The sequence below is a fragment of the Arthrobacter sp. zg-Y916 genome (assembly GCF_020907385.1).
Lineage (GTDB): Bacteria > Actinomycetota > Actinomycetes > Actinomycetales > Micrococcaceae > Arthrobacter_B > Arthrobacter_B caoxuetaonis.
The window spans coordinates 115,344-230,686 of record NZ_JAJJOD010000003.1; the positions used below are offsets into that span (position 1 = coordinate 115,344).

A 115,343-nucleotide genomic window follows, 5' to 3' on the forward strand; every position below is an offset into this window, starting at 1 on the left:
AACCCTACGGCCGGCAGGCCGGCAGCGACCGCTAGCCCGGCAGGCCTGCCATGCGGGGGCTTGCGCGTGCCCTAGAGTCGTAGGGTGAATTGGTTCGAAGCGATATTCCTCGGTTTCCTTCAAGGACTGACCGAATTCCTGCCCATCTCATCCAGTGCGCACCTGCGGATCGCCGGTGAACTGCTGCCCGGGGCCCAGGATCCCGGCGCCGCCTTTACGGCTATTACCCAGCTAGGCACGGAGACCGCCGTCGTTGTCTATTTCTGGAAAGACATCGTCCGGATCGTCAAGGCCTGGTTCGGTTCGCTGGCCGGCCGCGTACCCCGTTCCGATCCGGACGCCCGGATGGGGTGGCTGATCATCGTGGGTTCGCTGCCCATCGCCGTCCTCGGCCTGCTGTTCCAGGACCAGATCGAAAGCACGTTCCGCAGCCTCTGGCTCGTGGCGACCATGCTGATCGTCTTTGGCATCATCCTGGCCATCGCAGACACCGTGGGAAAGCAGCAGCGGACCCTGGACCAGCTGACGTACAAGCACGGCATCTTCTACGGTTTTGCCCAGGCCCTGGCGCTCGTCCCCGGCGTGTCCCGTTCCGGCGGCACGATTACCGCCGGGCTGCTGATGGGATACACCCGGGAGGCCGCCGCGCGCTATGCCTTCCTGCTGGCCATTCCCGCGGTTTTCGGCAGCGGCCTGTACCAGCTCGCCAAATCATGGGGGGAAACCGGCCCTTACAGCGGCGCCGAGACCGCTGTCGCCACAGGGGTGGCCTTCGTTGTGGGCTTCATCATCATCGGATGGTTCCTCCGCTACGTTTCCACGCGCAGCTATCGCTTGTTCGTCTGGTACCGCATCGGCCTGGGCGTGGCGATCTACGTTGCACTCGGGTTTGGAGTGCTGCAGCCCTGAGCGCCGCAGCCGGCCCGCTTTACGAATGTGTTCCCCCCGTCCAAGTAAGTAGAGTTGACCTGTGATCGCCTGGAAATCCCGCCCCCTTCCCGACCTGCCCGGCAAGTCCCCGGAACTCGTTCTCTTTGATACTGCCCAGCGCAGGACGGTTGCCGTCCAGCCCGGCGAGGAGGCCGGACTCTATGTCTGCGGCATCACCCCCTACGACGCCACCCACATGGGGCACGCGGCAACCTACGTTGCGTTCGACCTGCTGAACCGCCAGTGGCGGGATGCGGGACACACCGTGAACTACGTCCAGAACGTCACCGACGTCGACGACCCGCTGCTCGAGCGTGCCGCGGCCACCGGCGTGGACTGGACGGTCCTGGCCAAGGAACAGACCCAGCTCTTCCGGGAAGACATGGAAGCCCTGAACGTCCTGGCACCCCGCAGCTACATCGGCGCCGTGGAGTCCATCGAATGGATTGTCCCCGTGGTCGAAGGACTGCTGGACCGCGGCATCGCCTACCGGGTACCGGCGCACGGCTCCGAGCCCGGCGGCGACGTGTATTTCTCGGTTGAGGCCGCCCAGGAACTCGAAGCCGACGGACCCGATGCCTGGTGGCTCGGGCAGGTATCCGGGCTCACGGCGGAAGCAATGCTTCCGGTCTTTGCAGAGCGCGGCGGTGATCCGGATCGTCCCGGAAAACGCCACCCGCTCGATGCCCTGCTCTGGCGCGTAGCCCGGCCGAATGAGCCGCTGTGGCCAGGGGGACGCCTGGGCGACGGACGCCCCGGCTGGCACATCGAGTGTTCGGTGATAGCCCGCCGGTTCCTGCCGGCACCGTTCACGGTCCAGGCCGGGGGATCGGACCTGATCTTCCCGCACCACGAAATGAGCGCCGGCCATGCCTACGCCTGTTCCGGCGAGCCGCTGGCACGGCACTACGCCCATGCCGGCATGGTGGGGCTGGACGGCGAAAAGATGAGCAAGTCCCTGGGGAACCTGGTCCTGGTCTCCCGGCTGCGCGCTGACGGCATCGAACCGGCCGCTATCCGGACTACCCTTGCCGGACACCACTACCGCTCCGACTGGTTCTGGACTGCCGATGACCTGGGGCGTGCCCAGGAACGGCTCCGCCGCTACCGCCAGGCGCTGGAGCTAACCAGCGAAGGAGCAGCTGCGAACCTGCTGGCACAGTTCAGGTCATCGCTTGCCGACGACCTGAATGCCCCCGCCGCCCTTGCCGCGGCAGACGAGTGGGCATCCGCCCTGCTGGACGCACCCGGCACTCCGCCTGCAGGGAGCAGTGCCGGAGCCGGCCTTGCGGCCGCAGCGTTCGATGCCCTGCTGGGCATCACTCTCCGCTAGGGCCCCTTACGGAGCGCAGGGCCGCAGTGCTCCGCGCCGGCCGGCTCAGTCCCGGCGACGGCGCTTGAGGTAGCGCTCGAACTCACGGGCGATCGACTCGCCGGTGGCTTCGGGGAGCTCAGCAGTGTCCTTGGCCTCTTCGAGCTGGCGGACGTAGGCCGCAATCTCGGGGTCTTCAGTGGCGAGCTCGTCCACACCGCGCTCCCATGCCTCGGCCTCTTCGGTCAGGACCGAAGTGTCGATCGGAATCTGCAGGAGCTCTTCGATCCTGTGCAGCAGCGCCAGCTGCGCCTTCGGCGACGGCGGCTGTCCAACGTAGTGCGGAACAGCGGCCCAGAGCGAGAGTGTGGGTATATCGGCAAGCGTGGCTACTTCGGCGAGGACACCCACAATGCCGATGGGCCCTTCGTACTGCGAGGCCTCAACACCCAGATGCTCGCCCAGGTCCTCTTCTTCGCACGTGGCGGTGACCGGTATGGGCCGGGTGTGCGGCACGTCGGCCAGGAGGGCGCCGGCCAGCACAATGCAGTCCACGTCCAGTTCCCTGGCCAGGCCGATCAGCTCCGCCGTGTAGGCACGCCACTTGTAGGACGGTTCAACACCCGTCACCAGGATCAGGTCGATGTTGGTACCCGGAACTTCGGCACGGGAAATGCGCGTTGTAGGCCATTTGATCCGGCGCTGGCCGGACGCGCTGCGCTCGATCGCCGGGCGCGTGAACTGGAAATCGTAGTACTCATCCGCATCGATGCCGGCGATCTTTTCGCTGTCCCAGTAGAGGGACAGGAAGTTCAAGGCATCACTGGCTGCCTCTCCGGCGTCGTTCCACCCTTCGAAAGCTGCCAGCATCACGGTCACCCGCTCACCCGTGCCGCCGAAAAAATCCTGCAGGCCGGCCGCTGGGGACTTATCGGAATTACTCACAGATTCACCTTATGCCCACCGCACCGCACTGTCAGTCCCACGCGCCGACCAAGGAGCAGCCGGGGCGAGGAAGATGGCAGCCGCCACGTAGACTGGGCTTATGTCCCTCCCTGGTGTTCCTGTCCTGCCCGGCGGCTCCGCGTCCGTGCTGCAGGCGGTGCTCTGGGACATGGACGGAACCATCGTCGACACCGAACCGTACTGGATCCAGGCCGAGAAGGACCTTGTCGCTGCCCACGGGGGCACGTGGACGGACGATGACGCCGAGGAACTCATCGGCCAGGCCCTTGACTATTCCGCACGCCGGCTGCAGCAGGCCGGCGTAGCACTGCCCGTCGAGGGCGTCATCGCGTCCCTCGCCGGCGAAGTTGCCCGGCACCTGCAGCAGGAGGTCCCTTGGCGTCCGGGAGCGCGCGAACTGCTGGAGGAGCTGGCTGCGGAGGACATCCCGTGCGCCCTGGTCACCATGTCCACCGGTCCGCTGGCCCGCCTCATCGCGTCGACCCTGCCGGAGGGAACCTTCAGGTCCGTCGTCAGCGGGGACATGGTGTCACGCGGCAAACCGCATCCCGAGCCCTATCAGCTTGCCTTCGACCAGCTCTCCGCCGCTTTCCCCGGACTGGCCAAGTCCCGCTGCCTGGCGGTCGAAGACTCCTATCCCGGTTATACCTCCGCGCGGGAAGCAGGGCTCCCGGCCCTGGCTGTTCCGCATATGGTTCCGTTCCCGCCTGATCAGGGCAGGATCCAATGGGACACCCTGGCCGGACGGAGCCTGGCGGACCTGCAGGAGCTCGCCGCCCTTTCGGCAGGAGGCGCACAATGACCCAGGGACCGGATGCCCCGAAGAAGGAACGCAGCGAAGGAATTCCCCTGGGGAGGATCGGGGGAGTCCCGGTAACGCTGGCCTGGTCCTGGTTCGTGATCGCGGCCGCGATCGTTTTCCTGTTCGGGCCCCGGGTCGCCAGTGTGCTCCCGCAGCTTGGCGGAATCGCCCCCTATGCGGTTGCCCTGGGCTATGCCCTTCTCCTCCTGCTGTCCGTCCTGGTCCATGAGCTGGCGCATGCGCTGACGGCACAGGCCTGGAAATGGCCGACGCCGAGGATCGTGCTCACGCTGTGGGGCGGCCACACGCAGTTCGGCGACGTAAGGGCCACTCCCGGCAAGTCACTGCTCGTGGCCCTGGCCGGCCCGGCGGCAAACTTTGTCCTGGCGCTGTGCGGCCGCATGGTCCTGCCTTTCCTGGAGCCCGGCACAGTGGCCTGGCTGCTTACCGACATCTTCGTCTGGGCCAACATCCTGGTAGCCGTATTCAACGTGCTTCCCGGCCTGCCCCTCGACGGCGGCAGGATCGTGGAAACGATCGTCTGGAAGGTGACCGGCGTCCAGGAGAAGGGGACTGTGGCGGCAGGCTGGGCCGGGCGCATTATTGCGGTTGCCCTGGTTGCTGCAGTCTTCATCCCGCCCTATCTCCAGGGCCGGACTCCGGGGCTCAGCCTGGTCCTCGTGACAGCACTCGTCTCCGGCTTCCTGTGGATGGGCGCCTCTGCGGCGATCACCAACGCAAGGATGCGGCTGCGGCTTCCCGCCATTTCGGCTGCTGCCCTGATGGAACCGGCGCGCCAGGTGCCGACCGGTATGCCGGTCCTGGAAGCCCGGCGGATCGCCGCGGAGGCAGGGACCGGCACCGCACTGGTGGTGACTGCCGCAACCGGCAGGCCGGAAGCCGTCGTCGACAGCGGCGCCCTCTTCGCCGTGCCGGCGGAATATGCCGCCGGGACACCGGTGGATGCTGCGGCACGCGCACTGGCTCCCGGTGCCTACATACCGAACGCGGCTACGGGCCAGGAACTCATCCAGTACCTCTCCAAGCTCTCCGGCAGCGAGTACGCCGTCATCGACAAGGAAGGAACGGTGGTGGGACTGCTCCGGCAGGCCACCGTCGTTGCCGCCATTACCGGGCGCCGGCCGAAAACCGTCCGACCCTAAGACTCCGGGCGGAACAGCACGCTGACTCCGCCGAGACTATCGACCAGCCACACACGAAGGACAGTGACAGATGAACAACCCGGGTACCCCCGCCTCCTCCGCAGCACACGGAGCGGACATGCGCCGCGGCCCCCTGCGTCCGGGCGAGCGCGTCCAGCTCACCGATGAAAAGGGGCGCCGGAACACGATCACCCTTACGGAAGGTGGTGCCTTCCACACGCACCGGGGCTACCTTCCGCACGAAAGTATCATCGGAGTTCCCGAGGGCACGATCGTCACCAATACCACCGGGCACCAGTACCAGGTCCTGCGCCCGCTGCTGTCCGACTTCGTGCTGTCCATGCCGCGCGGTGCCGCCGTCGTCTATCCCAAGGACGCCGGACAGATTGTCACCATGGCGGACATCTACCCCGGCGCCCGGGTGGTGGAAGCGGGAGTTGGCTCCGGTGCCCTGAGCATTTCCCTGCTGCGCGCCGTGGGGGACAAGGGTTCCCTGCATTCCTACGAACGCCGCGCGGAGTTCGCGGACATTGCCCGCGGCAATGTCGAGACCTTCTTCGGCGGCCCGCACCCCGCATGGGACATCACCCTGGGTGATTTCCAGGACGAAGTCGTCAAGAACCAGGAGCCCGGAAGCGTCGACCGGGTAGTGCTGGACATGCTGGCGCCCTGGGAATGCGCTGACGCCGTGGCCACGGTACTGGCACCGGGAGGCGTGTGGATCTCCTATGTCGCCACCGTCACCCAGCTTTCGCGCACGGCGGAAGCCATCCGGGCAGATGGCCGTTTCACCGAACCCGAAGGCTGGGAGTCGATGGTCCGCGGCTGGCACCTGGAAGGACTGGCTGTCCGCCCCGACCATCGGATGGTTGCGCACACCGGTTTCCTGCTGTCCGCCCGCCGGCTTGCCGAAGGCGCCACCGGACTGGTGGCCAAGCGCCGGGCCTCAAAGACTGACTTCAGCCAGGAGGATCTCAACGCCTGGACACCCGCTGCAGTGGGGGAACGCGAAGTCTCGGACAAGAAACTCCGCCGGGCGGCCAAGGACGCCAGCTCCACCGTGCAGCGCGGTGCCCTGCTCAATGCCGAGCGTTTCCAGGAAGAGCACGGGCCGGAGTAAGACCCATAATGCCCTAGCCGCAAAACACAAGACTCCTGGCCCGGTGTATTGCTGGCCCCGCTACGTTATCGTCAAACGAAGGGACCTTAGCAGTGAAGGTGGTCAGAGAATGGTTGACGCGGAAAACACCAGTGGAACCGGGGTTGAAGGTACCCGCAGCGAGTACGGAACAGCCAGCGCGGAATCGCGGCAGCTCAATGTCCTGAGGGACAAGCTGCGCAACGTTGACCGCCAGCTGGCGGCCCTAACCCACAACAACGCCCGGCTGGTTGCCATGCTGGAAACGGCCAGGGCGGAGATTATCAGGCTCAAGGACGCACTGGAGAAGGAAGGCGCGACTCCGTTCAGCTTCGGAACAGTGCTCGCCGTTAACAGCCGGACCGAACCCGAGCCCGGGGTTTCCACCACGGCTACCGTCCAGGAGAGCGTGGACATCATCCAGTCGGGACGGAAGCTCCGCGTTGCGGTGAGTCCGTTGCTGGACCTCGGGCAGATCGTGCCCGGCCAGGAAGTCCTGCTGAACGAATCACTCACGGTGGTTGCGGGCCTCGGCTTCGAGAAGGCAGGGGAGCTCTTCACCGTCCAGGAACTCCTGGACGGTGACCGGGCGCTGGTGGTGGGCCGGGCCGACGACGAGCGGGTGGTCCGGCTCAACGGCCCCCTGGTCGAAGAGAAGGTCCGGGTCGGAGACGCCCTCACGGTGGATACGCGGATCGGCTATGCACTGGAGAAAATTCCCCGCAGCGAGGTCGAGAACCTTGTCCTCGAGGAAGTTCCGGACATCTCCTATTCCGATATTGGCGGGCTGGGGCCGCAGATCGAAGCGATCCGCGACGCCGTCGAACTGCCCTTCATGCATCCGGACCTCTACCGCGAACACGGGTTGAAGGCTCCGAAGGGAATCCTGCTCTACGGCCCTCCAGGCTGCGGCAAGACCCTCATTGCCAAGGCAGTGGCCCATTCGCTGGCCGCACGGGTCATGGAACAGACCGGCATCTCGGGAACCCGCAGCTACTTCCTGAACATCAAAGGCCCGGAGCTGCTGGACAAGTACGTCGGCGAGACCGAACGGCACATCCGGCTCATCTTCGCCCGGGCACGGGAGAAGGGATCCGACGGCAGCCCCGTCGTGGTCTTTTTCGACGAAATGGACTCACTGTTCCGCACCCGCGGCACAGGTGTCTCCTCCGACGTCGAAACCACCATCGTTCCGCAGCTGCTGAGCGAGATCGACGGCGTCGAGAAACTTGAGAACGTGATTGTCATCGGCGCCTCGAACCGCGAGGACATGATCGATCCCGCCATCCTGCGGCCCGGACGCCTCGACGTGAAGATCAAGATCATGCGCCCGGATGCCGAGGGCGCTGCCGAGATCTTCGCCAAATACCTCACACCGGACCTCCCTCTGCACCGGGATGACCTGGCAGAGCACGGCTACGATCCGGTAGCCACTGTCCGGGAGATGATCCGGCGGACCGTGGAAAAGATGTACGCCGAGGACAAGTCCAACGAGTACCTCGAGGTGACCTATGCCAACGGTGACACAGAGATGCTCTATTTCAAGGACTTCAACTCCGGCGCGGTCATCCAGAACGTCGTGGACCGCGCGAAGAAGTACGCGATCAAGGATTTCCTCACCCTGCGCCAGCGGGGACTGAGGATCGACCACCTGATGCGCGCCGTCGTGGACGAATTCCGCGAGCATGAGGACATGCCCAACACCACGAATCCCGATGACTGGGCACGGATCTCGGGCAAGAAGGGAGAGCGCATCACGTACATCCGCACGATCATCCAGGGCAAGGCCGGTCAGGAGCCGGGCCGTACCATCGAGACCGCGGCGAACCCGGGACAATATCTGTGACGGTCCGACGGGTCATGGGGACGGAGACCGAGTACGGCGTCCTCGCTCCCGCCCTGCCGAACGCCAACGCAACCGTCCTCTCCAGCCAGATCGTCAACGCCTACGCCGCAACCGTGCGTTCGGGAATGGGAAACCTCTCCGGAACCCGGTGGGACTACACGGACGAGGCGCCGCTTAACGATGCCCGCGGGTATACCGTGCCCCGGACTGCGGCGGATCCAACACAGCTGACGGACGCGCCGCCCGTGCTGGACGCCGAGCAGATCGCCATGGAAGGCGGAGGTCCGTCCGCCTTGTACGGCGAGACCCAGGACAGCACCGTGCTCATGAACATGGTGCTGGGAAACGGCGCGCGGCTCTACGTGGACCACGCGCACCCGGAGTATTCCTCGCCTGAGGTAACGAATCCCCATGACGCGGTGCTGTGGGATAAGGCGGGTGACGCCGTCGTGCTGGCGGCCATGCGGCACATTGCGCGCACTCCGGGCTTTGCTCCTGTGCTCCTCTACAAGAACAACACGGACAGCAAGGGTGTCTCCTACGGCGCCCATGAGAACTACCTGGTTCCGCGAAGCGTCCCGTTTGGCCGGCTGGTATCGGGGCTCCTCCCGTTTTTCGCCTCGCGCCAGGTGATCTGCGGTTCCGGGCGCGTCGGGATTGGCACCAGCAACCAGCGGCAGGGCTACCAGCTGAGTCAGCGGGCCGACTTCTTCGAGACCGAAGTCGGACTGGAGACGACGATCCGCCGTCCGATCGTCAACACCCGGGACGAGCCCCATGCCGTAGCGGAGAAGTACCGGAGGCTGCACGTCATCATCGGCGACGCCAACCTCAGCGAAGTTTCCGCCCTGCTCAAGGTGGGAACGACGTCGGCGGTCCTGTCCCTGATCGAAGCGGACGCCGTGCCGGCGGTCGAACTGCGTGATCCGGTGGGTGCCCTGCAGCTCATCAGCCACGATCCCTCGCTGACGCAGCTCGTTGAGCTGAAGGACGGCCGGATGGTGACCGGACTGGACCTCCAGGAGATGTATCTCGAAGCTGCAGCGGCCCATGCCCGGACGGGCGGGGGCGCCGACGCCGCGACCGAGGACATCCTGAACCGGTGGATGTCTGTGGTCGGCATGCTTAAAAGGGACCCGATGGCGGCGTCGGCCCAGGTGGACTGGGTGGCCAAGCTCAAACTCCTGCAGGCCTACCGGGACCGGGACGGGTTGGCCTGGAATGATGCACGGCTGAACCTGATCGACCTGCAGTACTCCGACATGCGGCCGGAGAAGGGGCTCTACTACCGGCTCGCCGCCCGCGGCCAGATGGAACGGATCCTGACCGATGAGCAGATCGCAGCGGGGGTAACCCAGCCGCCCGAAGACACCCGTGCCTATTTCCGCGGCCGGTGCATTACCAGGTTCCCCGACGAGGTGATTGGTGCCAGCTGGGATTCCATCATCTTCGAGCTTCCCTCCCGGCGCAGGCTCCAGCGCATTCCCACCCGTGAGCCGCTGCGCGGAACGAAGGCGCTCACCGGGGAGCTTTTCGACGTTTCTGCCGATGCGGAGGATTTTGTGGCCAGGCTCCTGACCGGTCCGGAACCTACCGTGGCACCATAGGACGTAGGACACATCTACCTAGCTGGAAAGGGCAGCGTCATGGCAACCCAGGACAGAAAGAGCACCGGATCCCGCCCCCAGGATCAGGAAGAAATTGATGAGGTGACACCGCCGCCGGCAGCCGAACCTGCCGAACAGTCGACGGCCAACACCGAAGGTGTGGACGACCTTCTTGACGAGATTGACGGCGTTCTGGAGAACAACGCAGAAGAGTTTGTCCGCGGCTTTATCCAGAAGGGCGGTCAGTAGCGGATGACTCAACCGGACCCGGCACAGGCGGTGGCGGCGGCAGCCGGCTCGTCGTTCAGTGAGCATTTGAGCCGCCACCATCCCGACCTGCTTCCGTCGGCGCGGCGGCTGGGGTCCGTACCTGCAGGATCGGCAGCCGGAGCCGCCCCGCAGGCCACGACCATCGTGTCGCTGACCTACGCCGGCGGCGTCCTGATGGCGGGGGACCGGAGGGCAACCATGGGTAACATGATCGCCAGCCGCCATATCCGCAAAGTCTTTCCGGCGGACAATTACTCCGTGCTCGGCATCGCCGGGACGGCAGGGATCGCGCTGGACATGATCCGGTTGTTCCAGGTGGAGCTGGAGCACTACGACAAGATCGAGGGCACTCCCATGAGCCTGGACGGCAAGTCCAACCGGCTCGCGGCCATGGTCCGCCAGAACCTTCCGCTGGCACTGCAGGGCCTGGCGGTCATTCCCCTTTTCGCCGGATACGACACCGACCGTCACGAGGGCCGGATCTTCTCCTACGACGTCACCGGCGGACGGTACGAGGAATACGAGCACCACAGTGTGGGCTCGGGTTCCGTCTTTGCACGCGGGGCCCTGAAGAAGCTCTGGCGGCCTGGCCTGGATGAAGAGGAGGCCGTGCGTGTTGCCGTGGAGTCCCTCTACGATGCCGCCGACGACGACTCCGCGACCGGAGGCCCGGACCTGGTCCGGAAGCTGTGGCCCGTGGTGTACATCGTTAATGCCGCAGGAATCCGCGAGATTCCCGAGCGGGAACTGCACCAGATGGCCGAAGAGCTCGTGGCACGGCGTTCAGTCGCCGGGCTGGAGGCATAGGCGATGACACAGCAGTTCTACGTATCGCCCGAGCAACTCATGAAGGACCGGGCGGATTTCGCCCGGAAAGGCATCGCCCGCGGCCGTTCCGTGGTGGTGCTCACCTGCCGTGACGGCATAGCCCTCGTCGCCGAGAACCCGTCGCCCTCCCTCCACAAGCTCGGCGAGATCTACGACCGGATCGGTTTTGCGGCGGTGGGAAAGTACAACGAGTTCGAAAGCCTCCGGCAGGCCGGAGTCCGCTACGCCGACGTGCGGGGATATTCCTATGCCCGGGAGGACGTTTCCGCTCGGGGACTGGCCAGCGTCTATGCCCAGAGCCTCGGTTCGGTTTTCACCACCGAAGGCAAGCCGTTCGAAGTTGAACTCGCGGTCGCCGAAGTAGGGACCGAACCGTACAGCGACCACCTCTACCGCCTGACATTTGACGGTTCGATCGCGGACGAGAGCAACTACGTGGTCATGGGCGGGCAGGCGGACATCGTCAACGATTCACTGGCCCGGACCTGGTCTCCGGACACGTCCTTCAGCCAGGCCATCGAAGTGGCCGTCAAAGCGCTCTCTTCCACCCGGGTTGCTCCAGAAGCGGGATCCAACGGCGAACCGCCGGCGTCCCCGCCCGAGCTGCTGGGGGCCGGCCTTCTGGAGGTCGCCGTCCTGGACCGTGATCCGCTCTCTACCCGGGGGACTGTCCGGGCTTTCCGCAGGATTGGAACCGTTGAGCTGGACCGCTTGCTGGCCGGCGCGGAAGGAGACTGATGGACCGCAGGATCTTCGGTGTGGAAACTGAATTCGGGATCGCCTACTCGGGACCGGATTCGCGGCCTCTTTCACCGGAAGAAGTGGCGCGTTACCTCTTCCGCAAGGTAGTCAGCTGGGGAAGGTCATCGAACGTCTTCCTGACCAACGGATCCCGGCTCTACCTCGACGTCGGATCGCATCCCGAATACGCCACGGCGGAATGTGACGACCTGGCTCAGCTGATCGCCCATGACCGGGCCGGTGAACTGATCCTCGACGACCTCGTAGACGAAGCGGAGGAACGGCTGCAGGCAGAAGGATTCAACGGGAGCGTCTACCTCTTCAAGAACAACACTGACTCCGCAGGTAACTCCTACGGCAGCCACGAGAACTACCTCATTCCCCGCCGCCTGGAATTCTCCCGCCTGGCCGACATCCTGATCCCGTTCCTGGTCACCCGGCAGCTGCTTGTTGGGGCCGGAAAGGTCCTGAAGACACAGTCGGGTTCCCTGTACGCGTTCTCCCAGCGCGCCGACCACATCTGGGAAGGCGTTTCCTCCGCAACGACCCGTTCGCGCCCGATCATCAATACCCGCGATGAACCCCACGCCGACGCCGAGCATTACCGCCGCCTGCACGTCATTGCGGGCGACTCCAACATGTCCGAGACCACCTCAATGCTCAAGGTCGGGACGGTGGACCTGATGCTGCGGATGATCGAGGCAGGCGTGATCATGCGCGACCTCAGGCTGGAGAATCCGATCCGCAGCATCCGGGAAATTTCCCACGACCTCACCGGATCGGCCCCGCTGAAACTGGCCAACGGGTCCAGCATGACCGCCCTGGAACTGCAGCACATCTATCTGGAGCGTGCTGCGGACTTCGTGGACGCGAACGGTGCGCACAACCGGTATGTTCCGCGCATCCTCGACCTGTGGGGCCGCGCCCTGGACGCTGTCGAAACCGGCGACATCTCAGGGATCGACACCGAAATCGACTGGGCCATCAAGAAGAAGATCGTTGACCGCTACGCCGAGCGCTCAGGGTTGGACATGGGATCCCCGCGCCTGGCCCAGATCGACCTCACGTACCACGACATCTCCCGCAAGCGCGGACTGTTCTACCTCCTGCAGTCCCGCGGAGAAACCGCGCGCGTGGTCGACGACAGTGACATCAAGGAAGCGGTGGATGTCCCGCCGCAAAGCACCCGGGCCAAACTGCGCGGCGACTTTGTCCGCCGGGCGAAAGCTGCCAACCGTGACTTCACCGTCGACTGGGTGCACCTGAAGCTCAATGACCGCGCCCAGCAGACAGTGCTGTGCAAGGACCCGTTCGCCGCTGTGGATGAGCGGGTGGAAGCGCTGCTGTCCACCCTCTGACCCGCGGCACCGCTGCTTTCCGGAGCTCAGGCGGCACTGTCCTAGGCTCCTCTCAGGTGTACGCGTTAGGGTGGGACATGCTGTCCGGATGCGCATGCACCGCTGCGGCGCCCGCTTCCGGGAACAGTCACATTGTCCGCCACTGAAAGAAGTACTGTGCGAAAAGTACTAGCTATACTCCTGCCCGCCCTCCTCCTGCTGACCGCCTGCTCGGGCGATGACAGCAGCGGTCCACTGTCCTCAGTCAAGGTCAGCTCCAACGGCGACGGCAGCGTCCCCACCGTGGAGTTCGACACGCCGCTGACCGTTGACGAGCCCACGCTGGTGCGGGTGAACGACGGCGACGGGGAGGAACTCACCGAAGGCCAGACGGCATCCGTCCGCCTTGTGGTCCTTGACCCCGAGAACGGGGAAGCAGGCCAGGAGACATACACGGCCGAGACGGCCGAGGACATCGCCGTGGACGAGTCCCTCAAGCAGGGCAATGAGCAGATGTACAGCGCCCTGGTCGGTGCGCCTGTCGGCTCCGACTTCGCCTACTACGTTCCCGGCAGCGAAGACTCCGGAACGCAGAACCAGTTCATCGTGTTCACGTTGACCGATGCCCGCGACATTCCGACGCGTGCCTGGGGCACCGACGTCGATCCCGTCGAAGGCCAGCCGGCCGTGACGCTGGATGACGACGGCAAGCCCACGATCACTGTCCCGGAGGCAGACGCACCCACCGAACTCATCGCCCAGGACCTGAAGAAGGGCGACGGGGCTGTCGTTGAAGCTGATGACACCGTCACGGTGCAGTACCACGGCGTGAAGTGGTCCGACGGTTCCGTCTTCGACTCCAGCTGGGAGCGGGGAACGACCATGTCCTTCGGCCTGGATCAGGTGGTTTCTGCCTGGACCGAGGGACTGGCCGGAAAGACAGTTGGCTCCCAGGTGCTGATTGTGGCACCTCCCGCCACGGCCTACGGCTCTCAGGAGGGCCACGAGCTCCAGAACGAAACCCTCGTGTTCGTCGTGGATATCCTCGAGGCGAAGTAGCCGTTTTAGCCGGATAAGATTGCAGGCAGTCCCAAACGAAGGAGTTCCATGTCATTCGGAAAGCGCGAGTACGACCGGCAGAAGCCGGAAATCGATTTCCCGGAGCACGATGCCCCGACAGACCTCGTCATCGAGGACATCGTTGTTGGTGACGGTGCCGAGGCAAAGCCCGGGGACACCGTCTCCACCCACTATGTCGGCGTAGCGTTCTCCACCGGGGAAGAGTTTGATGCCTCCTGGAACCGCGGTGCCCCGCTGGACTTCAAGGTCGGAATCGGCCAGGTCATCCAGGGATGGGACCAGGGCCTGCTGGGAATGAAGGTCGGCGGACGCCGCCGCCTCGAGATTCCCGCACACCTTGCGTACGGTGACCGGGGCGCCGGCTCTGCCATCGCCCCGGGGGAGTCCCTGATCTTCGTCGTGGATCTGCTCGGCGTCCGCTAAGGACCGCAGCAGCTCCCTCCGCATCCACGGGCGGACAGGCGGGCGTCGTTCAGACGCCGCTTGTCCGCCCTTGGCGTGTTTGACGCCGCACGGGCGGTAGATTAGCCGTGTGTCCCAGCAACCTGCCGAAAAACGCACTGAACGCCTGCTCAACCTGGTCATAGCCCTGCTCTCCAGCCGGCGTGGCTTCACCAAGCATGAGCTGTTTGAAGAAATCGAACTCTATTCTGAAGCCGCCTCCACGGAAGCCCGCGAAAAGCTCTTCGACCGGGACAAGGCCTTCCTGCGCGAACAGGGCATTCCGGTGGAGTCCTACAGCGACGATGCCCTCTTCGAGGGGGACAACACCGTCCAGCGCTACCGGATCCGCAGCGAGGAGTACCGGCTGCCCGAGGTGACTTTCAGCAGCGCCGAATCAGCCGTGCTCGCCCTGGCCGCCCAGATGTGGGAACAGGCAGCGCTGGGTTCCGCAGCGGCCCGCGCAGTGCGCAAGCTCCGGACACGCGGCGTGATTGCCGAGGATGCGGCTGCCAGTCCCATCCAGCCCGGGATCCGGACCAGTGATCCAACCTTTTCGGCCGTGTTCCGTGCCACGGCCGGCCGCGTGCCCATCACCTTCGGCTACCGGGCAACAGGCGGCACGGAAGCCACCCGGCATCTTGAGCCGTGGGGAATGGGCTCGCGCTACGGGCATTGGTACGTCGTCGGCTGGGACAGGGACCGGCAAGCCGAGCGCTACTTCCGCCTCTCCCGAATGACGACGGCGGTCAAGACCGGCCGCGGTACCTACACAGTTCCTGCACACTTTGACATCCATGCCTCCCTCGCATCACTCGATGCGGTTTTTCCGGCGCAGAGGGCAGTGGTCGACGTGCGTTCCGGAGCCGGCGCCGAACTGCGGCTGCGCGCCGGAACAGCAAACGCAACCGGCCCGGAGCCGGAAGGACTCAGCGCACCGGCAGCCGGAAAAGACCGGATCAGCCTCACGGTCACCGATCTTGACGGGTTCGCCGCGGACGTTGCGGCGCTGGGGCCGGCTGCCGAGGCAGTCCATCCTCCCGAGCTGCGCAGCATGGTGCAGACCGCTCTGATGGCCGCCCGGGAGAGACAGCTGCAACCCGTTCCGGAGTTCCCCGAGCCCGCAGCGCCCCGGACCAGGGCACCGAAGGCCGCTGGGGCGCAGGAGCGGCTCAGCCGGCTGCTGGACCTGGTCCCGTACATCCTCGCCAACCAGGGCGCGGACCTGGAGGAAACCGCCAGCAGGTTCGGCGTGAGCGCGGAGCAGCTCGCTGCGGACCTGAACCTCTTGTTCGTCAGCGGTCCGCGCTACTACCCCAACGGGCTCATGGACGTGGATTTCGAGACGGGCGAGATCTTCATCGACAACGCCGACAACCTCTCCCAGCCCGTCCGGTTGTCCATGGATGAGGCGGCCGCCCTCATTGTCGGCCTCGACACCCTGGCCGCCCTGCCGGGCGCTGCCCCCACTGACGCCGTCGCCAGTGCCCATGCCAAGCTCAGCGAGGCGGCCGGAACGGCCGGGACCGCCGGGTCCGCCATAGCCGCCGCGGTCCTCCCGTCGGGGGCCGCACCGGCCCTCCTTGAGGACCTGCGCCGGAGCGTCAGCGACAAGCGCCGGCTCTCGATCCGGTACGTGGTGCCCAGCCGCGACGAGGTTTCGGAGCGGGTCATCGATCCCCGCCGCATTTTCTCCGAGAACGACACGTGGTACTTAGACGCCTGGTGCCACCGGGCCGAAGCGACCCGGTTTTTCCGGATAGACCGGATCGTGGACTGGGAGGACGCCGGCGCCGTTCCCCCGGACACCCCAGAACCCGTCCAGCAGTTCCCTGCCAGCCTGTTCACCGCGGGGGAGGCCGATGAGTCCGTCACAATCCGCCTTCTGCCCGACGCGTCCTGGGTAGCAGAAGCGTATTCGGCAGAGCTCAGCACCGCACTGCCGGACGGCAGCCAGGTTGTTGTCCTGCGAACTCCTGCCACGGGCTGGATTCCGGGATTCATCGGGCGTCTGGGCGGAGCGGCGTCCGTAGCGGCACCCGAGGAACTGCGGAGCGCCACAGCGGCCTGGCTCGATGCTGCCCTGGAAAACTACGCGTGAACTGCTCATGACACCCCGCGTGCCGGAAACCGCAGCGGCATAGGGTGCTTGCCACGCTCCACTATGCTGGGACCATGCCTTGGTGGTCGTGGATCGTTATATGGGTTGCCGTTACGGCGGTTGCCCTGCTGCTGTATGTGCTGATCGGCATCCGGCTCTTCCGCAAGTTCATGGCGGTGCTGGGCGAAGTGCAATCAGCCGGGTCCCGGTTGTCCTTTGCGCCTCCTGCCCCCTCGCCGGTAGCTGCGGACTCACTGCCGGCGGTGTTCCTCGATCCTGCCGCTGCGAGGCGCCGGTACGAGGACGGCAAGGCAGAACGGAAAGAGGCCCGGCGCGAACGCCGGGTCGAGCGGCGGCACCTCCGCGGGCAACCGCGGGCGTGGCGCGATATCCCCGGGCTCTGACATAAAATGGCTTGTAACGAAAGGACACCGGCATGCGCCTAGAAGGCTGGCATATTGTCATCATCATTGTTATTGCGATCCTCCTCTTTGGAGCTCCCAAGCTCCCGGGACTGGCACGCAGCGTTGGACAGTCCCTGCGGATCTTCAAGTCCGAGGTACGCCAGATGAAGGACGAGAACACGTCCGGAACAGCTGACGGCGAGCCCATGGAAGGCCGTGTCGTCAATAACCCGGCCAACCCGGCGCACCCTTCTGCCACGCCCAACCAGGGGCCGGCACCGACGCAGACACCGCCGCCGGGATCCACTCCCGGCACCGGTAATCCGCACACCACCCCGTAGCGGCAGTGGCGCTGAACCGAGGGCGCAAATCCAACCCTGAAGGGCGGATGGCCCTCAAGGAACACCTGAGGGAATTCCGCAACCGGCTGTTCAAGGCGGCAATCGCCGTCGTGCTGGGCACGGTGGGGGGATTCTTCCTCTACATGCCCGTCTTCAATGAACTGACTCGTCCTGTCCGGGAACTTTCGGAGCAGGAGGGGCGGCTCGCGACGATCAACTTCGACGGCGTCGCCACCTCCTTCGACCAGATGATCCAGGTCTCGGTCTTCATTGGCGTGCTGGTATCCAGTCCCTTCTGGCTCTACCAGCTGTGGGCGTTCATCACGCCCGGCCTGCGGACCAAGGAGCGCCGGGCCGCGCTGGGGTTCCTGGCTGCCGCCGTTCCGCTGTTCCTGGCAGGGGTGGGGCTCGCTTGGCTGATCCTTCCGAATGCCGTCGGTGTCCTCACTGACTTCACCCCCGAGGGCGCAGCCAACGTCATTACCGCTTCGGTGTACCTCGCCTTTGTCCTTCGGCTGCTGCTCGCCTTTGGCATTGCCTTCCTGATCCCCGTTGTCATGGTCGGGCTGAACCTGCTGGGGCTGCTCCCGGCGAGGACCATCGTGAAGTACTGGCGGATCACGGTCTTCATCATCTGCCTCTTCGCTGCCATGGCGGCCCCCGGCGGCGATGCCCTGAGCATGTTCTACCTTGCCGCACCGCTGCTGGTGCTCTTCGCCGTCGCCGTCGGCCTCTGCTTCCTTAACGACAAGCGCCGTACCCGCCGCAACGCAGCCAGGGAAGCCGCTGTGGACGCTGAGGCAGACAAGGCGTCGACCCTCGAGGACATCTAGCCCTGCCCGAACACCGTTTAGGCTGGAGATATGACTTCCCCGTCTGAGCGGTACCAGGCCGCCAAAGAACGCACCGGACACGCACGGACCCGTCTGGCAGTCTTCGAGCAGTCCCTGGGCTTCGATCTCGACCCTTTCCAGATCGAAGCCTGCCGCTCGGTGGAGGCGGGACGCGGCGTGCTCGTGGCAGCACCGACCGGCGCCGGCAAGACGGTGGTGGGGGAGTTCGCCGTCTACATGGCGCTCGAACGGGGCCTCAAGGCTTTCTACACGACGCCGATCAAAGCGCTCAGCAACCAGAAGTACGTGGAGCTTTCGGCGTCTTACGGGCCGGAGAACGTTGGCCTGCTCACGGGGGACACCAGCATCAACCCCGACGCTTCAGTGGTCGTAATGACGACTGAAGTCCTGCGCAACATGCTGTACTCCAATTCCGCGACGCTGGATGACCTTGGCTACGTGGTCATGGATGAGGTCCATTACCTCGCCGACCGTTTCCGCGGTGCGGTCTGGGAAGAAGTCATCATCCACCTGCGCTCCGACGTGCAGCTGGTGTCGCTGAGCGCGACGGTGTCCAATGCCGAGGAGTTCGGAGCATGGCTGGACACGGTCCGCGGGGATACCGACGTCGTCGTCACCGAGCACCGGCCCGTGCCGCTGTGGCAGCACGTCATGGTGGGCCGGGACATCGTTGACCTCTTCGCCACCGATGTGTCCTTTGACGAAGCTGCGGACGATTCCGAGCGTCCGGCCGGCATTCAGGAAAAGGTGAAGGTCAACCCGGAACTGCTCGACCTGGCACGCAACGAATCCCGGCTGAACCAGCGCACCCGCTGGGGTTCACAGCGGCCCGGCTCTGGCGGCCGCAAATACGAGCGGGGCCGCGGCAGTTCCGCTCCCGCCGCGCCGCAGACGCGCACCCCCCGGGCTTCCCGCCCGCAGGTCATCAGCCAGCTGGACAAGCGCGGACTGCTTCCGGCGATCACGTTCATTTTTTCGCGCAACGGCTGCGACGCCGCAGTCCGGCAGTGCGTCGACTCCGGACTGGCCCTGACCACGGAAGCTGAACGCCGGGTCATCGCGGCAATGGTGGATGAAGCCAGCCGGGACATTCCCGAAGACGACCTGGAGGTGCTGGGATTCTGGACCTGGCGCGAAGGCCTGGTCCGCGGCTTCGCGGCCCACCACGCCGGCATGCTGCCCACGTTCAAGGAAGTCGTGGAGAAGCTGTTCGCCGCCGGCCTGGTCCGCGCGGTGTTCGCCACGGAGACCCTCGCCCTGGGCGTCAACATGCCGGCACGCTCCGTGGTCTTGGAAAAGCTGGACAAGTTCAACGGTGAAGCCCACGTAGACATCACGGCGGGGGAGTACACGCAGCTGACCGGCCGCGCAGGACGCCGCGGAATCGATGTCGAAGGCCATGCCGTGGTCCTCTGGCAGCCCGGCACCGACCCCGCGGCGGTTGCAGGCCTCGCCTCGCGGCGCACCTATCCGCTGAACTCATCGTTCCGGCCGACCTACAACATGAGCATCAACCTCATCGCACAGTTCGGCCGCGACCGTGCCAGGGAAATCCTCGAGTCCTCCTTCGCCCAGTTCCAGGCGGACCGGTCCGTGGTTGGGCTGGCACGGCAGGTGCGTTCCCGGGAGGAATCCCTCGCCGGTTACGAGAAGGCGATGACCTGCCATCTGGGGGACTTTTCCGAGTACTCGGCCATGCGCCGGAAACTTTCCGACCTGGAGCAGTCGGCCTCCAAGTCGAAGGCCCGCAGCCGCCGCAGCGCGGCCGCCGCTTCCTTGGAAACCCTGCGTCCCGGGGACGTCATCGACGTACCGGGCGGGCGCAGTCCCGGCTACGCAGTGGTCCTGACGCCGGACACCAATGCGCGTGAACCCCGGCCAACCATCCTCACCGAAGACAAGCAGATCCGGCGCCTGCACGTGGGGGACCTGGATGGGCCCCTGGATGTGGTCTCGCAGATCCGGATCCCGAAATCCTTCAACGCCCGGACGCCCAAGGACCGGCGTGACCTGGCTTCATCGCTGCGCAACGCCTTGCGCGAACACCGCCCGCCCCGGCCCGCCGGCGGGCGCGGTGCCTCGCTGCATGCAACGGGTACCGAGCGGCAGGAGCAGGCGATTGCCGAACTGCGCCGTAAACTGCGTGCCCATCCGTGCCACGGCTGCAGCGAACGGGAAGACCATGCCCGCTGGGCCGAGCGCTGGTGGAAGCTGCGCCGGGAGACGGACAACCTGACCGCCCAGATCCGGGGCCGCACGAATACCATCGCCAAGACATTCGACCGTGTCAGCTCGGTACTGGAGCATTACGGATATGTCGCTCCGGATGCCGACGGAGTACCGCAGGTCACGCCTGCAGGCAGCAAGCTTCGCCGGATTTACGGTGAGCGGGACCTGCTGGCGGCGCTGGGCCTGGAACACGGGGCGTTCGACGATCTCGACGCCGTCGAACTGGCCTGCCTCGCCACGGCACTGGTCTACCAGCCCAAACGCGAAGAGCGCGGGCTGCGCCCGCGGATGCCCAGTGCCGTGCTCGACGGCGCCGTCGACATCCTGATCCGGCAATGGTCCGAGCTGACGGACCTCGAGGAAGCCGAGAAGCTGCCCCTGACCGGTGAACCTGAACTGGGCCTGGTCTGGCCGATGTACAAGTGGGTGCAGGGCAAGCACCTCCAGGTGGCCCTCAACGGCACCGAACTGGCGGCCGGCGACTTTGTCCGCTGGTCCAAGCAGGTGATCGACCTGATCGACCAGCTGGCCAAGGTGCCCGAGCTGCAGCCTGACCTGCGCCGGCGCTGCCGTGAGGCCATAGACCTGATCCGCCGCGGCGTCGTGGCCTACTCCGCCGTCAGCGAATAGCCGCCCGCCGGGCGGCCGCTTCCGGCTACGGTCAATTCTGTCGTCCCGCCGCGGACGGTTTAGCGCAGCAACTACGAAGAACAGGTGAGTCCTTGAACAGCACGGCCCCGGCGAATGAGCTGGTCCTTTACCGCAACGGTTCGGTTTACAGCTCGGCCGATCCTTTTGCGACCGCCATGCTCGTGGACGGCGGCACCGTCGCCTGGGTCGGTTCCGAGCAGGCGGCCACCTCGATCCAGGACTCCAAGATGCGGGTCGTGGATCTTCAGGGTGCCCTCGCTGCACCCGGCTTCGTCGACTCGCACGTCCACCTCACGGAGACCGGCCTGGCCGAGTCTTCGCTGGACCTCTCCGGCGTCCGCTCCCTGGCAGAGCTGCTCAGCGCTGTTGCCGCTGCAGCCGGCGAGTCCTCCGGGCTTCTGCTCGGGCACGGCTGGGATGAATCGGGCTGGCCCGAAGCGCGGGTTCCCACTGCGGCAGAGCTGGATGCGGCCTCCGGAAACCGGCGGGTCTATCTGGCCCGCGCAGACGTGCACTGCGCCGTCGTCTCGGGGACCCTGGCAGCCGAACTCGGCCTGTCCGGCATGGATGGCTGGGACAACGGCTTTGTGATCCGCGGTGCCCATGAGGCTGCCCGCACCGCATCCCGCAATCTGACCCTTCAGGAACGTGCCCGCTTCCAGCGTGCCGCCTTGGATCTGGCTGCCTCCCGGGGAATCGTAGCAGTGGCCGAAATGGCGGCTCCCCATATTGCTCCACCGGAGGACCTGCGCCAGCTCCTGGGCCTTGAAGGCACACTCGGTTCCGTTCCCGGCCCGCAGGTCCTGCCGTACTGGGGCCAGCTGGCAACCACTGAACAGGACCTGGCAGACCTGCGGGAAGCGTTTGGCGGTAAACTCCTGGGCCTTGCCGGAGACTTGAACATTGACGGTTCCTTCGGCGCCCGGACAGCGGCGGTGCGGCTCCCGTATGCGGATGCTCCGGAGACTTCGGGAAGCCTCTACCTGGGCGAGGAAGAGGCGGCCCGGCACCTTGAACTGGCCACCCGCGCCGGCCTCCAGGCCGGTTTCCACGTCATCGGCGACGCAGGGCTGGACACAGTGCTGGCAGCACTGCGCCGCGCAGCGGAGGCCGTGGGGGAGCAGAAGCTCCGCGCGGCGCACCACCGCCTGGAGCATGTGGAACTGACTGACGACGGCGCCATCGCTGAACTGGTCCGCTTTGGGGTCACTGCCAGCATGCAGCCGTCCTTCGACGCCGCCTGGGGCGGCGGCAGCGGCATGTACAGCCAGCGGCTGGGCAGCCGGAGCAGTTCCATGAACCGCTTCGCGTCGCTGCTTTCCGCCGGGGTTCCCGTAGTCTTCGGTTCTGACGCACCCGTTACCGCGCTTGATCCCTGGCGAACGGTCCAGGCGGCCGTGTCCCATTCCAACCCCCAGGAGCGCATCTCCGCCCGGGCCGCGTTTATTGCCCATACCCGGGCAGGCTGGCGTGCCGCCGGGACCGGCAATCCGATGCTGGGCCAGCTTGCACCCGGAACCCCGGCCTCGTTTGCTGTCTGGGAGGCCGACGAGCTGATGGTGCAGACTCCCGACTCGTCCGTAGCGTCCTGGAGCACCGATCCCCGGGCAGGAACACCGTTGCTTCCCGCCTTGGACACCGGTTCACTTCCGCGCTGTCTGCAGACCGTGCACCTCGGTACGGAACTGTACCGCGCACCGGATTTCAATTAGGGGTCCGAATATTCCCCTTGGGAACTTCTCTGAAACCCCCTCTGACCTGCAATTACGTAGAAGTCGCCTAGTCAGCATTGTGTTGACACTCTCCGCTCAGCACGTAGGCTAAGGGGACTGCGGACCGGAGACGGCTTGTGCCGATGCCAGTCCGTGAGGCCCGTGCACACGTGCGTGGGGGGTGGTGGTTCGTCCACCAGAAATGTGTTCGGCCACCAGCAGCAACGCATTGGGGTGGGTTCATCCGTCAGTAGAAAACAGGTCCGGCTTGCCCGGGACTGGCCCGAAGACGGCGGAACCCGCCCCTCTGTGCGCCTGCGCATCCAACGTACCCGCACGGGCGTCTGCCCGGACGCGTCCCATATACTGGGAGACCTGCCTATCGGCAGTACCCCTCCGGGCCGCGATCAGCGCGGCTCGTGTTTGTTGAAAGGCCATGCGTGCGCGTCCTCACCATCATCCCCACCTACAACGAGATCGAGTCGCTACCCAAGACCCTGGCACGGCTGCGGGCCGCTGTACCTGACTCGGACGTGCTGATTGCGGACGACAACAGCCCCGATGGTACAGGCGCCTTCGCCGACGAACAGGCAGCCCGCGATCCGCAGGTCCATGTCCTGCACCGCAAGGGCAAGGAAGGGCTTGGCGCTGCCTACATCGCAGGCTTCCGCTGGGGTCTGGACAAGGGTTACGACATCCTCGTGGAGATGGACGCCGACGGCTCCCACAAGCCCGAGCAGCTGCCGCTCCTCCTCGAAGCCTCGAAGGAAGGGGCTGACCTGGTCATCGGTTCCCGCTGGGTACCGGGCGGGTCGGTTGTGAACTGGCCACTGCACCGCAAGCTGCTTTCCCGCGCGGGGAGCACGTATTCACGGTTCATGCTGGGAATCCCGGTCCGCGATATCACTGCCGGGTACCGCGCCTTCCGCCGCACCACCCTGGAGAAACTGGACCTCTCCGCCGTTGAATCCGTGGGCTACGGCTTCCAGGTGGACATGACGTTCCGGGTAGCGCGGCTGGGCCTGACCATCAAGGAAGTTCCCATCACCTTCGTCGAGCGAGAGTTTGGCGCGTCGAAGATGAGCGGCAACATTGTTTTTGAAGCGATTGGGAACGTGACCAAGTGGGGCCTGGGCGCCCGCTGGGAGAAACTAACCCGCCGGGGCTGAGCCCCCGGACAGACACACCGGGTACGGCAAAGGCCGGCTGCCGTTACGGCAGCCGGCCTTTGTACGTCCGGAGCGGGTCCTGCCGGCGTCTGCCGGAAGGCAGGGAGAGAGCTGCTAGGAAGCAGCACGCTCCCCGCGGCGTTCGCGCAGCTTGTCCAGGCGATCTTGGAGGATGACCTCAAGCTCTTCGATGCTGCGGCGTTCGAGCAGCATGTCCCAGTGCGTACGTACAGGCTTGTCGTTGCTGGTGTCCGGCTTCTCGCCGTCAACCAGCAGGGCTTCCTTACCGGTCTTGGAAACCCATACCGGAGGAACCTCGGCTTCAGCGGCAAAGGTCACGAACACCCGTTCGCCGTCCTCGCACCGGTATTCGACACGCTGGCGGGGAGCCGGCTCCACACCGGATTCCGTCTCCATGCTCTGCGCACCCAGTCGCATACCCCGCAGGCTACGATCGCTCATTATCTCTCCCTCAATCAGTTTTCGAAGGACCGCTGGGGTCCATCTTTAGTGCTCGCTGCGCCGAAGGGGCAGCCCCCCGTGCTCTGTGCAGCACCAAACGGTTCGTCTGGTAGAACGCCGCAGCCGCAAATCCTGTTCCCGGCAGAGCTGACTTACAGCCCATACCCCGGCAAACAACCAATTATACCGGCAGCCGGGCAGCGGCACGTACCGGGTCTAAGGAGCCTGTTCCCCGGAGCCGACCGGAACACCGGTGCCGGTGCCTGCAGCGGAGCCAGGCGCAGCGACGGGGGAGGAGGGACCGGGCTTCACATCGGGAAGGAAATCTCCCAGTGCTGATCCCACGCCCCGCAGTGCCTCGCCCAGCTCGCTCGGGATGATCCACAGCTTGTTGGCGCTTCCCTCTGCCAGCTTCGGCAGGGTCTGCAGGTACTGGTAGGCAAGCAACTTCTGGTCCGGGTTGCCCTTGTGGATCGCATCGAAGACCTTCTGGATGGCCTGTGATTCACCGTCTGCCCGGAGAATCGCTGCCTTGGCGTCACCCTCAGCCGCCAGGATCGCAGCCTGCCGACGGCCTTCTGCGGTAAGGATCTGGGACTGCTTGGTACCTTCGGCGGTCAGGATGGTTGCACGGCGTTCACGCTCGGCACGCATCTGCTTTTCCATGGAGTCCTGGATGGACAGGGGCGGCTCAATCGCCTTGAGCTCAACCCGGGAGACCCGGATGCCCCAGCGGCCGGTGGCTTCATCGAGGACCCCGCGCAGCTGGCCGTTGATCCTGTCGCGGGAGGTGAGCGCTTCCTCGAGGTTCAGCCCGCCGACGACGTTTCGCAGCGTGGTGGTGGTGAGCTGCTCGACGGCGTGGATGTAGTTCGCGATTTCATACGTTGCGGCCCGGGCATCCGTGACCTGGAAGTACACGACAGTATCGATGGAGACCACGAGGCTGTCCTCGGTGATCACCTGCTGCGGCGGGAAGGAAACGACCTGCTCACGCAGGTCAAGCAGCGGCAGGAGCCGGTCGACGAATGGAATGAGGATGTTCAGTCCAGGGTCCAGCGTCCTCAGGTACTTGCCGAGCCTTTCCACCACGCCGGCCCGCGCCTGGGGGATAATCCGGACGGATTTGACCAGGACGACCAAGACGAAGATGACCAGGACGGCCAAAACGATAAGCACTACGGTGGTTTCCATATTCCCCCTTGAAAGGTGGCCGGTGCCTGGGTGGTCCGGCCTCTGTCTGCCCCCGTTCCAGCGGAGGACTGTGGCCTTCGGGCGGAGCCGTCGGGCCAAGGATTCGGTTCGGTACTACCGGCCGGAAAGCCCGTCGCCGCTGCCCGGCTCCACACCCCTGCCGCGGCCGGGCTTCAGCGGTTCGACGACCGCCGTCGCGCCCTCAATGCGGGTGACGGATACTTCTTCGCCTGCGGGAAGCAGGGATCCGTCACCGGACCGGGCGGTCCAGGTGTCACCGGCGAGCTTCACGGTGCCGGTGCGCGAGCCGACGGGTTCCAGGGTGAGCGCAGCTTCGCCGATCAGGCGGTCAATGTTGGACCGGTGCTCTTTGGTGCCCATCTTCAGGTGCTTGAGGCCGATGGGCCGGACGACCACGATCATCAGCAGGGCCACAACACAGAACAGGACTACCTGAAGGAACAACGGAGCGGCAAGGACAGCGGCAAGCATCGCGGCGAGGGCACCTGCGGACAGCATGGCGAAGAAGAGATCCAGCGTCAGTGTCTCTATGGCAGCAAAGCCGAGAAAGAGCACCAGCCAGACAACCCAGCTGTAATTGACGAGCCAATCGAACAGTTCCTGCATGATGCTTCCCTCCGGCTCAGTCCGGTCGGTGTTTGGGCGGCGGGCTGAGAAAGTTTGCTGGTCCTTGGGCACATTCTGCCTGACTTTCCGTGCTTAACCTAGGCGTCCGCGGAGCCCGGGCGCGCCCCGCGGGCGGCGCTGCGCACGCGGCGGGCTAGACGGCGGCGAATCGGGAAACAGAAAAAGCCGCGCTTACGGACAGGGGAAATGACGCTGAGTCCAGCGTGTGCTCCAGGCCTGCCCGGTCGAGATGGTGGGCCGAAGGCCCCATCAGTGCGGCGTTCATTGTGTCAGTGCGGCTGAGGTCCATGCTGTATTCGACGCGCCGGGAGGCTTCCAGCGTGAAGCCCGGGCCGAGTGCCTGCGCGACGTGCTCATCCTTCCCGGCGCCGATGCCCAGCAGCCCGGCTATCGCACGGAGTTCGCGCAGATGGGACGGCAGGGGAGTGACCACTACCAGCGCCCCGCCGGGAACAAGGACGCGCCGGAACTCCTGCGGATTCCGGGGGGCGAAGACATTCAGCACAAGATCTGCTGCTCCGTCAGCCAGCGGCAGCGGCCGCCAGACATCCCAGACGAGCGCAAAGCCGGACGGCAGCGCCCGCGCGGCGCGGCGGAGAGCGTACTTGGAAATATCAAGGGCAACCACCTCGGAGGCATCCAGTGCCTTTGAGACTTCGGCGAGGTAGTACCCGGTGCCGGCACCGGCATCAAGGATGACTGGATTCGCAGCTGCCGTTGTACCCAGATCTGTCAGTGCCTGTACCAGGGGGGCATAGTGTCCTTCACCCAGGAAATCGGCCCTCGCCTGGACCATGTCGGCCGTATCCGCCTGGAACTTGGTTCCGGCTCCTGTCAGCAGATTGAAATAGCCCTGCTTTGCGGCGTCGAACCCGTGTCCCTGAGGACAGCCCAGCCGGCGGCGCCCGGCGTCCGCAAGCAGTTTCTCCCCGCAGGCGGGGCAGACCAGCAGCGGCCGGGATTCGATGGGCATACCTCCCATCCTAGGCGGCCGCGGCTGGCCGGCGCCTGCCGATCAGAGTGAGCCGGGACACCTTGCTAAGCTCGGTTCCGTGAAACCCAGTGACCTTCCCTTCCTGAATTCCGTATCCGAACCCACCCTGCACCCGGACGCCAGCCGTGCCGTCGTCTCCGTGCAGCGCCCTGATTTTGCTGCCGATGCCTATGTGGGCCAGCTGTGGAATATTCCCCTGGACGGCGGAACACCCTCCCGCCTGACCCGCGGTTTCAGCGATACCGCTCCGCAGTTCTCGCCGGATGGGAGCACACTGGTCTTCCTTCGCTCCCATGCCGGAGGCCGCCCGCAGCTGTTCGCCATGCCGGCTGCCGGCGGCGAACCCGTGCAGCTGACTGACCGGTTGCTGGGCGTGTCCTGGTTCCGGTTCGCACCCGATTCCACGCGCCTGGTCTTCTCCTCCCGGGAACCTGAGCAGGGCCGGTACGGAACGGTCGACGGCGTAGGCCCCGGTGCCGAGGACCCGCGCCTGATCACAACACTGAAGTACCGGATGAACGGGCTGGGATACTCCGGAGACAAACACGCCCAGGCTTTTGTCCTCGCCCTTCCCGATCCCGGCGGCGAACCTTTTATCCGTCCGGTGGGGCGGGCAGCGGTGGACAACGGCGGCGCCGCCGCCGACGGGCTTCCCGAGGCACGGCAGCTCACCCGCTGCGGAACGGATGTCCAGAACCCGGTCTTCAGCGCGGACGGAACACGTGTCCTCTTCACCGCTGCGCTGCATGAAGGCGCAGATGCTGACCTGGTGACCGACGTCTACGAGGTCAGCGCTGACGGACCGGGGGAGGAGCCGCGCAGGCTTACCAATCTGGCCGGCGGTCCCCGCCTTGGCGCCGGCTACCCGGTCCAAAGCCCGGACGGAGCGTGGCTGTACTACTTGGCGCAGGACCTTTCGGATACCGGACGGGACTTCGTGGCACGCAACACCGCCCTGTACGCCGCCCCGGCCGGCAACCCCGCCAACGCCGTCCGCCTCACCGATCCCGAGACCGTTGACCTGGCCGGGGGCGGGATCGTTCCCGAGCACGGTGCCGTCCTGGTTTTCAACCTCCACCGCGGGGCAACCCAGCTGCTCCGCGTTGATGCAGCCGGAACCATCGACACTCTCGTCGCGGGTCCGCGCGTAGTCACGGGTGCGGCGTCCGCGGCAGGAACCGTCGTCGTCTCCTTCACTGATCCCGGTACTGCGGGAGACGTAGCGGCCGTGGACAGCGAAGCCCCGGACAACATCCGGGTGCTGAGCGACTTCTCCGCCGATTTCCGTACCTCCGCCGGCGTGCTCGAACTCCGGGAAGAAACGCATCCCTCTGCCGACGGCTATCCGGTCCATGGCTGGGTTGTCCTGCCGGAGGGCGAAGGACCGCACCCGGTTCTGCTGAATATCCACGGCGGACCGTTCTCGCAGTACGGCTGGGGCCTCTTCGACGAGGCGCAGACCTATGCTGCGGCCGGGTATGCAGTGCTGATGTGCAACCCGCGCGGCTCCTCAGGGTACGGACAGCAGCACGGCCGTTCTATCCAGGCAGCGATGGGCACGCTGGACCTGCAGGACGTGCTGGGATTCCTGGAGGGCGTCCTGGCCGCACACCCGGACCTCGACGCCGGACGCCTGGGCGTAATGGGCGGTTCCTACGGCGGGTACCTGACGGCATGGACCATTGCGCAGGACCACAGGTTCACTTCCGCCATTGTGGAGCGCGGCTTCCTCGATCCACTGTCCTTCATTGGATCCTCGGACATCGGATGGTTCTTCGCGGAGGCCTACACGGGATCTGATCCCCAACACATCCTCACGCAGAGCCCCTTTGCCCAGGTGGACAAGGTCCGCACACCCGCCCTGGTGATCCACTCCGAGGAGGACCTGCGCTGCCCGATGGAACAGGCACAGCGCTATTACACAGCCCTGAAGCTGCGCGATGTCCCCACCGAACTGCTCCTGTTCCCGGGCGAGAACCATGAGCTGTCGCGGACAGGAACGCCCTGGCACCGCCGCCAGCGCTTCGAGCACATCCTGCGGTGGTGGGCCAAGTGGCTGCCGACAAGCCAGAACCCGGCTGCGGAAGAAGCCGGCGAAGCCGAAGACAACACCGGGGCACGGGTACCGGCACCCCAGGCGTAGGAAGTCTCAGCGGGCTGCGGACGCCCGGCGTACCTGGACTCAGAACCCCAGGATGCGCCGGGCGTCGTCGATTCCGGGTGCAGCCCAGCGCACGAATTCGGAGTTGGAACTCAGTGATCGGGTCAGTGCCTTGTCCACGTAGACAATGCCGTTGAGGTGGTCTGTTTCATGCTGGACGATCCGTGCCGGCCAGCCGTGGAACTCCCGCCGCCGCGCGATGCCTGCCTCGTCGTCGTAATCCAGCCCCACCGAACGGTGGCGGATGACGACGCCCTGATAGCCCTCGAAGGACAGGCAGCCTTCGTAGAAGGCTGCGGTCTGCTCATCCAGCGGCTCATAGCGCGGATTCATGATCGTAAAGAAGGGCAGCGGTGAGCGTTCGCGCAGTTCCGCTGCTTCCGGTTCGGGGGCGTAATTGTCCTCCAGGACTGCGATCCGCAGCGGAATGCCGATCTGCGGCGCGGCCAGTCCCACCCCGGGCGCATCGTGCATGACGCGCCGCATGAGGGCAATCAGCGCAGCCAGCTCGTCATCGTTGAGCTGGCCGTCAAACGGCACGGCCGGGCGGCGGAGGGCGGGGTGCCCCAACTGCACGATCGGCACCAGCTCAGATTCGAGCATGGGCAGGACAAGTTCGCGGATGGCCGTGGACGATTCCGCTGAGGAGGGTTCGTAGATCACGCGTTAATCCTAGTGGGCGGCAGTGCCAATGCCGGATCCAGCCCTTACCTGCTCTTTTGCCGCCGGGCATGCTCCGGGCATAAGAAAGGCCTGAGGCATCGCTGCCTCAGGCCGGACTTTTTTTGCACGCGGGTGCAGGGGAGTGGCTGCTAGCCTTCGCAGTCCACGCAGTACTTGTCGCCGTTCTTCTCCCGTGCAACCTGGGAACGGTGGCGAACGAGGAAGCAGGACATGCAGGTGAACTCATCAGCCTGGGCCGGAACAACCTTGATCAGCAGTTCCTCACCGGAGAGATCCGCGCCGGGCAGGTCGAACCCGTCGATGGCGTCGGACTCCTCGACATCGATAACCGCTGTCATCGCTCCGCCGCGCTGCTGTGCCTTCAGGCCCTCCAGCGAGTCGGTGGGCTGGTCTTCTTCCTTGACGCGCGGGGCATCGTAATCGGTAGCCATGTGTAGTGCTGTACTCCTGAATTTGTGGGGGGTTCGAGCGTAGATCATATAGCTGAAGCAGCCGATCACACCAAACGGCCGCCGCTTGGGTCGGAATGAGGCGTCCGGGGAGTCCGAATGGTCAGTTCCCTTCCTGAAGAAGCCGACACGGCCTGCGGCCCGGAGTGCCTGATGGGTCTTCCTGCAGACAATCCCCTTGCATTTACAGGTCGACGCCCGTACAACGACGCTTCCCCTGGAAATGTTCCCGGACGATCAGCGATGCGTTATGTCAACCCGTTCCAGGGCCGGCGCTGCTTCACGGGGGATTATGTCAACCAGAAATGGGCCGCCCAACGAACGCCAACATGACGAGAAACACGCAAGGACCTTTTCCAATCCGGGAGTTCCGAGTCTGGTGTTACAAGAGTGGCCGGGCAACGGAGCTTCAGTCGGGGCGCTGTTGAATGCCGCAGGCGGGCCGGCGAGCCGCTTGGTACAAACGGCGGCAATAATGTGAGGCAGGCCACTTTCAGGCCCTGTTCTTTAACGCCGATAATCTACATTATGTCAACTAGTAGTCTGCGTATCGCATCAAATGAATCATTCGTGTGGGTCGGCGTCGCTCCCCTCCAATGGTCGCGGAAAGGTGTGCTGACCTGCGAGAATGCAGGACCTTGTGGGCCGGTGGTGTGCACATCAAGCGTCAGGGTGATGTTGGCGATCACCAAACCTTCATCCGCAAGGGGTTCCACCGGAGTTCCTTCGATCAGGAAGTAGTAGCAGTTTACTACTGGTTCGCCACCCGGGTGATAGTGTTCTACTACCACTCGCGGAGGTGACAATGGAAGGCAAGCGCTCTAGTTGCCCCATCAATCGGGGTGTTGAGTTCCTCGGAGATCGGTGGAGTCTGCTGATCCTTCGGGACATGGCGTTCGTGGGTTCGCACGGTTTCCGTGAGTTGCTGGCAAGTTCACAGGAGGGCATCTCGCCCTCGACGCTGTCTGCGCGGCTGAAGTCACTGGAATGGTCTGGGCTGGTCAGCAAGATCGGAGCTCCTCGAGGACACCAAGGCTCCTACACCCTCACCGAGGAGGGCATCCAACTCGTTCCCCTACTGTTCGAACTGGCCCACATCGGATCAATGCTCGACCCGACAACCAGGTCGACGGAACCGCGATTCCAAGGCTGGTATGGAGACGCTGAGAAGATCGCGGCGTACATGGATGAGCTTCGAGAGCGCGAAGGCCTCACCCCCAGCACGAACGCAGCGGTTGAGTCTCCCCAGGAGCCGCCCCCGACCAGCCGAATGGAACGTCAGGGCTCGCGTGACTTGGATCGGGCGCGAGAGAAATGACGACCTATACCAAGCTCGCCGAGATCCTCGACACCCTCGACGAAGAGGCCGACCCTGAAGCACGCCAAGCGATGGGTGACCAGTACGGGATCCACGCCGGAAGCTCCTATGGGGTTCCAATGCGGCGGTTGTTGCAGATCGCCAAGGCCACAGGAATCGACCACGATCTCGCCCTCGCACTATGGGATCAGGGGTCATACGAGGCGCAAACCCTTGCAGCCATGGTGGATGACCCCGGCCAAGTCACCAGAGACCAAATGCAGCGCTGGTGCGAGGACTTCGACAACTGGGCAGTCGTCGACACTGTGTGCTTTCGACTGTTCGACAAGTGCACGCATGCCTGGACGATGGTCGACTGCTGGGTCGCCGATGACCGCCTGTTTGTGCGACGAGCCGGTTTCGCCCTCATCTGGGCCTTGGCCCTTCATGACCGAGCCGCGCCCGATCACCAATTTCTAAAGGCACTCGACTACGCCCAGGCGGCCAGCCGGGATCAGCGGCCCCTGGTCGGGAAGTCGATCACGATGGCGATGCGAGCCATCGCCACCAAGCGACCAACGCTGCTCACCGATGTCGTCACCATTGCCAACCGACTCTGCGACGATGGCGATCCTGCAGCGCGACGCGTGGGAAGGCCGATCCAGCGAAGTTTCGGTACCCGCACATCAGCAGGTAACTGACCGATCGCGCTTCGTCCCAGTTGCGGAATCTCAACGGGAAACCGTTGATCGGCTTGCCGGCCAGGCGCCATTGCGTCCCGTAAGACCTGTCCGGCTCTATGTCCGGGTCGGGTTCCCCGTGCAACCAAACACCTGGCCGCCCGACCTGCCCATTACCACCGTCGATTTTGACGCCAATTCGCCGAGTCTTGATACGCAGAGTGTCCAATAGACGTGAGATAGGAGTCCCCCGGGCACTGCCCGCCCGGAAGGCTGTGCGCGGACCGGCCCGGCGGGCGTAGATTAATAACCATGACACGCACATACATCGTTACGGGATCCGCCTCCGGCATCGGCGCAGCAACCGCTGAGCTCCTGAAGGAACGCGGCAACACAGTGATCGGCGTTGACCTTCGCAATGCCGACGTCGAGGCGGATCTGAGCACACCCGAGGGCCGGCAGATCGCCGCAGACCGGGCCGTGGAGCTCGCCGGCGGCTCGGTAGACGCCGTGATCGCCTGCGCGGGCATTTCCGCACCCATCCCCCTCACCGTCTCGGTCAACTTCTTCGGCGTCACGGAGTTCCTGGACCGGCTGGCACCGGTACTGGCAGGAAGCGAAGCGCCGCGCGCCGTCGTCGTCAGTTCCATGGCATCCCTGCAGCCCAACTCCCCCGAGCTCGTCGACGCCATGCTTGCCGGGGATGAAGCGCTGGCCCGCCAGATCGGCCAGAAACTCGCTGACCAGGGCCCGCAGATCGGCTACCTGAACTACCCCTCCAGCAAGCGCGCCCTGAGCCGCTGGGTACGCCGGGAGTCGGTCAGCGACCGCTACGCCGGCAACGGCATCCCGCTCAACGCTGTTGCCCCGGGAACCGTCCTCACGGCGATGACGAAGGAACTCCTGGCCACGCCGGAGGGCGTGAAGATGGTGGACGAGAACGTGCCCATGCCCCTAAACGGCCACTCGGAGCCCGTAGTGATTGCACGGCTGCTGGCCTGGCTCGCCAGCGAAGAAAACTCACACCTGGCCGGCCAGACGATCTACTGCGACGGCGGAGCAGACGCGACCCTGCGCGGGGACGACATCTGGGGCTAGGAACGCCGGTCCGGCAGGAACGCACGCTGTAAGGCAGCGTGGCTGCCGGACCGGACCGCTGCCTGGGGCAGCGGCCAGGCAGCGGCTAGGCGGTGGCCTCCAGGTCGGAACGGACGGGGACCGAGTGTGAACCCGTCACAGCATCCAGGAAGTTGAGCGTCTCCGCCAGCACCATCCGGGCGTCCTTGTGCTGGAGCTTGAACTGGTATTCGTGGCCCAGTGCAGGCCTGTGGTCGCGGTCCCAGAAACGCCGCACCACCGGGACGCCAAGTTCCTCCAGCTTCGCAGCCAGCGGCTTGGATTGCTGCTCGGTGAGGTAATCCGCGTTCCCGCCGGAAATGAATGACGGCGGGAAGTTCTCCCCCACGTGTTCCAGAATGGACATGTGTTCCGCTGCCGGGGTGCTGGCCCAGTCTTTGGAGCCGGTGTAGGCCCACAGCGCCGTCCGGAATCCCCAGCCGAGCGGACCGGTGAGCCTGGACATGGTCTTCAGGTCGTAGACGCCGCAGAACAGGAGCATGCCGCGCACATGCTCGCGTGCCGCAGCAGGTTCCACCCCGGTACGCCGGGCATAGTCCGGGTCAGTGATGATGAGCGCCAGCTGCGCAGCCAGCTGGGCGCCGGCAGAATCTCCGGCAAGCACGATGCGTTCCGGATCCAGGTTGTACTCCGCGGCGTGTTCGCGCAGATAGCCCAGGGCACTGTTGAGTTCAGTGACGGCCTGGGGATAGTTTGCCTCGGGCGAGATCGTGTAGCCGGCACCGACGACGGCGAATCCATTCGATGCGAGAATCTCCAGGTACGGAGCGATGTTCTCCTTGCATCCGGAGATCCATGCCCCTCCGTGGACCCACACCACGACGGGCAGCGGGCCTACTCCGGCATCCTCAGGCAGGAAGACATCCAGCGCCGGGCCCTTGGGAGCGCCAATATAAGGAAGGCTCCTGTGCGCCCTTACTGCCCCGGCAGGTACGTGCTTGCGGAGTTTACGGAGCTGGACTTTGCCGCCGCTGGAAAAGACACCCCGGATGAACAGGGCCGACGGCCTCGGATCTTTTTGGATGACGGTGGCGGCAAGCGTGCCGGCTGTTGCTGCGGCTCCAGCCATGAAACCCGCTGCCGCAAGGGGCAGGATCTTCATTTTTTCAGGTTAGGACCGGCGCATGGACGCCTTCGGAGCCACTCCCCCGCATCTAAGCGGCACACCGGTTTCCCGGGTGCTCGAATTCATACCGTTCTGTGCCGGGCTGAACAGCTGAATGTGAGCATCCGCGGCTCCCGTGTTCCCTCGGCCACCGGCTCTAGTCGGCAAGCTCATGGCGCCGCAGGTGGAACCCCGGCGCGGGTCTGGAACAAACTGAAAGCACCATGTCAAGGCCCCTCGGGACTAAGGATTCTGAACCATGAGAAAAATCAACGCCGGAAGAAACTGGCTCATCCACCGCGTTCCGGCCGGCCACTTCGGACAGGCCGCCCGCCTGGCGCGTCCGGTCCAGTACCTGCTGCTGGCCCTGCTGGCCGGTGCTGCCGCTGTGCTGGAGCTTCTCTGACCGGTTCCGCCCGGGCCAAAAGCGCGGACACCCTTCTTGCGGCTTGCTGAAGTCGCTAGCGTTGGCACTTCGGAACGCAGCCAGAGAAGTCCGGCCCAAGGAGCGCAATCATGGAACCCATCCCCGGCATCGCCCCAGGCGTTCCGCCCAGCGGCACTGGATGTGTGGAGTGCCTCCTGCAGCAGGCCTGGTGGCTGCATCTGCGCCGCTGCACCGAGTGCGGGCACATCGGCTGCTGCGACACGTCCCCCGGACAGCACGCGACTGCCCACGGGAGGTCCACAGGGCATCCGGTCATCCGCAGTTTCGAACCCGGCGAGGACTGGTTCTACAGCTATCTTGATGAGGCAACTTTCCAGGGCCCTGTGCTTGCTCCGCCGCAGGCGCATCCCGTAAGCCAGCCTGTTCCAGGTCCTGCAGGCCTGGTGCCTCCGGACTGGCGGAACCTTCTCCACTAGCTTTACTCAGAGCGCTGGCGGCCGCCCGTGCCGGGAGGTGCCGGATGCCTTGGGGCACCTGAATGCCTCCGGAGCACACCCACCCGGAGAGACAGCCATGCCAGTCCGCCCACAGGGATGGGCAGCCAGAAGTTGGCGATCCGCCAGGACAGAACCCCCAGGACAGCGGCTGGGTTGGCGGCGCCGAACCCCACCAGGGTGGGGACCATCACTCCTTCCACAAGCCCCAGCCCGCCCGGCGTGAGCGGAGCAAGCGCCACGAGGTTGCCCAAGCCGTAGGCAACGAGCAGCTCCCCCGGATTCAGGGCATGCCCAAAGGCAGCAACGAACGTCCACAGGCAAGCGGCATCGAACAGCCAGTAGCAGACGGACAGGAGCAGCGCCTGGGCCAGCCGGGCCGGCTCCTGGCGGAACATTTCGGTCTCCGCAGCCATGGTGCGGACGAAGCGTTCCGCCGACTCCGGTTTAACCACCCGCACCCAGGACGCGATCCGCCGGGCGGCATGCACTGCACCCTCCAAGTGCCGGTCCAGGACAGAGAGAGCGGCGCCGCTCAGCAGGAGAAGGACCAGCACGACGGCGCCGGCCGTCACGAAATAATGGTTTCCCCGCACCTGTCCAAGGGCGGCAAGCAGACCCACCGCGAACAGGACGCCCAGGACGAGGTTGGCGCCAACCACCTGGACCATCGCAGCGCTCAGCGCATCCTGCGGCCGGACGCCTGCCTGGGTGAGCAGCTTGTAGCGCACGGCCGCCGAGGTGGTTCCGCCTCCGGGGACAACATGGTTCACCGCCTGGTCGGCCAAGTCGATCCGGAGCAGGGTGAAATATCCCGGACGGCGGCTGCCGGGCAGGACTGCCCGGGTCAGGGCGCTGTAACAGCACAGGGACGCCGCCTCCAAAGCCGCGGCGGCAGCAAGCAAGACGGGTGAAAGACCGCCCAGCGCCCGCAGCACGTTGTCCGATCCGACCAGCTGCGGCAACACGATGTACTCAAAGATCAGGAGCAGGACCGCCAGCGCGAAGATCCAGCGGACCGCCCGTGAGCCGCGCAGATAAGCGAAGACCCTCCGGAGCACGTGCATGTTCCCAGCACAGCAGAGCGGCCATCCGGTAACTAGGCACTCCCCCGGATCACGGGCGGCAAGCCTGCAGGAATTGGTATCAGACTCATTTCCTGACATGATGTTGGTATGTTACTGACGACTTGTCGGCAACCTTAGATACCCAGACAACCGAGGGGTAACAGATGTTCCTAGCTCTGCGCGAGCTGCGTTTTGCACGGGCCAGATTCGGATTAATGGGTGGCGTGATCGCCCTCATAGCCGTCCTGATGGTCCTTCTGTCCGGCCTTTCCTCAGGCCTCGTTAATGACGGCGTTTCCGGCCTGAAGGGCATGCCGGCGACCCATATTGCTTTCAACGAAGGCACCAAAACCGACAACGCCTTCTCACGCAGCGTTGTCGACCAGTCCCAGGCTGAGGCCTGGAGCACCCAGCCCGGAGTCGAGGAAGTCACCCTGATGGGGTCGGCCATGATGAACGCCGTAACGGATGACGGCACCCAGGTCGATCTGTCCCTCTTCGGCATCGACACCGGATCGTTCCTGGCTCCGGCAATCGGCGAAGGACGCGGGATTGAAGCCGTCAACGAGATGGTCGTCTCCCCCACCGCCGAAGACGAAGGAGTCGAGATCGGCTCCGTCGTCACGCTCGACCGGATCGACGTCGCACTCACTGTGGTCGGTTACACCGAGGACCAGGCAACGTTCGGCCACGTCAGCATGGCCTACCTTCCCCTGGAAACCTGGCAGCTGATTGCCAGCGGCCAGTCACAGCCGGGCGAACCGACGGAAACCGCCATCGCGGCGGTGGACTTCGACACGGCCAGCTCCATTGCGATCAAGGCTGAGAACGGCGCTTCGCTGGACCTCGCCGCCGGCGATGCAGCAGCCGGAACGGTCACTTCGACCCTGGAAGATTCCTTCGACGCTTCCCCGGGCTACACGGCCGAGACGCTGACACTGGAAATGATCCAGATTTTCCTCTACGCCATCTGTGCGCTCGTCGTCGGTGCGTTCTTCACCGTCTGGACGATCCAGCGCAAGCACGAACTGGCAGTCCTGCGGGCGATCGGCGCATCCACCGGTTACCTGCTGCGGGACGGCATCTTCCAGGCTGTCGTCATCCTGACTCTCTCCACCGCAGCCGGCCTGGCGGCAGGCCTCGGAATGGGTGCCTGGATGTCCGGCACCGCGATGCCTTTCGCACTGGAAGCCGGACCCATTTCGATCGCGACGGCGCTGACCATCCTGATGGGTGTGCTGGGCGCCGCCGTAGCCATCGTCCGTATTTCCAGGGTTGACCCCCTGGCTGCCCTTGGAGGACAGCGATGAGTACGCAAACCAGCAACGCAGCCCAGACCGTAACCACGCGCGGACTGTTCATCCAGAACGCCAACCTCGCGCTGGGAGACGGTTCCAGCACCGTGCAGGCCCTGGACAACGTCAGCCTCAGCGTCGAACCCGGCGAACTCGTCGCCGTCGTTGGTCCATCCGGAGCCGGCAAGTCATCGCTCCTGGCCGTGGCCGGCGCCCTGGCAACTCCCGACTCCGGCCTCGTCACCGTCAACGGCACCGACCTCAGCACCCTCGGCAAGGCGGCCAAGGCAAGGTTCCGACTGAAGAACATCGGCTTTGTCTTCCAGTCAGGGAACCTGATTCCGGCACTGAACGCTGCCGAGCAGCTGGAGCTGGTGCACCGCATGGCCAAGATGGGCGGCACGTTCAACCCGCATGACCTGCTCGACGCCGTCGGCATGGGCCACAAGCTCAAGAGCCGCCCCGGCCAGCTCTCCGGCGGTGAGCGCCAGCGCGTGGGGATCGCCCGCGCACTGGTCTCGAAGCCGACGCTGCTGCTCGTGGACGAACCGACTGCGGCGCTGGACCGGAAACGGAGCCAGGACGTAGTGGAGCTCCTGGCGAAGGAAACGCATGAACAGGGCGTTGCTACAGTTATGGTGACCCACGATCACGATGTCCTTCATCATTGCGACCGGGTCGTAGAGATGGTGGACGGCCGGCTGGCCGGATAACGAAGCAGGACAGGAGGGCTCTTTGCCCCGCATTACCGCCCCCACGGTTGCAGAGCACCGTGCGGCACAGCAGAGGGCCCTCCTGGACGCTGCCAAGACGCTGCTCGCGAAGACCGGCGAGGCTCCCAGCATGGCCGAAGTAGCCGCCCTCGCAGGCCTTGCCCGCCCCAGCGCCTACCAGTACTACAAGTCCCGCACGGACCTCCTGAACGCCCTGGTTCTCGACGTCTTTCCCCGATGGGCGCGCAGGGTCGAAGACGCCATGGCGGCAGAGGAACTGCCGGCAGACCGGATCCTGGCCTACGTCATGACCAACATCACGCTGGTCGCCGAGGGCGAGCACGCCGTGGGCAGTGCCCTGGCAGCCGTGGCACCGGGCGAAGAACTGGATACACAGAGCAACCGCATGCATCAGGCGCTGCTTGATCCCCTGGTCGGCGCCCTGACGGAGATGGGATCGGCGGACCCTGCAAGCACGGCCGAACTCATTAATGCCATAGTGCACAGCGGGACCAGGCTCCTCGAGTCCGGCAAGACCCTGCAGGACGTCCACGAGCTGGTCCGCGAGCTCCTCGGTCCCTTCGTCCGCGAACACGGCGGCAAGAGCAGAGCCGGCGCCCGGTGAGCACCCGCCGCTTCTGGCCCGCCTTCCTGGCCGCCGACGTCGTCCTCATCCTTGTTTTCGCGGCGCTTGGCCGCGACACGCATGCCCATGGCCTGGACCCGGCGGGCGTCGCCGTGACGGCGTCCCCGTTCATCGCGGCCTGCCTCGCCGGCTGGCTGCTGCTCCGGGCGTGGCACCGCCCGTATGCCCTGTGGCCCACCGGAATCCTGCTCTGGCTGATCACGGCGGGGGCAGGCCTGGCCATCCGTGCGGTGGCCGGCGGCGGTACGGCGCTCAGCTTCCAGCTGGTGACGTTCGGCGTGCTGGGAGCCTTCCTCCTTGTTCCGCGGCTCGCGGCGGCGGTCATGCACGGGCGCGCCGGGCGCAATTCCACTAGGCTCGGAGACAGGGCCTGACCCGGCCCGAGCCCTCAGCAGGACACGAAAGGCAAGCCATGATCACCGCTTTTGTACTCATCCAGACCGACTCGGCCCGGATCCCCGAGTGCGCAGAGGAAATCTCCGAGATCGAGGGCATCAGCGAGGTCTACTCCGTGACCGGCGAATGGGACCTCATCGCGATTGCCCGGGTTCGACGCCACGAGGATCTCGCTGACACCATCGCGAACAGGCTTTCCAAGGTCCCGGGTGTGATTGGAACCACCACCCAAATTGCCTTCCGGGCTTACTCCAAGCACGACCTGGATGCCGCTTTTTCGCTGGGCTTCGACAGCTAGTTAGGCCGGCAAAACAGGTATTTTGCTGCCCTAAGGGCGCCGGCAGGGACATTTTGGGCGGCGAACTACGGTGTGATTCTGGCCAAAACAGCACACGAAGAGGGAGGCGGCCCAGTGCTGGTCCGCCTCCCTCTTTTTTTGTGCTTTTTGCGCAGTCACGGCGCAGAAAATTGCATTACTGCGTGACCTCAACCCAGCGGTCAAGTGCCCGGCGCGCGTTGCCAGTGTCCACCGACGCTTCAGCACGCCTCAAGCCAGCCGCCAGCCGCTCCAGGAGTGTTCCCTCCGCCTCGGTATCCAGAGCCACCAGTGCAGCAGCGGCATTGAGCAGCACGGCGTCCCTGACAGGCCCTTTCTCGCCCGCCAGGACGCTCCGGACCACGGCGGCGTTGGCCGCAGCGTCCCCGCCGCGCAGGTCGTCCAGAGTGGCCCTGGGGATCCCCAGGTCCATCGGGTCCACTGCTGAGCGCTCCACGGTGCCGTTACGGACCTCCCACACCGTAGAGGCACCCGTGGTGGTCAGTTCATCGAGCCCGTCGCCGCCGCGGAAGACCAGTGCCCGGACTCCCCTGGCCGCCAGCACTCCGGCGATGAGGGGTGCCAGCCGTTCATCGGCAACGCCGATCGCCGAGGCGGACGGGCGGGCGGGATTCGTCAGCGGGCCCATGAAGTTGAACGCTGTGGCAACGCCCATGTCGCGGCGGGCGACGGCGGCAAACCGCATCGAGGGGTGAAAGACCTGTGCGAAGCAAAAGGTGATGCCGGCGCGCACTGCGGCGTCCGCGACCCTCTCAACGGGCAGGTCAAGCCGGACGCCCAGGGCTTCAATCACGTCGGCCGAGCCCGAGGAGGAGGAAGCGGCCCGGTTGCCGTGCTTGACCACCCTCGCTCCGGCACCGGCGCAGACCAGCGCAGCCATCGAGGAAATATTAACGGTGTTATGCCTGTCACCGCCTGTGCCCACGATGTCCAGTGTTTCTCCCGGGATGTCGATGGGCCGGGCGTTTTCGAGCATGGCCTCAACCAGGCCTGCCAGCTCCTGGACGCTCTCGCCCTTCGCCCGCAGCGCCACCAGGAAGCCGGCAATCTGGGCATCCGAGGCGTCTCCTGCCATGATCGTGTTCATGGCCCACCGGGTCTGTTGGGTGCTCAGGTCCTCCCCCGCGATGAGTGCGGTAATCAGCGACGGCCAGGTGTGCTCGGAACTCGGAAACGTACTCACACGCCCTAGGTTATCTACGAATCGTAGAAAATGCTGATTTGTTTCCGGAGAGCAACTTCCGCGCCGTTGCTGGGAAGTGAGCGGTTTGGGAACGATCCGGACGCGCCGTTCGTACAGTTCTGTTGGTGAAAGGGAGAGTTTTACCGCCATAATGTCTATGTGACAACAGCGACCCATGCCCCCAGTACCCCGGCTCACCCCACGCTGAACCGCCCCAATATGGTCTCCGTAGGGACCGTGGTGTGGCTCTCCAGCGAACTCATGTTTTTTGCTGCGCTCTTCGCGATGTACTTCACTCTCCGCTCCACCTCGGGCGAGATGTGGGAGATCGAGACGGCCAAGCTGAACGTGCCTTTCGCGTTTGTGAACACGGTGATCCTTGTTTCCAGCTCCTTTAGCTGCCAGTTCGGTGTCTTTGCCGCCGAGCGGCTCCAGCCCCGCCGTACCGGCGGCTTCTTCCAGATTGCACGATGGGGAATGGTCGAGTGGTTCTTCCTGACCTTCATCCTCGGCGCCATCTTTGTTGCCGTTCAGGCCTACGAATACGCAGAGCTCGTGTCCCACGGGATCTCGCTGTCTTCCAACGCGTACGGCTCCTCGTTCTACATCACCACCGGCTTCCACGGCCTGCACGTTGCCGGCGGCCTGATTGCATTCCTGTTCATCATCGGACGCGCCTACGCCGCGAAGCGGTTCGGCCACTTCGAGGCGACCTCCGCGATCGTGACGTCGTACTACTGGCACTTCGTTGACGTGGTCTGGATTGCCCTCTTCGTCATCATCTACTTCCTGAAGTAGTCACGCCCTCCACGGGCACCCCAGCAATATCCACGTGGCACGAGCAACCAAAAGACCACATAAGTTAGGAACCACTAAGTGAAGGCACTATCGCAAAGGCGACGTCATCCCCTGGCAGCAGTAGTACTGCTGCTTCTGGGCCTCATCGTTACCGGCGGCATCTACGCAGCTGCTTCCGGAGCGAATGAAGCCCAGGCCGCCACCACCTACACTGCCGATGATGTGCAGCAGGGCGAGAAGCTCTTCATTGCCAACTGCGCCACCTGCCACGGCATGGAAGCCAGCGGCACCGAGAACGGTCCCTCCCTCGTAGGCGTTGGCGCAGCCTCCGTCGACTTCCAGGTAGGAACCGGCCGCATGCCCATGGCGATGCAGGGCCCGCAGGCCCAGCAGAAGCCGGCACAGTTCAACGAAGAACAGACCGCCCAGATGGCCGCCTACGTGGCGTCCCTGGGAGCCGGCCCCGCACTGCCGGAGGAAGAGTACCTCGAGACCACCGGCGACGCCGCTGCCGGCGGCGAGCTGTTCCGCGTCAACTGCGCCATGTGCCACAACGCGGCCGGTGCCGGCGGCGCACTGACCCGCGGAAAGTTCGCTCCTGCCCTTGAAGGCGTTTCCGAGAAGCACATCTACGAAGCCATGGTCACAGGCCCGCAGAACATGCCCGTCTTCTCTGACGCCAACCTCTCCCCCGAGGAGAAGCAGGACGTCATCACCTTCCTGAAGAACATCGAAGCCAATGGTTCCCCCGGTGGAGCCGAGCTCGGTTCACTGGGCCCGGTTTCCGAAGGTCTGTTCATCTGGACCGCAGGCCTTGGCCTCATCATCGCTTTCACCATCTGGTTGACCTCCCGGTCTTCCTAGTCAGTCATCACCGCGCTCACCCCCCGGGGTGACATCACAGTTACACATAGGTCTACTAATGCAGTTTCAAGAGAAGGATGAGGGGGATCATGGGCGACCATAGTCACGGCAGTCCGAACACCTCGGGCACCGTCGCTACGGCTGGCCAGGGCGAAGAAGGGGAATTCCAGAATCCTGGACTTCCCCCGCACCGTCCTCGCCTGGCCGATACGGATCCCCGGGCTGAGAAGCGCTCCGAGAAGCAGGTGGCGATCCTGTTCGCCATCTCCGTACTCGGTACGCTCCTCTTTTTCTACGGGTATTTCTTTATTCGCCTGGACGAGAGCATCGGCACCCTTCGGGTGCAGAACCTCTTCCTGGGCCTGGGCACCGCATTCGCGATGCTCGGAATCGGTGTCGGAATCGTTCACTGGGCCAAGACGCTCATGCCCGATCATGAGGTCATCGAAGAGCGCCACGAGATCCGTCCCGAAGAGGATCGCGTCATCGCCGAAAAGATGATCGGCGACATCATCGAGGAAACCGGCATCAAGCGCCGTCCGCTGATCCGCAACACCCTCCTGGGTGCTGTGGCACTGGCTCCGCTGCCGGCTATCGTCATGTTCCGCGACCTGGGTCCGCTTCCCGGCAACGTCCTGCGCCACACCATGTGGGACAACGGCGTACGCCTGACCCGCGACCCCAGCGGCACTCCGATCAAGGCCTCCGACGTCACCCTCGGTTCCGCATTCCACGTGATTCCGGAAGGCCTGAACGACGCCGAGCACAAGCTGGAAGAGAAGGCCAAGGCCGTCGTCCTGCTGATGCGCCTGGATCCTTCGGAGCTGAACCCCTCCCCCGGGCGTGAAGACTGGTCCGTAGACGGCATTGTCGCTTACTCCAAGATCTGCACCCACGTTGGCTGCCCCGTGGCACTCTACGAACAGCACACGCACCACCTGCTGTGCCCGTGCCACCAGTCCACGTTCGACCTGACGCAGGAATGCGCAGTCATCTTCGGGCCGGCCGTTCGTCCTCTGCCTCAGCTGCCGATCGCCGTCGACGACGAGGGCTACCTCATCGCCACCAGCGACTTCACTGAACCCGTTGGACCGAGCTACTGGGAGCGTGGCTAACCATGAGTGCTACCTCTGCAACCGGAACCTACGAGCCGAAGACCAAGCTCGGGCGCATCACCAACTTCGTCGACACCCGCGTCAGCGGATCGATGATGGTCAAGGAGTTCGGCCGCAAGGTCTTCCCTGACCACTGGTCCTTCATGTTCGGTGAAGTGGCGCTCTACAGCTTCGTCATCCTGCTGCTATCCGGAACGTTCCTGACGTTCTTCTTCGATCCGTCCATGGCGGAGACGCACTATGAGGGCAGCTACGTGCCGCTCAAGGGCGTCGAAATGTCCGTGGCCTACGCGTCGTCGCTGGATATTTCCTTCGACATCCGCGGCGGTCTGTTTATGCGCCAGGTGCACCACTGGTCGGCACTGCTGTTCGTGGCCTCGGTCTCCGTTCACATGCTGCGCGTCTTCTTCACGGGCGCGTTCCGCAAGCCCCGTGAACTGAACTGGGTTGTCGGCGGCGTTCTGCTGATCCTGGCCCTTGCTGCCGGCTTCACCGGTTACTCCCTCCCCGACGATCTGCTCTCCGGCAACGGCCTGCGGATCATCGACGGCGTCATCAAGGCCGTTCCGGTTGTTGGTACCTACATCAGCTTCTTCCTGTTCGGCGGAGAGTTCCCCGGAACTGCCGTGATCGGCCGGCTGTACGTACTGCACATCCTGCTGGTCCCTGCCCTGATCCTGCTGATGATCGCCATCCACCTGTTCATGGTTGTCATCCACAAGCACACCCAGTGGCGCGGCCCGGGACGCACCAACACCAACGTTGTCGGCTTCCCGGTCGGCCCGGTCTACGCTGCCAAGGCCGGTGGATTCTTCTTCATCGTCTTCGGCATCGTCGCTTTCATCTCAGCGGTGTTCACGATCAACCCGATCTGGAACTACGGCCCGTATGACCCCTCCCCCGTGTCCGCAGGCACCCAGCCTGACTGGTACATCGGCTGGGTCGACGGCGCGCTGCGCCTGATGCCGGGCTGGCTGTTCGGTATGCCGTTCGAATGGAACATTCCGTTCCCCTGGGGCGTCAACACGCTGTCCCTGAACGTGCTGCTGCCGGCCCTGGTTCCCGCTGGAATCGTCTTCGGCCTCCTCTTCGCGTGGCCGTGGATCGAAGCCTGGGTTACCAAGGACAAGCGCATCCACAACCTGCTGGACCGTCCGCGCAACGCTCCGACCCGCACCGCCATCGGTGTTGCCGGCGTCATCTTCTACTGCGTTATGTGGGCAGCCGCCAGCTCCGACCTCATCGCCACGCACTTCATGGTGTCGCTGAACGACGTAACCTACTGGCTGCGCTTCCTGTTCTTCTTCGGTCCGGTCATCGGCTTCATCGTGGCCCGCCGCATCGCCCTGGCGCTGCAGCGCAAGGACCGCGAGATTGTTCTCCACGGTGTGGAAAGCGGCCGAATTGTCCGCCTCCCGCACGGCGAGTACATCGAAGTCCACGAACCGCTGGACGAGTACAAGCGCTACAAGCTCGTTGCGTTCGATTCCCCCGAGGTTACGCCGGCCCAGCCGGATGCCAAGGGCAAGATCAGCCGCAGCGAAAAGCGCCGCGGCGCACTGTCACGGTTCTTCTTCGAAGACCGCGTTGCTCCGGTAACGCCGGCCGAACTCGAGGCAGCTCACCACCATGAGTCGCCTACCGAGGTTGAGGCACGTGAAGAGGACAGGGCTCCAGAGTCCATCGAGAAGCACTAGCTCCTAGATACAAGAAACCCCCGGCCAGCATTTGCTGGCCGGGGGTTTTCTGTATCCCCCGCCGGTGAGCCGGGCAGCACCATCCGCCGCAGGCCTTCTGCGGGGTCCTAGAGTTCGAAGGGGACCTTGGAGGGCAGCGGATACTTCCTGACGGGATGCTCCAGGTCAGCGAACGGAGCTGTGCCAATGCTCAGCTTGGTGAAGTCCAGGCGGCTTTCCCTGATGACCACCTGGATTCCCCGGACCGCGAGCTTCACATCGGGGACCAGGCAGAGGATGTTCAGCTTGTAGGGGCTAAAACCGGTCTCCTCCACAGAACCGAGTCCACGCCAGGCGAAATAGGTTCCGATTGCGGTGGACGCCTTGTGCTCCAGGTAGCGGTCACGTTCCGTTCCGTCCTTCGACTTCAGGGCGTACTGCGCGATGACCCAGTGCTGTTCCTCCTCGGGGATCTCTGCGAAACCCTCCCCCTCGGCAGCAGCCGCGAATTCCTCGAGCAGCTGCTCGGCTTTGCCGGCATCCACGTTCTCACGGACGGAAACCCTGCCCTCATTCCCGACCCGGCCCTTCGTCACCATGAGCGTACGATCTTCGGGCTCATAGACCGCTTCCTTGAAGAGCATCCCGCGGGGCGGGTCCTGCTTGTACATCCTCAGGATCTCCATTCGGCGATCCCTCCATTCTTGGTTCAGGTCGCCTGGTGGCGTCCGGGGTGATAGGTACGTGGAGTTCTAATGCCCGGCCGCTGAAGCGGTACCCAGAGCTTGTAGCGGTCAGCGCGGTAGTAGGACACCGAGTAGTCGACCATGGACCGCGAAACATAGGCATGGCGCTGGATCTTCAACAGCGGTGCACCCAGCTCAACGTTGAGCAGGCGTGCGATTGAGGCTGATGCAGCAGTGGCTTCTATGGTGTCCTCGCCCCATTCAATGACCATGCCGTACCGCTCGCTGAGCACTCGGTAGAGGGACGTGGGAGGATCCTCCTCGAGCATCCCGGGGACGTGCCAGGCCGGAATGAAGTTTTCATCGACGCTCATCGGTTCGCCGTCTGCCAGCAGCTGCCGGCGGAAGCGCACCACCGGCTGTCCGGGTTCGATCTGCAGCTCCCTGGCCACCAGGTGGGACGCGCCAACCTGTTCAAAGGTCAGGACACGCGCATCGGGGACCATGCCGCGGCGGTGCATTTCTTCGCTGTAGGAGGTGAGCTTGATCTGCAGGTCCATCTTCGGCCGGGCTACAAACGTGCCAACCCCTACGATGCGTTCAAGGACTTCGTCGGCCACGAGTGTGTCGATGGCCTGGCGGACCGTCATGCGGGCCACGCCAAAGTGTTCCGCCAACTCGCGCTCCGAGGGCACTGCTGCCCCGGCAGGGGCGTGCAGCTCCACGAAGCGGCGGAGAATCCCCTCCAGCTGCCGGTGTTTGGAGACCCCCGACGCCGGATCGATGCTCTCCGGGAAATCGCGCAGGGCACGCTTGATCACGGCAGGCCGGGGCAGGCAGGCGTAACGGGCATACGGACGGGACCCTTCAGAAGGAGTGCGGCAGTATCTCTAGGATACCGGCCCCGCTACCCCTCCAGGGGCCAGTTGCGCCAGCTGCCGGCAGCAACTGCCTCCCAGCCGCAAGAGGCGGGGGAACGCACAAAAAAGGAAGGACCCGCAGTTTCCTGCGGGTCCTTCCTTTGTGCAAGCCGTCAGGCGGTTAGCCTAGTGCGCGTGGTTGCCGCGGCTGTATTCGAAAACCCAGCCGATGAGGGCGACGACGGCGAGGCCGGCGCTGATGTACAGCACCCACCAGCCCACTGCCAGGCCGAGAAAACCTCCGGCGCAGGCAGTTGCCAGCACCAGGGGCCACCAGCTCCACGGGCTGAAGAAGCCCTGTTCGCCGGATCCTTCATGGATTTCCGCGTCGAGGCGGTCCTCCGGGCGCATGCCGATCCGGCGTGCGGTGAAGGCCAGGTAGTAGCCGACCATGAGGGACATGCCGGCCGTCAGGAAGAGAGCCAGGTAGCCTACCGGTTCCATCCAGTCCACGAGGTAGCCGTAGACAACGCCAACCACTGCGAAGAACGGAGCCATCAGCAGGAAGAGATTGGACTCGATTTTCACTTGGTGGCCTCCTTGCGGTCAGCGGAACCGTACACCTTGCCCGGTGCAGACTCGTTGGTCACGGTCTGCTGGAGTTCGGGGTGGTGCAGGTCCAGTGCCGGACGCTCCGAGCGGATGCGCGGCAGCGAGGTGAAGTTGTGGCGCGGCGGCGGGCAGGACGTAGCCCACTCGAGCGATGCTCCGAAGCCCCAGGGGTCATCAACTTCGACCTTCTTACCGTGGCGCCAGGTGATGTACACGTTCCAGAAGAACGGAATCAGGGAGGCACCCAGGACGAAGGAGGCAATTGTGGAGAACTGGTTCATCACGGTGAAGTTGTCCTCCACCAGGTAGTCCGCGTAACGGCGCGGCATGCCGATGACGCCCAGCCAGTGCTGGATCATGAACGTGCCGTGGAAGCCCAGGAACAGCAGCCAGAAGTGGATCTTGCCGAGGCGCTCGTTGAGCATCTTGCCGGTCCACTTGGGCCACCAGAAGTAGAATCCGGCGAACATCGCGAAGACGACGGTTCCGAAGACAACGTAGTGGAAGTGCGCTACCACGAAGTAGGTGTCCGAGACGTGGAAGTCCAGCGGCGGGGCGGACAGGATGATGCCGGTCAGGCCACCGAAGAGGAAGGTGATCAGGAAGCCAATGCTCCAGAGCATCGGGGTTTCAAAGGTGATCGATCCGCGCCACATGGTGCCGATCCAGTTGAAGAACTTCACACCGGTTGGAACTGCGATGAGCATGGTCATGAAGGCGAAGAACGGCAGCATGACAGCGCCGGTCACGTACATGTGGTGGGCCCACACGGTGACGGACAGGGCAGCAATGGCGATCGTTGCGTAGACCAGGCCCTTGTAGCCGAAGATCGGCTTGCGGCTGAAGACCGGGAAGATCTCCGAGACGATGCCGAAGAACGGCAGGGCGATGATGTACACCTCGGGGTGGCCGAAGAACCAGAACAGGTGCTGCCAGAGGACAGCGCCGCCGTTTTCCGGATCGAAGATGTGGGCACCAAAACGGCGGTCTGCACCGAGGGCGAAGAGAGCTGCTGCCAGCGGCGGGAAGGCCATCAGGATCAGGATGCCGGTAACCAGCGTGTTCCAGGTGAAGATCGGCATACGCCACATGGTCATGCCCGGGGCACGCATGCAGATGATCGTCGTAATGAAGTTCACGGCGCCGAGAATGGTGCCGAAGCCGGAGAGTGCAAGGCCGAAGACCCATAGGTCACCGCCGACACCTGGCGAGAACGTTGTATTAGACAACGGTGCATAGGCGAACCAGCCAAAGGACGCGGCGCCCTGGGGGGTGATGAAGCCGGAGACGGCGATGATGCTGCCGAACAGGAAGAACCAGAAGGCCAGTGCGTTCAGCCGCGGGAAGGCGACGTCGGGTGCACCGATCTGGAGGGGCATGATCACATTCGCGAAGCCCGAGAAGAGCGGCGTGGCGAACATCAGGAGCATGACAGTGCCGTGCATGGTGAACAGCTGGTTGTACTGTTCCTTGGTCTGCAGGATCTGCATACCGGGTTCAAACAGCTCGGCACGGATGACCAGGGCCATCACGCCGCCAAGGCAGAAGAAAATGAATGACGCAATCAGGTACATGTACCCGATGGTCTTGTGGTCAGTGGAGGTGATCCAATTGACGACGATGCGTCCCTTGGAGACTGGCACGACGCGCGGGGCGACCCGTGTGCCTGATTCCTCCGAAGTGTATTCCAGGGTAGTCATAGCTTTCCTCCTACCTCCTTACTTCGTCGGATTCAGGTTGGTGTTGCGGTCGTATTCCGCGCCCAGCTGGCCATCGTTGAGCGTTGCAACGTAGGCCTCGTACTCGGCCTCGGAGACGACCTTCACGTTGAAGAGCATTTCGGAGTGGTACTCGCCGCAGAGTTCGGCACACTTACCTTCGAAGGTGCCTTCCTGCTGCGGGGTGAGGGTGATGTAGTTGGTGCGGCCGGGGATCATGTCCCGCTTCTGCAGGAACGCAGGCACCCAGAATGAGTGGATGACGTCGCGGGCGTTCAGCTGCAGTTCAACAGACTTGTTGACCGGAAGGTACAGGGTCGGGAACTCGTCCTGAGACTTTTCCTCGCCGTCCAGGTTCACCTGGACACCGCTGTAGTACTTGTCTTCCTTGACATAGTTGAAGTCCCACGCCCACTGCTTGCCCCGGACGTCGACAATGACGTCGGGATCGTCTACGCGGGCGTCAAGGGCGCGGATATCGCGGTCGGTGAAGAAGAAGAGCACCAGAACCATGAACAGCGGAATAGCCGTGTAGAAGATTTCCAGCGGCAGGTTGTAGCTGAGCTGGCGCGGGTAGCCGGTCTCATTCTTGCGCCGGCGGTAGGCGATGATGCACCAGAGGATCAGACCCCAGGTGAGGATGCCCACTGCCAGCGCTGCGATCCATGAATTGACCCAGAGGTCCATGATGCGGCCGGTGTGATTGGTCGTGTCGCGTTCCGTGGGCAACCAGCCCTTTTGGACATCTGACGAACAACCCGATAAAAACAACGCGCCGGCCGACGTTACGGCTGAGATCTTTAAGATCCTGGCGCGTCGGCTGCTGGTTCGGTCCTGCGAACTCACAGACGGCCCTTCCTCTTGTTACGTGCAAGTGCGGCACAGCGGACAGAAAAATCCCCCAGCTGCGCACGATAGTTTTACTACTACGTGTAGAGCTTACCCTGCACGCGGTGCTGTCCAGTGACAGACCGCACCGCGTGCCGGTCAAAAAGCGCTCTGTTACGGCCCGGAAGCCGTGCCTTCAAACCTAGTGGAAGGAGTCTCCACAGGCACAGGATCCGCCGGCATTTGGATTGTCGATGGTGAAACCCTGCTTGGAAATCGTATCTTCGAAGTCGATGGATGCTCCCGAGAGATACGGAACGCTCATCTTGTCGACGATGACCTCGACGCCGTCGAAGTCGCGCACTGCGTCCCCGTCCAGCACGCGTTCATCGAAGTAGAGCTGGTAGATCAGACCCGAGCAGCCTCCGGGCTGGACGGCGACACGGAGCCTGAGATCCGTGCGTCCCTCCTGCTCGAGGAGGGAGCGGACCTTGCCGGCAGCTACGTCGGACAGCGTCACGTCGTGGGTGGGCAGTTCTTCGGCGGCTTCGGTTCCGGCCAGGCCGGCGGCGTTCTCACTCGTGGAAGTGCTCATTGCTTCTCTCTTTCCATCCGGGCTACCCCTTCGGCCGCACTGCGGCTGCCTGAAGCGGTGCCAGTTCACTCAATGGTACGTCGGCGCACCCCTGCTTAGGTAACGGACTAGGGGGTTTCAGGCATTCCCAGACGGGCCAGGACAAGTGCTTCCGCGAGGATTGCCTTTTCGAAGTCACCGAGGTCCAGGGACTCGTTGGCGGAGTGCGCCCGTGAGTCAGGGTCTTCGACGCCTGTGACCAGGATCTGGGCGGACGGGAAGACTTCCACGAGGTCGGCGATGAACGGTATGGAACCGCCGACTCCCATTTCGACGGGAGGTGTCCCCCAAGCCCTTTCCAGGGCCCAGAGTGCAGTCTGTGCGGCCGGTGCGGAGGTGTCCGTCGCGAAGGCGTTGCCTCGCTCCCCCGGTGTGAAGACAACCTCCGCACCGAACGGGCGGTTGGCTTCCATGTGGCGGGCAACCGCTTCCTCAGCAGCTGCGGGATCCTGTCCCGGTGCGAGCCGGAGGCTGAACTTGGCGCGGGCCACGGGCTGGATCGTGTTGGACGACATCGCAACGGACGGAACATCAATGCCAATGATTGACAGGGCGGGCTTGGTCCAGAGCCGGGACGCAATGGACCCGGTGCCGGCCAGCTGCACGGAATCGAGCACAGAGGAGTCCTCGCGGAAGTCCTGCTCCGGGTAGTCCACCTGCGCCTCGTCGAACCCGACCAGGCCTTCGATGGCGAGATTGCCCTGGCTGTCGTGGAGGGTGCTGATCAGCCGGGCCAGCAGGGTTGGGGCATCCAGCACCGGGCCGCCGAACATGCCCGAGTGCACGGCGTGTCCCAGGACCCGCACCTCGAAGGTGCCGTCCACCAGGCCGCGCAGGCTCGTGGTCAGCGCCGGTGTCCCCACCTTCCAGTTTCCGGAATCTGCCACCACGATGACATCCGCCTTCAACAGCTCCCTGTGGGTCTCAAGGAAGGTACGGAATGTCGGCGAACCCGCTTCTTCCTCGCCTTCAATGAAGAACGTGATTCCGACGCCGGAACCTGCACCGAGCACTTCATCCAATGCGCGCAGTGCGCCGATGTGGACCATGATGCCCGCCTTGTCATCCGCCGCACCCCGGCCGTACAACCGGCCGTTGCGCTCGGTCGCCGTGAACGGCTCCGTCTCCCAAAGCTGCGGATCACCGGGCGGCTGTACGTCATGGTGGGCGTACAGCAGCACCGTCGGCATGCCCTCCTTGGCCGGCCTGCGGGCGACGACGGCGGGGCCGCCCGGCTTGCCGTTGTTGTCAACGCGCAGGATCTGCACCTCGTCCAGGCCTGTGCCGCGGAGCAACGCGGCCACTGCCTCTGCAGAGCGGTCCAGGTTGGCAACGTCGAAGGAATCCCAGGCGATGCCGGGAATGGCCACCAGGTCCTTGAGGTCTTGCAGTGTTCGGGGGAAACCCGCCGACACGCTGGCGCGCAGGGCGGCTTCTTCCGGCAGGCTGCCGGCAGTTTCGGAAGTCGTTGTCATAGCCCAAACCCTACAACTCTGTCCGCCCTGCCTGCAGGGCGGAGTTGTCAGGGGCCTGCTCCCCCGGCCCTTCAGCCGGCGCGCTTCACAACCCGCCGAACGCGAACAGCAGAGCCGGGCTTCGGGTATCCTTGATGAGTGTTCGGACGAAAGAAAGAAGCGCCCACCGCGCAGGAAACTGTGGACCACGCAGCCTCGGCCCAAGCGGAAGAGGCGCGCAAGGCTGCCCAGGCAGGCAAAGGGGCACCGACGCCCCGGCGCAAGGACCAGGTAGCCGCGCGCCAGCGCCCCCTGGTTCCCAACGACCGCAAGGCTGCCCGCGAAGCCAACCGTGCCGCCATGCGCGAAGAGCGGCTGAAGACCCGCGCAGCACTCGATACCGGTGACGAGCGCTACCTCCCCCTGCGGGACAAGGGACCGAACCGCCGCTTTGTCCGCGACGTCGTCGACGCCCGCTGGAATGTCGGCGAGTTCGTCATGATCGCCGCCGCCGTGTTCGTGGTGGCAAGCTTCATCCAGAACCTCACCGTGCAGAGCTTCATCCTCATGGCGTTCTGGGCCCTGATCGTCCTGGTGATCATCGACAGCTTCCGGATCCGCATGGTTCTCCGCCGCAAGCTCACCGCCAAGTTCGGTGCCCCGAACCAGGGCGACGTCTGGTACGGCATTTCCCGCGCGCTCCAGCTGCGCCGGTTCCGTCTGCCCAAGCCCCAGGTACGCCGCGGAGACAAGGTTTCCTAGTTCCGGCTGAAAAAGGGAGGGACCCGCGGGTCCCTCCCTTTTTAGTTGCCCGGCGGGGAAAGACTCCTACCGGCGGCGCTGGAGTTTCTGCAGCCGGCGGTTGATTCGAGCCGCCCAGAACGGGCCCTCATAGAGGAAGGCCGTGTATCCCTGGACCAGGTTCGCCCCGGCGTCGAGGCGCTGCTGGACGTCATCCCCCGTCTCGACCCCTCCGACAGAGATAATGACCGGTCCCTCGCCGAGGGCGGCACGCAGCCGGCGCAGCACTTCGAGGGAGCGCTCCTTCAGCGGCGCTCCGCTGAGTCCACCGACCCCGGCGGCAATCACGGTCTCCGGGTCAGTCACCAGGCCTGAACGCTGCACCGTGGTGTTGGTGGCCACCACGCCGTCCAGCTTCAGGTCGAGTGCCAGACGGGCGACGTCGTCGATGTCTTCATCGGTGAGGTCCGGCGCGATCTTGACGAGCAGGGGAACATGGCGTCCCGCAGTCTCGTCCGCTGTTTCGCCGACCGCCTGCAGCAGCGGCCGCAGCGAGTCGATGTCCTGCAGCTGCCGCAGTCCGGGCGTGTTGGGCGAACTGACGTTGACCACCAGGTAGTCGGCGTCGGCGGCAAGCAGCCGGGTGCTGGCCAGGTAGTCTTCGACGGCGTCGGCGAGGTCTACCTTCTTCGTTTTGCCGATATTCACGCCCACGATCGGCCGGTTCCGGCCCCAGCGGCGGTACAAGCCGTCGACGGCCTTCCGCACCCGGGGGGCCACTGCTGCGGCGCCGTCGTTGTTGAAGCCCATGCGGTTGATGACTGCACGGTCCTCGACCAGGCGGAAGAGCCGGGGCTTGGCGTTGCCCGGCTGGGCCTGGGCGGTGACGGTCCCAACCTCCACGTGGCCGAACCCGAGGTTGGTCAGGGCGACAACGGCGGACGCTTCCTTGTCGAAGCCTGCGGCCAGGCCAAACGGCGAGGGGAAGGTGAGTCCCAGCGCTTCGGTGGCCAGTTCCGGGGCCGGCCGCATCACGGCACGCATCAGCGGTGCCGCGGGTGTGCAGGCAACGGCACGGATGGCTTCGTAACCGATCTTGTGGGCTTTTTCGGGATCCATTCCGGAGAACACGATCCGGAAGAACGTGGGGTAGACGCGCATACTTTAATGCTTCCACTACGCGGGTCCGCTGCCAAATCCCGGCCCGGATAAGGCACGATGTTCGCGTATTGTCGATATATGGTGCAAAACTGGCAGCCGGACACGCTCGGCGACGGGTACCGTTACTTGACCTTGGACCTCGGTGCCGATGAGGAAGGTCCGCTTCAGGCCACCTTGGTCTCCTATACCCCCAAGCCGCCCCCGCCGCCGTCGTTCCTGGGCCGCGTCCGCGAAGCCGTTTCCCGCTTCCGCGTACCCGTGGAGCCGGAGGCAGTCCATGCCGTAATTTACATTCACGGCTGGGCGGACTATTTCTTCCAAACCGAACTGGCCGCATTCTGGGCGGAGCGCGGTGTCGCGTTCTACGCACTGGACCTGCGCAAGTATGGACGGAGCCTGCGGCCGGGCCAGTCCGAAGGTTTCGTCACGGACCTTTCAGACTACGACGCCGACATCGAGGCAGCGCTGGAGGCCGTCGCGGTGGATGTACATGCGGCACGGGGCGAGGACACACCGGTCCGGATTTCCCTCATGGCGCACTCCACCGGCGGCCTGGTGGCCTCACTGTGGGCGAACCGGAACCCCGGCCGGATCGAGGCACTGATGCTGAACAGCCCCTGGCTGGAACTGCGCGGGAGCTCACTGGCACGCAACGCCGCTGCGGGACTGCTGGAGCCGCTCGCCCGGACACGGCCGAAGGCGCGCCTGAAAATTCCCGAACTGGACTACTACTGGCGAAGCCTCAGTGCCGATGCTGACGGTGAGTGGGACCTGCATCCCCAGTGGAAGCCGCCAGGCAGCTGGCCGATCCGCGCGGGCTGGGTTTCCGCCGTCCTCGCTGGGCACGCGCAGGTTGCCCGGGGCCTGGACGTCAACGTTCCGATCCTGCTCATGGCTTCGGCCCACTCCACCATCGGTACCACCTGGAACCCGTCCATGATGACTTCCGACAGCGTGCTCGACGTGAACCTCATGGTGCAGCGCGGCCTCCTGCTGGGACCAGCGGTAACGGTCCTCCGCTTCGACGGCGCCCTGCATGACGTGCTGCTGTCCGCAAAGCCGGTCCGGAGGCAGGTCTACGCCGGGCTGGACCGGTGGGCTGCGGCGTACCTGTTGACGCAGCGGGCCTAGCTGCCTGCAGCGGCCTGGTCCACCGCTCCCCCGTACCGGCGGTCGCGGCGAGCGTAGATCTCCACGGCTTCCCACAGGGTGCGCCGGTCCACATCGGGCCAGAGCGTGTCCATGAACACCATCTCCGCGTACGCGGACTGCCACAGCATGAAGTTGGAGAGACGCTGCTCTCCAGACGTGCGCAGGAAGAGGTCGACGTCGGGCAGATCCGGCTCGTCCAGGTAGCGCTGGATCGTCTTTTCCGAGATGCTGCCGGGCCGGAGTTTGCCGTCCTTCACATCCTGGGCAATCGCACTGACGGCGTCGGTGATTTCTGCCCGTCCGCCGTAGTTGACGCACATGTTCAGCGTGCAGGTGGAGTTGGCCTTTGTCTGCTCTTCGGCGGTCTCCAACTCCCGGATGACGCTCTGCCACAACCGCGGACGCCGGCCCGACCAGCGGATACGGACACCCCACTCGTCCAGCTGGTCTCGCTGGCGGCGCAGTACGTCCCGGCTGAAGTTCATCAGGAAGCGGACCTCCTCGGGGGACCGCTTCCAGTTTTCCGTCGAGAAGGCATAGACCGAAACATGCTTGATTCCGATTTCGACGGCGCCGGCCATCACGTCCAGCAGGGCCGCTTCACCAGCCCGGTGGCCTTCAGTGCGCGGCAGTCCGCGCTGGTTCGCCCAGCGTCCGTTGCCGTCCATGACGATTGCCACGTGGGCGGGGACGAGTTCCCGCGGAAGCGGCGGGGGAACCGCACCGGAGGGGTGCGGCCAGGGCGCAGCGGCCGGACTCTTGCGGGAAGACCTCAAAGCTATACACGCTCCACATGTTGAAGGGATTTCACGACGCGTTCCAGGTGCCACTGAAGGTAGCTCGCTACCAGCCCGGCCGATTCGCGCCTTGGTTGTGGTCCTGCCGCATCCGCCGACTCCCAGTCTCCGGTGAGCAGCGCAGACAACAGCGACATGGTTTCGGCCGACGGGGAAGCCGAGCCGGGCGGCCGGCAGGCCGGGCAGACCGCTCCGCCCAGCGGGGCCGAGAACGCCGTATGCGGTCCCGCTGCGCCGCAGCGGGAACAAGCCGTGAAACTTGGCGCCCAGCCGGCAGTGGACAGTGCCCGCAGCAGGTAGGAGTCCAAAATGAGTTCTGGAGCGTGCGCTCCCCTGCCCAGTGCTGCCATGGCACCGATCACCAGATGGTAGTGGGCGTTGGCTGATTCGCCGTCGACGTCCGTCAGGCGCTCCGCTGTCTCGGCGATGGCGGCCGCTGCCGTGTAACGCGCGTAGTCTGCTGCGATTCCGGCACCGTAGGCACCTTTGGTCTGGGCCTGGGTAACGATGTCCAGGCTGCGCCCGTGGGAGAGCTGCAGGTCCACCACCATAAAGGGCTCAAGCCGCGCACCGAATTTGCTCGAGGTACGCCGGACCCCTTTGGCGACGGCCCGGACCTGCCCGTGGTTGCGGGTCAGCAGGATTACGATCCGGTCCGCTTCACCCAGTTTGTGGGTGCGCAGGACAACGGCTTCGTCCCGGTAGGTCCGCGAAGCGAACGATTTGGTGGCCACTTCCCTATTTTCCCACGCACAGGGGCGCCCGGCTGCAGTTGCGGCCGGGCGCGCCCTTTCCGTGCGGTGCGAGAAGAATAAGGCTAGGCGCCGGCGCTGTCGCGGATCGCCCGGTTGACCGCAGAGATCACTGCCTTCAGGGCAGAAAGGGTGGTGTTGGAGTCGATGCCAACACCCCACAGCACGCGCTCACCGACGGCAAGTTCAACATAGGCCGCAGCCATGGCGTTGCCGCTGGCAGACAGGGCGTGCTCGCTGTAGTCGAGCAGGCGCACGTCCACGCCGTCCTGGCTGAGGATCTGCAGGAGCGCATCGATCGGACCGGTGCCCGAGGCAACCCGGCGCTGCGGGATGCCGCCGCCTGCGCGAAGGCTGGCGGTGAGCAGGAACGACCCGTTCTCAGCGGTGTCTGCAGTGACGGAGGTGAGTGCGTAGTGCCCCCAGGCCTCGCCGTCGGATTCGGGCGTGATCGGCAGGTACTCATCCTGGAACACACGCCAGAGCTCGGCTCCGGTGACTTCGCCGCCCACGGTGTCGGTGCGGCGCTGGATGACACCGGAGAACTCGATCTGAGCCCGGCGCGGCAGGTCCAGGTTGTGCTCGCTCTTGAGCAGGTAGGCAACGCCGCCCTTGCCGGACTGGGAGTTTACGCGGATCACGGCCTCGTAGCTGCGGCCAATGTCCTTGGGGTCGATGGGCAGGTAGGGGACGCCCCACTGCAGCTCGTCAACAGACTTGCCGGCCGCAGCGGCATCCTTCTCCATGGACTCAAAGCCCTTCTTGATGGCGTCCTGGTGGGAGCCGGAGAAGGCAGTGAAGACCAGGTCTCCGCCGTAGGGCGAGCGTTCCGGCACGGGCAGCTGGTTGCAGTATTCGACCGTACGGCGGATCTCGTCCATGTTGGAGAAATCGATCTGCGGGTCGATTCCCTGGCTGAACATGTTCATGCCCAAGGTGATCAGGTCAACGTTGCCAGTGCGTTCGCCGTTCCCGAAGAGGCAGCCCTCAATCCGGTCGGCGCCTGCCAGATAGCCCAGTTCTGCCGCGGCTACTCCGGTGCCCCGGTCATTGTGCGGATGCAGGGAAAGGATGATGGAGTCGCGGTTGGCGAGGTTGCGGTGCATCCACTCGATGGAATCTGCGTAGACGTTCGGAGTCGCCATCTCCACCGTTGCGGGGAGATTGAGGATCATCTGCCGGTCAGGGGACGCTTCCAGCACCTCGGCGACGGCGTTGGAGATCCGCAGCGCGAAGTCCAGTTCGGTGCCGGTGTAGGACTCAGGCGAGTACTCGTACGTGACGTCGATGCCGCGCAGCTGCTCTTCGTACTTCTTGCAGAGCCGTGCACCGGTGAGCGCGATGTCCACGATGCCGTCCTGGTCGGTGTTGAAGACCACTTTGCGCTGCAGGACGGAGGTCGAGTTGTAGAGGTGGACAATCGCCCGGTCGGCGCCTTCGAGCGCATCGTAGGTCCGCTCGATGAGGTGTTCGCGGGACTGGGTGAGGACCTGGATGGTGACATCGTCCGGGATCCGGTCGCCTTCGATCAGCTGGCGGACGAAATCAAAGTCGAGCTGGGACGCGGACGGGAAACCGACCTCGATTTCCTTGTAGCCCATGTTCACCAGCAGGTCGAACATCTTGTGCTTGCGCTCGGGAGTCATGGGGTCGATCAGCGCCTGGTTGCCGTCGCGGAGATCCACCGCGCACCAGCGCGGAGCCTTGGTGATGGCCTTGTCCGGCCAGGTGCGGTCCGGAAGGTCCACGACAATCTGGTCCTGGAAAGGAACGTACTTGTGGATCGGCATGCCGGAGGGCTGCTGTGCGTTTCGCATAATGTCTGGGGTGGCCTTTTCTTTGGAGAGCTTCAGAAATGGTGGCCGGGCAACACAAACTCCGCAGCGAGGGTTCGGCCTAAACAGTTGTTTGTGTGGCCTCGCCGCGGCAGCTAAGAAGGAGGATCTCTGCGCGCACGTGCCCAGACTAACACGGTGGTGCCGGGGCTACTGAAAGCTCAGTAACCGAAGGCGCTCTGGCACGTAACCTGCGCCGCCGTCTGTCCCGTGAGTCCGCCAAGGTCGCCGGTCTCATCCATGGCGGTGCCGGTCGTGAAGTCCGCACCAACCTGAACGACGACGCCGCTCACCACGGCACTGAGTGCCACCTGGGAAGCGGGGATGTTCAGCTCTGCGGCAACCTGGTTGGCCATTTCCTCGTAGCCATAGGCGTAGAAGATCTGGGTTCCGGGAGTCGTGCCCTGGGAGAGCCCGCCGGCCACAGCCTGGGTGAATCCCTCACTCAGGAGGTACCGCGCCAGCTCAGCGTCACGGCCGGTGGGCTCGCCGCTGATTCCGTCCAGGAAGGTCACCGGAATAGTTGCCGGGTCAATGGTTTCGGGTGCCTGCGCGGGCGTGGCCGAAGGGGTGCCTGGCGTGGCGGTTTCTGAAGCCGGAGCCTCAGCCTCTTCCCCGCCGGTGACCGACTGGTCCGAGACGAGCCTGTCGAAGAGCGGCTTTGCCGCCGCCTCGTCGAGTACCAGGCGGTTGGGGTCCAGCGCGTAGGGTGCCACGGGCACGGTCACGAAGGCTACATTGCCGAGGTCGACGTCCTTGAGGCGGCCGGCCAGGGCAATCAGGGTTGAAACATCGGTCAGTCCCTCGTCGACCGTCAGGTTTTTCGTCACCGTCTCCGCGATTGAGTAGAGCCGGGGAAGGTTGTTCAGCGTACCCTCGCCCTGCACCTTCCGGACCATGGAGGCCATGAAGCTCTGCTGTGCCTTGATACGGCCCTCGTCGCCGCCGTCGCCGAATCCGTGGCGTGTCCGGAGGAAGGCGAGGGCCTGGTCGCCCTGGACGCTGGACACACCCGCCGGGATGTTCAGGCCGGACAGCGGATCGTCCACCGGCTGGTTGACGCACACCTCCACCCCGCCGAGCGTATTGGAGAGTTCCTTCACGGCATTGAAATCGGCCATCATGAAGTGGTCGACGTTCAGGCCGGTGAGTTCGTTAATCGCAGCGACGGTGCAGCCGGGTCCGCCGTTTCCAAGGGCGCCGTTGAGCTGCCCCAGGGCCATTTCCTGGTACTGCATCCCGGACTCCGGATCCGTACAGGCGGGCAGCGGCACCAGCAGGTCGCGGGGAAAGCTGACCACCGTGACGTGGGAGCGGTCCGCAGCCATGTTCACCAGCATCATGACGTCCGAGTTGTTGGAGTCCTGGCCCTCGCGGTTGTCCGTTCCGAGGACGAGGATCTGCATGGCGTCAGTGTTTGTGTCCGCCGGGAACTGATCCTGGCCCTGTCCGATGTTCAGCGGCTTGGTATCGAAGTTGCTCTGCAGCCGCATCAGCTGGATACCTGCGAACGCGAGCCCGGAGACCAGGGTGAGGGAAAGCAGCACCGCGAGGGTGGCCAGGACAGGGTGGCCTCCCCTGGCGGCGCGGCTGCCGAGGTGCCGGCTGCCGGGCACGGCCTGCCGCCGGCGGCGGTTCCCTGAGGGCGCGGAGGGATGAGGACCTGTTGCGGCACGGCGTGCTGTCATGGCCGGTCCCTCCCACGGATCAGTAGTATTCGGGCAAGCGAAAATGGATGAACAAAGTGTACGGGGCGCTCCTGTGAAGAAGCTGGCTTGGTGCTTCTAGAAGCCCAGCTTCACCAGCTGCTTGGGATCACGCTGCCAGTCCTTGGCGATCTTGACGTGCAGGTCCAGGTAGACCCTGGTTCCCAGCAGTGCTTCGATGCCGCGGCGGGCGTTCGTTCCGACCTCGCGCAGGCGTGCTCCGCCCCGCCCAATGATAATCGCTTTCTGCGAAGACCGTTCAACGTAGAGGTTCACGCGCACGTCAAGAAGGGGGTTTTCCGCGCTGCGCCCCTCACGCGGCACGATTTCCTCCACGACGACGGCCAGGGAGTGCGGAAGTTCATCGCGGACCCCTTCAAGGGCGGCTTCGCGGACCAGTTCAGCCACCATGACGGCTTCGGGTTCGTCGGTGAGTTCACCGTCGGGGTACAACGGAGGCGAGGCGGGCATGTGGGAGGCCAGGACGTCGGCCACCGTGTCCACCTGGAAACCGTCAGCTGCGGAAACCGGCACCACATCGGCCCAGCCGGCCTCGCCGCGGACCTCGTTGCCCAGGGCTGTGACGGACATGAGCTGTTTGGCCAGGGCGGCACGGTCCACCAGGTCGGTCTTGGTGACCAGCGCGATGATGGGCTTGCCCTTGAGCGCGGCCAGCTGGTTCGCGATGTAGCGGTCACCGGGGCCCACTGCTTCGTTGGCAGGGAGGCAGAAGCCGATCGCATCGACTTCAGCGAGCGTGTCAGCCACGAGGTCGTTGAGGCGCTGGCCCAGCAGCGTGCGCGGCCGGTGGAGCCCCGGGGTGTCCACCAGGATCAACTGTGAATCCTCGCGGTGCACGATTCCCCGGATGGTGTGGCGGGTCGTCTGCGGCTTGGCTGAGGTGATCGCCACCTTTTGCCCCACCAGCGCGTTGGTCAGGGTGGATTTGCCGGCGTTGGGCCGTCCTACCAGGGAGACGAATCCGGCGCGGAAAGTTGGCTCAGTCATTTCGGGGTACCAGTTCTGTTGATTTCGTTCCGGCCGGATGCTTCTCCGGCGTTGAGTTCTCGGGCTGCTGCCCGTTCGGCTGCTTCCAGGCGAGGATGTGGGAGACCCGGTTGCGGCGGCCTTCCAGCCGCTCGGCGTGGAGGACGATTCCTTCGACGACTACTTCGCTGCCGACGATCGGCACGCGGCCGAGCGCCTTCGCGAGGAGACCGCCTACTGTGTCGACCTCGTCATCTTCCAGGTCCGTTTCGAAGAGCTCGCCAAGGTCGTCGATGCCTGCCTTGGAGCTGATCCGGAACCTGCCCCCGCCCAGGTTTTCGATCTCGGGGCGTTCGGAATCGTATTCGTCCACGATTTCGCCGACGATCTCTTCAATGAGGTCCTCAAGCGTCACCAGGCCCGCGGTTCCGCCGTACTCATCGATGACGATCGCCACATGGGTGGATTCGCGCTGGAGCTCCTGGAGCAGTTCACCCACTGCCTTGGATTCGGGCACGTACCGCACGGGGCGGCAGAGTCCGTCGACCGGCTGGGAGGACGCCTCGGGTGCACGTCCGTGCAGCTGCGCCGCCACATCCTTGAGGTAAAGGATTCCGACGATCTGGTCTGCGCTGTCCTCGATGACCGGCACCCGGGAGTAGCCGGAGCGCAGGAACAGTGACATCGCCTGCCGGAGGGTGGAACCGGAGTCGATGCAGACCATGTCCGTGCGCGGCACCATCACGGACCGGACCTTGGTGTCGCCGAGTTCGAAGACGGAGTGGATCAGCTCCGCCTCATTGTTCTCGATCATGTCGGCCTCGGAGGCCCGGTCCAGCAGTTCCCGGAACTCCTCTTCCGTGAAGAAGGCTGCATCCGGACCCTGGGTTCCCGGAGCCACTGCGGACCCGATCTTCACCAGCCAGCCCGGGATGGGTCCGAGGATGATGCGCAGCAGGCTCACCAGGCCGGCAGTCAGCACAACGACGCCGGTAACGTGCCTGCGCCCGATCTGGCGCGGAGAAACACCCACCAGCACGAACCCGACACCGGCCATGGTCACGGTTGCCAGGAGCCCTGCGAGCCACAGGTTGTTCACCATCAGCTGGAAAGCCATGGCAACGGACACGGCGGTCGCCATTTCGAACCACACGCGCCAGAACCGCAGGGCGTGCATGTGGGCGACCGGCGCCTTGAGGATCCGCTGCAGCGGTTTCCCGGCCCTGCCGGTCAGCAGTGCCTCGGCCTCGTGGCGGGGAAGGTAGCCGTAGGCAGCTTCGGCGGCGGTGAGGAGTCCGGCCAGGACCGTAAAGGCTATGGCCATCACCAGCAGCACGCCTACGCTCAACTGCGTGTCTCCTTCGGGGCGTCCTTGCCCAGATAGCCGGAAAGGAGCTGCCGCTGGAGACCGAACATTTCGGCTTCCTCTTCAGGTTCGGCGTGGTCGTACCCCAGCAGGTGCAGGACACCGTGCGTAGTCAGCAGGGCAAGCTCATCGTCAGTGCTGTGGCCGGCCGTCTCCGCCTGGCGGGCGGCAACCTGCGGGCAGAGGACTATGTCGCCCAGGACTCCTGCGGGAGTCGGCCGTCCGGGGGAACCGGGGCGGAGTTCATCCATGGGAAAGGAGAGGACATCGGTGGGACCGGGCAGGTCCATCCATTCGATGTGCAGCTTCTCGATGGCGTCTTCGTCCACCAGGATGATCGACAGCTCAGCCTCGGGATGCACGTACAGGGCGTCCAGCAGGTAGCGGCCCAGCCGCGCGAGTGCTTCCTCGTCGGCTTCCAGGGCGGACTCGTTGTTTACTTCAATGCTCATTACTTCTTCTCCTGGCCCGCACTGCGGGAGGCTGTGCGGGAACGGCGTTCCTCGTCCCATTCGCCGTAGGCCGTGACGATGTCGCTGACAAGGCGGTGCCGGACCACGTCCGTGGCTGTGAGCTCCGAGAACTGTACGTCCTCGATCCCGTCCAGGATTTCATGGACGATCCGCAGCCCTGAAACGGTGCTGCCGGGAAGATCCACCTGGGTGACGTCGCCGGTAACCACCATTTTGGAACCGAAGCCCAGGCGGGTCAGGAACATCTTCATTTGTTCCGGCGTCGTGTTCTGCGCCTCGTCCAGGATGATGAACGCGTCGTTGAGGGTACGGCCGCGCATGTAGGCCAGCGGTGCCACTTCAATGGTGCCGGCGGCCATCAGGCGGGGAATGGATTCAGGATCCATCATGTCGTGCAGGGCGTCATAGAGGGGCCGCAGATAGGGGTCGATCTTGTCGTTCAGCGTTCCCGGGAGGAAGCCAAGCCGCTCCCCCGCTTCGACAGCAGGACGCGTGAGGATGATCCGGTTGACTTCCTTTTGCTGCAGCGCCTGTACGGCCTTCGCCATGGCAAGGTAGGTCTTGCCCGTACCTGCCGGACCGATCCCGAAGACCACGGTGTTGCGGTCGATCGCGTCAACGTAGTTCTTCTGGTTCAGCGTCTTGGGCCGGATGGTGCGTCCGCGGGTGGAAAGGATGTTCTGCGTCAGCACCTCGGCCGGACGTTCGGCGGTCTGGTCCCTGAGCATGGTGATGAGCTGTTCCAGCACCTGCGGCGTGACACGGGTCTGGTGGCGCGCCAGGACCCGGACCTCATTCACCAGGCGGACGGTCCGGTCAACGGCAGGCGCCGGGCCTGAGACAGAGAGTTCGTTGCCCCGGACGTGGAGGTTGACCTCGGGGAAGGCGGACTCGATGACTCTCAAAGCCTCGTCATTCGCGCCCAGAGACTGGACCATATGCTCCGTGGAGTCAAAGACAATCGTCTGCTGGTCCTCGCGGATGGTGCCGATTCCTGCTGAAGATTCGGTCATATATACGGCCCCTCGGCCTCTCATCGCCCCTTATCAGGTCATCTTGGTCTAAAGCTGAAAAACGGAATGTTTTCCCCGGCAGGCTCCCGGAGTAATTCCGCGCGCACACCTCATTTAATCTTACTTGATCTGCGCCACGCCGTGCCGCCATGGCAGCAGGAGTGTAGCCGCAACGGGCACGGGAAGGGTCCGTGACGTGGATTACGCGGTTTGTCTCGGCTTTGCATCGGCTCGGTCTCAATCAGGTTTCAGTCCCATCCCAGAACAGTTAACTCACCGTTTTCGGGCCGCGGGCTGTGCCAAGCTGGGGGTCGTGCTGCGACCGGATCCCCGCTCCGGACGCTCCCCCACATGCACCGCCCGGTCCCCGGACTGCGGGCACTGAGCAACGGAAGGCAGGGACGGCTATGGCAAAACAACGGCAGACCCGCGTCCGTGTCCTCCTCCTCGCAGCGGCAGTTCCGTTCATCCTCCCCGGCTGCGGTGTCGTCGCAGAGCTGCCGACCACGTCGATGCCCGATTCGTTCAGCAAATCCTCGGCGTCCGAGGGGCTGCCCATGGCGGTCTCAGCTCCCGCGGAGGCAACGGCGTCGAAAGTTGTCATGCCGGTCTACTGGCTGGCCCAGAACGAGTCCGACATCCAGCTGTACCGGGAATTCCTGCCGTCCGAGAACACGGGCGACCCGATTGGCGAAGCAGTACAGGCCATGACGGCGCAGGTCCCCCGTGACAGCGACTATTTCACGCCCTGGCAGCCGGCGTCTGAAGTGACCGCCTCAATTTCGAGCAAGAACATCATCACCGTGGACATCACTTCCGACGCCTTCAAGGCCTCACTTGACGCAGGCATGGCCCACCGGGCCGTTCAGCAGCTGGTGTACACCGCCACGGCTGCTGCGGCCAACGCCGGGCTCACGACGGCGGGGTACAGCACCAGCGTGATTGTCCTGGTGGACGGCAAGGCAGGCTACCAGGCCTTCGGCCACGAGCTGCTGGAAAAACCGCTCGAGCGGGACAAGTTGCTGCCCGCGCCGATCTGGATCATCGATCCCCAGGAAGGCGACGGCGTCGAAACCTCCGTCACCGTCACCGGTTCCGCCGTGGTCCGGGAGGAGAAGCTTTCCTGGAGCGTCGAGCCGATCGTGAAGGGACGTCCGGATACGTCAGCCGCCACCACGGGCAGAGTCGCACTCGACGCCGCTACCGGCGAAACGGCACTGTTCGAAGTCAGCATCAAACTGGAACCGGGCGAATACAACCTGCGGGTCTTCCACGGCGATGGTGCCAACGAGGATTCGAAGCGCATTACTGTCTACTGACCCGCGCGCTCCGGCCTGCCCCGGCATCTGGAGCAGTTAGGACCAGCGGCCCAGCAAATGGTTCAGCAGCACCAGTGCTGCCGGGCCGGCGCTTGAAGAGCGGAGCACATGCGGCCCAAGGCGCACGGTGAGGGCACCGGCAGCGCGCAGGGACTCGAGTTCCGCGGGAGAGATCCCGCCCTCGGGGCCAACCACCACGGCAATGGAAACCCGGTCCCCCGGTGCACGATCCTGCCCCTGCAGCTCCAGCGACTCCACCGCGTTGACCAGTCCAGTGTCCGCCTCTTCGTGCAGGACGAGCACCAGGTCCATGCCTGCCAGCCGCTGCGGCAGCATCTTGGTATCAGCGACGTCCAGGACGACGGGCAGCCGGGAACGGCGGGACTGCTTGGCTGCTGACGTTACGACCGATTGCCACTTCGCCCGTCCCTTCGCTGCCTTCTCGGCCCGCCACCGCACAATGCTGCGTTCTGACTGCCACGGAATGACGGCGTCGACCCCGAGCTCGGTAGCTGCCTCGATGGCCTGCTCATCCCGGTCCCCTTTGGCCAGGGCCTGGACCAGGATGAACTCGTGAACCGGGGCCGGCTCGGACTGGACTTCGCTGACCTCGATCTCCAGCAGGGCAGGCTCAGCGCAGCGGACAGTTCCGCGCAGCCGGATCCCGGCGCCGTCGACAATGTCAACGTCCTCGCCCGGAGCCAGCCGCTTGACCGACACGGCATGCCGCGCCTCCGGGCCGGTCAGCGTGAAGACGCCTCCCGGTGCCGCCGCTGCCACCTGTTCGGGGTCGCCAAAAAAGATCGGGTTGGTCATGAAGTACCCGTCTGCGGCTAGTGGTTGCCGAGGCGGTCGCGGAGCTTGGCGAAGACACCCGGGCTGCTGGTGCCCCCGACGCGGCCTTCGGCGCACTGTTCGCCGCGCAGTTCGGCGAGCCGGCGGAGGAGTTCTTCCTGCTCGGCGTCGAGCTTCTGCGGCGTCTCGACCTGGACGTGGACCATCAGGTCCCCTCGGCCGTAGCCGCGCAGGTGGGTGACGCCCAGGCCCTTGAGGGTGGTCACTTCGCCGGACTGGGTGCCCGGCTTGATGCTGATTTCCCGGGCGCCGTCGAACGTTTCCATGGTGATGACCGTTCCCAGCGCTGCCGCGGTCATGGGGACGGTCAGCGTTGCATGCAGGTCGTCGCCTTCCCGGACGAACACCGGATCCGCGTTGACGCGGATTTCCACGTAGAGATCACCCTGGGGCCCGCCGGCCGTGCCGGCCTCACCCTGGCCGCTGAGCTGGATGCGGGTGCCTGTGGCCACGCCGGCGGGGACCTTGATCGTCAGCGTGCGGCGGCTGCGGACCCGGCCTTCCCCGGCGCACTCGTGGCAAGGGTCGGGAATGATGGTGCCGAACCCCTGGCAGGAACCGCAGGGAGCAGTGGTCATGACCTGGCCGAGGATGGACCGGACCGCACGCTGGACCTGACCCGTGCCGTGGCAGATATCGCAGGTGCGCGGGGAGGTGCCGGGCTGGCAGCACGAACCGTCGCAGGTGGGGCAGAGGACAGCGGTTTCGACGTCGATCTTCTTGTTGGTGCCGAAAACGGCGTCCTTCAGGTCGATGCGGACGTTGATGAGCGCGTCCTGGCCTCGGCGGGTACGCGAAGCCGGTCCCCGCCCGCCGCCGGCGCCGCCGCCGAAGAACGTATCGAAGATGTCCTGGAAGCCGAAGCCCTGGCCGCTGAAGCCGCCGCCGAAACCGTTGTCGGTGCCGTTCTCCTGGCCGGTGGTGTCATAGATCCGCCGCTTCTGCGGGTCGGAGAGGACTTCGTAGGCGTGGGACACTGCCTTGAACTCGTCAGCGGCTCCGGGAGCGGTGTTGACATCAGGATGCAGCTTGCGGGCAAGCTTGCGGTACGCCTTTTTGATTTCCTCGCCGGTGGCATCCCGGCTGACGCCGAGTACCTGGTAGTGATCACTCACTCGTGCACATCGCTTCCTGTATTGCGTACCCCGTTATAGGGGCGGGTTTTGTCTTTTCGACGGCACCCCGAGGGGCTGCCGCTCCGGGTCACTCGTTCAGGACCCGGGAAAGGTAGCGGGCGACGGCGCGGACCGCAGCCATGGTATTGGGATAGTCCATTCGTGTGGGACCAAGGATTCCTACCATAGCGGACGCGTCCGGGCCGTACCCAGTGGCTACCACGGAGGCCTCGGAGAGAGAGCCGTAGGGGTTCTCCGAACCGATGCGGACGGAGACGCCCCTGGCGTCCTGCTCCATCTCTGAAAGCAGGCGGAGCATGACCACCTGTTCCTCAAGTGCTTCAAGGATCGGTCCGATGGTCAACGGGAAATCTCCGGTGGCACGGGCCAGGTTCGCCGTTCCTGCCATGACCATCCGGTCCTCGCGGTTGATGCCCGCAAGCTGTTCCAGGCAGCGGCCGAGCGCCCCCGCGGTGCCGCGCAGCTGTACCGGCACCGTTGCCAGGCAGTCGGCGAGGTGGCTGGTGATACGCGTCAGGGAGGTTCCGGCCAGTCCCTGCAGGAAGTGCTGGCGGAGTTCGTGCAGGGCAGGCTCAGTGACCGGGGAGGGAACGGTGATGACCCGCTGCTCAACCCGGCCCGTGGTGGAAATCAGGACTACCAGCACCTGTGCCGGTGCCAGCAGGACGAACTCGATATGCCGCACCTTGGCGTTGCCCAGATGCGGGTACTGGACGACGGCGACCTGGTTGGTCAGCTGGGCCAGCAGGCGCACTGTCCGGTCCAGGACGTCATCAATGTCCTCGGCGCCCTCAAGCAGGTTCTGGATGGCACGGCGTTCGGCGCTCGACAGCGGCTTCAGGTCCGATAGCTGGTCAACGAAGAGCCGGTACCCCTTGTCAGTCGGGATGCGTCCGGCAGAAGTATGCGGCGCAACAATCAGGCCCTCTTCTTCGAGGACCGCCATGTCGTTGCGGATGGTGGCGGAGGAGACGCCGAGCTGGTGCCGCTCTACCAGGGCCTTGGAACCCACAGGTTCCCGGGAATGGACATAATCTTCAACAATGGCCCGGAGCACCTCGAGCCGGCGTGGTTCACTCATGGTTTTCCCTCCCTCGTTGAAGCTCCTGCGGCACTTTCGCGCGGATTAGCACTCGGCATACTCAAGTGCTAAGTCTAATACGTTCCGATGCCGTTGCTAGCATTGAATCTCCCGTGCCTGCGAGACCGCCGGCGCTCCGCCCCGTGTCCAGGAACGAGGAAACCCCGTGCCGAACTTTGAATGGGGACCGAGGGATATCTCTGCCCCGGTCCGGAAAGCGCTCCGGCAGGTCGGCGCCGAGAAGGGCCTTGTGCTGGAAGATGTCCAAACCGGCTGGGTAGGCGCCGTCCTGCGGACGGAAAAGTCCGGGGGCCTGCACCTCATGGTGCTTGAAGACGCCCGGGGTCGCACTAAATCCTTTGAACTGGGTTTCGGCTTCCTCCTTGAAGGCGAACCCGTGGAAGTGGTTCCGGCAGTAAAGTCCTCAGCCCCGACAGTGCAGCGAACGGCGTCCGGCTCGGTCGCCGTCGCGAACCAGCGGGCCCGGACCGCGCGGGCCAGCCGCATCTGGGTTGAGGGCAAACACGACGCTGAGCTGGTGGAAAAAGTCTGGGGAGACGATCTGCGCGTTGAAGGCATCGTCGTCGAGCCCCTCCACGGCGTGGATGACCTGGCTGCGGCGGTGCGGGACTTCTCCCCCGGGCCAGGACGGCGGCTGGGAATCCTGGTGGACCACCTGGTGCCGGGGTCAAAGGAATCCAGGATCGCGGCCGCAGCGATGGCCGTTCCCGGTGCGGCAGCGAACGTCCTGATCGTTGGCCATCCCTACGTAGACGTCTGGCAGGCGATCAAACCCCACGTCATCGGTCTGCAGGCCTGGCCCGTGGTCCCGCGTTCGGAAGACTGGAAGACCGGCATCCTGAAAGGACTCGGCTGGCCGCACCGTGACCACACCGACGTCGCCATGGGCTGGAAGAAACTCCTGGGCGCCGTGCGGACCTATGCGGATCTGGAGCCGACCCTCCTGGGGCGGGTCGAAGAGGTCATCGATTTCCTCACCGTGCCCTAGCGCGACAGCCGTCCGCGGCGCTCTCCGCTCGCTGCGGCGCTCCGCCGCAGGTGTGTTTGCCTGTGTACGCCGCTGAACCCAGTACCCTTGATGAACAACAGGTACCCGTGGGTGCGAACCCTGCGTCATCTGAGAGTTAAAGGAATGCAACTGTGTCCAACACACGCCAGAACCATCCGCAGCGACCGGAAAACCACGGTTCCCCAGCGCGCCCGGACTACCAGGGTGCACCCGCCAATGCCCTTCCGCTGACTGCTTCCGAAGACCGTCAGTGGGCCACGCTGTCCCATTTCGGCGGCATCCTGGGCTTTGTGCCGTCCCTCATCATTTACCTGGTCTTCCGCGACCGCGGCCCGTTCACTGCGCAGGAATCCAAGGAAGCGCTGAACTTTACCCTGCCTCCCACCATCCTGGCGCTGGTGGCCTGGCTGCTGTCCTTCATCCCCGTCGTGGGCGGCTTTTTCGCGGTCTTCAATGCCCTTATCTGGATTGCCGTCGCCGTGGCTTCGGTCATTGCGGGCATCGAATGCAACCGCGGGCGTCCGTACCGCTACCGCTTCAACCTGCGCCGGATCCGCTGACGCATCCAGCGCTGACGCATCAAGCGCTGACGGCTCCGGCCGTGCACTAAAAGACCCACCGCACCAAAAGACCCGCCGTCCCTTGAGGGGACGGCGGGTCTTTGCGTTGGGCGGGCGGGCCGTGTTGAGCGGGCTTAGGGAAGCAGGCGGCGCACGACGGCGTCAGCCAGCAGGCGCCCCTTCAGCGTCAGCAGGACGGTTCCGGCCATGGCAGCCCGGGGATCAACCAAGCCGTCGGCGATGAGTCCGGCCACCGCAAGGCGGCCCTCCGGGCACAGCCGGTCACGGGAAATCCCTTCGGCAAGCCGGGCGCGGAGCATGACGTCTTCGAGGTAACGGGTGTCAGCATCCAACGTTTCCCGGCCGACTGCAGGGGATTCCCCCGCCGCGATCCGGCCTGCGTAGGCAGTGGGGTGCTTTGCGTTCCACCAGCGGATACCGCCGACGTGCGAGTGTGCACCGGGACCTACACCCCACCAGTCATCGCTGCGCCAGTACGCCATGTTGTGCCGGCATTCATCCGACGGCGTCCGCGCCCAGTTGCTGACCTCATACCAGCCGAGTCCAGCTGCTCCGAAGAGTTCATCGGCCAGCAGGTATTTGTCCGCATGGTCGTCGTCGTCGATGGGCGGAACCTCGCCGCGGCGGATCCGTGCCGCCAGCTTGGTGCCGTCTTCGATGATCAGGGCATAGGCCGAAATATGGTCCGGTTCGTAGCTGAGCGCTTCCTCAACGGAGTGTTTCCAGTCCGCCAGGGACTCCCCCGGTGTGCCGTAGATCAGGTCCACGCTCACCTTGAGGCCGGCGTCGCGCGCCCACTTCACGGCCTGAGGCACCCGCGACGGCGTGTGCGTCCGGTCCAGGACCGCCAGCACATGAGGGACGGCGGACTGCATCCCGAAAGACACCCGGGTGAATCCGGCGTCAGCGAGCAGCTGCAGCGATTCCGGCGTGACTGAATCGGGATTGGCTTCGGTGGTCACTTCGGCGCCCGGGGCGAGTCCCCACTGTTCGACGGCGGTGCCAAGGATGGCTGCCAGGTCTTCGGCCGGCAGCAGGGTCGGTGTTCCTCCGCCGAAGAAGACAGTTTCGATCGGCCGGTGCGGAACGCCGGAGGCCTTCAGGGCACCGGCGGCGAAACGCACTTCCTGCTGCGCCGTCGCCGCGTACTCAACCTGCGAGGCACCTCCGCCAAGTTCCGTGGCGGTGTAGGTGTTGAAATCGCAGTAGCCGCAGCGGACGGCGCAGAACGGGATATGGACGTAGAGACCGAACCGGCGCCCGGCTGCCTCGGTGGCAGCCTGGGCCGGCAGGATTCCGTCCTTTGGCGCGGGATCCCCGAGGGGCAGTGCGCTGGGAGTCACTTCTTGGATTTGTCCTTGGACTCGTCGGAGGACAGTGCGGCGACGAAGGCTTCCTGGGGAACCTCGACGCGACCCACCATCTTCATCCGCTTCTTGCCTTCCTTCTGCTTCTCCAGCAGCTTGCGCTTACGGCTGATATCGCCGCCGTAGCACTTGGCAAGCACGTCCTTGCGGATGGCCCTGATGGATTCACGCGCAATGATCCGCGAGCCGATGGCGGCCTGGATCGGCACCTCGAACTGCTGCCTCGGGATCAGCTCCCGGAGCTTTCCGGTCATCATGACGCCGTAGGAGTAGGCCTTGTCCTTATGGGTGATGGAGCTGAAGGCATCCACCTGCTCACCCTGGAGCAGGATGTCCACCTTGACCAGGTCGGCCACCTGATCGCCGTCGGCCTTCCAGTCCAGCGAGGCATAACCGCGTGTCTTGGACTTCAGGATGTCGAAGAAGTCGAAGACGATTTCGGCCAGCGGCAGGCGGTACCGGATCTCGACCCGGTCCTCAGAGAGATAGTCCATGCCGCCCAGGACGCCGCGGCGGGCCTGGCACAGCTCCATGATGGCGCCAACGAATTCGTTCGGTGCCAGGATGGTCGCGGACACCATCGGCTCGCGGACCTCTTTGATCTTGCCTTCCGGGTACTCGCTCGGGTTGGTCACTGTGACCACCTTGTTGTCCTCGAGCGTCACCTCGTACTCCACGTTCGGTGCGGTGGAGATGAGGTCCAGGTTGTACTCGCGCTCGAGCCGTTCGCGGGTGATTTCCAGGTGCAGCAGGCCAAGGAAACCCACACGGAAACCGAAGCCCAGTGCCGCCGAGGTCTCGGGTTCGTATACCAGCGCGGCGTCGTTGAGCATCAGTTTTTCCAGCGCATCGCGCAGCACCGGATAGTCGGCGCCGTCGATCGGGTAAAGCCCCGAGAACACCATTGGCTTGGGATCGGCGTAGCCGGGCAGCGATTCGGCTGCCGGTTTGGCGAGGTTGGTGACCGTGTCACCAACCTTGGAGAGCCGGACGTCCTTCACGCCGGTGATGAGGTAACCCACCTCGCCGACACCCAGGCCCTTGGAGGGTGTGGGTTCCGGCGAGCTGACACCGATTTCCAGCAGTTCGTGGCTGGCGCGGGTGGACATCATCTGCACGCGTTCGCGGGGCGAGAGCTTGCCGTCAACCACGCGAACGTACGTGACCACGCCGCGGTAGGTGTCGTAGACCGAATCGAAGATCATGGCGCGTGCCGGTGCGTTGGGGTCGCCGACCGGTGCGGGAATGTCACGGACGATCTGGTCCAGCAGGGCTTCAACGCCGACGCCGGTCTTGCCGGAGACCTTCAGCACGTCCGCCGGATCACCGCCGATCAGGTGCGCCAGCTCCTCGGCGTACTTTTCCGGCTGCGCTGCCGGGAGGTCGATCTTATTCAGGACCGGAATGATGGTGAGGTCGTTCTCCATCGCCAGGTAGAGGTTGGCCAGCGTCTGGGCCTCGATGCCCTGGGCGGCGTCGACCAGAAGCACTGCACCCTCACAGGCTGCCAGTGACCGGGACACCTCGTAAGTGAAGTCCACGTGGCCCGGGGTGTCGATCATGTTCAGGGCGTAGGACGTGTCGTCCAGTTCCCAGGGCATCCGCACGGCCTGGGACTTGATGGTGATCCCGCGTTCGCGTTCGATGTCCATGCGGTCCAGGTACTGCGCCTTCATGTCGCGCTGCTGGACAACCCCGGTGAGCTGGAGCATGCGGTCAGCCAGGGTGGACTTGCCATGGTCGATATGGGCGATGATGCAGAAGTTCCTGATGATCGCCGGATCCGTCGCGGCAGGCACCGGTGAGAAGCGGGCCAGAGGTGACACTGTGGCGGTTCCTTTACTGTTTGCGCCGGCCGTCCATTAACCCCGCACTGCAGCTGTTGTGCTGCCCGGAGGGCGGGTTGTCCTGGACCTTGCGCAGGGATTGTTCGGAGTGGATTCGTTTCTAAGTTAACAGTCTCCCACGTTTGGCCTGCCGGTCCCGAACTCCGGCGCAGGCCGTGAAGCCTAAGATGCAGGCATGGCTTTTTCCTCCCGAAACCTCCTCGGACTCGCCCGCATGGCACTGCGGGCAGCACGGCACCTTTCCCCCGGTCCGTCCCGCCCGGCACCGCCCGCCCCGACCTCCCGCCGCGTGCCGGCTGCGGCGCCGGTACAGGCCTCCACCAGCGCCGCCCGGAGCGGACCCGGTGATTACCAGGGCCCGCTCTCCCCCGTCTACGACCCCCACCCGGACGGGAGGCCCGATCCCGGTGAGGTGGTCTGGGCCTGGGTCCCGTACGAAGATGATCCGAGCCAGGGCAAGGACCGCCCGGTGCTTCTCATCGGCCGGCACGGGGAGAAGCTGCTGGCGCTGATGATGACCACGCGGGACCGCAACAACTCGGCGGAAACTGATCCTGACTACCTCGACATCGGATCCGGCCCGTGGGACAGCCGGGGCCGTCCCAGCGAAGTGAAGCTCGACCGGGTCCTGCAGCTGGACCCGTCAGCGATCCGGCGGCAGGGCGCCGTCGTCGACCGTGCAGTGTTCGGGAAAGTGGCTGCACGCCTCGCCGCGCGTCGCCGATAGCTTTCCTCCGTCCGGAGCCGGACTGCTGTGCGGATCACGCATCCGCGCCAAAGTTCTGCTAACATTTATTGCTGTGTGTCCGCGCAGGTCGACGGGCACTTCAGGCCGGGCGCCATTACGGTATCCCCACGCCGCTCAGTCAATGTCTGGTCTGAAATTCCCTCACCGACCAAGTCCGCAATACAAAGAGAGTTTATAAGTGGCCAATATTAAGTCCCAGAAGAAGCGCATCCTCACCAACGAGAAGGCGCGCCAGCGCAACAACTCGGTGAAGTCCGAGCTGAAGACGCTGATCCGCAACGTGGATACCGCTGTCACCGCTGCTGACAAGGATGCCGCTCAGGCAGCACTCCAGGCTGCTACCCGCAAGCTGGACAAGGCTGTCAGCAAGGGCGTTATCCACAAGAACAACGCGGCTAACCGCAAGTCGGCCATCTCCAAGAAGGTCAACGCGCTCTAAGCGGTGAATTCTTAGTCTTACCAGTGTGGCCGGTCCTTCGGGGCCGGCCACACTGCTTTAAAGTCGTGCACAACCCGCCTCCCCCACCTCAGTCCCGCAGTGCTTTACTGGCTCCATGCGCAGAGTACTGATTCTCGGAGGGACAGCCTGGCTCGGCCGGGAAATCGCCCGGCAGCTGCTGGACCGGGGCGACACCGTAACGTGCCTCTCCAGCGGCACCTCGGGAACCCCGCCCGCCGGCGCTGAACTCATTGTGAGGGACCGCCTGCTGCCGGACGCTTACACGGAAGTGAAAGGCCAGCCATGGGACGAAGTGATCGAACTGGCGTACGAGGCCACGCTTGTCTCCGGCGCGTTGCGGGCACTCGGCCCGACGGCGGCCCACTGGACACTCGTATCCTCCGTCTCTGTCTACGCTGACGATTCGGTTCCCGGCGCGGATGAGTCTGCCGCACTGGTGGAGTCCGTCGGGGCGGAAGACTATGCCCAGGCAAAAGCCGCCGCTGAGCGTCTCAGTTCCCAGGCGCTCGGGGACCGGCTGCTGATCATCCGGCCCGGGCTCCTTGCCGGAGCGGGAGATCCGAGCGACCGCTTTGGCTACTGGCCGGCCCGCTTCGCGCTGGCCGGCAGTGGTCCGGCCCTGGTGCCGGGACTCGATGAATTGTCGGTGCAGGTCCTGGAGGCCGGTGACCTGGCGTCCTGGCTGGCAGCTGCGGGGGCCCGCGGACTGACCGGGGTATTCAACGCCACGGGAGACAGCCACCTGCTTCGCGAGGTCCTGGAGCTCGCTGCCGAAGCCGCCGGTTTCAGCGGTGAAATGATCACCGCGCCGGAGGCCTGGCTGCTGGGCAGGAACGTAAGGTACTGGTCGGGACTGAGGTCGCTGCCGCTGTGGCTGCCCGCGGCCGACGCCGGCTTTGCCCTGCGCAGCAACAGAGCTTTCCAGGCTGAGGGCGGAGAGCCGGCACTGCTCAGCCACACGCTGGACCGGGTCCTGCAGGACGAGAGGGACCGCGGACTGGACCGGCCCCGCAGCTCCGGGCTCAGCCGCGCAGAAGAGCTGGAACTGCTGGGGATGCTGGCCTCGGAGCACAGCTGAAACCATCAGCCGGCGGGGCCCTGCGGCTCTACGCCCGCGTTAGCCCTCCACCCTGATCCCCAGATGGTCGGCAAGCATGGCTGCCATCTCTTCCAGCTGCAGCGCGCTGAGAGTTGCGCCGCGGAGGAACCCAACGCCGGAGATGCCGCGGATCGCTGCCCCTCGGAGATCAACATGTTCAAGGACTGCCTGGTCCAGCACCAGGGTGTCGATCCGGGTGCCTTCAAAAGAGGCACGGGTGAGTTTGGCTCCGCTGAGATCGAGTTCTCCGATGACGCAGTCGTTAAAGGACACGTCCCTGAGCACCGATCCGCGCAGGTTCAGGAGATCGAGTTTGCTGCCGGAAATGCGGACTGAATTCCATTGCGAGGAGAAGGCCTCGGCGGAACCTATGCGGGAGCCCTCAACGGCGGCGTCGCGAAGAACCAGGCCGGGCGCGGTGAGGACGGGAGCGTTGAACCGCTCGATCCTGGTATCCAGGAACCGGGCGTTCCGAAGACTGGCCTCGTGTCCATAGATGCTGACCAGCTCACACTCGCTGAAGGAAATGCCGTCAAGGACGCGTCCGCTGAGGTCACCGCCGGTGTAGCTCTCGCCGTCGTAACGCCCGTGCGGCCGGAGCCCCTCTGGATCGCCCGCTTCCAGCACGGGAAGGGTGATGCGGCCAATTCGCGGAGCGGCAAGTGCTTTCCCAGCCATGGTGTCCTTCGTTTGGGGCTGCGCTACCGGCCGGAGGCAGCCAGTGCGATGACGGTGACGGCACGCTCGACGGCGTACACCGGGTCCCGGCCGGCGCCTTTGACCTGCGCATCGGCTTCAGCCAGCACCTGGACAGCCCTAATGAGGGACTCGGAGGAGAACCGCTGGGCGTCCCGCCGGGCCTGATCCACCTGCCAGGGCGCCATGCCAAGGTCCTTGGCGAGCGATGCGGAGGAACCGCGGAGGTCCGCGACCCTGGCAACGCCGCGGACCTTCATGGCCAGTGCCGCCACCAGCGGAACGGGATCCACGCCCGTGGCCAGGGCGTGGCGCAGCATGGACAGGGCTGCGCCCGCGCGCCCGGCCAGTGCGGCGTCGGCCACTTTGAAGGCCGTAGCTTCAACCCGGCCGCCGTAGTACTTTTCGACCGTCTCTTCGGTGATCTCGCCGGGTGCATCGTTTATGAGCTGCTGGCACGCGGCCGCCAACTCGGAAAGGCTGGAACCGACCGCACTGACCAGGGCCCGCACAGCCCCGGCGTCGATTCGCCGCTTGGCAGTGCGGAATTCCTGAGTGACGAAGTCAGCCTTGTCCGCATCCTTCTTGAACGGCTGGCAGTCGATAACCGGAGACTTGGCCGCTTTCACGGCATCGAGCAGCTTCTTGCCGCGGTTGCCGCCCGAGTGGTGGAGGACTAAGACGGTGTCAGGTGCGGGATCCCGAAGGTAGGCCAGCGTGTCAATGAGGAATTCCTCGCTCATGTGGGCCAAGTTGCTGGCTTCGATGAGCTTGGCTTCACCAAAAAGCGAAGGGCTGGCAATCAGCGTGAGTTCCCCGGCAGTGTAAGCAGCGGCGTCGACCCGGATGACCTCGGTGTCAGGTGCCTGGCTGCGCTGCTGCAGCCGGATGTTCTCCATGGCGCGTCCGGCCAGGTAGTCCTCCGGTCCGGTGAGCAGGACAACCGGTGCCGGAGCAGCCTGCCGCCAGGAGACTGTCCCCGCCGCCGGCTTCGCGGAAGACTTCTTGGGTACGGCCGGATTCACGGATGCACTGCTCCTGAACTGGGAACGGGGAGGGTCACTCCCAAGATTGCCATGCGGCACGCCCGGGACCAACTCTCAGCAGCGTCGTTTCAACCACACGTCGGCCGAAGCGCGGGCGGTGGCCGGGCGGTGGCCGGCCGGTCCCGGCACTGCGGCCACCGCCCGGCTCGGATTACCGGGAAGTCCGGATAAACTCGGGTGGGGTCAAATCCCTGGACACCATCCACTCAGCCTGCTTTTATGTCCGGGCCGCCCCCGGCTAAGGTAGCGAAGTGATTGAGAGGAACGCGATGGGCAAGGCCGCAGACGGACATCCTGTTTCGGCACGCGTGCGCCGGCAGAAGGCAACGGACCAGGCCATCGCCGCCGCCGCCGTGGAAGCCGCCCTCGAACTTGGTTTTGACCGCGTCACGGTCGAAATGATCTGCTCGGCTGCAGGTGTTTCGCGAAGCACCTTTTTCAACTACTACTCGTCGCGGGATGCTGCGATTATCGGGCGAACCATCGGCGCACCCACCCCGGAGCAGACAGACCGCGCAATGTCGGGGCATCCGGGCTCCCCTGTCGATGGCCTGCTGGACCTGGTGGTCCCGGCCGTAGCGAGCTTCGCCACCGGTCCCGAACTCCGCACCGCCCGTGCGCGGCTGCTGGCTGGGCAGCCCGCCGCCCTCCGGCAGTATTCGGCCGGACTGATCCTGGTGCAGAACAACCTGACCGAAGCTGCGGAGGCCTGGCTCACCGCGCATCCCGAGTCAGCACGGCTGCCCGGCAGGCCGCGCGTTGAAGCAACCCTGGCGGTCACTGCTGTCTATGCCGCCATGCAGGCGGTGACCGGTGGCTGGAGCATCCCGCTGCGCGAGGTCCCGGACCCGCTGGCAGCCTGCCATTGCGTCATCGAGTCCCTGCGGACACTGGTCGGCCTGCGGGAGCCCGCCCCTCCCGGTCCGGCGGAAATCCTAAAGCTTCCGGTGCCGGCGGAGGAGGTACCGGCCACGGGCCTGCGCGAGCGTAAACGCCGCGACACGGAGAGCCGCCTTGAACTCGCGGCAGTGCGGTTTGCCCTCGAGCGCGGTTTTGCGGGAGTGACGGTAGACGAGATTTGCCGGGAGGCGGTGGTCTCCCGCAGCACTTTCTTCAATTACTTCCCGGCCCGGGAAGCTGCGATCGTTGGCCGGCCCCTCGAAATTCTCACCGGCGCCGCAGCGGCGGAGGTGCTCGCTCCGCACGGCAACGATCTTCCGACGGGCGTGTTCGCACTCATGGCCGCGTCTTTGATCCGGGGCAGGGTGAATCCCGACGTGGCCCGCCTGCGCACTGAACTGGCGCTCAAGGAGCAGGCTGCACGTGATGCGGGGACCGCCACGCTCGTCGACGCCGGGGAAGCGCTTATGAACGTTGTGCGGGACTGGCTCATCGCCAATCCGCAGCATGCCCGGCTTCCGGGCCAGCCTGCAGCTGAAGCAGTGCTTGCTTCGAATGCGGCCTACGCCGGAGTCTCGGTTCTTCGTGCAGGCTGGCTCGCTGTTGCCGGGGATCCGGAAGCAAGTGCAGCGACGTTCGCAGCCGCCATGGACGACCTGCGTACCGTTCTCGAAGACCGCGCGCCGGACAATACCGCGGAATCTGCCTGACCTCATCGCCCGGCACGGCCGGACTATCCGGCCTTCTCACCGCAGTTCCTCAACCACCAGCCGGGCATCGGCCAGTCGCAGGATGAACGTACCCAGGTCGTCTGTCCTGACGACGGCGCTGCCGGACGCCTCCAGTCCTGCAAGGGTTTCCGGTGCCGGATGACCGTACGTGTTGTCTTCGCCGACGGAGATCAACGCCAGTGGAGCCCGTACCGCCGCCGGCACCGCTGTTCCGCCGTTGCGGGCGCCGTGGTGGGCCACCTTGAGGACGTGGACCTGCGTCCGGCCCAATATGTCGTTAGAACGCAGCATCCGCGCGGCGGCCTCCTCCTCAATATCGCCGGTGAACAGAAGGTTTATCCCCGCTGTCCTGACCAGCAGCACGGCACTGGCGTCGTTTTCAGATGGCAGTGGTGCCTGACCCGCCCGGCCCGCAGGAGGCGGCCACAGGACCTCCCAGCGCACGCTTCCGGATTCCCCCAGCATCCCCTGCTCCAGCCGTAGGGCCTGGAGTCCATGAGCAGCAGCGATCCGGCCAATCTCCGGAGGGGTCTGGCGCTCCGCCGACGAAAAAGCCAGTGCCCCCAGCAGCCGGTCCTGGCCTGCACCGGCTGCTCCCCCATAGTGATCCGCGTGGACGTGGCTGATCACGAGCAGGTCTACGGTGTCTACGTCCAGCAGGTCCAGGCAGGCATCAAGGGCAGCGGGGTCCGGACCGGCGTCGACCAGAACGGCTGACCGCGGTCCGGACCGCAGGGCCAGGGCATCACCCTGCCCTACGTCGCAGGCCGCAGCCACCCAGTCATGAGGCACCGGTGCGGAGGAATTCGGCTGGCACCGCATCACCAGGAACACCACGGCCAGCAGCAAGGCTGCCCCGGCCCAAGCCCGTTTCCTGAACCCTGGTGCTCCTGTTTCTGTCCTTCCTCCTGCTCCTGTCTTTCCTGATGCTCCTCCCGCGGTGCGGCGCCCGTACGGTGTGCTTCCCGCCGTCTGGACCAGGCGGAACATACCAGCTGCCAGCCCAGCACTGGCGGCTGCCATGGCTGCCGCACCGCCCGGTCCGGACATCCAGGGGAGCAGCGCCCCGGGTGCTTCGGCAAAAAACCGTGCAACGGCCGCAACCCACCCCGCCCCCGCACCGGCGGTCCACACCAACGGCAGTGCCAGCCCGGGGAGAACGTGAGCAACAACGACCGCGGCCATACCGAGGACCGTGACCAGCGGCACCGCGGGCGCCGCAGCCATATTGGCCGGCAATGAGTACATCGGTACCTGGGGCTGCAGCAGGACAAGCACAGGGGCGCACGCCACTTGCGCCGCCAGCGGGATCGCAGCGAGCACCGCAACCGGGTGGGGCAGGAACCGTTCCAAGGCAGCGGAGAAAACCGGTCCGAGAACGACGAGGCCGGCGGTCGCGCAGACGGAGAGGATGAAGGCATAGCTGCCGCTAAGCCACGGATCGACAACCAGCAGGATGGCGGCACACAGGCAGAGGAGCGAGGCGGGCATTTTTCCGCGTCCGCTCAGCACGGCGGCCGTTCCAATGGTTCCCATAACGGCTGCCCTGAGCACGCTGGCATCGGGGCGGACGATGAGGACAAACGCTGCCAGTGCGCCCAGCCCTGCAGCCGCCGCCCAGAACCTGGACAGTTTCAGCATGCGTGCCAGGAGGAAAACAAACGCCAGGAGATAACTGCAGTTCGCACCTGAGACCGCCGTGAGGTGAGTGAGCCCGGTGTCCTTCATGGCAGCAGCCAGGTCCTCTGGGAGGGAGGCCCTGTCCCCCAGCACCATGCCCGGCAGCAGGCCGGCGGCATCTGTTTCACCCAGGCCGGCCGCGTGCGCGGCAAAGTTGGTGCGCAGGCCGGAAGCAACTCCGTACAGCCCGCTGGCCGGGACCACGTCAGGACCCTGCCCCGCCCGCAGGAGAGCGGCAGCCCGGTCTCCGGGCCGCGCGGCCTGCAGCTGGCCGGAGGTGGTGAACGTGTCGCCAAGCCGAATCCCGGCGTAAGTGTCGCCGCCAATTACCAGGACGGGTGCTGCGGCGCCTGATCTCGTCCCTTCCCGGGTGAAACTGAGCAGCATCCCTTCCACGAGATAGCGTGCTTTTCCGCTGAAGCGGTCGGGGGTGCCGGCACGTGCATCGGAAAGTGCCCGGAACTCTCCGGAGATCACCGCTTCCCGGTCAATTGCTTCCCCTACGGGTCCTGCCGTCCGGTCGATCAGGCTGGTCCCGGCGCTCATGGACACCAGAACTGCCACGGCAACGGGCGGAAGCAGCATCGACAGCACCGCCCTCGCTCCCCTGCGCCGGCGGGGTTCATCCCCTGTGGCAGAGGCCGCATGCCGCGCGTGGAGAACGGCAGCAGCGGCCAGCACCACCACCAGCAGCGTCATCGCTGCGACAACTGCGGGGAGAAGGAAGGACGCAGGTAACCGGATCGCCACCGCTGCAGCCACCCACGCAGTTCCAGCCACGGGTACCAGCCGAAGTTCGATCAACCGCGGCGGAACATCCGCCTTAGGATCCCTGTCCTTGTCCCTGTCCCGAAAGACGGCTGCCACCAGTGTTCCTGTTGCCTTGCCCCATGACTTTGCTCTGTCCGTACGGGCGTCCTCCCCAGGCCCGGGGAAAGGTCCGTCGGCCTTTTCCGGCGCACCCGGCCGCACCGCGGCAGTGATGTAGCGGGACCAGGGGCTGGGGCGGATCATGGCCTGGCCGGGGAGAACACGCGGCTTAGACCGTAACCAGTGGAAGGAGAGCGCTCAGCATGGCCTCCCCGATTCCGGGAACGGCGTCCAGGTCTTCAGGACGGGCAAACCTGCCGTGGTCGGTACGCCATGCGACGATGCGGGCTGCCAGCACCGGACCGATCCTGGGCAGTGTCTGCAGTTCAGCTTCCCCGGCGGTGTTGAGGTTGACCGTTCCCCCCTCGGTACCCGCACCGCCCGAAAGTTCACCGGCCATCCCGCTGCCCGGATCAGCGACGGCTCCCGCCACTCCTGTTTCGGCGGCGGGCGAGCCGCCGGCACCACCTGCCGTGTCGCCCTGAACCGGCACCACCACCATGTTGCCGTCTTCCAGCGTGGCAGCGAGATTCACTAGCCTCAGGTCGGCGTCCGGGGTGGCGCCGCCGGCAGCCTCAACGGCATCGGCGACCCGGCTGCCGGGCCGAATCCTGACGATGCCGGGCGAGACGACCGAACCTGCCACATGAACCACCAGCTCAGTTCCGGCTTGTCCTTCACCCGCATTGCCGGCGGCCGGAGTGCCTCCCGGCAGCTCCTGGTCCGGAGGTTCTTCCGGATCTGTGGAAACCCCTGCTGCCGCGCTGCCGTCCCCGATCTCTCCAGTCCCGGATGTCTCCCCGGCGTCCGGAACATCGAGCTCGATGGAGACTGCCTCATGGGGTGTGCGGTCGCCCATCAGCGGCAGTGCAATGGCTCCGGCCAACAGCAGGCAGGAGGCCAGTACTGCCGCCCGAAACGGAAAACCCCACCGGCGGCGAGGCGGCTCGGCGTTGACGCCATCGGTACCGGCTGACACCGCCTCCCTCCGCGCCGCCAGACGGGTCGTCAGAGTATCCGGGGTTTCAGTGTCCCAACGGTGTGCAGCCATGCCGCTAAACCTATTGCCCGTCCGGCAACCTCGGGCAGCCCACTGGCCGCCGTTGTGGACCCGGCTAGCTGGTCGCTGCCGTCATGCCGGGTGTGAAGGGTTGGTGGGCAATTGCCGGCCCACTCCTCCCAGTAAGGCGAAGCCTTAGTCAATGTCTGTTTCAGGACCTTCGCCGGCGTCAGCAGCAGGACCGGTTGATATCTTCGGAACGTCACGCGCCGTGGGCGTCCGCGGGGCAGAATCCGCAGCACCGGAATCCCCGGCACCGGCATCATCCGGAACGTCCACAGCGGGCGCAACCGCCACCGCCAGAACACCCAGCCCGGCATGTGCCGCCAGGACAGCCGGCAGCGGGCAGAGCATTACCTCGGCATCAGCACGATCCCGTACAACGGCGGACGCAAGCCTTTCCGCTTCAGCTTCGTTTCCGAAGTGGTGCACTGCCACACGCACGGTCCCGGTCCGCCGGGCGATTTCCTCCCGTGAGAGCTCTTCCAGCCGGGCCAGTGCCCTGGGCGCGGTGCGGACCCGTTCCAGCGGAACCACCAGCCCGTCCCGGATCGCCAGGATCGGCTTGACGGCGAACAGGGTGCCGAACCAGCCGGCAGCAGCACCGAGCCGCCCGCCGCGGCGCAGCTGGTCGAGGCTGGGTACATAGAACAGGATGTGGGCCCCGGCAGCGCTGGAGACGGCGGCGTCAGCAACCCGCTCAGCGTCATCACAGGCCAGGGCAGCGGCTGCGGCAGCCTGCACGGCGAAGCCGAGGCCCATGGCCACCGACGCCGTATCAATCACGTGGACGGGAATGGGAGAGGACCGCGCCGCCAGCCGGGCCGAATCCACGGTGCCGGAAAGCTTGGCAGAGAGGTGCACCGAGACAACTGCCTCAAACCCGGCAGCAGCAAGCTCGGCGTAGACGGCCTCGAACTGGCCGGGTGCAGGCCGTGAGGTGCGCACGTCCTGGCCCTGCGCCAGGGCCAGTGCAAGGGCACCGATCATCTTGTCGGTACCCTCGCCGTAGATCTGGTCACCGATCATCACCGGCATGGATACGACCCGGACCAGGCCGCCCGCCCCGTCCGAAGCGATCCAGCCGTCAGGCAGGGAGCAGGAGGAATCGGTGACGACGGCGACGCGCGGGCGGGGAGCTGGTTCAGCAACCCCGGCTGTCCGGGACTTGAACCACCGTCCGCGCATCGCCGCCCAGTCGACCATGGGCTAGGCAGGCACGATGTTCACGAGCTTGGGCGCCCGCACAATGACGGTTCGGATGCCGGCGCCGTCGAGCGTTTTCTGCACCTGCTCCGAAGCCAGCGCCAGTTCGCGCAGCGCGTCCTCGGTGATATCCGCCGGAACCTCCAGCCGGTCGCGGACCTTGCCCTTGACCTGAACGATCGCGGTGACGGTGTCCTGCACCAGCAGGGTCTCGTCGACCGCCGGCCAGCCTGCGTTGGCAACGGACGCCGGGTGGCCCAGCGCGTTCCACAGGTCCTCGGCCGTGTAGGGGGCGAAGAGGCTGAGGATCACGGCCACGGCTTCCGCTGCTTCACGGACGGCCGGATCGGCAGCACCGGCACCGGAATCGATGGTCTTGCGGGTCGCGTTGACCAGCTCCATCAGCTTCGCGATGACGACGTTGAACTTGCCGGCCTCGAGCAGCTCGGTGGCGTCGGCAATGGTCCGGTGCGTGACCGAGCGCAGTTTCTTGTCGCCGGCAGCGAAGTCCGCGCCAGGTTCGCTGGCAACGTCCTGGCCCAGGCGCCAGGCGCGGGCCAGGAACTTCGCGGAGCCCGACGGCGAGACGTCCGCCCAGTCGACGTCGTCCTCCGGCGGGGAGGCGAAGATCATGGTCAGGCGCACGGCATCGACGCCGTACTTATCGAGCTGTTCACCCAGGTCCACGCCGTTGCCCAGGGACTTGGACATGGCCTTGCCGCCGTTGAGGACCTGGCCCTGGTTCAGCAGGGCTGTGAACGGTTCGTCAGCCTCGATCAGGCCCATGTCCTTGACCACCTTGGTGAAGAACCGGGAGTAGAGCAGGTGCAGGATCGCGTGCTCGACGCCGCCGACGTACTGGCCGACCGGCATCCAGTTCCGCACGGCCTCGGGATCGAACGGACCCTCGGTGTAGTGCGGGGACACAAAGCGCATGAAGTACCAGGACGAGTCCACGAAGGTGTCCATGGTGTCGGTGTCCCGCTTGGCCGGTCCGTCGCAGGACGGGCAGGAAACGTTGACCCATTCTTCAACCGAGGCCAGCGGAGAGGTTCCCTTGGGAGCCAGCGCCTCGCCCACCAGGTTCGTGGGCAGGGTGACCGGCAGCTGGTCATCGGGGACCGGAACTTCGCCGCACTTCTCACAGTGGATGATGGGGATCGGGGTGCCCCAGAAGCGCTGGCGGGAGAGCAGCCAGTCACGCAGGCGGAAGTTGACGAACTTCTCGCCCGTGCCCTTTTCTTCCAGGATGGCGACGGCGGCCGGGATGGCTTCGGACTTCGGCAGTCCGGAGAGCTCCCCGGAGTTCACCAGCGTGCCCTCGCCGACGGTGGCAGTGCCGCTGACGGCGGGGTCCTCCTCGCCGGTGTCCAGCACGGTCCGCACCGGCAGGTCGAAGGTCCGGGCGAAGTCCAGGTCGCGCTGGTCATGCGCAGGCACGGCCATGATGGCGCCGGTGCCGTAGTCAGCCAGGACGTAGTCTGCAGCCCACACGGGCAGCTTTTCGCCGTTGAGCGGGTTGACGGCATAGCGGCCGGTGAAGACACCGGTCTTGGTCCGGTCGGTGGCCTGCCGTTCGATGTCGGACAGCGCCTTGACCTGCTCGCGGTACTCTTCCAGCGCGGCGCGGTGCTCATCCGTGACCAGGTCCAGGGCCAGCGGGGCGTCCGCGGCGACAACGAAGAACGTGGCGCCGTACAGCGTGTCCGGGCGGGTGGTAAAGACCGTGACCTGCTGCTCGGGCTTGTTCCCCGCGGCTTCGATGTCGAAGCGGACGTGGGCCCCTTCGGAGCGGCCGATCCAGTTCTTCTGCATGGCCAGCACACGCTCGGGCCAGTGGCCCTTCAGCTGATCCATGTCATCGAGCAGGCGGTCGGCGTAGTCGGTGATCTTGAAGTACCACTGGTTCAGGGACTTCTTGGTGACCTGGGTGCCGCAGCGTTCGCAGGCACCGTTGACGACCTGTTCGTTGGCCAGCACGGTCTGGTCCTTCGGGCACCAGTTGACCGGCGAGTTTTTGCGGTAGGCCAGGCCACGGTCGTAGAAGCGGGTGAACAGCCACTGGGTCCAGCGGTAGTACTCCGGGTCGGAGGTGTGCAGGCGGCGGGACCAGTCCACGCTGATGGCGTAGCGCTTGAAGGAGCCGGCCTGGGTGTCGATGTTGCGGTAGGTCCACTCGCTCGGGTGGGCGTTGTGCTTGATCGCGGCGTTCTCGGCCGGCAGGCCAAAGGAGTCCCAGCCGATCGGGTGCAGGACGTCGAAGCCGAGCTGGCGCCAGTAGCGGGCAACGACGTCGCCCATCGCGAACGCCTCAGCATGGCCCATGTGCAGGTCCCCGGACGGGTAGGGGAACATGTCCAGGACGTAGCGGCGTTCCTTCGAACCGTCGTCTGCCGGAGTGAAGACGCCAAGGTCGTCCCAGACAGCCGGCCACTTCTTCTCCATGGCCGCGAAACTGTATACGGCCTCTTCCGACTGCTCAGTCTGTGACTGCGTGCTCACTATGCTTCGCCTCTGTCCTCAAAAATCCTGGTGATCCGCGGATGTCCGGCGTGCCGCCGGTTCCGCCTGCGCTGTTGACTCTTCCCAGACACACAAAAGCCCCTCGTCATATGCAAGGGGCTGCCGCGTTTGATACAAACGCGGCTATCTAAGGAGGAGCAAAGCGGTCATTTCTCCACTTTACAACAGGCAGCGCCCGACGGCAGTGCCCGCCACAGCGTTATGACGGACCGCGCCTAAGCGGCTTCCTGCGGCGATTCTGCCATGCTGCGGAACAGGTTCCGGCTGCGGCGTATCTTTGCGGGCTCCCTGTGCGTCTACCCGGTAAGAGCATGGCAAAGTGCCATGCTTTTCATAGGCACCGCCGCGGGCGGGAGAGCGAGGGGAACCGCAATGACACTCGAAACGGGAACGTCTTTCGAAGCCGGCACGGCAGGCGAAACGGCGGCTTTGGCGGAGAACAGGGCGAATCTGCGGCAGGCACGCCGCGATTTCCTGGTGGCATTGGAACCGGTCCGGGCTTCGGTTTACGCGTACTGCCGCAGCCTGACGCCCACGGTATGGGATGCCGAGGACCTGCTGCAGGAAACCCTGACGAAGGCCCTTGCGGAAGCATCGCAGCGGTATGAACCCATCCGCAATACCCAGGCATGGCTGATCCGGATCGCTACGAACACGTGGATCGACTCCCTGCGCCGCAGCAGCCGGGCGGCCCTTGAGTGGACCGATTCCGCCCCTGACTTTCCCGACGACGCGGCGCCGGATCCACTGGCAAACCTTGCGGTCGAGTCCGCGCTGCGTCAGCTGCTGCACCTGCTGCCGCCGCGGGAGCGCGCATGCGTGGTCCTCAAGGATGTGTTCTCCTACCCCCTGGCCGAGATAGCCGAGATGCTGGAGACGACTCCCGGCGCCGTGAAATCCGCCCTGCACCGAGGCCGGGCGACACTGCAGGCGGCACGTACCGCCACGGATCCTGCAGGACCATTCCCCAAAGCAGTGTCAGCGGGATCCCGGGACACCGTCCAGCCCGCCGGACACGAGGCGCTGCTGCGCCGGCTGGCCGCGGCATTCAACGCCTACGACATTGACGCCATGGTGTCCTTGTTCCTGACTAGCGGACGGTCCGAGGTGGTCGGCAACGCCACTGAAACCGGACATGAGGAAATCCGTGCCGGATCCCTGACGGACACATTCGGCCCGGACGCCGCAGAAATCCACCGGACAACCGTCCATCGATTCGACGGCGAGAACGTCATCCTGATGTGGGAGCGCCAGAAGGGTGCCCCCGGGGCGTCGGAGGTCGTGTCCGACGTCCTGCGGGTTCGCCCTGCCTTCGGCGCCCCGCTGATCGCGGAATTGAAGTGGTACTTCTTCTGCCCCGAGGTCTTGGCGGAAGTGGCCGGCGGTCTGGGACTGCCGTTCAAGACCAATGGTGTGAGCTACTTCTAGCCCGGTCCAGGGTTCTGCTGCCGGCTGCTTAAGCCACTGCGGCCGGCAGCGGCGTCGTCATCGCCCCTGCCGCCCTCAAGCCTGCCTCGCCGCCCGGAACGCCAGGAACGCCTCCCTGCTGCTGCGCGAGGGAGTGAAACCAAACTCGTCCTTCAACGCACTGTTGTCCAGGACGGGCCGGTAACGCAGGAAGCGCAGCTGCTCGGGGCCGTGGACGGTCAGCTTCAGCTTGTGCCCCAGCCAGAGACCGGCAGCCAGCAGCGGTGCGGGAACAGTGATGGTCCGTTTGCCCAGCAGGTCCGCGATCTCCCGCATGGTCAGGGCGCCGTCACCGGCTACGTTAAAGATGCCGCTGCGGCCGGTCAGCACTGCCTGCACCATGGCGTCAGCTACATCCTGGTCCCAGATGAACACAAACGGTGACTCGCTTCCGGCCACACGCAGCAGCCGGGGCGCATCAAAGAGGGCGGTGATCTGGTTGCGGACCCGCTCCCCCAGGATGGTGCCGATCCGGAAGATGGTCTGCTGCAGTTCAGGATGCTCCGACCGGAACCTGGCGAGCTCTTCTTCAACCAATCGCTTATGGCGGGAGTAGGCGAACTCGTCGTTGCCGCGCAGCGGATCGGATTCGCGGAGCCAGTCCGGGTTGTCGGCGTGGTAGCCGTACGCGGCACCGGAGGAGGAGATCACCACGTGCTTCACACCGGACTGCGTGCACGCCGCCAAAACGGTCCGTGATCCCACCACGTCGACCTGGAACTCCTGCTCCCGGGTGGTGTCCTTGCCGGGATTCACAATCGCCGCCAGGTGGACCACGGTGTCGATCCTGTGCGCCTGCAGCAGGCGTGCGACATCGGGGGAACAAACATCCGCCAGGGCGTACTCGACGCCGTCGAGCCTGCGCTCTTCTGCCGGCTCCCGGATGTCGAGGCTGAGCACATGGCTGACACCGGGGTCTGCCGCCAGCCGCGCCACAACCGCACTGCCGAGGAATCCGTTGCCGCCGGTGACGCATACGCGGGTCACAGCGCTTCCTCCCGCTGTCCGTCCAGTCCCGCAGCCCGTTTCGCATCCCGGCGCCGCCACCACGCGGCGAGGACAAGTCCGGCCAGGATGTCCCAGATGCCCCACCAGGCCGCGACCATGGCCATTCCGCCGAGCCCGGCGAAGAATGTGAGGGTCAGGCCGAGCCCCAGCCCGGTGTTGCGTGCCCCGACCTCGAAGGTAACCGCCCTGCGGCTGGGCTCATCCAGCCGGACCGCGGCCGCCGCCCAGTACCCGACGGCCAGTGCAACGGCGTCGTGCAGTAAAACGACCAGGAAAATCGTGCCGAGGTGTTCCCGGAGCGGGCCCAGGTTGCTTGCCGTTCCGGCCACGATAAACGCCAGGAGGGCGATCAGCCCGATGCGCTGGACCCAGGGCCGCAACCGGTCCGTGAGGCCGGGAAAGCGCCGGGCAAGAGGCATGCCCACCGCAAACGGAACACCGATGATCAGCAGGACCTGGATCAGCATCCCCCCCCGGTCCAGCGAGAAGTCGCGCATCAGTGTGGCCGTGGACGGACTCAGTGCCGCCCAGAACGCCACGTTGAGCGGCATCACGATGATCGCCACGAGGTTGGACACGGCGGTCATCGACGCGGACAGCGCTACGTCACCATGCGCACGGTGCGTCAGGACATTCGAGATCCCGCCCGGCGGGCAGCACGCCACCAGGATCATGCCGAGGGCGATGGAAGCCGGAACATTCAGCAGGAGGGCGATGCCGACGGTAACGGCCGGGAGGAGCAGGTACTGCGCCGCGATCCCCAGGACTACTGCTTTGGGGCTCCGCAGCACTGTCCGGAAGTCAGCCGGACGCACTTCCAGCGCAATGCCCAGGATGATGACCGCCAGCACCACGTTCAGGATGACCAGGGAGGCGGGGGAAAAATTAAGTACGACGTCGTCGATGGGCATCAGCTGTGTACCTCGCTCCGTGCGTCTTCGGGAGCGGGTTCGACAGCCAGCCGGTCAAGATGGGCAGCAAGCTCCGCGCGGTAGGCGTCCTTGTTCACGTAGTAGCTCATCCGGTCCAGCCCCAGGTAACGGTAGCCGCCCGTAACATCCGGCGACTCTCCGGCAACCAGTTCCACAAACCTGCCGGCGGCAGCAGGATCGTCCCGCTGCGCGGCGAGGTAGGCGGCTGCGAGCTCTGCCTGCCGGTATCTGCCTTCCCAGCCAAGGCCGGAAGCTTCCACCATGCCGACCACCAGCAGGTTGCGTGCCTGCCGGCTGAAGATGTTCAGGTACAGCGACGGAGCAGCGCCGGTCCAGTCCAGCAGCTCCGGGCGGAGGTAGGGGTAGTCCAGCACATAGCCGGTAGAGCACAGGATCAGGTCGTACTCCCCCGAACTGCCGTCCCGGAAATGGACCGTGTGCCCCTCAAGCCGGTCAACGTCCGGCTTCACCGTGAGGTCGCCGTGTCCCAGATGATGCAGGATCAGTGAGTTCACCACCGGATGGGACTCATAGATGCCGTAGTCCGGTTTGGGAAAGCCGAACCGCACCGGGTCGCCCGTGAACATCCGCAGCAGCCTCTTGTCGAGGAACTGCTTGAGCGGCCGGGGCAGCGGTTTGCCCTGGTTCAGTGTGTCCGTGGGCCGCCCGAAGACGTACTTGGGGACAAAGTAGTAGCCGCGCCGGACACTGATATCCACGGCGGCGGCATGGTGGACGGCATCGACGGCGATGTCGCAGCCGCTGTTGCCCGCACCGACAATCAGCACCCGCTTGCCGGCGAATTCGGCAGCGGACTTGTAACTGGCCGCATGCCGTATTTCCCCGTCAAAGCTGCCCCGGAACTCCGGCAGGCTGGGAGTGTGGAGCGTCCCTGAGGCCGCAATCACCGCACTGAACCTTCCGCTTCCGCTTCCGCCGGGAGACTCCCACTGAACGGTCCAGCCGCCGTCGTCCGGCACCGCGCTGGTGACCCGGGTATTGAACCGGATCCGGCCGGTGAGGCCAAAAGCCCCGGCATAGTCCCGGAAGTAGCCCAGGAGATGGCGGTGTCCCGGATAATCGGGGGTCCCGGCGGGCATGGGAAACTCGCTGAACTGGGTGGTGGTCTTCGAGGAGATCAGATGCGCCGACTCGTAGACCGTGCTGGCTGGATTCTCGATGTTCCACAGCCCGCCGACGTCGGAATGTGCCTCGAATCCCACTGCATCCAGCCCCCGCCTGGACAGCGCCCTCATGGCCGCAAGGCCGCTCGGACCTGCCCCAATGACGGCTACGGGCGCTTCCCCCCATACTGCGTCTGACTTTGATTCAAGAGACAACTGCTACCCGCTTCTGTGATCTGCATCACCATTGATGCTCAGGGAACGCTACCGAGCGGACGGGGACCGGTCAAACACAACACACCGTTAAGACAGAAGTGCCGACCCGGCAAGGGCGGCACTTCTGCAAGGAGACGACAGGGATCGGACTAGAGCACGTCCTCATCCACCCAGTCGAAGGTCCGGGTTACTGCCTTGTTCCACAGGCGCATCTGCCGGTCCCGTTCGGACTGCTCCATGTTTGGGGTCCAGCGCTTGCCTTCGTTCCAGTTGGCCGCCAGTTCGTCGGTGTCATTCCAGAACCCGACAGCAAGGCCGGCAGCATAGGCAGCACCCAGGGCCGTAGTCTCCACGACCTCGGGACGGACGACGTCCACACCCAGGATGTCCGCCTGGAACTGCATCAGTGCGTCGTTGGCGACCATTCCGCCGTCGACGCGCATTTCGGTCAGCGGAACTCCCGAATCAGCGTTCACGGCGTCGAGCACTTCCCGTGTCTGGAATGCCGTGGCTTCCAGGGCAGCGCGGGCAATGTGGTTCTTGTTCACGAACCGGGTGAGCCCCACGATGGCGCCGCGGGCGTCGGAACGCCAGTGCGGGGCAAACAGGCCGGAGAACGCCGGGACGATGTACACGCCGCCGTTATCCTCGACCGCGCTGGCGAGCTGCTCGATTTCCGGGGCGGACCGGATGATGCCGAGATTGTCCCGCAGCCACTGCACCAGGGAACCCGTGACAGCGATGGAGCCTTCCAGCGCGTAGATCGGCGCAGCATCGCCGATCTTGTAGGCCACCGTTGTGAGGAGGCCGTTCTCCGACATGACCTTCTCTTCGCCGGTGTTGAAGATCAGGAAGTTGCCGGTTCCGTAGGTGTTCTTCGCATCGCCGATACCAAAGGCCGCCTGTCCGAAGGTTGCTGCCTGCTGGTCACCCAGGATGCCGGCTACCGGCGTTTCGCGCAGCAGCTGGGAGCCGTGCACCTTGCCGTAGATCTCGGAGGAGGAACGGATCTCCGGGAGCATTGACGCCGGAACGCCGAAGGCGTCGAGGATGGACTGGTCCCAGGACAGCGTGTCCAGGTCCATGAACATGGTCCGGGACGCGTTGGACACGTCAGTGATGTGCACGCCGCCGTCGGTGCCCCCGGTGAGGTTCCAGGTGACCCAGGAGTCGGTGTTGCCGAACATCAGCTCACCGTTTTCGGCTTTCTCCCGCGCTCCTTCGACGTTGTCCAGGATCCATTTGATCTTGGTGCCGGAGAAGTAGGTTGCCAGGGGAAGGCCCACCGTGGCCTTGAACCGCTCAAGGCCGCCGTCCTTTGCCAGTTCGTCCACGATCGGCTGGGTACGCGTGTCCTGCCAGACGATGGCGTTGTACACGGGTTTGCCGGTGTTCCGGTCCCAGACAACTGCCGTCTCACGCTGGTTGGTGATGCCGACGGCGGCGATGTCGTGGCGGGTGAGGCTTGCCTTGGACAGTGCGGTTCCGACGACTTCGCGGACGTTGGTCCAGATTTCCATGGGATCGTGTTCGACCCACCCGGCGCGGGGGAAAATCTGTTCGTGCTCTTTCTGCCCCACGGAGACAATCTTGCCGTCGTGGTCGAAAACGATCGCGCGGCTGCTCGTGGTGCCCTGGTCGATCGCTATGACGTACTGCTGCTTGCTCTCTGACACGTTCTCTCTCCTTCGAGTGAATGTCTGGGTGAACCGGTGGGTACGGGCCTACAGAATTTCGGGCAGTGGAATATACGAGCCTATCCAGCCGCCGAGGGCACCGCCGACCAGCGGTCCGAGGACCGGAACCCAGGCGTACGACCAGTCGCTGTTCCCCTTGTTCCGGATGGGAAGCAGCGCGTGGACAATACGCGGGCCGAGGTCACGGGCAGGGTTAATGGCGTAACCGGTGGGTCCGCCCAGGGATGCACCGATGCCGACGACCAGCAGTGCGACGGCCAGCGGCCCAAGCCCCGAAGGCGTACCGGCGAAGGCCACGATGGTGAACATCAGCATGAATGTGCCGACAACTTCCGTCACGACGTTCCAGCCGTACGAACGGATCGCAGGACCGGTGGAGAAGACACCAAGGATGTTCGCGGGATCCGGCTCGTCGTCAAACTGCTTCTTGTAGGCCAGCCATGCGGCAACGGCGCCGATCATGGCTCCGAGCATCTGCCCTGCGAAGTAGACAAGCGTAGAGCCGATGGAAACCTCGACGCCGGGAACGAACTCGTCGGCGCCGCTGGTGATGATGCCTACGGTCACGGCCGGGTTGATGTGGGCGCCGGATATAGCGGCGGCGTAGACGCCGGCAAACACGCCGATGCCCCATCCCCAGTTGACCATCAAGAAGCCGCCGCCGTTGCCCTTCGTCTTGCCAAGGGCGACGTTGGCGACAACGCCGCAGCCAAGGACTATCAGTGCTGCGGTCCCCAGCATCTCGCTGAGGAATACCTGTCCAAGAGTCACCACGACTCTCCTCCGATCCGTTAGTTTCGCGCTAAGGGTGTAAGTGAGGATAAAAGCACTGCTCAGGCGGCTCTTCAAGCGAGATTCCCGATATGGGAGCCTCTCGGGGCGCACTGTAAGGCCCTATGCAATCAAGCTTTTCCCCAAAAGGCCATAAACCGGGGGAAACTCCCGTAGGGGTTTGCGACACCGGCCCGCCGCGGACGAAGTGCATGCCTGCTTCTCTCGGTAGAGTTGCAGCATGGAACCGGCAGCAAAAGTGACCCTGAACAACGGCGTACTCATGGACCAGGCAGGGTACGGGACCTACAAGGTTCCTCCGGCGGACACCGCGTCACTGGTCAGCGCGGCGCTCTCGCTCGGCTACCGGCATATCGACACGGCTGCCCTGTATGGAAACGAAGAGGGCGTCGGAGCAGCGGTCAGGAACTTTACGGACGCCGGGCATGTGGTCAGGGAAGACCTCTTCGTCACGTCGAAACTGTGGAACACCGACCAGGGATACGACGCCGCGTTCCGCGCCTTTGACACGTCCATGGAGAAACTCGGCTTCGATTACCTTGACCTGTACCTGATCCACTGGCCCTGCCCGGCCCGCGGCCTGTTCACGGAAACCTACCGTGCGCTCGAAGAGTTGTATGCGCAGGGTCGGATCCGGGCGATTGGCGTCTCGAATTTCCACCGGGAGCACCTTGAGGAGCTCATGGACGCGACCAGCGTGGTGCCCGCGGTGAACCAGGTGGAGGCTCACCCCTGGCTGAACCAGTCTGACCTGTTGAAATTCCACGACGCACATGGCATCCGCACCGTCGCCTGGAGTCCCCTGGGCCGCGGCGCTGTCCTTGAGGATCCGGTAGTCAAAGACATTGCCGTGGACACCGGGCGCTCCGCAGCACAGGTGGTCCTGCGCTGGCACCTCCAGAACGGCAACACCGTGATTCCCAAGGCCAGCAGCGAAGACCGAATGGCCGCCAACCTGGATATTTTCTCCTTCGAACTCAGTGCCGAACAGATGTCCGCGCTCAACGAACTCGATTGCGGCCGCCGCACCGGGTCTGATCCCAGCGAGGTGAACTAGTGCCCCTGCTTCACCGGCACGCAGTTTCCGGCGGAGTTCCGCTGCCCTACGAACGACAGGCCAATATCCGCACCCTTCCGGTGCAGGGAACAGCGCAGCGTTTCTGGGACTTCCCCGCTGCCGCGGACCTGGAGGAAGCACCGGCAATTTTCATGGTGCACGGCTTCCGCGGAGACCACCACGGCCTGCTCCGCATCGTCGAGGCGCTGCCCGCGCACCGTGTGATCGTGCCGGACCTGCCCGGATTCGGCCAGGGCGCAGTCCTGCCGGGCACGCACGATGCGCAGGCCTACGCGGATTTCGTGCGCGAATCGTTCGGGTCCCTCGGACTCGGCCCGCACACCGTCCTGCTCGGCCATTCCTTTGGGTCCATCATCGCTGCCCGCCTGGCAGCCGGCTCTCCGGAGCTGATCAGTGAACTCATCCTGGTCAACCCCATCTGTGAACCCGCGCTGGAAGGCCCCAAGGGCATTACGAGCAAGATCGCCGAGCTGTACTACCTGGCCGCGGCCAAACTGCCGGAAGGCCCGGGACACGCACTGCTGACGAATCCGCTGATTGTCCGTGCCATGAGTGTGCTCATGGCAAAGACCCGCGTCCCGGGGCTCCGCCGCTGGATCCATGCCCAGCACGATGCCTATTTCAGCGCTTTTGCCTCCCGCGCCGTCGTACTGGAAGCCTTCCGGTCCTCCATTTCCGAAACGGTACGGGATTCGGCAGCCCGGCTGGCGATGCCCGTCCTGCTGATCGCGGCGGACCGGGACGACCTCGGTTCCGTCCCGGCCCAGCAGCGCCTGGCCTCGCTGATTCCGGATGCAGAGCTGGAGATCATCGAGGGAGCCGGCCACCTGGTGCACTACGAGGCACCCGATACGGCTGCGGCACTCATCACCGATTTCCTGAAGCGGAGGCACGCCACCTCATGAAAATCGTCTTCGATGCCCGGTTCACCCGAACAGACCAGCACGACGGGATCAGCCGCTACGGCGCAAGCCTCATTGAAGCGGTCTCCCGCCGCGCCGAGGTCCACATGCTCATCAGTGATGAGCGGCAGCTCGCACTGCTGCCGGACGTGCCCTGGACCAAGATCAATTCCCCGCTCTCCCCCGCCGAGCTCTTCGTGGCCCGCCAGGTGAACAAGCTGGGCGCCGACGCCGTCGTCTGCCCGATGCAGACCATGGGGTCCTGGGGCCGGCGGTATCCGCTGGTCCTGACCCTGCACGACCTGATCTACTACCAGAACCCCACACCGCCGCGTTTCCTGCCGGCACCGGTCCGCCTGCTGTGGCGGCTCTACCACCTGGCCTACTGGCCGCAGCGCCTGCTGCTCAACCGTGCCGACGTCGTCGCCACGATCAGCCACACCACGAAGGACATGATGACGCGGCACCGGCTGACCAGGCGTCCGGTGCGCCTGGTCTCCAATGCTCCGCAGCCCGGCGCTGTTCCGCGGGATGCCGGCAGTCCGCCGGAGAAGATCCTGCTGTATATGGGATCGTTCATGCCCTACAAGAATGTCGAAACGATCGTCCGCGGCATGTCCGGCCTTCCCGGATACACGCTGCATCTGCTCAGCCGGATTAGTCCGGAACGGCGTGCGGAGCTGGAAGCGCTCACCGACGACCCCTCGCGCCTGGTGTTCCACAACGGCGTGAGCGACGAGGAATATGATTCCCTGCTGCGGCGGGGAACGGCCCTGGTCACGCTCTCCAAGGCGGAAGGCTACGGCCTGCCGGTGATCGAATCCATGGCCGCCGGGACGCCGGTGATTGCCAGCGACATTCCCATCTTCCGCGAGGTATCCGGCGGAGCTGCACTCCTGGTGGACCCGGACCGTCCCAAGGCGTTCGCCTCGGCAGTGGATGAACTTTCGACGCCGGAACGCTGGCAGGAGGCATCAGCCGCCGGGGTACGGCGGGCAGCCGAGTACGACTGGGACAATTCCGCGGCACAGCTGGTACAGGCGGCGGAAGAAGCGTCGCGCCTCTTCGCCGGCAAACGCCGGGACCGGCGCCGCCCGCCGGTCCGGCTGCACCGGCAGGGCTAGGCCAGCCGGACGATCATCTTGCCCCGGTTGGCACCTTTCATCATGTCGATAAAGGCCCGGGGTGCGTTCTCCAAGCCGTCAACGAAGGTCTCGTCATAGCTGACCTTCCCGTCCCGCAGCCATCAGGCCATCAGGCCGGCGAATTCACCGGCGTACCGGTTGTAGCTGTTGGCAATGAAGCCGCGCAGGGTGAGCTCCTTGCCGATCGCCTGGAAGAGGTTCCGGGGAGCGCACTGCGGCTCGGTGCTGTTGTAGGCAGAGATTGCTCCGCACATGGCCACCCGGCCGTATTTGTTCAGGACGGAAATCGCAGCTTCCAGATGCTCACCTCCGACGTTGTCGAAGTAGACGTCAATGCCGTCCCCGGCAGCGGCTTCCTTGAGCTGCTCCTTCACGGGACCGTCGTGGTAGTTGAACGCGGCGTCGAACCCCAGTTCAAGCAGCCGCTCCACTTTCTCCGGGGACCCGGCACTGCCGATAACGCGGCCGGCACCCAGCGCCTTGGCGATCTGTCCGGCCAGGGAGCCCACCGCCCCGGCAGCTCCGGACACGAAGACTGCGTCGCCCTCCTTGAATCCCGCAACCTTGGTCAGCCCTGCCCAGGCCGTGAGTCCGGTCAGCCCCAGCGCACCGAGATAGGCGCTGGCCGGTGCCAGCCCGGTGTCGATTCCCCGGGCCCTCTTCCCGTCGACCACGGCGTAGTCCCGCCAGCCGAAGCTGTGCAGCACGGTGTCCCCCGGCTTATGCGCCTCGGAACGTGATTCCACGACTTCACCAACCGCACCGCCTTCCAGCGGCTGGTCGAGCTGGAACGGCGGCACGTAGGACTTTGCGTCATTCATCCTCCCGCGCATGTACGGATCCACGGACATCAGCGTGTTGCGCACCAGAACCTGGCCGTCCTGCAGCTCCGGGACCGGCACCTCCGTGAGCCGGAAATTCTCATCGGCGGGCCACCCTTTGGGGCGCGACGCCAGCTGGATTTCACGGCTCTTCCCGGAATAGGACATGGATCTCCTTTCAGGTGTGCTCCCCCGGACACACGAATGAACTATCAGCATCCTGTCTATCACGAGCGTTTCCCCGGGCCTACGCCGACGGTTTGGCGTAACTCACACCGTTTCAATTGGGGAAGGCAGAAAGGCCGGACCTAAAATTGCTACACCAAAGAACGACTTTGCAGGAGTTGATCGACATGCCCATGGGGGACCTGCCCCGGGATCGCGAACATCTCAGGGCGGTACTGCAGGCGCGCAGCGCGGCGCGCGGAGGCACCGCCGTCGACCTCTACCGGAGCGATGGCTACCTGGTGCTCAATGCAGACCTGCCGGGAATTGATCCCGGTTCCCTCCAGGTGGAAATAGACGGACCGGCAGTCGTGATCCGTGCCTACCGCACGCTGCGGGGCATGGACCGGGATACCCGCTGGGATGTCCGTGACCGCGAAGCCGGGCAGATCCTCCGCCGGGTGATGGTCGGCGAAAGTGTTGACGCTGCCGGGATTGCACCGCATTATGCCGCCGGAGTCCTGAGCCTGTATCTTCCCGTGAAGGCGGGGCGCCGCCGGCGCAGCGTCCCGGTCGCGTTTCCCCGGCAGGAGCTCCCCGGCGAAGCTGCCTAGGCGGCTACAGGATGTCTTGTCCGTCAACCCTGATATAGACGGGATCGCCTGTGCGCCGGGCCGACAGGGCGGCCTTGGCGGCGCGCATGGCCGCGGTGAGTGCGGCGGCGTCGGCATAGGGGAAGAAACACAGGGTGCGCCAGCGCACCGCTCCGTTCAGGTTCCCTTGTTCCTCGCTGCGGTACGACGCCGTGTCCTCCACCGGCGCCGGTCCCACGATCCGTGCCGTGTCCGGCACCTCGAGCCGGGAGATGAATCCCTCGAGGCCTTCCCGGGAACCGGTGAGCTCCGCAAACCTGACCGCCGGAGGCAGGCCCAGTTCCCGGCGGAGGCCGAGCTCCCGCTCCGCTGCACCCGCCGGATCCCACCGCAGCAGGTGTCCCACGGTGGCAGAGTCGTCCGCAGTCACCACCACCACTCCCCCGTCGCCCGCGGGCCGAACCAGCGCGGCGGCGGTCAGCCAGCGCCGCAGGGTTTCTTCCTGCGCGTGCAGTGACTGTCTCGAGAGCATGGCCGTGCCGTCCAGCAGCAGTCCGGCCGCGTAACCGGACGGCGCAACGGGCTCGGCTCCCGGCGTTGCCACGACCAGGGCCGGCGCATCCGGAACATCGGTGCGGATATGGTCTCCGGCGGAGGAAATGACGGGCACCGACGGAAAGGCCCGCCCCAGCTCTTCGGCAGTGCGGCCGGCGCCGGCAGTCGAAGCACGAAGCCGGAAGCTTCCGCAGGAAGGGCAATGCCACCGCGGCTCCGGCCGCGCGCACCAGCGGCAGGCAGGCAGGGCGTTGCGGCCGGCCTGCGCCAGCGGTCCCTGGCACTGCCTGCAGCGTGCGGGTTCACGGCAGTCCTGGCAGGAAAGGGCAGGTGAAAACCCGGTACGTGCCACCTGCACAAGCACCGGCCCGCGCTTGAGGCCATCCTGTGCAGCTTTCCAGGCAGCGTGCGGGATCCGGGCCCGCGCGGCAAGCGGGTCGCGTTCCATGCTGAAGCTATCCGCGGTGCTCACCACCCGCGGCGTCGACTTCCGGACCAGCGCACGCTCGGCGCCGAGGGCGGCCGCCCACCCGGACTCGACAAGCCGCTGGGCTTCGGTACTGCGGGCATGGGAGGCGACGAGCATGCCCGCACCCGCAGCCTCTGCCCGCAGCAGCAGCACGTCACGGGCATGCTGGTAAGGGGCCCGCTGCTCGGCGTGCAGGCCGTCAGCGTCATCCCAAATGCAGACCAGCCCCAGGTTCGCCACCGGGGCATAAGCGGCAGAGCGGGTGCCGACGGCAACAGACGCATCCCCGTAGAGGAGCTGAAGGAAGCTGCGGTAGCGCGGCGTCGGCCCGTCTTCACCGGTCAGGCGGACGGCGGTACCTTCGGGTACGCGGGCCTGCAGGGCTGCCATGACGCGCGCCAGGTCCTTTTGGTCCGGCACGACGACGACGGCACCGCGCCCGGAAAGCACAGTAGCCTCGACAGCAGCCGCGATTTCCTCCGGCCATGCGTCGGGGCCGTAACCCCGCAGCGAGGCCAGGACCGCACGCGGGCTGTGTCCGGCGGCAAGATGCCCCAGGAACCGTGGACCATGCGGGTAGAGACGGAAGGGACTGGTGGTCTCCGGGACGCTCCCGGTTTCAGCCCCGCTTTCAGAGCCGGGGGTATCGGCGCTGGTTGCGGGCCCGCTGCCGGGGAGATCGGTCTTCAGGGCCCCGTCAACTGTCCGGCCGGCGAATTCCTTCTCTACGCGGGCAACGCGGGGCGGTACTGCTACGCGCAGCACGTCGTGGACCGATCCGGCATACCGTGCCGCCACGGCCTCGGCCAGTGAGAGGATCTCCGGGCTGAGGACGGGGACCGGTGACACCACCTTGCCGAGGTACACCAGCCGGGCGGTGGTCTCGGAGGATTCCAGCCGCGCGGTGAGGAAACCGGGCAGCTCCTGGCCCCCGAACCGGACTTTAACGCGCACGCCGGGACGTGCATCGCCGTCGAGTTCCGCCGGAACCAGGTAATCGAAAGGGCGGTCCAGGTGCGGAAGCGGTGAATCCAGCAGGACCCGTGCAATCGGCAGGGCCGGTGCAGTTTGGGCCTTGCCCACCGGAGCTGCCGGCTGGGCGAAGCCGTGCAGCAGTGAAAGCTGGACGGCCTCGCTTTCCGGGGTGCCGTGGCCGGCCCGCTCTCCCATGGGGGCTAGGCGTTGAAGTAGCTGCGCAGGTCCTCGACCTTGTCGAGGCGCTCCCAGGTGAAGCCTTCCTCTTCACGGCCGAAGTGGCCGTGTGCCGCAGTCTTCTGGTAGATGGGCCGCTTCAGGTCCAGGGCGTTGATGATGCCCAGCGGACGCAGGTCGAATACGTCCTCAATGGCGGAGGCGATGCGCGCCGGGTCCACCGTTTCGGTGCCGAAGGTTTCGACGTAGATACCCACGGGATGGGCCATGCCGATTGCGTAGGCGATCTGGATTTCCACCCGGCGGGCCAGGCCGGCGGCAACCACGTTCTTGGCAACCCAGCGCATGGCGTAGGCAGCTGAGCGGTCCACCTTGCTCGGGTCCTTGCCGCTGAAGGCTCCGCCGCCGTGGCGGGAGAAACCGCCGTAGGTGTCGACGATGATCTTCCGGCCGGTCAGACCGGCGTCCCCAACGGGACCGCCGATCACGAAAGGCCCGCCGGGATTGATGATGTGCCGGACGTTCGAGGTATCCAGGTCGGTGCCGGCCAGGACCGGCTCCACCACCTGGGAAATCATGTCAGCGTGCAGCTTCTCCTGGTCCAGGTCTGCGGCGTGCTGGGTGGAGACGACCACGGAGTCTACGGAAACCGGACGGTCGCCGTCGTACCCGATGGTCACCTGCGTCTTGCCGTCCGGACGCAGGTAGGGCAGCATGCCGTTCTTGCGGACCTGGGTCAGGCGCTCGGAGAGCCGGTGCGCCAGCCAAATGGGCGTGGGCATGAGGACGCTGGTCTCGTCACTGGCGAAACCGAACATGATGCCCTGGTCGCCGGCTCCCTGCGCATCGAGGGGATCAACGGAGGTGCCGGAGCGGTTCTCCACCGAGTTGAAGACCCTCGAGGCGATTTCCGGGGACTGCTGGCCGATCGAGACGGAGACGCCGCAGCGGGCACCGTCGAATCCGTTGGCAGACGAGTCATAGCCAATTTCCAGAATCGTGTCCCGGACCAGCTGGGGAATCTCCACGTAGCCTTCCGTGGTCACCTCACCCGCGACGTGCACCAGTCCGGTGGTCACGAGGGTCTCCACGGCTACCCGGGATTCGGGATCTGCCTTGAGCAGCCCGTCCAGGATCGCGTCGCTGATCTGGTCACAGATTTTGTCCGGATGTCCCTCCGTCACAGACTCGGAGGTGAACAGCCGGAGGGTGCGCTCGGCGCTGGCAGGCGTATTGCTGGAAGTCACGGGTTTACTCTACTTCGTTCCGGGGACACTCCCCTTCGGTGGACGTGCGGTGCGACTCGGGGCACAGCAGCGTCAGTTATCTTCTTGCGGTTAATGGGACGGCAGGGGCGCGTCAAGCTCGTCGGCAATGCGGTCCAGGATATGCCGGGCGATCTCTGCCTTGGTGCCGGCGACGGCAATCGGCTCGGTCCCGGGGGCGTCCTGCGGGGAGAGGATGCGCACCTCCGTGGTGTCCTGGCCGAACACCAGCGAACGGCCCACCTGGTTCAGGACCAGCAGGTCACAGCCCTTGCGTTCCAGTTTTCGGCGGCCGTATTCCAGGACAGAGGACGTACCGTCACCGGTTTCGGCCGCGAAGCCGACGATCAGGGCCGGGCCGCTGCCGAGTTCGGCACGGCGCTGCACAGCCTCAGCCAGGATGTCGGGGTTCCGCACCAGGGTGATGACCGGATCGGCTCCGTCGTCGCGCTTCTTGATTTTGTTTTCGGCCAGCTCGCCGGGGCGGAAGTCGGCGACTGCGGCAGCCATCACCAGGATGTCCGTCTCCGCTGCGGCCTGATGCACCGCGACCCGCAGTTCCAGGGCGGTCTCCACCTGCACCAGCTCAGCGCCGGCCGGAACGGGGACCTCCATATGGGCGGCGATCAGCCGGACGCGGGCGCCCTCAGCCAGGGCAGCTTCGGCGACGGCAGCGCCCTGTTTTCCGGAGGAGCGGTTGCCGAGGAAGCGGACCGGATCCAGGGGCTCCCGGGTACCTCCGGCGGTGACAGTTACGGTTTTTCCGGCCAGCCTGCCCGCAGCGGCCCCTACTGGCGCGGCAGCAGCCAGGGCAGCGGCAAAGATCTCCGACGGTTCCGGCAGCCGGCCGGGACCTGAATCCTTGCCGGTGAGCCGGCCCGATGCCGGTTCCATGACGACCGCCCCGCGCGACCGCAGGGCGGCCACATTTGCCTGCGTAGCGGGATGATTCCACATTTCCGTGTGCATGGCCGGGGCGAAGAACACCGGCCCGCGTGCCATCAGGAGCGTGTTGGTCAGCAGGTCGGAGGCCAGTCCTGCCGCGGCCCGCGCCAGCAGGTCCGCGGTAGCCGGTGCCACCACGATCAGGTCAGCCTCATGGCCGAGCCGGACGTGGTTCACCGTGTCCACGGCGTCGAACACCGAAGTGCTGACGGGGTGGCCGGACAATGCCTCCCATGTGGCGATGCCGACAAAACGCGTTGACGCCTCCGTGGGCACCACCTGGACGGTGTGGCCGGCTTCAGTGAACAGGCGCAGCAGCGATGCCGACTTGTAGGCGGCGATGCCGCCGCCTACCCCCAGGACAATGCGCACGCCTGCCCTACCTCCCTTGCGGTGGTTCCGCTATTCGGCTTATTCCGCGGTTTCGTTCGCGCGGACCACCAGCATGCCGTCGTTGATCTCGCGCAGGGCGATGGACAGCGGCTTCTCGTTGAGCTTGGTTTCCACCAGCGGGCCAACGTATTCGAACAGGCCTTCGTGCAGCTGGGAGTAGTAGGCGTTGATCTGGCGGGCGCGCTTGGCGCCGTAGATGACCAGGGCGTACTTGGAATCAGCGGCCGTCAGCAGGTCGTCGATCGGCGGGTTGATGATGCCTTCAGGCTGGGTAGACAAAAGATCTCCAAAGTTTTCGTGCGGATCAAGAACAGCAGCTCAGCGTTGGCGAGGGCTGATCCCCATGAGTGAAACGAGCTCTGCTGCAGCCCGCTGAACGTCATCATTGATGACAGTGTGATCGAACTCGGGCTCGGCAGCAAGTTCCAGTTTAGCGGTTTCCAGCCGGCGCTGCTGCTCTTCGGGTGTTTCCGTGCCCCGGCCGACCAAACGGCGGACCATTTCGTCCCACGACGGCGGTGCCAGGAACACGAAATTGGCCTCGGGCATGGACTCCTTGACCTGGCGCGCTCCCTGCAGATCGATCTCCAGCAGGACGGACCGGCCCTCTGCCATCGCTGCCTCGACCGTCCGCCTCAGCGTCCCGTACCGGTTATGGCCGTGGACGACGGCCCACTCCAGCATCTGGCCGTCGGCGACCAGCTGGTCGAACTCCTCGCCGCTGACGAAGAAGTAGTGGACGCCGTTTTCTTCGCCCGGGCGCGGAGCCCTGGTCGTGGCGGATACGGAAAGCCAGACATCCGGATAGTTGTCCCGGATATAGGTGGACACAGTGCCTTTGCCAACGGCGGTGGGACCTGCCAGAACTGTCAGCCGCGGTTGCGACACGTAGACCTCACTTGGTTTGTTGAAGGTCCGACGCCGCCGCCCGCGGTGCGCGGAACAGGCTCAGTCGGACTCGAGCAATTCAATCAGCGCCTTGCGCTGGTGGACACCGAGACCCCGCACGCGGCGGGTCGGGGCGATACCCACGGTAGCCATTATTCCAGCTGCGCGCCGCTCCCCCACACCGGGCAGTGCACGCAGCAGGTCCACTACCTTCAGGCGCCCCACGGCTTCCTCACTGGAACGCGAAACGATGACCTCTTCGATGGAAAGCTCACCGGACTTGATCCTGGACTTAATCTCAGCCCGCACAGTGCGGGCGGCGGTGGCCTTTTCCCGCGCCCTGGTGCGCTCTGCTTCGGTCAGTGGTTTGAGGTTCAATTGACTCTCCCGGACGAAGTCAGCCCGCCCGGTCCCTGTTTGGCCCGGCGGTCAGTCGGTTACTTGGCTAGTGTCCGAACCTATCCGCAAGGTGTCCGCTTTGCAACGGATACCGGCTTCGAAAGCCACTGCGAACCCCTACGCGCGGGGCAGCCCTTCCAGCGTCCGCTCCGCTGCGGCCTGCAGCGACGCTTTGTCCGGCCCCGCTTGGAGAATCTCCCGGCTGGAGGTGGCCAGGACGTTGCGGTAGGCGCCGCCGAACGTGGACTGCAGGTCCCGGCCAGTGGCGCCCTGGGCGCCGAGGCCCGGAGCCAGGATCGGTGCGTTGGCAGCTTCCAGGTCAATGCCCAGATCCGCCAGCGCCGTGCCGACGGTGGCGCCAACCACGAGGCCGGTGGAACCCAGCGGCAGCTCGCCGGCATTTTCGGCAGCCACGGCATCCACGATGCGCGCTGCGACCGAGCGGTCCCCGCCGACGTGCTGGACGGAGGCGCCTTCCGGGTTCGACGTCAGGCCCAGTACGAACACCCCGCGGCCGGTGGCGGCCGCCAGGTCCAGTGCCGGACGCAGCGATTCGTAACCCAGGTACGGGCTAAGCGTCACCGAGTCCGCCGCCAGGGGTGACCCCTCTCGCAGCCAGGCATCAGCGTAGGCCGCCATGGTGGAGCCAATGTCCCCGCGTTTGGCGTCGGCAATGGTCAGGACGTCCGACTCAGCGCAGGCTGCCAGCAGCTTCTCCAGCACCGCAATGCCGGCGGAGCCGTGGCGTTCGAACAGCGCCACCTGGGGTTTCAGGGCAGCAGCCCGCTCCCCCACCGCCTCCAGGACGGTGAGCGAGAAATGCTCGAGGCCGGCGGCGTCGTCGTTCAGTCCCCAGGCAGCCAGCAGGCCAGGATGGGGATCAATTCCGACGCAGAGCGGGCCGCGCGCGTCCATCGCCGCCCGCAGGCGCGCACCAAACGGTGCGCGCCTGCGGGCAGAGTTACCGGCCTGATCCTCAGGCAACGGTGGAGGCCTGGAGCTTGGCCGCGTATTCCTGGAGCGAGCAGACATCCCACTCGTAGGAACGCATCGCTTCGATGGCCTGCACGGCTGCGGTGAACTCGGACACCGTTGTGATGACCGGGCAGCCGATCGATGTCGCGGCGGCGCGGATCTCGTAGCCGTCGCCGCGGGCCTGACCGCCCGAGGGGGTGTTGATGACCATGTTGATGTCCCCGGCGGTGATGAGGTCAACCACGGTGCCTTCGCCGTCCGGTCCGGTGCCCTCGCCGACCTTGCGGACGGTGGTGGCCTGGATGCCGTTGCGGCGCAGCACGTCGGCCGTGCCGCCGGTGGAGAGGATCTCGAAGCCGAGGTCGCTCATGAGCTTGACCGGCATGATGATCGCGCGCTTGTCCCGGTTGGCGACCGAGACGAAGACCTTCCCCGCCGTGGGCAGGGCCGAGTTCGCTGCGGCCTGGGATTTGGCGAAGGCGGTGTCGAAGTACTTGTCGATACCCATGACTTCACCGGTGGAACGCATTTCCGGACCCAGCAGGGAGTCGACGACCGTACCTTCCGGGGTGCGGAAGCGGCTGAAAGGCAGCACGGCTTCCTTGACCGCCACCGGAGCGTCCAACGGCAGGGCCGAACCGTCGCCAGTGGCCTTGAGCTTTCCGTCGGCGCGCAGCTGCGCGATCGTGGTGCCCATGCCGATCAGCGCTGCGGCCTTGGCCAGCTGCACGCCGGTGGCCTTGGAGACGAACGGCACGGTGCGGGAGGCACGCGGGTTGGCTTCGATCACGTAGAGCACATCCGAGGCCAGCGCGAACTGGATGTTGATCAGGCCGCGGACTCCGACGCCGGAGGCGATGGCACGGGTGGCTTCCACCACGCGGTCCACCACATCGGTGCCGAGCGTGATGGGCGGCAGCACGCAGGCCGAGTCACCGGAGTGAATGCCGGCTTCCTCGATGTGTTCCATGATCCCGCCGACGTACAGGTCGGTTCCGTCGAAGAGGGCGTCGACGTCGATCTCGATGGCGTCTTCGAGGAAGCGGTCCACCAGGACGGGGTGGTCCGGGGTGATTTCCGTCGCGTTGGCGATGTAGCGGGAGAGGTTGGCCTCGTCGTAGACGATTTCCATGCCGCGTCCGCCCAGGACGTAGGACGGTCGGACCAGGACCGGGTACCCGATCTCGTCGGCAATTTTCTTGGCGTCCTCGAAGGAGACAGCGGTGCCGTTCTTCGGGGCGATGAGCCCGCCTTCGTCCAGGACCCGCTGGAAGGCACCGCGGTGCTCTGCCAGGTCGATTGCCTCCGGGGACGTGCCCAGGATCGGGATGCCGGCGTCGGCCAGCGACTGCGCCAGCTTCAGCGGGGTCTGCCCGCCCAGCTGCACGAAGACGCCCAGGACGCCGCCGGTGCGCTGCTCGGCGTGGATAACCTCGAGGACGTCCTCAAGGGTGAGCGGCTCGAAGTACAGACGGTCCGAGATGTCGTAGTCCGTGGACACCGTTTCGGGGTTGCAGTTGATCATCACGGTCTCGTGCCCGGCTTCGCGCAGCGCCATGGTGGCGTGGACACAGGAGTAGTCGAACTCGATGCCCTGGCCGATGCGGTTCGGGCCCGAACCGAGGATGATCACGGACGGCTTGGCGTGCGCCGCAACTTCGTCCTCCTCGTCGTAGGAGGAGTAGTGGTAGGGCGTGTAGGCCGCGAATTCCGCGGCGCAGGTGTCCACCGTCTTGTACACCGGACGGATGCCCAGCACGTGCCGGACACCGCGGACCACGGACTCGGGCTGGTTGGTCAGCTTGCCGATCTGTTCGTCGGAGAATCCGTGTCGCTTGGCCAGGCGCAGCAGCTCTTCGGTGATCTGGCCGGCGGCGGCGATTTCCTGCGCCACCTCGTTGATCAGTTCCAGCTGGTCGAGGTACCAGGGGTCGATGCCGGTTGCTTCGTAGAGCTGTTCGGCGGTGGCGCCGCCCAGCAGGGCCTGCTGGACCTGGGCCAGGCGCTGCGTCGTGGGACGCTTGGCAGCTTCGATCAGCCCCGGCACCGCGGCGGGGTCCACCGGGTCGAAGGAGAGCTGGGAGCCCTTCTGTTCCAGGGAACGCAGGGCCTTCTGCAGCGCCTCGGTGAAGTTGCGGCCAATGGCCATGGCTTCGCCGACGGACTTCATGGTGGTGGTCAGCGTGGGATCGGCTGCCGGGAACTTCTCGAACGCGAAGCGCGGCACCTTCACGACAACGTAGTCCAGCGTCGGTTCGAAGGAGGCAGGAGTCTTCTTGGTGATGTCGTTCGGGATCTCATCCAGCGTGTAGCCGAGCGAGAGCTTCGTGGCGATTTTCGCGATCGCGAACCCGGTGGCCTTCGAGGCGAGGGCGGAGGAGCGCGAAACGCGAGGGTTCATTTCAATGACGACGACGCGGCCGGTGTCCGGTTCAATGGCGAACTGGATGTTGCAGCCGCCGGTGTCGACGCCCACCTCGCGGATGACGGCGATCGCGATGTTGCGCAGGTTCTGGTACTCGCGGTCCGTCAGGGTCATGGCCGGGGCCACGGTGATGGAGTCGCCGGTGTGCACGCCGACGGGATCGAAGTTCTCGATGGAACAGACAACCACCACGTTGTCGTTCTTGTCCCGCATCATTTCCAGCTCGTATTCCTTCCAGCCGAGGATGCTCTCTTCGAGCAGCACCTCGGAGGTCGGGCTGTACTGGATGCCCGCGCCGGCGATGCGGCGCAGGTCTTCGGCGTTGTAGGCCAGGCCGGAGCCGAGCCCGCCCATGGTGAAGGAGGGACGGACCACCATCGGGTAGCCCAGCTCGTCCGCCGCGGCGAAGGCTTCGTCCATGCTGTGCACGATGATCGACTTCGCCGATTCGGCACCGCAGCGCTCGACGACGCCCTTGAACTTCTCACGGTCTTCACCGAGCTCGATGGCTTCGATGTTGGCGCCGATGAGTTCAACGTTGTACTTCTCCAGCACGCCGTTCTTGTCGAGGGCGATTGCGGTGTTCAGCGCCGTCTGTCCGCCGAGGGTGGGCAGGACGGCGTCGGGGCGTTCCTTGGCGATGATCTTCTCGACCACTTCCGGGGTAATCGGCTCGACGTAGGTCGCGTCGGCGAACTCCGGGTCGGTCATGATCGTGGCGGGGTTGGAGTTGACCAGGATGACCCGCAGGCCTTCCTCCTTCAGCACGCGCAGTGCCTGCGTGCCGGAGTAGTCGAATTCGGCGGCCTGGCCAATGACGATCGGGCCGGAGCCGATCACCAGGACGGACTTGAGATCGGTTCTGCGGGGCATTAGCGGGATTCCTTGTTCTTGCTGGAGGCCATCAGGTCGACGAAGCGGTCGAAGAGGTAGGCGGAGTCGTGCGGGCCGGCGGCGGCTTCGGGGTGGTACTGGACGGAGAATGCCGGAATGTCCAGGCAGGCGAGGCCTTCCACCACGTTGTCGTTGAGGCTGATGTGACTGACTTCAACCTTGCCGAAGCGGGCTTCCGGAGCGGTGACCGGCCCGTCCAGCGGTGCGTCGACGGCGAAGCCGTGGTTCTGGGAGGTGATTTCCACCTTGCCGGTGCGGCGGTCCAGGACCGGCTGGTTGATGCCGCGGTGGCCGTAGGGCAGCTTGTAGGTGCCAAAGCCGAGGGCCCGTCCGAGGATCTGGTTCCCGAAGCAGATGCCGAAGAACGGGGTGCCGGTGTCCAGCACGTCGCGCAGCAGCTTCACCTGGTCATCAGCCGTAGCGGGATCGCCCGGACCGTTGGACATAAAGACGCCGTCCGGGTTCAGTGCCTGGACGTCCTCGAGGGTGGCGGAGGCGGGCAGCACGTGGACGCGCACACCGCGCTCGGCGAAGCGGACCGGGGTCATCGACTTGATGCCAAGGTCCAGTGCGGCGACGGTGAACAGCGGCTCGCCTTCCCAGCCGTGGGCTGCGGGCTCGACGACGTAGGCCGCCTCGATGCTCACTTCCTCCGCGAGCCGGGCACCGGCCATGGACTCCTGGGCGCGGACTTCGGCCAGCAGTTCGGCGTCGGTGCGCTGTGCTGCTTCGCCGGAGAAGATGCCTGCCTTCATGGCGCCGCGTTCACGCAGGTGGCGGGTGATGGCCCGGGTATCGACTCCGGAGATCCCGACGACGCCCTGGGCGGCGAGGTCTTCGTCGAGCGTGCGCTCAGAGCGCCAGTTCGAGGGCTTGCGGGCGGCGTCGCGGACGATGTAGCCGGCCACCCAGATGCGGCGGGATTCGGCGTCGTCGCTGTTTACACCGGTGTTGCCGATGTGCGGAGCGGTCTGTACCACCAGCTGGCGGGCGTAGGAAGGATCCGTGATGGTTTCCTGGTACCCGGTCATGCCGGTGGCGAAGACGGCCTCGCCCAAGGCAGTTCCCTTGGCGCCGTAGCTGCGGCCGCGGAAGGTCCGGCCGTCCTCCAGCATGAGGACAGCTGTACTCGGGGCGGGCGTTTGGTTCACTGTCACAGTTGTTCCTCGCTAGATGTTGCAGATTCCGGCAGCAGCGCCTTGATCGCCGAAACCAGGGGTGTCTTGTGGTCGGCTGCCCGGGTGCGGAACCCGGTGTCGACCGGTTTTGGTCCGAGCTGCCAGGTCACCAGGACCAGGCCTTCCTTCTCCACGAACTTTCCGGCCATGCCGCGTTCCAGGCGAACATCGCGCAGGTCGGCCCGGGGAATCCAGACGTCCGGTGCTCCCTTGCGGGCGAAAAGCAGTCCCTCGTCGAACACGGCAGCGGTGGCGACCGACTTCACGCCCAGACCGTAGACCGCTACCCGGTCCAGCCAGTCTCCGGCGGTGGTGGTGGCCACATACTGGCCGTCTGCCTCGAACCGCGGAAGGTCAAGGCCGTCAGGCAGCGGGCGGGGCCGCGGAATATCCGCCTGCCGCTGCCGGCGGCCGCGCCAGCCCAGCGCAAAAAGCGCCAGGATAACGGCCGCGCCGATGACGACGCAGATAAGAAATATCAGCCAATCCACGGCGTCTCCTCAGCGGGTGCGGGGCGCGGTGCGTTCAAGGCCCCGTCCAGGACGGTGGGGTGTCCGGCAAAGAAAGCCGCGCGAACCGCTCCGGGCAGTTCCAGGCCTGCGTAAGGACTGTTTTTGCCCATGGTTGCCATCTTATGCGGGTCCACCACACGCCGCGCAGCCGGGTCAACCAATATGACGTTGGCCGGTTCCCCCGTTTCCAGCGGCCTGCCTTGCGTCGCAACCCGGCCAATCTCTGCCGGAGTGGCCGATGTCACGCGGGCAAAGTCCGCCCACGTCATCATTCCCGTATCGATCATGGTCGCCTGGACCACCGAGAGCGCGGTTTCCAGTCCGGTCATGCCCATGGCTGCCTGGGCCCATTCGCATTCCTTGTGCTCGCTTGGGTGCGGGGCGTGGTCAGTGCCGACAATGTCGATCGTTCCGTCGGCCAGGCCGCGGCGAAGCGCCTGGACGTCCGATTCGGTGCGCAGCGGAGGATTCACCTTGTACACCGGGTCGTAGCTGCGCACGGACTCGTCGGTCAGCAGCAGGTGGTGCGGCGTGACTTCGGCGGTGACGCTGATGCCGCGTTCCTTGGCCCAGCGGATGATCTCCACGGAGCCGGCGGTGGAGACATGGCAGACATGCAGGCGTGAGCCGGTGTGCTGGGCCAGCAGGACATCACGGGCGATGATCGATTCTTCGGCGACGGCGGGCCAGCCGGGCAGCCCGAGGATGGCGCTGACCTCGCCCTCGTGCATCTGGGCGCCGTCGGTCATCCGCGGTTCCTGGGCATGCTGGGCGACGACGCCGTCGAACGCCTTCACGTATTCCAGCGCGCGGCGCATCAGCACCGGATCATGGACGCACATGCCGTCGTCGGAGAAGACGCGGACGCGGGCACGTGAGTCGGCCATGGCGCCGAGCTCGGCCAGGCGTTCGCCCTTCAGGCCCACGGTCACGGCACCGACGGGGCGGACGTCGACCCAGCCGGACTTCAGGCCCAGGCTGTATACCTGCTCCACCACGCCGGCGGTATCAGCCACCGGGTTGGAATTGGCCATGGCATGGACCGCGGTGAAGCCGCCCAGGGCGGCGGCGCGGGTACCGGTTTCAACTGTTTCCGCGTCTTCGCGTCCGGGTTCGCGCAGGTGCGTGTGCAGGTCCACCATGCCGGGCAGGGCGACGAGGCCGTCGGCGTCGATTACCAGGGCGCCTTCGGGCGCCTCGAGGTCCTGGCCCACGGCGGCGATCACGCCGCCGCGGATGAGGAGGTCGGCACGTTCGGCGCCCAGCAGCGAGGCGCCGCGGAGAAGGTAACCGGATGCCGAGTGGACGGGGTTTACGGAGGGTGCGGGTGTTGCAGTAGTCACTGTGCGGAAGCTTCCTGTGGTGTGCGCTGTGAGGTGCCCTCGCCGGAGAGCAGGAGATAGAGGGCGGCCATGCGGACGGAGACGCCGTTGCTGACCTGTTCCAGCACGGTGGAACGGCGCGAATCGGCGGCGCGGGAAGAGATTTCCAATCCGCGGTTCATGGGGCCGGGATGCAGCAGGATCGTGTCCTCCAGCCCCAGGGCATCCAGCCGGTCCAGGCGGACGTCGTCGAAACCCCAGCGGCGGGAGTACTCACGGACCGTCGGGAAGAAGGCCGAATGCATCCGTTCCGCCTGGACGCGGAGCATCATGACGGCGTCGGGGCGGGTCTCCAGCGTCTCGTCCAGGGAGTAGCTGACCGTGCAGGGCCACGTTTCGACGCCGAAGGGCAGCAGCGTGGGGGGAGCCACCAGGGTGACATCCGCGCCCAGGGTCTTCAGCAGCCACAGATCGGACCGGGCCACCCGGGAATGCAGGATGTCCCCTACGATCGCCACGTGCATGCCGGAGAGGTCCGTTCCCTGTGAGCCGGTGCCGTGCAGCCGCGCCCAGTGCCGGCGCATGGTGAAAGCGTCCAGCAGTGCCTGGGTGGGGTGCTCATGCGTTCCGTCTCCGGCGTTAAGCACGGCGGCATCGATCCAGCCGGAGCCGGCCAGCCGCGCCGGAGCGCCGGAGGCGCCGTGGCGGATGACGACGGCGTCCGCGCCGATAGCGGCCAGCGTCTGCGCCGTGTCCTTCAGCGACTCTCCCTTGGACACTGAGGAGCCCTTGGCGGAGAAGTTGATGACGTCGGCCGACAGCCGTTTCGCTGCGGCCTCAAAGGAAATGCGGGTACGCGTGGAGTCTTCGAAGAAAAGGTTCACCACTGTCCGTCCGCGCAGGGCCGGAAGCTTCTTGACCTCACGCTCCCCTACTGCGGACATGGCCTCCGCTGTGTCCAGGATGGAGATGGCGTCCTGGTAGGAGAGGTCCAGAGTGGAGAGCAGGTGCTTCATACGGTGCCTTCAATGACTACTTCGTCCACGGCCGGGGTGTCCGTCTCGGCCAGCCGGACGCGCACCGTTTCAACGGCGGCTGTGGGCAGGTTCTTTCCTACGTGGTCTGCCCGGATCGGCAGTTCCCGGTGCCCGCGGTCCACCAGGACCGCCAGCCGGACCGCGCGCGGCCGTCCCAGGTCGATCAGCGCATCCAGGGCCGCGCGGATGGTCCGCCCGGAGAAGAGCACGTCGTCAACCAATACGACGACTTTGCCGTCGATGCCGCTGGGGGGCAGTTCAGTGGGGTGCGGAGGACGCGTGGGCTGGCGTGCCAGGTCGTCACGGAACATCGTGACGTCGAGCTGCCCGGTGATGGCAGCGGCATCCACGGAGGGATCAGCGGCTGCGATTTTTGCGGCGAGGCGGCGGGCCAGCGGATAGCCGCGGCGGGGAATACCCATCAGCACCAGGTCGGTGCCGCCCTTGTTGGCCTCGAGGATCTCGTGGGCGATGCGGGTTAATGCTCGGTCAATATCAGCTGAAGCCAGAACGGTGCGGGCAGGCATAACGGCCTGCGGCGGATCACTGGGACCCATATTCTGCTTCCTCCTTCCCCGCCTCACAGGACGGATTTAAAGGTTGAATGCCCTCCAAAACTATCACAGCAGGTGAGCCGTATATTCTGGGGCGATGACAGGCACAGGAGTATGACGTCCCTGCCCGCGGGGCAGCCACAGCAGCCAGCGCAGCCCGGCCAGCCGGGACTGCCGGGGCAACCGGGCCATCCTGGTCAGCCAGTGCACCCGGGACATCCGGCTGCTGAGCTGCCCGGCTTCGGCATGCCGCGGCCCGCCCGGCGCGGCAGCGCAGGAGTGCTCAACGTGCTGCTGCTCATTGCAGCGGCCGCCGTGGTGGCCGGCGTCGGAATGTTCCTGTTCGCAGCCCTGGGAAGCGAAGCCTTCCTGCTGTGCGGCATCCTGGCCCTCATCCCGCTGGGGATCTGCCTGCTGGGCCTGCACTGGATCGACCGCTGGGAGCCCGAACCACGCGGAGCACTGGTGTTCGCTTTCCTCTGGGGCGCAGGCGTTTCTGTGGCGATTACCCTGCTGCTGGGCAGCATGGTCAATGAGGTCCTCATGACGCTGCTCCCCCTGACGCCGGCGGACATCGTCGCCACAGTGGTCCAGGCGCCCCTGGTGGAAGAAGTGGCCAAGGGGCTCGGGGTGCTGCTGCTTGTCTTTGTGCGCCGAAGCCACTTTGACGGCCCCCTGGACGGGATTGTCTACGCGGGAGTTATCGGAGCCGGCTTTGCCTTCATCGAAAACATCCTCTATTTCAGCGCCGCCCTGCTGGAAGCCGGCAGTATCGGGCTGCAGCTGGGATTCGTGTTTGTGCTGCGCGGTTTGTTCTCGCCTTTCGCCCACGTGCTTTTTACCGCTGCGATCGGCCTGGCCCTGGGAATCGCAGTCCGGAAGCCGGGTGGCGGACGGATAGCTGCGGGATTCACCGCCGGGCTTGCTGCCGCCGTGGCCGGCCACATGTTCTGGAACGGCGGCATGGCACTGGTCTATGACGATTTCTTCCTGTTCTACTTCCTGATGCAGGTCCCGCTCTTCGGCCTGGCCGTGGCAGGGGTTGCGTACCTCAGGAAGGCTGAGCAGCGCCTCACCAGGGAGCGGCTGAGTGAGTACTGTGCCGCCGGCTGGTTCACGCCGACGGAGGTCCAGATGCTCTCCACCGCGGACGGTCGCCGCCGGGCAGTGGGCTGGTCCGCCCAGTTCGGCGCCAGGGGACCCATGAGGGCGTTCATCCGGGAGGCGACCAATCTGGCACTGACCCGGCAACAGCTGGTCAACGGCCGGGACCCGAGGCGCAATGCGGCCCGCGAAGAACGGCTGCTGGAAGAACTGACCCGCACCCGCGAGTCACTTCTGCAGGCCGCCGTGTCCCGCCGGGCATAGCTGCCGCCGCCGAGCGGTTCAGGACAGCACAAAGCCCGGCAGGAGTAACCTGCCGGGCTTTGGAAAGCATCGCTGCGGCTTAGGCCAGCAGGGAGTCCTTCAGCTGGTGGAGCCTGCTCAGGAGTCCGTTGACGAATGCGGGCGACTCATCCGTGGAGAGCGCCTTGGCCAGTTCAACAGCCTCACTGATAGCGACCTTGTCCGGGATCTCCTCGTTGTAGAGCAGTTCCCAGCTGCCGATGCGCAGGATGATGCGGTCTACTGCCGGCATCCGGTCCAGCGCCCAGCCCTGGGAATACGTACCCAGGAACTCGTCGATCTGTTCCTGCTTGGCGATCACACCCTCCACCAGGTCCA

The 115,343-nt window shown here is 65.3% G+C and carries 106 protein-coding genes and 1 pseudogene (1 of these 107 only partly in view); 50 read left to right on the top strand and 57 right to left on the bottom strand.

Features of this window, described 5'->3' with window-relative positions; all coding sequences use genetic code 11:
- Positions 1-84 precede the first annotated feature (84 nt).
- Positions 85-909, top strand: a complete 825-nt coding sequence (locus LOC59_RS07520; RefSeq protein WP_227896670.1) for an undecaprenyl-diphosphate phosphatase — start codon at positions 85-87, stop codon at positions 907-909.
- A gap of 61 nt (positions 910-970) precedes the next feature.
- Entirely contained in the window at positions 971-2,263 is a 1,293-nt protein-coding gene (gene mshC, locus LOC59_RS07525; RefSeq protein ID WP_229971309.1) for a cysteine--1-D-myo-inosityl 2-amino-2-deoxy-alpha-D-glucopyranoside ligase, read from the top strand.
- Positions 2,264-2,308: 45 nt separating this feature from the next.
- Here the strand turns inward: mshC and LOC59_RS07530 are convergent, their stop codons facing one another.
- Positions 2,309-3,187 (bottom strand): PAC2 family protein, encoded by an 879-nt coding sequence (locus LOC59_RS07530; protein ID WP_227896668.1) that lies wholly within the window; start codon positions 3,185-3,187, stop codon positions 2,309-2,311.
- Between the two features lie 100 nt (positions 3,188-3,287).
- On the opposite strand from LOC59_RS07530, the gene LOC59_RS07535 reads away from it, so the two are divergent.
- From LOC59_RS07535 to LOC59_RS07620, 18 genes are all read left to right on the top strand, one after another.
- Positions 3,288-4,010, top strand: a complete 723-nt coding sequence (locus LOC59_RS07535) for an HAD family hydrolase (protein ID WP_229971311.1) — start codon at positions 3,288-3,290, stop codon at positions 4,008-4,010.
- Positions 4,007-5,173, top strand: coding sequence for a site-2 protease family protein (locus tag LOC59_RS07540; RefSeq protein ID WP_229971313.1), 1,167 nt, complete (start codon positions 4,007-4,009; stop codon positions 5,171-5,173). The genes LOC59_RS07535 and LOC59_RS07540 overlap by 4 nt, the downstream gene beginning before the upstream one ends.
- Before the next feature lie 70 nt (positions 5,174-5,243).
- On the top strand, positions 5,244-6,293 hold the full coding sequence (locus LOC59_RS07545; RefSeq protein WP_227896662.1) for a tRNA (adenine-N1)-methyltransferase: 1,050 nt from the start codon (positions 5,244-5,246) through the stop codon (positions 6,291-6,293).
- Positions 6,294-6,402: 109 nt separating this feature from the next.
- Complete coding sequence (gene arc / locus LOC59_RS07550) at positions 6,403-8,157, top strand: proteasome ATPase (RefSeq protein WP_227896661.1); 1,755 nt, start codon at positions 6,403-6,405, stop codon at positions 8,155-8,157.
- A gap of 14 nt (positions 8,158-8,171) precedes the next feature.
- Positions 8,172-9,764, top strand: a complete 1,593-nt coding sequence (gene dop / locus LOC59_RS07555; protein WP_229971315.1) for a depupylase/deamidase Dop — start codon at positions 8,172-8,174, stop codon at positions 9,762-9,764.
- A gap of 39 nt (positions 9,765-9,803) precedes the next feature.
- Positions 9,804-10,013, top strand: coding sequence for a ubiquitin-like protein Pup (locus LOC59_RS07560; RefSeq protein ID WP_227896658.1), 210 nt, complete (start codon positions 9,804-9,806; stop codon positions 10,011-10,013).
- Positions 10,014-10,016: 3 nt separating this feature from the next.
- Positions 10,017-10,841: a proteasome subunit beta gene (gene prcB, locus LOC59_RS07565; protein WP_227896657.1), complete on the top strand. Its 825-nt coding sequence runs from the start codon at positions 10,017-10,019 to the stop codon at positions 10,839-10,841.
- Between the two features lie 3 nt (positions 10,842-10,844).
- The gene (prcA, locus tag LOC59_RS07570) at positions 10,845-11,600 is read left to right on the top strand and encodes a proteasome subunit alpha (protein WP_227896656.1); all 756 of its coding nucleotides are present in this window, start codon (positions 10,845-10,847) and stop codon (positions 11,598-11,600) included.
- Positions 11,600-12,961 carry a Pup--protein ligase gene (gene pafA, locus LOC59_RS07575; RefSeq protein ID WP_227896655.1) on the top strand — a complete coding sequence of 454 codons (1,362 nt, stop codon included), beginning with the start codon at positions 11,600-11,602 and terminating at the stop codon, positions 12,959-12,961. Before prcA ends, pafA begins: the two co-directional genes overlap by 1 nt.
- Positions 12,962-13,117: 156 nt before the next feature.
- The gene (locus LOC59_RS16750) at positions 13,118-13,999 is read left to right on the top strand and encodes an FKBP-type peptidyl-prolyl cis-trans isomerase (RefSeq protein WP_227896652.1); all 882 of its coding nucleotides are present in this window, start codon (positions 13,118-13,120) and stop codon (positions 13,997-13,999) included.
- 48 nt (positions 14,000-14,047) lie between these two features.
- Positions 14,048-14,443 (top strand): FKBP-type peptidyl-prolyl cis-trans isomerase, encoded by a 396-nt coding sequence (locus LOC59_RS07585; protein WP_227896651.1) that lies wholly within the window; start codon positions 14,048-14,050, stop codon positions 14,441-14,443.
- Between the two features lie 109 nt (positions 14,444-14,552).
- Complete coding sequence (locus LOC59_RS07590) at positions 14,553-16,562, top strand: helix-turn-helix transcriptional regulator (protein ID WP_229971316.1); 2,010 nt, start codon at positions 14,553-14,555, stop codon at positions 16,560-16,562.
- A 74-nt stretch (positions 16,563-16,636) separates the two neighbouring features.
- Positions 16,637-16,966, top strand: coding sequence for a hypothetical protein (locus LOC59_RS07595; protein ID WP_227896649.1), 330 nt, complete (start codon positions 16,637-16,639; stop codon positions 16,964-16,966).
- A 32-nt stretch (positions 16,967-16,998) separates the two neighbouring features.
- The gene (gene tatA, locus LOC59_RS07600; protein WP_227896648.1) at positions 16,999-17,307 is read left to right on the top strand and encodes a Sec-independent protein translocase subunit TatA; all 309 of its coding nucleotides are present in this window, start codon (positions 16,999-17,001) and stop codon (positions 17,305-17,307) included.
- 47 nt (positions 17,308-17,354) lie between these two features.
- The gene (tatC, locus tag LOC59_RS07605; RefSeq protein WP_227896647.1) at positions 17,355-18,140 is read left to right on the top strand and encodes a twin-arginine translocase subunit TatC; all 786 of its coding nucleotides are present in this window, start codon (positions 17,355-17,357) and stop codon (positions 18,138-18,140) included.
- Positions 18,141-18,170: 30 nt separating this feature from the next.
- On the top strand, positions 18,171-21,020 hold the full coding sequence (locus LOC59_RS07610; protein ID WP_229971318.1) for a DEAD/DEAH box helicase: 2,850 nt from the start codon (positions 18,171-18,173) through the stop codon (positions 21,018-21,020).
- A gap of 92 nt (positions 21,021-21,112) precedes the next feature.
- A complete protein-coding gene (locus LOC59_RS07615) occupies positions 21,113-22,753 on the top strand; it encodes an amidohydrolase (RefSeq protein WP_229971320.1) in 1,641 nt (546 codons plus the stop codon).
- A 440-nt stretch (positions 22,754-23,193) separates the two neighbouring features.
- Positions 23,194-23,922 carry a polyprenol monophosphomannose synthase gene (locus LOC59_RS07620; protein ID WP_229971321.1) on the top strand — a complete coding sequence of 243 codons (729 nt, stop codon included), beginning with the start codon at positions 23,194-23,196 and terminating at the stop codon, positions 23,920-23,922.
- 114 nt (positions 23,923-24,036) lie between these two features.
- Here LOC59_RS07620 and LOC59_RS07625 read toward each other — a convergent pair whose 3' ends face one another.
- The 4 genes from LOC59_RS07625 to LOC59_RS07640 form a co-directional block, all read right to left on the bottom strand.
- Complete coding sequence (locus LOC59_RS07625; protein WP_091604785.1) at positions 24,037-24,384, bottom strand: RNA polymerase-binding protein RbpA; 348 nt, start codon at positions 24,382-24,384, stop codon at positions 24,037-24,039.
- A gap of 216 nt (positions 24,385-24,600) precedes the next feature.
- The gene (locus tag LOC59_RS07630) at positions 24,601-25,578 is read right to left on the bottom strand and encodes an SPFH domain-containing protein (protein ID WP_227896643.1); all 978 of its coding nucleotides are present in this window, start codon (positions 25,576-25,578) and stop codon (positions 24,601-24,603) included.
- 114 nt (positions 25,579-25,692) lie between these two features.
- Positions 25,693-26,205, bottom strand: a complete 513-nt coding sequence (locus LOC59_RS07635; RefSeq protein WP_331460419.1) for an NfeD family protein — start codon at positions 26,203-26,205, stop codon at positions 25,693-25,695.
- A 154-nt stretch (positions 26,206-26,359) separates the two neighbouring features.
- Complete coding sequence (locus LOC59_RS07640; protein ID WP_229971323.1) at positions 26,360-27,199, bottom strand: methyltransferase domain-containing protein; 840 nt, start codon at positions 27,197-27,199, stop codon at positions 26,360-26,362.
- 79 nt (positions 27,200-27,278) lie between these two features.
- Here LOC59_RS07640 and LOC59_RS07645 point away from each other — a divergent pair, with 79 nt between their 5' ends.
- Positions 27,279-29,363 carry a S9 family peptidase gene (locus LOC59_RS07645; RefSeq protein WP_229971325.1) on the top strand — a complete coding sequence of 695 codons (2,085 nt, stop codon included), beginning with the start codon at positions 27,279-27,281 and terminating at the stop codon, positions 29,361-29,363.
- Between the two features lie 39 nt (positions 29,364-29,402).
- Here the strand turns inward: LOC59_RS07645 and LOC59_RS07650 are convergent, their stop codons facing one another.
- Together LOC59_RS07650 and LOC59_RS07655 are read right to left on the bottom strand one after the other, a co-directional pair.
- Positions 29,403-30,044 (bottom strand): peptide deformylase, encoded by a 642-nt coding sequence (locus tag LOC59_RS07650; protein WP_423722025.1) that lies wholly within the window; start codon positions 30,042-30,044, stop codon positions 29,403-29,405.
- Between the two features lie 149 nt (positions 30,045-30,193).
- Positions 30,194-30,496, bottom strand: a complete 303-nt coding sequence (locus LOC59_RS07655; RefSeq protein ID WP_191746586.1) for a DUF4193 domain-containing protein — start codon at positions 30,494-30,496, stop codon at positions 30,194-30,196.
- A gap of 823 nt (positions 30,497-31,319) precedes the next feature.
- On the opposite strand from LOC59_RS07655, the gene LOC59_RS16855 reads away from it, so the two are divergent.
- The 3 genes from LOC59_RS16855 to LOC59_RS07665 all read left to right on the top strand — a co-directional run bounded on the left by LOC59_RS16855 (position 31,320) and on the right by LOC59_RS07665 (position 33,589).
- Entirely contained in the window at positions 31,320-31,832 is a 513-nt protein-coding gene (locus LOC59_RS16855; protein ID WP_227895814.1) for a winged helix-turn-helix transcriptional regulator, read from the top strand.
- Positions 31,829-32,512, top strand: coding sequence for a DNA alkylation repair protein (locus tag LOC59_RS07660; RefSeq protein WP_229971327.1), 684 nt, complete (start codon positions 31,829-31,831; stop codon positions 32,510-32,512). Before LOC59_RS16855 ends, LOC59_RS07660 begins: the two co-directional genes overlap by 4 nt.
- A gap of 291 nt (positions 32,513-32,803) precedes the next feature.
- Positions 32,804-33,589 (top strand): SDR family oxidoreductase, encoded by a 786-nt coding sequence (locus tag LOC59_RS07665; RefSeq protein WP_227895812.1) that lies wholly within the window; start codon positions 32,804-32,806, stop codon positions 33,587-33,589.
- An 85-nt stretch (positions 33,590-33,674) separates the two neighbouring features.
- Here LOC59_RS07665 and LOC59_RS07670 read toward each other — a convergent pair whose 3' ends face one another.
- Positions 33,675-34,730 (bottom strand): alpha/beta hydrolase, encoded by a 1,056-nt coding sequence (locus LOC59_RS07670; protein ID WP_227895811.1) that lies wholly within the window; start codon positions 34,728-34,730, stop codon positions 33,675-33,677.
- A gap of 262 nt (positions 34,731-34,992) precedes the next feature.
- On the opposite strand from LOC59_RS07670, the gene LOC59_RS07675 reads away from it, so the two are divergent.
- Together LOC59_RS07675 and LOC59_RS07680 are read left to right on the top strand one after the other, a co-directional pair.
- Entirely contained in the window at positions 34,993-35,139 is a 147-nt protein-coding gene (locus LOC59_RS07675; RefSeq protein ID WP_227895810.1) for a hypothetical protein, read from the top strand.
- Between the two features lie 110 nt (positions 35,140-35,249).
- Entirely contained in the window at positions 35,250-35,597 is a 348-nt protein-coding gene (locus LOC59_RS07680; protein ID WP_229971329.1) for a UBP-type zinc finger domain-containing protein, read from the top strand.
- A 2-nt stretch (positions 35,598-35,599) separates the two neighbouring features.
- Here LOC59_RS07680 and LOC59_RS07685 read toward each other — a convergent pair whose 3' ends face one another.
- Positions 35,600-36,682 (bottom strand): lysylphosphatidylglycerol synthase transmembrane domain-containing protein, encoded by a 1,083-nt coding sequence (locus LOC59_RS07685; RefSeq protein ID WP_227916721.1) that lies wholly within the window; start codon positions 36,680-36,682, stop codon positions 35,600-35,602.
- A gap of 164 nt (positions 36,683-36,846) precedes the next feature.
- Between LOC59_RS07685 and LOC59_RS07690 the strand changes: the two genes are divergently transcribed.
- The 5 genes from LOC59_RS07690 to LOC59_RS07710 are packed head-to-tail and all read left to right on the top strand — an operon-like array spanning position 36,847 to position 40,030.
- Positions 36,847-37,992, top strand: a complete 1,146-nt coding sequence (locus LOC59_RS07690; protein ID WP_229971331.1) for an ABC transporter permease — start codon at positions 36,847-36,849, stop codon at positions 37,990-37,992.
- Complete coding sequence (locus LOC59_RS07695) at positions 37,989-38,690, top strand: ABC transporter ATP-binding protein (protein WP_229971333.1); 702 nt, start codon at positions 37,989-37,991, stop codon at positions 38,688-38,690. Before LOC59_RS07690 ends, LOC59_RS07695 begins: the two co-directional genes overlap by 4 nt.
- Before the next feature lie 22 nt (positions 38,691-38,712).
- Positions 38,713-39,315, top strand: a complete 603-nt coding sequence (locus LOC59_RS07700; protein WP_227895805.1) for a TetR/AcrR family transcriptional regulator — start codon at positions 38,713-38,715, stop codon at positions 39,313-39,315.
- Positions 39,312-39,710 (top strand): DUF3054 domain-containing protein, encoded by a 399-nt coding sequence (locus LOC59_RS07705; RefSeq protein WP_227895804.1) that lies wholly within the window; start codon positions 39,312-39,314, stop codon positions 39,708-39,710. Before LOC59_RS07700 ends, LOC59_RS07705 begins: the two co-directional genes overlap by 4 nt.
- Before the next feature lie 38 nt (positions 39,711-39,748).
- Positions 39,749-40,030 carry an Lrp/AsnC family transcriptional regulator gene (locus LOC59_RS07710; RefSeq protein ID WP_229971334.1) on the top strand — a complete coding sequence of 94 codons (282 nt, stop codon included), beginning with the start codon at positions 39,749-39,751 and terminating at the stop codon, positions 40,028-40,030.
- A 175-nt stretch (positions 40,031-40,205) separates the two neighbouring features.
- Here the strand turns inward: LOC59_RS07710 and trpD are convergent, their stop codons facing one another.
- Positions 40,206-41,252 (bottom strand): anthranilate phosphoribosyltransferase, encoded by a 1,047-nt coding sequence (gene trpD / locus LOC59_RS07715; RefSeq protein WP_229971336.1) that lies wholly within the window; start codon positions 41,250-41,252, stop codon positions 40,206-40,208.
- A gap of 159 nt (positions 41,253-41,411) precedes the next feature.
- On the opposite strand from trpD, the gene ctaE reads away from it, so the two are divergent.
- From ctaE to qcrB, 4 genes are all read left to right on the top strand, one after another.
- Positions 41,412-42,050, top strand: a complete 639-nt coding sequence (ctaE, locus tag LOC59_RS07720) for an aa3-type cytochrome oxidase subunit III (RefSeq protein ID WP_227895801.1) — start codon at positions 41,412-41,414, stop codon at positions 42,048-42,050.
- Positions 42,051-42,128: 78 nt separating this feature from the next.
- Positions 42,129-42,914, top strand: coding sequence for a cytochrome bc1 complex diheme cytochrome c subunit (gene qcrC / locus LOC59_RS07725; RefSeq protein WP_227895800.1), 786 nt, complete (start codon positions 42,129-42,131; stop codon positions 42,912-42,914).
- 89 nt (positions 42,915-43,003) lie between these two features.
- The gene (gene qcrA, locus LOC59_RS07730; RefSeq protein WP_227895799.1) at positions 43,004-44,029 is read left to right on the top strand and encodes a cytochrome bc1 complex Rieske iron-sulfur subunit; all 1,026 of its coding nucleotides are present in this window, start codon (positions 43,004-43,006) and stop codon (positions 44,027-44,029) included.
- 2 nt (positions 44,030-44,031) lie between these two features.
- Positions 44,032-45,726: a cytochrome bc1 complex cytochrome b subunit gene (gene qcrB, locus LOC59_RS07735; protein WP_227895798.1), complete on the top strand. Its 1,695-nt coding sequence runs from the start codon at positions 44,032-44,034 to the stop codon at positions 45,724-45,726.
- Between the two features lie 107 nt (positions 45,727-45,833).
- Here qcrB and LOC59_RS07740 read toward each other — a convergent pair whose 3' ends face one another.
- The 7 genes from LOC59_RS07740 to LOC59_RS07770 all read right to left on the bottom strand — a co-directional run bounded on the left by LOC59_RS07740 (position 45,834) and on the right by LOC59_RS07770 (position 52,518).
- Complete coding sequence (locus LOC59_RS07740) at positions 45,834-46,391, bottom strand: hypothetical protein (RefSeq protein WP_227895797.1); 558 nt, start codon at positions 46,389-46,391, stop codon at positions 45,834-45,836.
- Positions 46,392-46,414: 23 nt separating this feature from the next.
- Positions 46,415-47,209 carry a GntR family transcriptional regulator gene (locus LOC59_RS07745; RefSeq protein WP_227916734.1) on the bottom strand — a complete coding sequence of 265 codons (795 nt, stop codon included), beginning with the start codon at positions 47,207-47,209 and terminating at the stop codon, positions 46,415-46,417.
- A 228-nt stretch (positions 47,210-47,437) separates the two neighbouring features.
- The gene (locus LOC59_RS07750) at positions 47,438-47,839 is read right to left on the bottom strand and encodes a cytochrome c oxidase subunit 4 (protein WP_227895796.1); all 402 of its coding nucleotides are present in this window, start codon (positions 47,837-47,839) and stop codon (positions 47,438-47,440) included.
- On the bottom strand, positions 47,836-49,563 hold the full coding sequence (ctaD, locus tag LOC59_RS07755; RefSeq protein ID WP_227895795.1) for an aa3-type cytochrome oxidase subunit I: 1,728 nt from the start codon (positions 49,561-49,563) through the stop codon (positions 47,836-47,838). The genes LOC59_RS07750 and ctaD overlap by 4 nt, the downstream gene beginning before the upstream one ends.
- An 18-nt stretch (positions 49,564-49,581) precedes the next feature.
- Positions 49,582-50,427, bottom strand: a complete 846-nt coding sequence (gene ctaC / locus LOC59_RS07760) for an aa3-type cytochrome oxidase subunit II (RefSeq protein WP_227895794.1) — start codon at positions 50,425-50,427, stop codon at positions 49,582-49,584.
- 184 nt (positions 50,428-50,611) lie between these two features.
- Complete coding sequence (locus LOC59_RS07765; protein WP_227895793.1) at positions 50,612-51,004, bottom strand: HesB/IscA family protein; 393 nt, start codon at positions 51,002-51,004, stop codon at positions 50,612-50,614.
- Positions 51,005-51,111: 107 nt separating this feature from the next.
- Positions 51,112-52,518 carry a dipeptidase gene (locus tag LOC59_RS07770; RefSeq protein WP_229971338.1) on the bottom strand — a complete coding sequence of 469 codons (1,407 nt, stop codon included), beginning with the start codon at positions 52,516-52,518 and terminating at the stop codon, positions 51,112-51,114.
- A 138-nt stretch (positions 52,519-52,656) separates the two neighbouring features.
- On the opposite strand from LOC59_RS07770, the gene LOC59_RS07775 reads away from it, so the two are divergent.
- The gene (locus LOC59_RS07775) at positions 52,657-53,259 is read left to right on the top strand and encodes a DUF3043 domain-containing protein (RefSeq protein ID WP_229971341.1); all 603 of its coding nucleotides are present in this window, start codon (positions 52,657-52,659) and stop codon (positions 53,257-53,259) included.
- 66 nt (positions 53,260-53,325) lie between these two features.
- Here LOC59_RS07775 and LOC59_RS07780 read toward each other — a convergent pair whose 3' ends face one another.
- Positions 53,326-54,399 (bottom strand): quinone-dependent dihydroorotate dehydrogenase, encoded by a 1,074-nt coding sequence (locus tag LOC59_RS07780; RefSeq protein WP_229971343.1) that lies wholly within the window; start codon positions 54,397-54,399, stop codon positions 53,326-53,328.
- Positions 54,400-54,477: 78 nt separating this feature from the next.
- On the opposite strand from LOC59_RS07780, the gene LOC59_RS07785 reads away from it, so the two are divergent.
- Positions 54,478-55,530: an alpha/beta hydrolase gene (locus LOC59_RS07785; RefSeq protein ID WP_227895789.1), complete on the top strand. Its 1,053-nt coding sequence runs from the start codon at positions 54,478-54,480 to the stop codon at positions 55,528-55,530.
- On the opposite strand, the gene LOC59_RS07790 is transcribed toward LOC59_RS07785, so the two are convergent.
- From LOC59_RS07790 to LOC59_RS07825, 8 genes are all read right to left on the bottom strand, one after another.
- Complete coding sequence (locus LOC59_RS07790; RefSeq protein ID WP_227895788.1) at positions 55,527-56,327, bottom strand: isoprenyl transferase; 801 nt, start codon at positions 56,325-56,327, stop codon at positions 55,527-55,529. The genes LOC59_RS07785 and LOC59_RS07790 overlap by 4 nt on opposite strands.
- Before the next feature lie 2 nt (positions 56,328-56,329).
- Entirely contained in the window at positions 56,330-57,082 is a 753-nt protein-coding gene (recO, locus tag LOC59_RS07795) for a DNA repair protein RecO (RefSeq protein WP_227895787.1), read from the bottom strand.
- Between the two features lie 83 nt (positions 57,083-57,165).
- A complete protein-coding gene (gene leuA / locus LOC59_RS07800; RefSeq protein ID WP_227895786.1) occupies positions 57,166-58,917 on the bottom strand; it encodes a 2-isopropylmalate synthase in 1,752 nt (583 codons plus the stop codon).
- Positions 58,918-59,096: 179 nt separating this feature from the next.
- Positions 59,097-60,623, bottom strand: a complete 1,527-nt coding sequence (locus tag LOC59_RS07805) for an LCP family protein (RefSeq protein ID WP_227895785.1) — start codon at positions 60,621-60,623, stop codon at positions 59,097-59,099.
- Positions 60,624-60,719: 96 nt separating this feature from the next.
- The gene (gene era, locus LOC59_RS07810; protein WP_227895784.1) at positions 60,720-61,649 is read right to left on the bottom strand and encodes a GTPase Era; all 930 of its coding nucleotides are present in this window, start codon (positions 61,647-61,649) and stop codon (positions 60,720-60,722) included.
- Positions 61,642-62,952 (bottom strand): hemolysin family protein, encoded by a 1,311-nt coding sequence (locus LOC59_RS07815; RefSeq protein ID WP_423721696.1) that lies wholly within the window; start codon positions 62,950-62,952, stop codon positions 61,642-61,644. Before LOC59_RS07815 ends, era begins: the two co-directional genes overlap by 8 nt.
- Positions 62,953-62,972: 20 nt before the next feature.
- Positions 62,973-63,446 (bottom strand): rRNA maturation RNase YbeY, encoded by a 474-nt coding sequence (ybeY, locus tag LOC59_RS07820; RefSeq protein WP_227895782.1) that lies wholly within the window; start codon positions 63,444-63,446, stop codon positions 62,973-62,975.
- Complete coding sequence (locus LOC59_RS07825; protein ID WP_227895781.1) at positions 63,446-64,480, bottom strand: PhoH family protein; 1,035 nt, start codon at positions 64,478-64,480, stop codon at positions 63,446-63,448. Before LOC59_RS07825 ends, ybeY begins: the two co-directional genes overlap by 1 nt.
- Positions 64,481-64,887: 407 nt before the next feature.
- On the opposite strand from LOC59_RS07825, the gene LOC59_RS07830 reads away from it, so the two are divergent.
- Positions 64,888-65,799 (top strand): GerMN domain-containing protein, encoded by a 912-nt coding sequence (locus tag LOC59_RS07830; RefSeq protein ID WP_227895780.1) that lies wholly within the window; start codon positions 64,888-64,890, stop codon positions 65,797-65,799.
- A 36-nt stretch (positions 65,800-65,835) separates the two neighbouring features.
- Here the strand turns inward: LOC59_RS07830 and LOC59_RS07835 are convergent, their stop codons facing one another.
- The 3 genes from LOC59_RS07835 to hrcA all read right to left on the bottom strand — a co-directional run bounded on the left by LOC59_RS07835 (position 65,836) and on the right by hrcA (position 68,871).
- Positions 65,836-66,615 (bottom strand): 16S rRNA (uracil(1498)-N(3))-methyltransferase, encoded by a 780-nt coding sequence (locus LOC59_RS07835; RefSeq protein ID WP_227916715.1) that lies wholly within the window; start codon positions 66,613-66,615, stop codon positions 65,836-65,838.
- 17 nt (positions 66,616-66,632) lie between these two features.
- Positions 66,633-67,769, bottom strand: coding sequence for a molecular chaperone DnaJ (gene dnaJ, locus LOC59_RS07840; RefSeq protein ID WP_229971345.1), 1,137 nt, complete (start codon positions 67,767-67,769; stop codon positions 66,633-66,635).
- Between the two features lie 88 nt (positions 67,770-67,857).
- Entirely contained in the window at positions 67,858-68,871 is a 1,014-nt protein-coding gene (hrcA, locus tag LOC59_RS07845) for a heat-inducible transcriptional repressor HrcA (RefSeq protein WP_229971347.1), read from the bottom strand.
- A 166-nt stretch (positions 68,872-69,037) separates the two neighbouring features.
- On the opposite strand from hrcA, the gene LOC59_RS07850 reads away from it, so the two are divergent.
- Both LOC59_RS07850 and LOC59_RS07855 read left to right on the top strand, forming a co-directional pair.
- Positions 69,038-69,880, top strand: coding sequence for a DUF3097 domain-containing protein (locus LOC59_RS07850; protein WP_227916714.1), 843 nt, complete (start codon positions 69,038-69,040; stop codon positions 69,878-69,880).
- A gap of 152 nt (positions 69,881-70,032) precedes the next feature.
- Entirely contained in the window at positions 70,033-70,461 is a 429-nt protein-coding gene (locus LOC59_RS07855) for a DUF4870 domain-containing protein (RefSeq protein WP_227895775.1), read from the top strand.
- Positions 70,462-70,595: 134 nt separating this feature from the next.
- Here LOC59_RS07855 and hemW read toward each other — a convergent pair whose 3' ends face one another.
- A complete protein-coding gene (gene hemW, locus LOC59_RS07860; RefSeq protein WP_229971349.1) occupies positions 70,596-71,825 on the bottom strand; it encodes a radical SAM family heme chaperone HemW in 1,230 nt (409 codons plus the stop codon).
- Positions 71,822-73,675: a translation elongation factor 4 gene (gene lepA / locus LOC59_RS07865; protein ID WP_227895773.1), complete on the bottom strand. Its 1,854-nt coding sequence runs from the start codon at positions 73,673-73,675 to the stop codon at positions 71,822-71,824. Before lepA ends, hemW begins: the two co-directional genes overlap by 4 nt.
- A 196-nt stretch (positions 73,676-73,871) precedes the next feature.
- Between lepA and LOC59_RS07870 the strand changes: the two genes are divergently transcribed.
- The 3 genes from LOC59_RS07870 to LOC59_RS07880 all read left to right on the top strand — a co-directional run bounded on the left by LOC59_RS07870 (position 73,872) and on the right by LOC59_RS07880 (position 75,982).
- On the top strand, positions 73,872-74,423 hold the full coding sequence (locus LOC59_RS07870) for a type II toxin-antitoxin system PemK/MazF family toxin (RefSeq protein ID WP_229971358.1): 552 nt from the start codon (positions 73,872-73,874) through the stop codon (positions 74,421-74,423).
- Between the two features lie 199 nt (positions 74,424-74,622).
- Complete coding sequence (gene rpsT, locus LOC59_RS07875) at positions 74,623-74,883, top strand: 30S ribosomal protein S20 (protein ID WP_227895771.1); 261 nt, start codon at positions 74,623-74,625, stop codon at positions 74,881-74,883.
- Between the two features lie 115 nt (positions 74,884-74,998).
- On the top strand, positions 74,999-75,982 hold the full coding sequence (locus LOC59_RS07880; RefSeq protein WP_229971360.1) for a reductase: 984 nt from the start codon (positions 74,999-75,001) through the stop codon (positions 75,980-75,982).
- A gap of 39 nt (positions 75,983-76,021) precedes the next feature.
- Here the strand turns inward: LOC59_RS07880 and LOC59_RS07885 are convergent, their stop codons facing one another.
- Together LOC59_RS07885 and holA are read right to left on the bottom strand one after the other, a co-directional pair.
- Positions 76,022-76,681: a pentapeptide repeat-containing protein gene (locus LOC59_RS07885; RefSeq protein ID WP_229971362.1), complete on the bottom strand. Its 660-nt coding sequence runs from the start codon at positions 76,679-76,681 to the stop codon at positions 76,022-76,024.
- A 23-nt stretch (positions 76,682-76,704) separates the two neighbouring features.
- Positions 76,705-77,724, bottom strand: a complete 1,020-nt coding sequence (gene holA / locus LOC59_RS07890; RefSeq protein ID WP_229971364.1) for a DNA polymerase III subunit delta — start codon at positions 77,722-77,724, stop codon at positions 76,705-76,707.
- Between the two features lie 272 nt (positions 77,725-77,996).
- Between holA and LOC59_RS07895 the strand changes: the two genes are divergently transcribed.
- Positions 77,997-79,355, top strand: a complete 1,359-nt coding sequence (locus LOC59_RS07895) for a TetR/AcrR family transcriptional regulator (protein WP_229971366.1) — start codon at positions 77,997-77,999, stop codon at positions 79,353-79,355.
- 36 nt (positions 79,356-79,391) lie between these two features.
- Here LOC59_RS07895 and LOC59_RS07900 read toward each other — a convergent pair whose 3' ends face one another.
- The 4 genes from LOC59_RS07900 to leuS all read right to left on the bottom strand — a co-directional run bounded on the left by LOC59_RS07900 (position 79,392) and on the right by leuS (position 86,697).
- Entirely contained in the window at positions 79,392-81,923 is a 2,532-nt protein-coding gene (locus tag LOC59_RS07900) for a ComEC/Rec2 family competence protein (protein ID WP_227916707.1), read from the bottom strand.
- A gap of 172 nt (positions 81,924-82,095) precedes the next feature.
- The gene (locus tag LOC59_RS07905) at positions 82,096-82,977 is read right to left on the bottom strand and encodes a helix-hairpin-helix domain-containing protein (protein WP_229971368.1); all 882 of its coding nucleotides are present in this window, start codon (positions 82,975-82,977) and stop codon (positions 82,096-82,098) included.
- A 144-nt stretch (positions 82,978-83,121) separates the two neighbouring features.
- Positions 83,122-84,174 (bottom strand): DegV family protein, encoded by a 1,053-nt coding sequence (locus tag LOC59_RS07910; protein WP_229971371.1) that lies wholly within the window; start codon positions 84,172-84,174, stop codon positions 83,122-83,124.
- 21 nt (positions 84,175-84,195) lie between these two features.
- Entirely contained in the window at positions 84,196-86,697 is a 2,502-nt protein-coding gene (gene leuS / locus LOC59_RS07915) for a leucine--tRNA ligase (protein ID WP_423721694.1), read from the bottom strand.
- Between the two features lie 390 nt (positions 86,698-87,087).
- Here leuS and LOC59_RS07920 point away from each other — a divergent pair, with 390 nt between their 5' ends.
- Positions 87,088-88,143, top strand: coding sequence for a sigma-70 family RNA polymerase sigma factor (locus LOC59_RS07920; protein WP_229971373.1), 1,056 nt, complete (start codon positions 87,088-87,090; stop codon positions 88,141-88,143).
- 75 nt (positions 88,144-88,218) lie between these two features.
- On the opposite strand, the gene LOC59_RS07925 is transcribed toward LOC59_RS07920, so the two are convergent.
- The 5 genes from LOC59_RS07925 to LOC59_RS07945 form a co-directional block, all read right to left on the bottom strand.
- Entirely contained in the window at positions 88,219-89,169 is a 951-nt protein-coding gene (locus tag LOC59_RS07925) for an SDR family oxidoreductase (RefSeq protein ID WP_227916703.1), read from the bottom strand.
- Positions 89,166-90,101 (bottom strand): bile acid:sodium symporter family protein, encoded by a 936-nt coding sequence (locus tag LOC59_RS07930; RefSeq protein ID WP_227895759.1) that lies wholly within the window; start codon positions 90,099-90,101, stop codon positions 89,166-89,168. The genes LOC59_RS07925 and LOC59_RS07930 overlap by 4 nt, the downstream gene beginning before the upstream one ends.
- Positions 90,101-91,462 (bottom strand): flavin-containing monooxygenase, encoded by a 1,362-nt coding sequence (locus LOC59_RS07935; protein ID WP_229971375.1) that lies wholly within the window; start codon positions 91,460-91,462, stop codon positions 90,101-90,103. The genes LOC59_RS07930 and LOC59_RS07935 overlap by 1 nt, the downstream gene beginning before the upstream one ends.
- 149 nt (positions 91,463-91,611) lie before the next feature.
- Positions 91,612-93,138: a glycerol kinase GlpK gene (glpK, locus tag LOC59_RS07940; RefSeq protein ID WP_227895748.1), complete on the bottom strand. Its 1,527-nt coding sequence runs from the start codon at positions 93,136-93,138 to the stop codon at positions 91,612-91,614.
- 48 nt (positions 93,139-93,186) lie between these two features.
- Complete coding sequence (locus LOC59_RS07945) at positions 93,187-93,930, bottom strand: MIP/aquaporin family protein (RefSeq protein ID WP_227895747.1); 744 nt, start codon at positions 93,928-93,930, stop codon at positions 93,187-93,189.
- A 241-nt stretch (positions 93,931-94,171) separates the two neighbouring features.
- Between LOC59_RS07945 and LOC59_RS07950 the strand changes: the two genes are divergently transcribed.
- The 3 genes from LOC59_RS07950 to LOC59_RS07960 are packed head-to-tail and all read left to right on the top strand — an operon-like array spanning position 94,172 to position 97,055.
- Complete coding sequence (locus LOC59_RS07950) at positions 94,172-95,008, top strand: aldo/keto reductase (protein ID WP_227895746.1); 837 nt, start codon at positions 94,172-94,174, stop codon at positions 95,006-95,008.
- Positions 95,008-95,934: an alpha/beta fold hydrolase gene (locus LOC59_RS07955; RefSeq protein ID WP_229971377.1), complete on the top strand. Its 927-nt coding sequence runs from the start codon at positions 95,008-95,010 to the stop codon at positions 95,932-95,934. Before LOC59_RS07950 ends, LOC59_RS07955 begins: the two co-directional genes overlap by 1 nt.
- Positions 95,931-97,055 carry a glycosyltransferase family 4 protein gene (locus LOC59_RS07960; protein ID WP_229971379.1) on the top strand — a complete coding sequence of 375 codons (1,125 nt, stop codon included), beginning with the start codon at positions 95,931-95,933 and terminating at the stop codon, positions 97,053-97,055. The genes LOC59_RS07955 and LOC59_RS07960 overlap by 4 nt, the downstream gene beginning before the upstream one ends.
- Here the strand turns inward: LOC59_RS07960 and LOC59_RS07965 are convergent.
- Positions 97,052-98,065 (bottom strand): annotated as a pseudogene (locus tag LOC59_RS07965) (NADP-dependent oxidoreductase). The gene LOC59_RS07960 and the pseudogene LOC59_RS07965 sit on opposite strands and share 4 nt — an antisense overlap.
- Positions 98,066-98,232: 167 nt before the next feature.
- On the opposite strand from LOC59_RS07965, the gene LOC59_RS07970 reads away from it, so the two are divergent.
- On the top strand, positions 98,233-98,676 hold the full coding sequence (locus LOC59_RS07970; protein WP_227916698.1) for an Hsp20/alpha crystallin family protein: 444 nt from the start codon (positions 98,233-98,235) through the stop codon (positions 98,674-98,676).
- A 4-nt stretch (positions 98,677-98,680) separates the two neighbouring features.
- Here LOC59_RS07970 and LOC59_RS07975 read toward each other — a convergent pair whose 3' ends face one another.
- The 13 genes from LOC59_RS07975 to pyrR all read right to left on the bottom strand — a co-directional run bounded on the left by LOC59_RS07975 (position 98,681) and on the right by pyrR (position 113,621).
- Complete coding sequence (locus LOC59_RS07975; RefSeq protein ID WP_229971381.1) at positions 98,681-100,849, bottom strand: primosomal protein N'; 2,169 nt, start codon at positions 100,847-100,849, stop codon at positions 98,681-98,683.
- Between the two features lie 5 nt (positions 100,850-100,854).
- Positions 100,855-102,078: a methionine adenosyltransferase gene (metK, locus tag LOC59_RS07980; RefSeq protein ID WP_227916696.1), complete on the bottom strand. Its 1,224-nt coding sequence runs from the start codon at positions 102,076-102,078 to the stop codon at positions 100,855-100,857.
- 90 nt (positions 102,079-102,168) lie between these two features.
- Positions 102,169-103,413 (bottom strand): bifunctional phosphopantothenoylcysteine decarboxylase/phosphopantothenate--cysteine ligase CoaBC, encoded by a 1,245-nt coding sequence (gene coaBC, locus LOC59_RS07985; RefSeq protein WP_229971383.1) that lies wholly within the window; start codon positions 103,411-103,413, stop codon positions 102,169-102,171.
- A 39-nt stretch (positions 103,414-103,452) separates the two neighbouring features.
- A complete protein-coding gene (rpoZ, locus tag LOC59_RS07990; protein ID WP_055241005.1) occupies positions 103,453-103,713 on the bottom strand; it encodes a DNA-directed RNA polymerase subunit omega in 261 nt (86 codons plus the stop codon).
- Positions 103,714-103,752: 39 nt separating this feature from the next.
- The gene (gene gmk, locus LOC59_RS07995) at positions 103,753-104,322 is read right to left on the bottom strand and encodes a guanylate kinase (protein WP_227895738.1); all 570 of its coding nucleotides are present in this window, start codon (positions 104,320-104,322) and stop codon (positions 103,753-103,755) included.
- A gap of 60 nt (positions 104,323-104,382) precedes the next feature.
- Positions 104,383-104,700 carry an integration host factor, actinobacterial type gene (mihF, locus tag LOC59_RS08000; protein ID WP_227895737.1) on the bottom strand — a complete coding sequence of 106 codons (318 nt, stop codon included), beginning with the start codon at positions 104,698-104,700 and terminating at the stop codon, positions 104,383-104,385.
- A gap of 138 nt (positions 104,701-104,838) precedes the next feature.
- Complete coding sequence (gene pyrF, locus LOC59_RS08005) at positions 104,839-105,705, bottom strand: orotidine-5'-phosphate decarboxylase (RefSeq protein ID WP_227895736.1); 867 nt, start codon at positions 105,703-105,705, stop codon at positions 104,839-104,841.
- A complete protein-coding gene (gene carB, locus LOC59_RS08010; protein ID WP_227895735.1) occupies positions 105,698-108,994 on the bottom strand; it encodes a carbamoyl-phosphate synthase large subunit in 3,297 nt (1,098 codons plus the stop codon). The genes pyrF and carB overlap by 8 nt, the downstream gene beginning before the upstream one ends.
- The gene (gene carA / locus LOC59_RS08015) at positions 108,994-110,130 is read right to left on the bottom strand and encodes a glutamine-hydrolyzing carbamoyl-phosphate synthase small subunit (RefSeq protein WP_227916733.1); all 1,137 of its coding nucleotides are present in this window, start codon (positions 110,128-110,130) and stop codon (positions 108,994-108,996) included. Before carA ends, carB begins: the two co-directional genes overlap by 1 nt.
- Before the next feature lie 38 nt (positions 110,131-110,168).
- A complete protein-coding gene (locus LOC59_RS08020) occupies positions 110,169-110,684 on the bottom strand; it encodes a PH-like domain-containing protein (RefSeq protein WP_227895734.1) in 516 nt (171 codons plus the stop codon).
- Positions 110,672-112,048, bottom strand: a complete 1,377-nt coding sequence (locus tag LOC59_RS08025; protein WP_229971385.1) for a dihydroorotase — start codon at positions 112,046-112,048, stop codon at positions 110,672-110,674. The genes LOC59_RS08020 and LOC59_RS08025 overlap by 13 nt, the downstream gene beginning before the upstream one ends.
- Positions 112,045-113,043 carry an aspartate carbamoyltransferase catalytic subunit gene (locus LOC59_RS08030; RefSeq protein ID WP_227895732.1) on the bottom strand — a complete coding sequence of 333 codons (999 nt, stop codon included), beginning with the start codon at positions 113,041-113,043 and terminating at the stop codon, positions 112,045-112,047. Before LOC59_RS08030 ends, LOC59_RS08025 begins: the two co-directional genes overlap by 4 nt.
- On the bottom strand, positions 113,040-113,621 hold the full coding sequence (gene pyrR, locus LOC59_RS08035; RefSeq protein WP_269437245.1) for a bifunctional pyr operon transcriptional regulator/uracil phosphoribosyltransferase PyrR: 582 nt from the start codon (positions 113,619-113,621) through the stop codon (positions 113,040-113,042). The genes LOC59_RS08030 and pyrR overlap by 4 nt, the downstream gene beginning before the upstream one ends.
- A 201-nt stretch (positions 113,622-113,822) precedes the next feature.
- On the opposite strand from pyrR, the gene LOC59_RS08040 reads away from it, so the two are divergent.
- A complete protein-coding gene (locus LOC59_RS08040) occupies positions 113,823-114,986 on the top strand; it encodes a PrsW family intramembrane metalloprotease (protein WP_229971387.1) in 1,164 nt (387 codons plus the stop codon).
- Positions 114,987-115,065: 79 nt separating this feature from the next.
- Here LOC59_RS08040 and nusB read toward each other — a convergent pair whose 3' ends face one another.
- Positions 115,066-115,343, bottom strand: partial view of a transcription antitermination factor NusB gene (gene nusB / locus LOC59_RS08045; RefSeq protein WP_227895730.1) — the 3' portion only. It continues 133 nt past the right edge of the window; only the last 278 of its 411 coding nucleotides appear in the window; its start codon lies beyond the right edge, outside the window; it ends in the stop codon at positions 115,066-115,068.

Coding starts and splice junctions, on each gene's coding strand:
- LOC59_RS07535 (WP_229971311.1), top strand. CDS start 3,288: ATGTCCCTCCCTGGTGTTCCTGTCCTGCCCGGCGGCTCCGCGTCCGTG.
- LOC59_RS07540 (WP_229971313.1), top strand. CDS start 4,007: ATGACCCAGGGACCGGATGCCCCGAAGAAGGAACGCAGCGAAGGAATT.
- LOC59_RS07545 (WP_227896662.1), top strand. CDS start 5,244: ATGAACAACCCGGGTACCCCCGCCTCCTCCGCAGCACACGGAGCGGAC.
- arc (WP_227896661.1), top strand. CDS start 6,403: ATGGTTGACGCGGAAAACACCAGTGGAACCGGGGTTGAAGGTACCCGC.
- dop (WP_229971315.1), top strand. CDS start 8,172: ATGGGGACGGAGACCGAGTACGGCGTCCTCGCTCCCGCCCTGCCGAAC.
- LOC59_RS07560 (WP_227896658.1), top strand. CDS start 9,804: ATGGCAACCCAGGACAGAAAGAGCACCGGATCCCGCCCCCAGGATCAG.
- prcB (WP_227896657.1), top strand. CDS start 10,017: ATGACTCAACCGGACCCGGCACAGGCGGTGGCGGCGGCAGCCGGCTCG.
- prcA (WP_227896656.1), top strand. CDS start 10,845: ATGACACAGCAGTTCTACGTATCGCCCGAGCAACTCATGAAGGACCGG.
- pafA (WP_227896655.1), top strand. CDS start 11,600: ATGGACCGCAGGATCTTCGGTGTGGAAACTGAATTCGGGATCGCCTAC.
- LOC59_RS07585 (WP_227896651.1), top strand. CDS start 14,048: ATGTCATTCGGAAAGCGCGAGTACGACCGGCAGAAGCCGGAAATCGAT.
- LOC59_RS07595 (WP_227896649.1), top strand. CDS start 16,637: ATGCCTTGGTGGTCGTGGATCGTTATATGGGTTGCCGTTACGGCGGTT.
- tatA (WP_227896648.1), top strand. CDS start 16,999: ATGCGCCTAGAAGGCTGGCATATTGTCATCATCATTGTTATTGCGATC.
- tatC (WP_227896647.1), top strand. CDS start 17,355: ATGGCCCTCAAGGAACACCTGAGGGAATTCCGCAACCGGCTGTTCAAG.
- LOC59_RS07610 (WP_229971318.1), top strand. CDS start 18,171: ATGACTTCCCCGTCTGAGCGGTACCAGGCCGCCAAAGAACGCACCGGA.
- LOC59_RS07625 (WP_091604785.1), bottom strand. CDS start 24,384: ATGAGCGATCGTAGCCTGCGGGGTATGCGACTGGGTGCGCAGAGCATG.
- LOC59_RS07630 (WP_227896643.1), bottom strand. CDS start 25,578: ATGGAAACCACCGTAGTGCTTATCGTTTTGGCCGTCCTGGTCATCTTC.
- LOC59_RS07635 (WP_331460419.1), bottom strand. CDS start 26,205: ATGCAGGAACTGTTCGATTGGCTCGTCAATTACAGCTGGGTTGTCTGG.
- LOC59_RS07640 (WP_229971323.1), bottom strand. CDS start 27,199: ATGCCCATCGAATCCCGGCCGCTGCTGGTCTGCCCCGCCTGCGGGGAG.
- LOC59_RS07655 (WP_191746586.1), bottom strand. CDS start 30,496: ATGGCTACCGATTACGATGCCCCGCGCGTCAAGGAAGAAGACCAGCCC.
- LOC59_RS16855 (WP_227895814.1), top strand. CDS start 31,320: ATGGAAGGCAAGCGCTCTAGTTGCCCCATCAATCGGGGTGTTGAGTTC.
- LOC59_RS07660 (WP_229971327.1), top strand. CDS start 31,829: ATGACGACCTATACCAAGCTCGCCGAGATCCTCGACACCCTCGACGAA.
- LOC59_RS07665 (WP_227895812.1), top strand. CDS start 32,804: ATGACACGCACATACATCGTTACGGGATCCGCCTCCGGCATCGGCGCA.
- LOC59_RS07670 (WP_227895811.1), bottom strand. CDS start 34,730: ATGAAGATCCTGCCCCTTGCGGCAGCGGGTTTCATGGCTGGAGCCGCA.
- LOC59_RS07675 (WP_227895810.1), top strand. CDS start 34,993: ATGAGAAAAATCAACGCCGGAAGAAACTGGCTCATCCACCGCGTTCCG.
- LOC59_RS07680 (WP_229971329.1), top strand. CDS start 35,250: ATGGAACCCATCCCCGGCATCGCCCCAGGCGTTCCGCCCAGCGGCACT.
- LOC59_RS07685 (WP_227916721.1), bottom strand. CDS start 36,682: ATGCACGTGCTCCGGAGGGTCTTCGCTTATCTGCGCGGCTCACGGGCG.
- LOC59_RS07690 (WP_229971331.1), top strand. CDS start 36,847: ATGTTCCTAGCTCTGCGCGAGCTGCGTTTTGCACGGGCCAGATTCGGA.
- LOC59_RS07695 (WP_229971333.1), top strand. CDS start 37,989: ATGAGTACGCAAACCAGCAACGCAGCCCAGACCGTAACCACGCGCGGA.
- LOC59_RS07710 (WP_229971334.1), top strand. CDS start 39,749: ATGATCACCGCTTTTGTACTCATCCAGACCGACTCGGCCCGGATCCCC.
- qcrA (WP_227895799.1), top strand. CDS start 43,004: ATGGGCGACCATAGTCACGGCAGTCCGAACACCTCGGGCACCGTCGCT.
- qcrB (WP_227895798.1), top strand. CDS start 44,032: ATGAGTGCTACCTCTGCAACCGGAACCTACGAGCCGAAGACCAAGCTC.
- LOC59_RS07740 (WP_227895797.1), bottom strand. CDS start 46,391: ATGGAGATCCTGAGGATGTACAAGCAGGACCCGCCCCGCGGGATGCTC.
- ctaD (WP_227895795.1), bottom strand. CDS start 49,563: ATGACTACCCTGGAATACACTTCGGAGGAATCAGGCACACGGGTCGCC.
- LOC59_RS07765 (WP_227895793.1), bottom strand. CDS start 51,004: ATGAGCACTTCCACGAGTGAGAACGCCGCCGGCCTGGCCGGAACCGAA.
- LOC59_RS07770 (WP_229971338.1), bottom strand. CDS start 52,518: ATGACAACGACTTCCGAAACTGCCGGCAGCCTGCCGGAAGAAGCCGCC.
- LOC59_RS07780 (WP_229971343.1), bottom strand. CDS start 54,399: ATGCGCGTCTACCCCACGTTCTTCCGGATCGTGTTCTCCGGAATGGAT.
- LOC59_RS07785 (WP_227895789.1), top strand. CDS start 54,478: ATGGTGCAAAACTGGCAGCCGGACACGCTCGGCGACGGGTACCGTTAC.
- leuA (WP_227895786.1), bottom strand. CDS start 58,917: ATGCGAAACGCACAGCAGCCCTCCGGCATGCCGATCCACAAGTACGTT.
- LOC59_RS07805 (WP_227895785.1), bottom strand. CDS start 60,623: ATGACAGCACGCCGTGCCGCAACAGGTCCTCATCCCTCCGCGCCCTCA.
- era (WP_227895784.1), bottom strand. CDS start 61,649: ATGACTGAGCCAACTTTCCGCGCCGGATTCGTCTCCCTGGTAGGACGG.
- LOC59_RS07815 (WP_423721696.1), bottom strand. CDS start 62,952: ATGGCCATAGCCTTTACGGTCCTGGCCGGACTCCTCACCGCCGCCGAA.
- ybeY (WP_227895782.1), bottom strand. CDS start 63,446: ATGAGCATTGAAGTAAACAACGAGTCCGCCCTGGAAGCCGACGAGGAA.
- LOC59_RS07825 (WP_227895781.1), bottom strand. CDS start 64,480: ATGACCGAATCTTCAGCAGGAATCGGCACCATCCGCGAGGACCAGCAG.
- LOC59_RS07830 (WP_227895780.1), top strand. CDS start 64,888: ATGGCAAAACAACGGCAGACCCGCGTCCGTGTCCTCCTCCTCGCAGCG.
- LOC59_RS07835 (WP_227916715.1), bottom strand. CDS start 66,615: ATGACCAACCCGATCTTTTTTGGCGACCCCGAACAGGTGGCAGCGGCG.
- hrcA (WP_229971347.1), bottom strand. CDS start 68,871: ATGAGTGAACCACGCCGGCTCGAGGTGCTCCGGGCCATTGTTGAAGAT.
- LOC59_RS07870 (WP_229971358.1), top strand. CDS start 73,872: ATGGCTTTTTCCTCCCGAAACCTCCTCGGACTCGCCCGCATGGCACTG.
- LOC59_RS07880 (WP_229971360.1), top strand. CDS start 74,999: ATGCGCAGAGTACTGATTCTCGGAGGGACAGCCTGGCTCGGCCGGGAA.
- LOC59_RS07885 (WP_229971362.1), bottom strand. CDS start 76,681: ATGGCTGGGAAAGCACTTGCCGCTCCGCGAATTGGCCGCATCACCCTT.
- LOC59_RS07905 (WP_229971368.1), bottom strand. CDS start 82,977: ATGGCTGCACACCGTTGGGACACTGAAACCCCGGATACTCTGACGACC.
- LOC59_RS07910 (WP_229971371.1), bottom strand. CDS start 84,174: ATGCGCGGACGGTGGTTCAAGTCCCGGACAGCCGGGGTTGCTGAACCA.
- LOC59_RS07920 (WP_229971373.1), top strand. CDS start 87,088: ATGACACTCGAAACGGGAACGTCTTTCGAAGCCGGCACGGCAGGCGAA.
- LOC59_RS07930 (WP_227895759.1), bottom strand. CDS start 90,101: ATGCCCATCGACGACGTCGTACTTAATTTTTCCCCCGCCTCCCTGGTC.
- LOC59_RS07950 (WP_227895746.1), top strand. CDS start 94,172: ATGGAACCGGCAGCAAAAGTGACCCTGAACAACGGCGTACTCATGGAC.
- LOC59_RS07960 (WP_229971379.1), top strand. CDS start 95,931: ATGAAAATCGTCTTCGATGCCCGGTTCACCCGAACAGACCAGCACGAC.
- LOC59_RS07975 (WP_229971381.1), bottom strand. CDS start 100,849: ATGGGAGAGCGGGCCGGCCACGGCACCCCGGAAAGCGAGGCCGTCCAG.
- carB (WP_227895735.1), bottom strand. CDS start 108,994: ATGCCCCGCAGAACCGATCTCAAGTCCGTCCTGGTGATCGGCTCCGGC.
- carA (WP_227916733.1), bottom strand. CDS start 110,130: ATGCTGGAGGACGGCCGGACCTTCCGCGGCCGCAGCTACGGCGCCAAG.
- LOC59_RS08030 (WP_227895732.1), bottom strand. CDS start 113,043: ATGAAGCACCTGCTCTCCACTCTGGACCTCTCCTACCAGGACGCCATC.
- pyrR (WP_269437245.1), bottom strand. CDS start 113,621: ATGGGTCCCAGTGATCCGCCGCAGGCCGTTATGCCTGCCCGCACCGTT.